This is a genomic window from Rhizobium mayense (assembly GCF_030272705.1).
Taxonomy (GTDB): Bacteria; Pseudomonadota; Alphaproteobacteria; order Rhizobiales; family Rhizobiaceae; genus Rhizobium; species Rhizobium mayense.
Genome location: NZ_JARFYM010000027.1, coordinates 1 through 91016 on the forward strand (window position 1 = coordinate 1; position 91016 = coordinate 91016).

Annotated in this window: 91 protein-coding genes and 2 pseudogenes; 51 read left to right on the forward strand and 42 right to left on the reverse strand. The window is 60.3% G+C overall.

Features of this window, described 5'->3' with window-relative positions; all coding sequences use genetic code 11:
* The 3 genes from PY649_RS25160 to PY649_RS25170 all read right to left on the reverse strand — a co-directional run.
* A partial coding sequence (locus PY649_RS25160; RefSeq protein ID WP_285871572.1) for a porin occupies positions 1 to 543 on the reverse strand: 543 nt, incomplete at its 3' end.
* Between the two features lie 433 nt (positions 544 to 976).
* The gene (locus PY649_RS25165; RefSeq protein ID WP_285871573.1) at positions 977 to 1342 is read right to left on the reverse strand and encodes a hypothetical protein; all 366 of its coding nucleotides are present in this window, start codon (positions 1340 to 1342) and stop codon (positions 977 to 979) included.
* Between the two features lie 120 nt (positions 1343 to 1462).
* The gene (locus PY649_RS25170; protein WP_285871574.1) at positions 1463 to 3028 is read right to left on the reverse strand and encodes an MFS transporter; all 1566 of its coding nucleotides are present in this window, start codon (positions 3026 to 3028) and stop codon (positions 1463 to 1465) included.
* Between the two features lie 173 nt (positions 3029 to 3201).
* On the opposite strand from PY649_RS25170, the gene PY649_RS25175 reads away from it, so the two are divergent.
* Positions 3202 to 4122 carry a LysR family transcriptional regulator gene (locus tag PY649_RS25175; protein ID WP_285871576.1) on the forward strand — a complete coding sequence of 307 codons (921 nt, stop codon included), beginning with the start codon at positions 3202 to 3204 and terminating at the stop codon, positions 4120 to 4122.
* Between the two features lie 149 nt (positions 4123 to 4271).
* Positions 4272 to 5330 carry a histidinol-phosphate transaminase gene (hisC, locus tag PY649_RS25180; RefSeq protein WP_285871577.1) on the forward strand — a complete coding sequence of 353 codons (1059 nt, stop codon included), beginning with the start codon at positions 4272 to 4274 and terminating at the stop codon, positions 5328 to 5330.
* Positions 5331 to 5358: 28 nt separating this feature from the next.
* Here hisC and PY649_RS25185 read toward each other — a convergent pair whose 3' ends face one another.
* Positions 5359 to 6303, reverse strand: coding sequence for a threonine/serine dehydratase (locus PY649_RS25185; RefSeq protein ID WP_285871578.1), 945 nt, complete (start codon positions 6301 to 6303; stop codon positions 5359 to 5361).
* Between the two features lie 55 nt (positions 6304 to 6358).
* Here PY649_RS25185 and PY649_RS25190 point away from each other — a divergent pair, with 55 nt between their 5' ends.
* Complete coding sequence (locus tag PY649_RS25190) at positions 6359 to 6658, forward strand: ArsR/SmtB family transcription factor (protein ID WP_285871579.1); 300 nt, start codon at positions 6359 to 6361, stop codon at positions 6656 to 6658.
* Between the two features lie 94 nt (positions 6659 to 6752).
* Here the strand turns inward: PY649_RS25190 and cysN are convergent, their stop codons facing one another.
* The 3 genes from cysN to PY649_RS25205 all read right to left on the reverse strand — a co-directional run bounded on the left by cysN (position 6753) and on the right by PY649_RS25205 (position 10055).
* Positions 6753 to 8237: a sulfate adenylyltransferase subunit CysN gene (gene cysN / locus PY649_RS25195; RefSeq protein ID WP_285871580.1), complete on the reverse strand. Its 1485-nt coding sequence runs from the start codon at positions 8235 to 8237 to the stop codon at positions 6753 to 6755.
* Position 8238: 1 nt separating this feature from the next.
* Positions 8239 to 9192 (reverse strand): sulfate adenylyltransferase subunit CysD, encoded by a 954-nt coding sequence (gene cysD / locus PY649_RS25200; protein WP_285871581.1) that lies wholly within the window; start codon positions 9190 to 9192, stop codon positions 8239 to 8241.
* A gap of 125 nt (positions 9193 to 9317) precedes the next feature.
* Entirely contained in the window at positions 9318 to 10055 is a 738-nt protein-coding gene (locus PY649_RS25205) for a phosphoadenylyl-sulfate reductase (RefSeq protein WP_285871582.1), read from the reverse strand.
* A 489-nt stretch (positions 10056 to 10544) separates the two neighbouring features.
* Between PY649_RS25205 and PY649_RS25210 the strand changes: the two genes are divergently transcribed.
* Entirely contained in the window at positions 10545 to 10991 is a 447-nt protein-coding gene (locus PY649_RS25210; protein ID WP_285871583.1) for an RrF2 family transcriptional regulator, read from the forward strand.
* Between the two features lie 7 nt (positions 10992 to 10998).
* On the opposite strand, the gene PY649_RS25215 is transcribed toward PY649_RS25210, so the two are convergent.
* From PY649_RS25215 to betI, 4 genes are all read right to left on the reverse strand, one after another.
* Positions 10999 to 12360, reverse strand: a complete 1362-nt coding sequence (locus tag PY649_RS25215) for a chloride channel protein (RefSeq protein WP_285871584.1) — start codon at positions 12358 to 12360, stop codon at positions 10999 to 11001.
* A 191-nt stretch (positions 12361 to 12551) separates the two neighbouring features.
* Complete coding sequence (betA, locus tag PY649_RS25220; protein WP_285871585.1) at positions 12552 to 14204, reverse strand: choline dehydrogenase; 1653 nt, start codon at positions 14202 to 14204, stop codon at positions 12552 to 12554.
* Positions 14205 to 14366: 162 nt separating this feature from the next.
* Positions 14367 to 15836, reverse strand: coding sequence for a betaine-aldehyde dehydrogenase (gene betB, locus PY649_RS25225; protein WP_285871586.1), 1470 nt, complete (start codon positions 15834 to 15836; stop codon positions 14367 to 14369).
* A gap of 1 nt (position 15837) precedes the next feature.
* Complete coding sequence (gene betI, locus PY649_RS25230) at positions 15838 to 16449, reverse strand: transcriptional regulator BetI (RefSeq protein ID WP_285871587.1); 612 nt, start codon at positions 16447 to 16449, stop codon at positions 15838 to 15840.
* A gap of 151 nt (positions 16450 to 16600) precedes the next feature.
* On the opposite strand from betI, the gene PY649_RS25235 reads away from it, so the two are divergent.
* The 4 genes from PY649_RS25235 (at position 16601) to PY649_RS25250 (ending at position 20714) form a co-directional block, all read left to right on the forward strand.
* Positions 16601 to 17149, forward strand: a complete 549-nt coding sequence (locus tag PY649_RS25235) for an HdeD family acid-resistance protein (protein ID WP_285871588.1) — start codon at positions 16601 to 16603, stop codon at positions 17147 to 17149.
* 219 nt (positions 17150 to 17368) lie between these two features.
* On the forward strand, positions 17369 to 17620 hold the full coding sequence (locus tag PY649_RS25240; RefSeq protein ID WP_285871589.1) for a ribbon-helix-helix domain-containing protein: 252 nt from the start codon (positions 17369 to 17371) through the stop codon (positions 17618 to 17620).
* Between the two features lie 209 nt (positions 17621 to 17829).
* On the forward strand, positions 17830 to 19635 hold the full coding sequence (locus PY649_RS25245) for a GGDEF domain-containing protein (protein ID WP_285871590.1): 1806 nt from the start codon (positions 17830 to 17832) through the stop codon (positions 19633 to 19635).
* A gap of 80 nt (positions 19636 to 19715) precedes the next feature.
* Complete coding sequence (locus PY649_RS25250; protein ID WP_285871591.1) at positions 19716 to 20714, forward strand: NAD(P)H-quinone oxidoreductase; 999 nt, start codon at positions 19716 to 19718, stop codon at positions 20712 to 20714.
* Here the strand turns inward: PY649_RS25250 and PY649_RS25255 are convergent.
* Positions 20695 to 22119, reverse strand: a complete 1425-nt coding sequence (locus tag PY649_RS25255) for an MFS transporter (RefSeq protein ID WP_285871592.1) — start codon at positions 22117 to 22119, stop codon at positions 20695 to 20697. The two genes, PY649_RS25250 and PY649_RS25255, sit on opposite strands and share 20 nt — an antisense overlap.
* A 101-nt stretch (positions 22120 to 22220) precedes the next feature.
* On the opposite strand from PY649_RS25255, the gene PY649_RS25260 reads away from it, so the two are divergent.
* Entirely contained in the window at positions 22221 to 22844 is a 624-nt protein-coding gene (locus PY649_RS25260) for a helix-turn-helix transcriptional regulator (protein ID WP_285871593.1), read from the forward strand.
* Between the two features lie 34 nt (positions 22845 to 22878).
* Here PY649_RS25260 and PY649_RS25265 read toward each other — a convergent pair.
* Both PY649_RS25265 and PY649_RS25270 read right to left on the reverse strand, forming a co-directional pair.
* Positions 22879 to 23211: pseudogene (locus PY649_RS25265) on the reverse strand (addiction module antidote protein); the annotation flags it as partial.
* Positions 23142 to 23422: pseudogene (locus tag PY649_RS25270) on the reverse strand (type II toxin-antitoxin system RelE/ParE family toxin). The pseudogenes PY649_RS25265 and PY649_RS25270, both read right to left, overlap by 70 nt.
* A gap of 120 nt (positions 23423 to 23542) precedes the next feature.
* Between PY649_RS25270 and PY649_RS25275 the strand changes: the two are divergent.
* A complete protein-coding gene (locus PY649_RS25275; RefSeq protein ID WP_285871594.1) occupies positions 23543 to 24550 on the forward strand; it encodes an asparaginase in 1008 nt (335 codons plus the stop codon).
* Between the two features lie 13 nt (positions 24551 to 24563).
* On the opposite strand, the gene PY649_RS25280 is transcribed toward PY649_RS25275, so the two are convergent.
* Together PY649_RS25280 and PY649_RS25285 are read right to left on the reverse strand one after the other, a co-directional pair.
* Complete coding sequence (locus PY649_RS25280; protein ID WP_285871595.1) at positions 24564 to 25985, reverse strand: DUF2254 domain-containing protein; 1422 nt, start codon at positions 25983 to 25985, stop codon at positions 24564 to 24566.
* A 54-nt stretch (positions 25986 to 26039) separates the two neighbouring features.
* The gene (locus PY649_RS25285) at positions 26040 to 26801 is read right to left on the reverse strand and encodes a DeoR/GlpR family DNA-binding transcription regulator (RefSeq protein WP_285871596.1); all 762 of its coding nucleotides are present in this window, start codon (positions 26799 to 26801) and stop codon (positions 26040 to 26042) included.
* Between the two features lie 123 nt (positions 26802 to 26924).
* On the opposite strand from PY649_RS25285, the gene PY649_RS25290 reads away from it, so the two are divergent.
* A complete protein-coding gene (locus tag PY649_RS25290) occupies positions 26925 to 27281 on the forward strand; it encodes a DUF4406 domain-containing protein (protein WP_285871598.1) in 357 nt (118 codons plus the stop codon).
* A 175-nt stretch (positions 27282 to 27456) separates the two neighbouring features.
* Positions 27457 to 28077: a glutathione S-transferase family protein gene (locus tag PY649_RS25295; RefSeq protein ID WP_285871599.1), complete on the forward strand. Its 621-nt coding sequence runs from the start codon at positions 27457 to 27459 to the stop codon at positions 28075 to 28077.
* Here PY649_RS25295 and PY649_RS25300 read toward each other — a convergent pair whose 3' ends face one another.
* Together PY649_RS25300 and PY649_RS25305 are read right to left on the reverse strand one after the other, a co-directional pair.
* Positions 28078 to 28440 (reverse strand): MmcQ/YjbR family DNA-binding protein, encoded by a 363-nt coding sequence (locus tag PY649_RS25300; protein ID WP_432761405.1) that lies wholly within the window; start codon positions 28438 to 28440, stop codon positions 28078 to 28080. It abuts the gene before it with no gap.
* A gap of 110 nt (positions 28441 to 28550) precedes the next feature.
* A complete protein-coding gene (locus tag PY649_RS25305; protein ID WP_285871600.1) occupies positions 28551 to 28736 on the reverse strand; it encodes a hypothetical protein in 186 nt (61 codons plus the stop codon).
* A 148-nt stretch (positions 28737 to 28884) separates the two neighbouring features.
* On the opposite strand from PY649_RS25305, the gene PY649_RS25310 reads away from it, so the two are divergent.
* Positions 28885 to 29781 carry a LysR substrate-binding domain-containing protein gene (locus PY649_RS25310; protein ID WP_285871601.1) on the forward strand — a complete coding sequence of 299 codons (897 nt, stop codon included), beginning with the start codon at positions 28885 to 28887 and terminating at the stop codon, positions 29779 to 29781.
* A gap of 7 nt (positions 29782 to 29788) precedes the next feature.
* On the opposite strand, the gene PY649_RS25315 is transcribed toward PY649_RS25310, so the two are convergent.
* Positions 29789 to 30448 carry a glutathione S-transferase family protein gene (locus PY649_RS25315; RefSeq protein WP_285871602.1) on the reverse strand — a complete coding sequence of 220 codons (660 nt, stop codon included), beginning with the start codon at positions 30446 to 30448 and terminating at the stop codon, positions 29789 to 29791.
* 265 nt (positions 30449 to 30713) lie between these two features.
* On the opposite strand from PY649_RS25315, the gene PY649_RS25320 reads away from it, so the two are divergent.
* From PY649_RS25320 to PY649_RS25350, 7 genes are all read left to right on the forward strand, one after another.
* Positions 30714 to 34214 (forward strand): indolepyruvate ferredoxin oxidoreductase family protein, encoded by a 3501-nt coding sequence (locus tag PY649_RS25320; RefSeq protein ID WP_285871665.1) that lies wholly within the window; start codon positions 30714 to 30716, stop codon positions 34212 to 34214.
* An 82-nt stretch (positions 34215 to 34296) separates the two neighbouring features.
* A complete protein-coding gene (locus PY649_RS25325) occupies positions 34297 to 35460 on the forward strand; it encodes an isovaleryl-CoA dehydrogenase (RefSeq protein ID WP_285871603.1) in 1164 nt (387 codons plus the stop codon).
* Positions 35461 to 35494: 34 nt separating this feature from the next.
* Entirely contained in the window at positions 35495 to 37102 is a 1608-nt protein-coding gene (locus PY649_RS25330) for a carboxyl transferase domain-containing protein (RefSeq protein ID WP_285871605.1), read from the forward strand.
* A gap of 10 nt (positions 37103 to 37112) precedes the next feature.
* A complete protein-coding gene (locus tag PY649_RS25335; protein ID WP_285871606.1) occupies positions 37113 to 37496 on the forward strand; it encodes a RidA family protein in 384 nt (127 codons plus the stop codon).
* Positions 37497 to 37505: 9 nt separating this feature from the next.
* Positions 37506 to 39494 (forward strand): acetyl/propionyl/methylcrotonyl-CoA carboxylase subunit alpha, encoded by a 1989-nt coding sequence (locus PY649_RS25340; RefSeq protein ID WP_285871608.1) that lies wholly within the window; start codon positions 37506 to 37508, stop codon positions 39492 to 39494.
* Positions 39491 to 40360 carry a hydroxymethylglutaryl-CoA lyase gene (locus PY649_RS25345; RefSeq protein ID WP_285871609.1) on the forward strand — a complete coding sequence of 290 codons (870 nt, stop codon included), beginning with the start codon at positions 39491 to 39493 and terminating at the stop codon, positions 40358 to 40360. Before PY649_RS25340 ends, PY649_RS25345 begins: the two co-directional genes overlap by 4 nt.
* Entirely contained in the window at positions 40357 to 41139 is a 783-nt protein-coding gene (locus PY649_RS25350) for a crotonase/enoyl-CoA hydratase family protein (protein ID WP_285871610.1), read from the forward strand. The genes PY649_RS25345 and PY649_RS25350 overlap by 4 nt, the downstream gene beginning before the upstream one ends.
* Positions 41140 to 41144: 5 nt before the next feature.
* On the opposite strand, the gene PY649_RS25355 is transcribed toward PY649_RS25350, so the two are convergent.
* Positions 41145 to 42518 (reverse strand): TIGR03808 family TAT-translocated repetitive protein, encoded by a 1374-nt coding sequence (locus PY649_RS25355; protein WP_285871611.1) that lies wholly within the window; start codon positions 42516 to 42518, stop codon positions 41145 to 41147.
* A gap of 245 nt (positions 42519 to 42763) precedes the next feature.
* Between PY649_RS25355 and PY649_RS25360 the strand changes: the two genes are divergently transcribed.
* The 6 genes from PY649_RS25360 to PY649_RS25385 all read left to right on the forward strand — a co-directional run bounded on the left by PY649_RS25360 (position 42764) and on the right by PY649_RS25385 (position 50345).
* Positions 42764 to 45082, forward strand: coding sequence for a sensor domain-containing protein (locus tag PY649_RS25360; protein ID WP_285871612.1), 2319 nt, complete (start codon positions 42764 to 42766; stop codon positions 45080 to 45082).
* A gap of 94 nt (positions 45083 to 45176) precedes the next feature.
* Positions 45177 to 45749, forward strand: coding sequence for a TMEM175 family protein (locus PY649_RS25365; RefSeq protein ID WP_285871613.1), 573 nt, complete (start codon positions 45177 to 45179; stop codon positions 45747 to 45749).
* Between the two features lie 52 nt (positions 45750 to 45801).
* On the forward strand, positions 45802 to 46572 hold the full coding sequence (locus tag PY649_RS25370) for a carbon-nitrogen hydrolase family protein (RefSeq protein ID WP_285871614.1): 771 nt from the start codon (positions 45802 to 45804) through the stop codon (positions 46570 to 46572).
* Between the two features lie 28 nt (positions 46573 to 46600).
* A complete protein-coding gene (locus tag PY649_RS25375) occupies positions 46601 to 47611 on the forward strand; it encodes a ligase-associated DNA damage response exonuclease (RefSeq protein ID WP_285871615.1) in 1011 nt (336 codons plus the stop codon).
* A complete protein-coding gene (locus PY649_RS25380) occupies positions 47611 to 49248 on the forward strand; it encodes a cisplatin damage response ATP-dependent DNA ligase (protein ID WP_285871616.1) in 1638 nt (545 codons plus the stop codon). Before PY649_RS25375 ends, PY649_RS25380 begins: the two co-directional genes overlap by 1 nt.
* A gap of 89 nt (positions 49249 to 49337) precedes the next feature.
* Complete coding sequence (locus tag PY649_RS25385) at positions 49338 to 50345, forward strand: alpha/beta hydrolase family protein (RefSeq protein WP_285871617.1); 1008 nt, start codon at positions 49338 to 49340, stop codon at positions 50343 to 50345.
* A gap of 4 nt (positions 50346 to 50349) precedes the next feature.
* On the opposite strand, the gene scpA is transcribed toward PY649_RS25385, so the two are convergent.
* Both scpA and PY649_RS25395 read right to left on the reverse strand, forming a co-directional pair.
* Positions 50350 to 52482 carry a methylmalonyl-CoA mutase gene (gene scpA, locus PY649_RS25390; RefSeq protein WP_285871618.1) on the reverse strand — a complete coding sequence of 711 codons (2133 nt, stop codon included), beginning with the start codon at positions 52480 to 52482 and terminating at the stop codon, positions 50350 to 50352.
* Positions 52483 to 52564: 82 nt separating this feature from the next.
* Complete coding sequence (locus PY649_RS25395; RefSeq protein ID WP_285871619.1) at positions 52565 to 53911, reverse strand: methylmalonyl-CoA mutase family protein; 1347 nt, start codon at positions 53909 to 53911, stop codon at positions 52565 to 52567.
* A 158-nt stretch (positions 53912 to 54069) separates the two neighbouring features.
* Here PY649_RS25395 and PY649_RS25400 point away from each other — a divergent pair, with 158 nt between their 5' ends.
* Positions 54070 to 54873 carry a L,D-transpeptidase gene (locus PY649_RS25400; RefSeq protein WP_285871666.1) on the forward strand — a complete coding sequence of 268 codons (804 nt, stop codon included), beginning with the start codon at positions 54070 to 54072 and terminating at the stop codon, positions 54871 to 54873.
* 148 nt (positions 54874 to 55021) lie between these two features.
* A complete protein-coding gene (locus PY649_RS25405) occupies positions 55022 to 55759 on the forward strand; it encodes a L,D-transpeptidase family protein (protein ID WP_285871620.1) in 738 nt (245 codons plus the stop codon).
* Positions 55760 to 55797: 38 nt separating this feature from the next.
* On the opposite strand, the gene PY649_RS25410 is transcribed toward PY649_RS25405, so the two are convergent.
* Complete coding sequence (locus PY649_RS25410; protein ID WP_285871621.1) at positions 55798 to 56259, reverse strand: MarR family winged helix-turn-helix transcriptional regulator; 462 nt, start codon at positions 56257 to 56259, stop codon at positions 55798 to 55800.
* A 131-nt stretch (positions 56260 to 56390) separates the two neighbouring features.
* On the opposite strand from PY649_RS25410, the gene PY649_RS25415 reads away from it, so the two are divergent.
* The 3 genes from PY649_RS25415 to PY649_RS25425 all read left to right on the forward strand — a co-directional run bounded on the left by PY649_RS25415 (position 56391) and on the right by PY649_RS25425 (position 58041).
* Complete coding sequence (locus PY649_RS25415) at positions 56391 to 56813, forward strand: organic hydroperoxide resistance protein (protein WP_285871622.1); 423 nt, start codon at positions 56391 to 56393, stop codon at positions 56811 to 56813.
* A gap of 126 nt (positions 56814 to 56939) precedes the next feature.
* Positions 56940 to 57323: an MbcA/ParS/Xre antitoxin family protein gene (locus tag PY649_RS25420; protein ID WP_285871623.1), complete on the forward strand. Its 384-nt coding sequence runs from the start codon at positions 56940 to 56942 to the stop codon at positions 57321 to 57323.
* Complete coding sequence (locus tag PY649_RS25425; RefSeq protein WP_285871625.1) at positions 57283 to 58041, forward strand: RES family NAD+ phosphorylase; 759 nt, start codon at positions 57283 to 57285, stop codon at positions 58039 to 58041. Before PY649_RS25420 ends, PY649_RS25425 begins: the two co-directional genes overlap by 41 nt.
* Here the strand turns inward: PY649_RS25425 and PY649_RS25430 are convergent.
* Positions 58038 to 58484, reverse strand: a complete 447-nt coding sequence (locus tag PY649_RS25430; RefSeq protein ID WP_285871626.1) for a MarR family winged helix-turn-helix transcriptional regulator — start codon at positions 58482 to 58484, stop codon at positions 58038 to 58040. The two genes, PY649_RS25425 and PY649_RS25430, sit on opposite strands and share 4 nt — an antisense overlap.
* A gap of 72 nt (positions 58485 to 58556) precedes the next feature.
* Here PY649_RS25430 and PY649_RS25435 point away from each other — a divergent pair, with 72 nt between their 5' ends.
* The 3 genes from PY649_RS25435 to PY649_RS25445 all read left to right on the forward strand — a co-directional run bounded on the left by PY649_RS25435 (position 58557) and on the right by PY649_RS25445 (position 60667).
* Positions 58557 to 59282: a DUF899 domain-containing protein gene (locus PY649_RS25435; protein ID WP_285871627.1), complete on the forward strand. Its 726-nt coding sequence runs from the start codon at positions 58557 to 58559 to the stop codon at positions 59280 to 59282.
* 120 nt (positions 59283 to 59402) lie between these two features.
* Complete coding sequence (locus PY649_RS25440) at positions 59403 to 59876, forward strand: DUF1579 domain-containing protein (RefSeq protein ID WP_285871628.1); 474 nt, start codon at positions 59403 to 59405, stop codon at positions 59874 to 59876.
* A gap of 11 nt (positions 59877 to 59887) precedes the next feature.
* On the forward strand, positions 59888 to 60667 hold the full coding sequence (locus PY649_RS25445; protein WP_285871629.1) for a VOC family protein: 780 nt from the start codon (positions 59888 to 59890) through the stop codon (positions 60665 to 60667).
* Between the two features lie 138 nt (positions 60668 to 60805).
* Here PY649_RS25445 and PY649_RS25450 read toward each other — a convergent pair whose 3' ends face one another.
* A complete protein-coding gene (locus PY649_RS25450) occupies positions 60806 to 62335 on the reverse strand; it encodes a helicase HerA-like C-terminal domain-containing protein (protein ID WP_285871630.1) in 1530 nt (509 codons plus the stop codon).
* 225 nt (positions 62336 to 62560) lie between these two features.
* Here PY649_RS25450 and PY649_RS25455 point away from each other — a divergent pair, with 225 nt between their 5' ends.
* Both PY649_RS25455 and PY649_RS25460 read left to right on the forward strand, forming a co-directional pair.
* Positions 62561 to 62956: a hypothetical protein gene (locus PY649_RS25455; protein WP_285871631.1), complete on the forward strand. Its 396-nt coding sequence runs from the start codon at positions 62561 to 62563 to the stop codon at positions 62954 to 62956.
* 240 nt (positions 62957 to 63196) lie between these two features.
* Positions 63197 to 64555, forward strand: coding sequence for a metallophosphoesterase family protein (locus PY649_RS25460; protein WP_285871632.1), 1359 nt, complete (start codon positions 63197 to 63199; stop codon positions 64553 to 64555).
* A 24-nt stretch (positions 64556 to 64579) separates the two neighbouring features.
* Here PY649_RS25460 and zwf read toward each other — a convergent pair whose 3' ends face one another.
* The 4 genes from zwf to PY649_RS25480 all read right to left on the reverse strand — a co-directional run bounded on the left by zwf (position 64580) and on the right by PY649_RS25480 (position 68331).
* A complete protein-coding gene (gene zwf, locus PY649_RS25465) occupies positions 64580 to 66082 on the reverse strand; it encodes a glucose-6-phosphate dehydrogenase (protein WP_285871633.1) in 1503 nt (500 codons plus the stop codon).
* 196 nt (positions 66083 to 66278) lie between these two features.
* Positions 66279 to 67049, reverse strand: a complete 771-nt coding sequence (gene tam / locus PY649_RS25470) for a trans-aconitate 2-methyltransferase (protein WP_285871667.1) — start codon at positions 67047 to 67049, stop codon at positions 66279 to 66281.
* A 16-nt stretch (positions 67050 to 67065) separates the two neighbouring features.
* Entirely contained in the window at positions 67066 to 67269 is a 204-nt protein-coding gene (locus tag PY649_RS25475; protein WP_285871634.1) for a transporter associated domain-containing protein, read from the reverse strand.
* A 21-nt stretch (positions 67270 to 67290) separates the two neighbouring features.
* Complete coding sequence (locus PY649_RS25480; protein ID WP_285871635.1) at positions 67291 to 68331, reverse strand: zinc-dependent alcohol dehydrogenase family protein; 1041 nt, start codon at positions 68329 to 68331, stop codon at positions 67291 to 67293.
* A 205-nt stretch (positions 68332 to 68536) separates the two neighbouring features.
* Here PY649_RS25480 and PY649_RS25485 point away from each other — a divergent pair, with 205 nt between their 5' ends.
* On the forward strand, positions 68537 to 69424 hold the full coding sequence (locus PY649_RS25485; RefSeq protein ID WP_285871636.1) for a branched-chain amino acid aminotransferase: 888 nt from the start codon (positions 68537 to 68539) through the stop codon (positions 69422 to 69424).
* Between the two features lie 129 nt (positions 69425 to 69553).
* On the opposite strand, the gene PY649_RS25490 is transcribed toward PY649_RS25485, so the two are convergent.
* The gene (locus PY649_RS25490) at positions 69554 to 70237 is read right to left on the reverse strand and encodes a glutathione S-transferase N-terminal domain-containing protein (protein WP_285871668.1); all 684 of its coding nucleotides are present in this window, start codon (positions 70235 to 70237) and stop codon (positions 69554 to 69556) included.
* Between the two features lie 117 nt (positions 70238 to 70354).
* Between PY649_RS25490 and PY649_RS25495 the strand changes: the two genes are divergently transcribed.
* Complete coding sequence (locus tag PY649_RS25495) at positions 70355 to 70966, forward strand: TetR/AcrR family transcriptional regulator (protein WP_285871637.1); 612 nt, start codon at positions 70355 to 70357, stop codon at positions 70964 to 70966.
* 73 nt (positions 70967 to 71039) lie between these two features.
* Positions 71040 to 71162: a hypothetical protein gene (locus tag PY649_RS25500; protein ID WP_285871638.1), complete on the forward strand. Its 123-nt coding sequence runs from the start codon at positions 71040 to 71042 to the stop codon at positions 71160 to 71162.
* Positions 71163 to 71196: 34 nt separating this feature from the next.
* Here the strand turns inward: PY649_RS25500 and PY649_RS25505 are convergent, their stop codons facing one another.
* The 3 genes from PY649_RS25505 to PY649_RS25515 all read right to left on the reverse strand — a co-directional run bounded on the left by PY649_RS25505 (position 71197) and on the right by PY649_RS25515 (position 74042).
* A complete protein-coding gene (locus tag PY649_RS25505; protein WP_285871639.1) occupies positions 71197 to 72432 on the reverse strand; it encodes an MFS transporter in 1236 nt (411 codons plus the stop codon).
* Positions 72429 to 73124, reverse strand: coding sequence for a YbhB/YbcL family Raf kinase inhibitor-like protein (locus tag PY649_RS25510; RefSeq protein WP_285871640.1), 696 nt, complete (start codon positions 73122 to 73124; stop codon positions 72429 to 72431). The genes PY649_RS25505 and PY649_RS25510 overlap by 4 nt, the downstream gene beginning before the upstream one ends.
* Positions 73125 to 73229: 105 nt before the next feature.
* Complete coding sequence (locus PY649_RS25515; protein WP_285871641.1) at positions 73230 to 74042, reverse strand: helix-turn-helix domain-containing protein; 813 nt, start codon at positions 74040 to 74042, stop codon at positions 73230 to 73232.
* 186 nt (positions 74043 to 74228) lie between these two features.
* Here PY649_RS25515 and PY649_RS25520 point away from each other — a divergent pair, with 186 nt between their 5' ends.
* A complete protein-coding gene (locus tag PY649_RS25520; RefSeq protein WP_285871642.1) occupies positions 74229 to 74573 on the forward strand; it encodes a nuclear transport factor 2 family protein in 345 nt (114 codons plus the stop codon).
* A gap of 43 nt (positions 74574 to 74616) precedes the next feature.
* On the opposite strand, the gene PY649_RS25525 is transcribed toward PY649_RS25520, so the two are convergent.
* Together PY649_RS25525 and PY649_RS25530 are read right to left on the reverse strand one after the other, a co-directional pair.
* Complete coding sequence (locus PY649_RS25525; protein ID WP_285871643.1) at positions 74617 to 75123, reverse strand: hypothetical protein; 507 nt, start codon at positions 75121 to 75123, stop codon at positions 74617 to 74619.
* A gap of 177 nt (positions 75124 to 75300) precedes the next feature.
* A complete protein-coding gene (locus PY649_RS25530) occupies positions 75301 to 76044 on the reverse strand; it encodes an aspartate/glutamate racemase family protein (protein WP_285871644.1) in 744 nt (247 codons plus the stop codon).
* A gap of 163 nt (positions 76045 to 76207) precedes the next feature.
* Here PY649_RS25530 and PY649_RS25535 point away from each other — a divergent pair, with 163 nt between their 5' ends.
* From PY649_RS25535 to PY649_RS25545, 3 genes are all read left to right on the forward strand, one after another.
* Positions 76208 to 76810, forward strand: a complete 603-nt coding sequence (locus PY649_RS25535) for a superoxide dismutase (RefSeq protein WP_120703556.1) — start codon at positions 76208 to 76210, stop codon at positions 76808 to 76810.
* A 114-nt stretch (positions 76811 to 76924) separates the two neighbouring features.
* Complete coding sequence (locus PY649_RS25540; RefSeq protein ID WP_285871646.1) at positions 76925 to 77779, forward strand: metallophosphoesterase; 855 nt, start codon at positions 76925 to 76927, stop codon at positions 77777 to 77779.
* A gap of 86 nt (positions 77780 to 77865) precedes the next feature.
* Positions 77866 to 78372, forward strand: coding sequence for an anthrone oxygenase family protein (locus PY649_RS25545; protein ID WP_285871647.1), 507 nt, complete (start codon positions 77866 to 77868; stop codon positions 78370 to 78372).
* 9 nt (positions 78373 to 78381) lie between these two features.
* Here PY649_RS25545 and PY649_RS25550 read toward each other — a convergent pair whose 3' ends face one another.
* Positions 78382 to 79278 (reverse strand): AraC family transcriptional regulator, encoded by an 897-nt coding sequence (locus tag PY649_RS25550; RefSeq protein ID WP_285871648.1) that lies wholly within the window; start codon positions 79276 to 79278, stop codon positions 78382 to 78384.
* 166 nt (positions 79279 to 79444) lie between these two features.
* On the opposite strand from PY649_RS25550, the gene PY649_RS25555 reads away from it, so the two are divergent.
* Entirely contained in the window at positions 79445 to 80227 is a 783-nt protein-coding gene (locus PY649_RS25555; protein ID WP_285871649.1) for an SDR family NAD(P)-dependent oxidoreductase, read from the forward strand.
* 33 nt (positions 80228 to 80260) lie between these two features.
* On the opposite strand, the gene PY649_RS25560 is transcribed toward PY649_RS25555, so the two are convergent.
* A complete protein-coding gene (locus PY649_RS25560; RefSeq protein WP_285871650.1) occupies positions 80261 to 80962 on the reverse strand; it encodes a helix-turn-helix transcriptional regulator in 702 nt (233 codons plus the stop codon).
* A gap of 128 nt (positions 80963 to 81090) precedes the next feature.
* Between PY649_RS25560 and PY649_RS25565 the strand changes: the two genes are divergently transcribed.
* The 3 genes from PY649_RS25565 (at position 81091) to PY649_RS25575 (ending at position 83334) form a co-directional block, all read left to right on the forward strand.
* Complete coding sequence (locus PY649_RS25565) at positions 81091 to 81726, forward strand: LysE family translocator (RefSeq protein ID WP_285871651.1); 636 nt, start codon at positions 81091 to 81093, stop codon at positions 81724 to 81726.
* Between the two features lie 148 nt (positions 81727 to 81874).
* A complete protein-coding gene (locus PY649_RS25570) occupies positions 81875 to 82318 on the forward strand; it encodes a c-type cytochrome (RefSeq protein ID WP_285871652.1) in 444 nt (147 codons plus the stop codon).
* Positions 82319 to 82419: 101 nt separating this feature from the next.
* Positions 82420 to 83334: a cytochrome c gene (locus tag PY649_RS25575; protein ID WP_285871654.1), complete on the forward strand. Its 915-nt coding sequence runs from the start codon at positions 82420 to 82422 to the stop codon at positions 83332 to 83334.
* A 17-nt stretch (positions 83335 to 83351) separates the two neighbouring features.
* Here the strand turns inward: PY649_RS25575 and PY649_RS25580 are convergent, their stop codons facing one another.
* Positions 83352 to 84122: a class I SAM-dependent methyltransferase gene (locus tag PY649_RS25580; protein ID WP_285871655.1), complete on the reverse strand. Its 771-nt coding sequence runs from the start codon at positions 84120 to 84122 to the stop codon at positions 83352 to 83354.
* Between the two features lie 115 nt (positions 84123 to 84237).
* On the opposite strand from PY649_RS25580, the gene PY649_RS25585 reads away from it, so the two are divergent.
* A complete protein-coding gene (locus tag PY649_RS25585) occupies positions 84238 to 84855 on the forward strand; it encodes a cysteine peptidase family C39 domain-containing protein (protein ID WP_285871669.1) in 618 nt (205 codons plus the stop codon).
* Positions 84856 to 84894: 39 nt separating this feature from the next.
* On the opposite strand, the gene PY649_RS25590 is transcribed toward PY649_RS25585, so the two are convergent.
* Entirely contained in the window at positions 84895 to 85383 is a 489-nt protein-coding gene (locus PY649_RS25590; RefSeq protein ID WP_285871656.1) for a GNAT family N-acetyltransferase, read from the reverse strand.
* A 342-nt stretch (positions 85384 to 85725) separates the two neighbouring features.
* On the opposite strand from PY649_RS25590, the gene dmeR reads away from it, so the two are divergent.
* From dmeR to bla, 3 genes are all read left to right on the forward strand, one after another.
* Positions 85726 to 85998 (forward strand): Ni(II)/Co(II)-sensing transcriptional repressor DmeR, encoded by a 273-nt coding sequence (gene dmeR, locus PY649_RS25595; protein WP_285871657.1) that lies wholly within the window; start codon positions 85726 to 85728, stop codon positions 85996 to 85998.
* 36 nt (positions 85999 to 86034) lie between these two features.
* Positions 86035 to 87006 carry a CDF family Co(II)/Ni(II) efflux transporter DmeF gene (gene dmeF / locus PY649_RS25600; protein WP_285871658.1) on the forward strand — a complete coding sequence of 324 codons (972 nt, stop codon included), beginning with the start codon at positions 86035 to 86037 and terminating at the stop codon, positions 87004 to 87006.
* A gap of 85 nt (positions 87007 to 87091) precedes the next feature.
* Positions 87092 to 88117 (forward strand): class A beta-lactamase, encoded by a 1026-nt coding sequence (bla, locus tag PY649_RS25605; protein ID WP_285871659.1) that lies wholly within the window; start codon positions 87092 to 87094, stop codon positions 88115 to 88117.
* Positions 88118 to 88207: 90 nt separating this feature from the next.
* Here the strand turns inward: bla and PY649_RS25610 are convergent, their stop codons facing one another.
* From PY649_RS25610 to PY649_RS35185, 3 genes are all read right to left on the reverse strand, one after another.
* Positions 88208 to 88741: a hypothetical protein gene (locus tag PY649_RS25610; protein ID WP_285871660.1), complete on the reverse strand. Its 534-nt coding sequence runs from the start codon at positions 88739 to 88741 to the stop codon at positions 88208 to 88210.
* Positions 88742 to 88808: 67 nt separating this feature from the next.
* Positions 88809 to 90317, reverse strand: a complete 1509-nt coding sequence (locus PY649_RS25615) for a protein adenylyltransferase SelO (protein WP_285871661.1) — start codon at positions 90315 to 90317, stop codon at positions 88809 to 88811.
* Positions 90318 to 90377: 60 nt separating this feature from the next.
* On the reverse strand, positions 90378 to 90833 hold the full coding sequence (locus tag PY649_RS35185) for a hypothetical protein (RefSeq protein WP_432761406.1): 456 nt from the start codon (positions 90831 to 90833) through the stop codon (positions 90378 to 90380).
* Positions 90834 to 91016: the final 183 nt, after the last annotated feature.

The following is a 91016-nucleotide window of genomic DNA, read 5'->3' on the forward strand; positions in this document are numbered from 1 at the left end:
AGCCGTGAAGCCGTTGCCGGCGTCATAGTTGTAGGTGATCTGGTTGAGTTCGTACGGGCCGTCATAGATCACGTCGTCGTTGATGACGTCGCCGGCGTAGCCGGTGAACAGGTTGTACTGCGAGTCCTGCTTACCAACCAGGAAGCCGGCCAGGCTGATGTTAGCCCAGAGCAGCTTGGGGGTCGTGGAACCGCCTTCCTGCCAGTCGAAACGGTAGACGGTGTTGGTCTTCAGCGGACCGTATTCGGTGTCCGATGCGGTGTCGATAGAAAGCTGAGCGCGGGTATGCCACAGCGTACCATAGTCGCCGCCAGGGCCCGGATTGTAAGCGTTGTACCACTTACCTTCGGTACGGACCATGCCGCCGATCTTGAGGCAGGTCTCAGTACCCGGGATGAAGAAGTAGCCAGCGCCATATGCGTCGCAGATGCGGACGTATTCGAGCGGCTCCGGCTCAGCAGCGACGACAGCGTCGGCTGCCTGAGCGCCGGAAACTGCCGCGAGGGCAGCAGCGGAGCCGAGAAGAAGGCTCTTGATATTCATAAATACTCCAATCCAATATAGATTGGGCACAGGCTATCGCGCCGAAAAATCGACGTGCCTCACCCTATCCCTGTTAAAAACCCCGACTCGGGAGAAACGGGCCCCACCCGCTTCTGGCGGCTATTAAGTACGAATTCCTGCAAAGTTATATGATATATTTGCCGCAGAATGACTTTTTCGTGATTTTTCAATTTTAGTTGCAGGATCGCAACAGTCAAAAACAAAATAGTAAGTGCGACATAATATTGTCTTAGCAATAATCATTTAGAGATACGAAATAGAAAAAGGGCTGCCCCATGGGACACCAAGGGAACATCGACTGCCGCCAGAATTTTCGTGCTGAATGTGGACACACGCCGCACCCAAGCCAGATCGGCGCCTTCAGCGACGCGGAGCTGAATTGTTGTGAGCGATGAATGTCGGCGAGCGCTTCTTAATAGAGAACAGTGCGTTTCGAAGTCGGCGATATCAGCTTGCTGAGCATGGCGCCAATTGCGATGCCCCAGAGGGCGCCGGCCATGGCGACGATGATATCCATCGGAGAACCGTAGCTTCCATTTGCCAGAAAATGCGAGAAGCCGAGCGCCGAAACGCTGCCGATCATCAACAGGCAGGTGAAAGAGGGCGATTGTGGATAGGCAAGTCGCGCCAGCATGCCTGCGACGCAGAGCGCGCTCGCGCGATATACATTGAAGGGATTGCCGAACTCGGCCTGCCAATTGAGATGCGCAAAAGTTACGGCAACCAGTGCCGCGATATAACCCCAAGCGATAATTTTCAAAAACCGGCCCGATATCATGGGGCTATTCTATAGCTGCAATCCTCGTTAGGCGGCGCGCACATTTTGTGTGTTTTCGAAATAAATTGTTGCGTGATGAGCCGGCACCATCGTGCCGGCCCGCAGGATGCAAACGGACCCTCAGGCGTTGGAGGCGTTCAGCGTTTCCTCGTCGCCCTCCGGCTCTAGGTCCACGGATTCGATGGTACTCTCCTCAGTGCCGCGACCAAGGAAGGTGAAGACGACGATTGCCGTGATGGTCGTGATCGCCGTCAGGAGCCACAACAGCGCGCTAAAGGCATCGCTGTAGCCTTGAATTAGCTGAGTATGTCCGATCGACGGCACATTCGATGCTGCATCGAGAAGATCGCCCGTGACGAGTCGTTGCGCTGCGATGGAGGCATGTTCGCCCGCCTCGGCACCGAGATAGGATTGAATGAGTGCTGACAGCACTGCGCTGACGACAGCAAGAGCAACACCTTCGCCGGCGACACGGGTGGTGCTGAAGATGCCGGTCGCCATGCCTGCGCGTTCTTTTGGAACGACGCTGACTGCAAGTCCATCCATCAAGCCCCAAGGCAGGCTGATACCGATGCCGATCGTCAACAGCGGTACAATCAACGCCGTCGGTGCTGATCCCGTGGCGAGATGGCTGAGCCAGAACAGTCCGGCGGCGGAAATGATAAGGCCAGCACTGCAGATGGTGGCGGCCGTGAACCATCGCGTCAGCAGACCAGCAACGATCGGCAGAACGAGAAGCGGCGCCGACAGGGCGACCATCATGCGGCCAGCGGCGACCTCGCTCATGCCCTCGATGCCCACGAAGCGAACGGGAAGCAGGATGAGCAGTACGACGAAGGCATAGGCCGGCGCTGTCGCCAGCAACTGCACGCCGACGAAACGCGGATACCGAAACAGAGTGAGATCCAGCATCGGGCGCTTTACCGAGCGTTCGATGATGCCAAAGGCCACAAAGAGCGACGCCGCACCCGCGAGCAAGGCGATGACCAGCGGGTCGCTCCAACCGCTTTCCGGAGCGCGCAACACGCCGTAGGTGAACAGCGTTAACGCAAGAGTAAAGCTGAGCGCGCCCGGCCAATCGAGACCGGCAGCATCGGGATCTTTGGACTCGGTCAGGAAATATGCGCCGAGGCCGAAGGCTAGGCCGGCGAGGATGACGACCAGAAGAAAGATCGCCGGCCAGCCGAAGGTTTCGATCATCAGGCCGGACGCGATCGGTCCGAACGCAAGACCGACGCCGAAGCTTGAGCCGACGATGCTGAAGGCGCGCATGCGCGCTGGCCCCTCGAACTCCTGCGCGAGGGATGCCATGCCGCCGGAAAATGCCGCGGCCGCTCCCATGCCTTGCAGCGCCCGCAGGATATCGAACCAGACGATGTCGCCGGCAAAGGCCAATCCCGCCGAGAATAAAGCGAAGCCGCCGAGCCCTATGAGGAAGATGCGCTTGCGCCCGAAGCTGTCGGCGAGGGCGCCGGCGGCCATCAGGCTGCTGCCGAAGGTCAGCATGAAGGCATTGGTGACCCAGTTGAGCGCGATCGGGCTGCCGCCAAGCGTCCGGCTGATGGCGGGCAGGGCGACGGCAGGACCGGTGAAGGTCAGGGGCATGGCGGCGGCCGCGCAACAGACGGCGATAAGAACGAATAGTTTTTCGGCCGGACTCGCGGCCTTTATCTTGTTTGGATGCATCGGGATTTCCGCTGAGCTTGAGCAAAAAAGAACCCGCGGTCGGTTTGGGAGTGGAAATCCATTGGCCGCGGGCGTGATGAAATACCGAAGCAGGATAATTTTGCTTTAATCGCAGGAAAATAGTGCTTAGCTTCCACATATACTGGAAGAAAACGCTCGAATGGACAAAGGGAATGGATCGGCTAAGTGGCTTGACTGCTTTTGTGCGAACAGCTGATCTCGGCAGTTTTGCTGCCGCGGGGCGCGTGCTAGGCCTTTCGGCCTCCGCCGTCGGAAAGGCGGTGACCAATCTCGAGCATCAGCTCGGCGTGCGGCTGCTGCAGCGCTCGACCCGCAGCATCCGCCTGACGGAGGAGGGGCGCCTCTTCCATGAGCGCTGCCGGCGTGTGCTTGATGATCTCGACGATGCCCAGGCGTCGCTCGCCCAGGCGGTCGCCGCACCACGCGGGCGGCTGCGCGTCAGCGTGCCCATCGTCAGCTACCATCTCCTATTGCCGGTGCTGCCGGAATTCATTGCCCGCTATCCCGAAGTCGAACTCGATATCGACTTCAACGACCGCATTGTCGATATGATCGAAGAGGGCGTCGATGTGGCGATCCGCAGCGGCAACTTGCCGGATTCGCGGCTGATGTCGCGCTCGCTACGTCCGTTCCAGATGCTGCTATGCGCAGCTCCCAGCTATCTCGAACGTTATGGCGTCCCCGATTGCCCGCGCGCCCTCGACGGCCATTTGGCCATCCACTTTCGCTTCCCCAACAGCGGCAAGGTCCAGAACTGGCCTCTGACCTTGCCGGAAGGCGAACCGGAATTGCGCACGCGCACGGTCTTGTCCTGCAACAACATGGAAGCATTGCGTGGCGCTACTCTCAGCGGCCTCGGTATCGGCTGCATGCCGGATTTTTTGGCCCGCAGCGCGCTCGCGGAGGGCACGCTGCACACGGTACTTGACGACCATATCGATGGCCCAGGTCGTTTCCACCTGCTTTGGCCATCCAATCGCCACCTTTCTCCCAAGGTGCGGGTCTTCGTCGATTTTCTGAGCGAACGACTTTTCGCGGAGCGCTGTGAGGCTCTGCCGGGCGCAGCAGCCTGATCATAAAGCCAGTTTGCCGGGATATTGTTTCGAACCGCTTCTCAGGCAGTTGCCGCGCGCGCTCGATTTTGCGACGGTGCCGGGCGTGAATGAAATGAAAATCCGCCGCCCCGGGGACAGCCCCAGCGGCGGCTAGGTTTGAAAGCACGATGAGCCGTTTCTGGAGCCCTATAGTCCATTCCTTGACCCCCTATGTCGCCGGCGAGCAGCCGGTCATCAGCGGCCTGGTCAAACTAAACACCAATGAAAGCCCCTATGGGCCTTCGCCGCTGGCGCTGGAGGCTATTTCGCAAGCCACCGCCGATACGCTGCGGCTCTACCCCGATCCAACGGCGCAGGATTTGCGTGCCGCCATCGCCGAAAGCTTCGGCCTCGACGCGAACGAGGTTTTCGTCGGCAACGGATCGGACGAGGTGCTGGCGCATACGTTCCAGGGACTGTTGAACCACGACGGGCCGCTGCTGTTCCCCGACATCACCTACAGTTTCTATCCAACCTATTGCCGCCTTTATGGAATCACGTTCCAGCAAATCCCGGTCGACGGTGAGATGCGGGTTCGGCTTGATGATTATCGCCGGCCATGCGGCGCCATCATCCTGCCCAATCCCAACGCGCCGACGGGCATCGGGCTGCCGCTCGCCGAGATCGAGAGCCTTCTCCGCGATCATCCCGATCAGGTAGCCGTCATCGACGAGGCCTATGTCGATTTCGGCGGCGAAAGCGCCGTTCCGCTCGTCCGCCGCTATCCGAACCTGCTGGTAATCCAGACGCTCTCCAAGTCTCGCGGGCTGGCCGGCCTGCGCGTGGGCTTTGCCGTCGGGCAAAGGCCGTTGATCGAGGCGCTGGAGCGGATCAAGGACAGCTTCAATTCCTATCCACTCGATCGGCTAGCCTTGGCGGGTGCGCTGGCGGCCTGGAAGGATCGAGAGTGGTTCGAGCGCCACCGCGACCTGATCGTCGCCAGCCGGCAGCGGCTGGCCGTCGCCTTGCGGGAACTCGGCTTCGAGGTACTGCCATCGTCGGCCAATTTCCTGTTCGCGCGTCATCCCGGCAAAGCCGGGGCGGAACTGGCGGCGGAACTGAGAAGCCGGAAAATCCTGGTCAGGCGCTTTTCCGCCGCGCGCATCGAAGACTTCCTACGCATCAGCATCGGGACCGATGACGAATGCGATCGCCTCTTGGCGGCGCTCGGCGAAATATTGCGGTGATCTGAGTCCCTAGCGGGTCGAAACTGCTTCAGTCAAAGCGGACGGCGGTCGTGTTCGCGCCGCAAAGCAGCACGGCCACACGCTCGTCCGGGGCCGGAACATATTTGCCGGCAAGGAGCGCCGCAAAGGCCGTCGCGCCGCCGGGTTCGGCGACGATCCGCAGCCGATCCCACAAGGTCTGCTGCGCTTGCCGGATCTCGTCGTCGGATACCAGCACGGGCCGCTGCGCGTAGGCTCGGGCGATCGGGAACATCAGCTCGCCGACGCGCTTCGGCGCCAGCGAATCGGCGGCGATGCTGCCTGCGGGGGCATCGACCGGATGTCCGGCCTCGAAGGCCCGCCAGAGCGTCGGCGCGCCTTCCGGTTCGACGGCCATGACCCGGACGCGTCCCCGGAACCAGGCGGCGATCCCGCCAATGAGTCCGCCGCCGCCGACCGCGACCAGCAGCGTCTCGATATCGGGGATGTCAGCCTCGATCTCGAGCCCGATCGTTCCTTGCCCAAGCAAGGTCTCGGGCTGGTCGTAGGCGTGGATCGCCATGGCACCTTGTTCCTCGCCCCATTGCTGGCTGGCGGCAAGCGCATCGGCATAACGCTCCCCGCCGATGACGAGGTTGGCCCCATAGCCACGGATGCGCTCGGCCTTGGCCGGCGATGTTACGCTCGGCACGAAGATGGTCGCCGGAATGCCGAGCCGCATAGCGCCATAAGCGACCGCCGCGCCATGATTGCCGCCGGATGCCGCAACGACACCCGCCGTCGGCACCTCTCTGCCGAGCAGGCTGGAAAAGGCGCCTCGCGCCTTGAACGAGCCGGAATGCTGCAGAAATTCGAGCTTGAAGTCCACGCGGCCCGGATTAAGGCCGAAATCCGCGAGGTCCGAATGTAAAACCGGCGTGTGACGGATATGGGGGCGAATCCGCTTTTCGGTTTCTGCAATACGTTCGGGGGTGATCTTTGTGTCGGGAAGCATGGGCATCTCGCGGACAAAAGTTGACAATAACTTTGTTACTTAGCAAAATGACGAAATGCAAGAGGTTGATCTTATCAAGGCCTTGGCCAACGAACGCCGCATCAGCATTCTCGGATGGCTGAAGGATCCCCGCGCTCATTTCCCTCCACAGATCGACGGCGATCTGGTGGAGGATGGCGTTTGCGCGCTCCTCATTGCCGAGAAACTCGAAATATCCCAGGCAACCTTGAGCGAGCACATGCGCATTCTGGTTCAAGCCGGTCTGGTGCGGCCAAAACGCATCAAACAATGGATCTTCTACAAGCGCGATGAATCCCGCATGGCAACGCTGGCGGCAGTGGTCGCAAGCCTCTAGGCAATATGACCGCGCCGCACTGCGAGTGGGTTTCCCAAAATGAAAAAGGCGGCTGAGTTGAGCCCGCCGCCTTCTTTATCAGATGCGATAGCGATCAGATATCGCTAGCCGCGTTCGCCCAAATCTCCGCAGCCTGTGCTGCCGTGACCCGGCGGACCTCGGTTTCGTCGCGGCGGCTCGCGAAGAGTTCGCTGGCCATGATCTGGTCGGCGAGATCTGCGGGCAGAGAAAGCAACACGCGTTGGCCGTCCTTGTGGATACCGCCGACGTCGGCGCGCTTGCCGGTGATCATGCCGCCGGCGACCGTATTGTTGCTGTCCGGATCGATCAGGATGAAAGAGCCGGTCGAGCGGTTCTGGTCGTAGGGATCGAAGACCGCAGCTTCGTCAAAGGAAAGGCGGACCTTGCCGATGGCGTTCATCCACAGCGACTGTGCCGGTGCCCAGGCGCCGGTCTTCAGCTCGAGCTGAGCGATCGGCTGCACCTGCACGCGCTGGCGGCGGCTACCGCTCTTCAGCCAATAGCGCTTGCCAGGCTCGATGCCTTCCGGCTGCAGCGCGACGATCTCAGCGTCGAAGGCGAGGCCGGACTGCGGCTGGCTGTCGATGGCGACGATCATGTCGCCGCGCGACACGTCCACTTGCCGGTCGAGCACAAGCGTGATGGCGTCGCCCGCGACGGCGGCGTTGCGCACGAGATCGAAGGTGACGATCTTCGAGACGTTAGCGACCATGCCAGATGGCAGGATCATGACGCTGTCGCCCGGCTTCACCGAGCCACCGGCAACGGTGCCCTGATAACCACGGAAGCTTTCGCCCGGTCGCGACACGCGCTGCACCGAGAGGCGGAAGCCGACCGTCTGCGCCGAACGCACGGTGGCGAGTTCCAGCGTTTCGACCAGCGTCGGGCCGGTGTACCAGGGCATGGAGGCCTCGCCGGAATAAACGACATTCTCGCCCTTCAGCGCCGACATCGGAATGGCAGTGATCTGCTTGACGCCGAGCGACAGGGCGAATTCACGGAAATCATGCGAAATCTTCTCGAAACCGGCGCGGTCGTAGTTCGTCAGGTCGATCTTGTTGACGGCCAGCACGAACTGCTTGATGCCGAGCAGCGATGCGATTGTCGCATGGCGGCGCGTCTGTTCAAGGATGCCCATGCGCGCATCGACCAGCAGTACCGCAAGATCGGCGGTGGAGGCGCCGGTCGCCATGTTACGGGTGTATTGCTCGTGGCCGGGTGTGTCGGCGACGATGAAGGAGCGCTTGTCGGTCGAGAAATAGCGATAGGCGACATCGATGGTGATGCCCTGTTCGCGCTCGGCCTGCAATCCGTCGAGCAGAAGCGCGAAGTCGGGCAGGCCGAGATCATTCTGCTTGCCGGTGGAATCGCGTTGCAGCGTAGCGGCCTGGTCTTCCTTGACGGCCTTGGTATCCCAGAGCAGACGACCGATCAGCGTGGACTTGCCGTCGTCGACGCTGCCGCAGGTGATAAGGCGAAGCGGGCGCGAGTCGCGCGCCGCCCTGACGGGCTCGGCCGCCGGCAGTGTGACGACGTTTGCGGTTGCGGCTGCGGTCATCTCAGAAATATCCTTCACGCTTCTTCTTTTCCATGGAGCCGGATTGGTCGCGGTCGATCGCGCGGCCCTGCCGTTCGGAAACCGTGGCGATTTCCAGCTCTGCTATAACGTCTTCGAGGGTGGTGGCAGTGGAGCGGATCGCCCCCGTCAGCGGGAAGCAGCCGAGTGTACGGAAGCGGATGACTTCCTCGCGCTTGACCTCGCCGGGCAGCAGTTCAAGCCGCGGATCTGCCGCCATGATCATCATGCCGTCGCGCTCGACGATCGGGCGTTTCTCCGCGAAATAGAGGGGTACGATCGGGATTTCCTCGGCCTGGATGTAGCGCCAGATGTCGACTTCGGTCCAGTTCGACAGCGGGAACACGCGAACGCTCTCGCCCTTGCGAATCTGGCCGTTATAGATGTTCCAGAGTTCAGGGCGCTGATTGCGCGGATCCCAGCGATGGTCCGGCGTGCGGAAGGAATAGATGCGCTCCTTGGCGCGCGAGGCCTCTTCGTCGCGGCGCGCACCGCCGAAAGCGGCATCGTATTGACCCGCATCGAGCGCCTGTCGTAACGCTTCTGTCTTCATGATGTCGGTGTAACGCGCCGAACCATGAGTGAACGGCGTGACGTTCTCAGCCTTGCCGCGTGGATTGATATGCTCGATCAGGTCGAGGTCATATTTCTTCACGATCTCGTCGCGGAAGGTGATCATTTCGGCGAACTTCCAGCCGGTGTTCACGTGCAGGAGCGGGAAGGGCACGCGGCCGGGATAGAAGGCTTTACGCGCCAGATGCAGCAGCACCGAGGAGTCCTTGCCGATCGAATAGAGCATGACCGGACGTTCGAATTCGGCCGCCACTTCGCGGAAAATGTGGATCGACTCGTTTTCCAGCGCCTTCAGATGCGGATCGAGTGGCGGTTTGGTGCTTTGCGGATTGGAGAGTTCCTTATCCGGACGGCTATCGGGCATTTCTAACTCCAGAACTTCAATTGATCCCGACTGGCAGCTGTCGGAAAGAATGGGATGAATTGGTTCTCGGTAGGTGGCGGCGGATCTAAGCGCGCTTCAACCGGTAGCCGGGAACCGGCGGGTGTTTATTGGGCGACGGCCGCCGTTTCCTCGTGAACATGCAGACCGCATTCGCGCTTCTCGTCGTTTTCCCACCACCAGCGACCGGCCCGCTCGGGCTCGCCCGGCTTGATGGCACGGGTGCAGGGTTCGCAGCCGATCGAAGGGTAGCCGCGCTGATGCAGCGGGTTCACCGGCACGCCATTGTCGGCGACGTAGGCACGGATCGTGTCGATGTCCCAGTCGGCAAGCGGGTTGACCTTGATGAGATTGCGCTCCGGGTCGTATTCGGCAAAAGGCGTATCCGCACGATTGGCGGATTGGCCGCGGCGCAGGCCGGTGATCCAGATCGTTGCCCCGGAAAGCGCTCGCGCAAGCGGCTTAAGCTTGCGCACGCCACAACAGGCATGCCGCGCTTCGACGCTTTCGTAGAATCCATTGAGGCCATATTTGGCGGCATAGGCATCGATGTCGGCCTGTTCCGGCTCATATCGGACGATGCGGATATCGTACTGGCTCTCCGTCTCGTCGATCAGGGCGAGCGTTTCCGGGAAGAGACGGCCGGTCTGCAGCGTCGCAACTTCGATCGGCAGGCGATGGTTGCCGATCTCCGCGGTAATGACCTGATCTTCGATCCCAAGGGAGGTCGTAAAGACGACTCGGCCGCCGAGGCCGGCGACCAAAGACAGACGGCCGGCGAGATCAAGCGCCGCCAACCGGCTGTTCAGTGTTCCGGCTTCTTCGATAAGAGTGATGGCAGTCATCGGGTATCCTGTCCTGATATTGCCACGGAGTATCGCAGCTTGTCAGCGGAGCGGACAGAAAAACGGATTTCGAAAGCAAGGGAATAGAGAGCAAATATCTCCATGAAGCCGCGCCCATGCGGAAAACCGACCGCCTCGGCTGTTAACCAAGACGTTTTGCCCTCTGAAACGGGCGAGCGCGGCGACGCCGATAAGACTAGTCATATCTAAGCGCTTGCTTTAATGTCTATAGAAATAGTAGAGTTACACGTAGCTTGTCAAACGGAAATCGGAAGTGATGGCCAAAAAGATGCGAAATGCGGAATTTTGCCCTAAACTGTGGGCATAGTGATAAGAACGAAAACAAGGCTGGGTTGCTGACATCGCCAATGCTTTTCTACTTTACAACTTGATGCAGAATTGAAGCCCGGTCAAAGTGTTGAGAGTTCCGAAACGATGCTGCCGTAAGTGTCGGGCGAGCGCATCGTATGTGTGTGTAGACGGTTCGAAATGATCACTCAAAAAGCAAAATATGCGCTGCGGGCGCTGTCTGCTCTTGCTCAGGGCGAGGCAGGCGAGCCGATGATGATTTCCGATATTGCTGCGCAGCAGAAAATCCCGAAGAAATTTCTGGAGCAGATCCTTCTCGACCTGAAACATCAGGGTATCGTCATCAGCCGCCGCGGCAAGCAGGGCGGTTATCTTCTGCGCAAGCCGGCGAATGAAATCACCTTCGGCGAGATCCTGCGCATCATCGACGGGCCGATCGCGCCGCTGCCCTGCCTTTCCATCACCGCCTATCGCCGCTGTGACGATTGCGACGGCGAACAGACCTGCGAGATCCGCCACGTTTTCGCGAAGGTCGCCGATGCGACCCGCAAGGTCCTGTTCTCGACGACCATCGCCGATGCGGCAGCGTTGCCGGATAATGCCGAGGTCGCCCGGTTGCTCGCCTGAGTGAGCTTCAGCCGGCCGCGTGTTCGTCGCCAGCTTCTTTCTCGATTGCCCGCCGCGCCCGGATCGCCGCCGCGATGAAGACGCGCGACAATCCGTGATAGAGCGGCTCGCGCGATAAGAGGCGAGACGTGACATAGCCGATCATCGATACCGCCATGATTGGAATGACGGCCTGGTGATCGCCGGTCATTTCCAGGATGATGACGAAGGCCGTCATCGGCGCTTGCACCACGCCGGCGAAATAGCCCGCCATACCAAGGATCGCCGCCAGCGCGATGCTGCTGCCGATGAGCGTGCCGACCGTGCTGCCGAGCCCGGCGCCGACGGCTAGCGACGGCGCGAAAATACCGCCTGGAATGCCTGATATCATCGACAGGAAGCCCGCCAGCAGTTTTTCGATAAAGAACAGCGGAGGCAGGGCATGTCCCTCCACCGCGCCGCGCGCCTGATCGTAGCCGGTGCCAAACGTGCTGCCGCCGGAGGCGACCCCGATCGCGGCAACCAGAATGCCGCAGCAGGCGGCGAGCATCAGCATGCGCCTGAGAGGCTGCGGCTGCGCCCACCGGCGAATGCGAATGCCGGCATATAGCGCAAAACCGCTGAAAGCTGCCCCGAGCGCGCCGCCGCCGATGCCGCAGATCAGGACGAGGCCCCAATCGGCAAGTGCTGTCGGCGCTGCATTGGCCGTGCCGAAATAATTATAGCTGCCGGAAAGCCCGAGGGCCGCGAGGCCCGAGAGGATAACCGCAGTCAATACAAGGCCATTGGCACGCGATTCATAGGTGCGGCTCATCTCCTCGATGGCAAAAACGATGCCGGCGAGTGGCGTATTGAAGGCGGCCGCGATGCCGGCTGCCGAACCCGCCAGGATCAACCCCTTGGCCTGCGCCATGCCGCCGAAGCGAGCGACCGCCAGCATGAAGGAAGCGCCCACCTGCACCGTCGGTCCTTCGCGGCCGATCGAGGCGCCGCTGAGCAACCCGAGAACGGTCAGCACGATCTTCCCAAAGGCAAGCCGAAGCGACAGCAGCTTCGTGCGGTCTTCCTCATGATGCAAATGCCGCGCCGCGATCGCCTGCGGGATGCCGCTGCCTTGAGAATTCGGAAACAGCGTCGCCGCTAGCCATGCCGAGAGAACGAAGCCGAGCGGCGTCAGCGCGAGCGGCAACAACCAGGTCCACTCCCCGGAACTCGTCACTCTCGCAAAGGCGTGCTGCGCGAGATCGGCCAGTTTGGCGAAACCGACGCTGATCACCCCGATAGCCAAGGCTCCCGTCCAAAATACCAGCCGCGGCCGCCAGAGATGGATCGAACTCCGGAAAACACGGGAGCGGCGGAGGAGTTTGGATTTGCGGTAGATAGGGGACATGGATTTCGAACCGGACAACCATCCATTTATGATTCTTCTGTTTAGGTCCGAACACCTAACCCTTGGATAAAGTTCATGATAGTCAAACTGTGTTACGGCTGATCACGTCAGGTCTTCATTGACTCTGGTCGGTGACCGTCCTCGCCGTCCGACGTCAGCGGCAAAAGGACTACCATTGAAGCCGTCGACGTTTACCGATCGCTCACCGTCCATCGCGGGTTGATCCAGGGTTCCTGGTTCGATCGCGCCAGCCTTGGCTTGCCGAGGATATGGTCGGCAGCCTTTTCGCCGGTCATGATCGAAGGGCCGTTGAGATTGCCGTAGGTGACATGCGGGAAGATGGAGCTGTCGGCAACACGTAGGCCGTCGACGCCGATGACGCGGGTGTCAGGGTCGACCACGGCCATTGGGTCGTCCTTCGAGCCCATCTTGCAGGTGCCGCAGGGATGATAGGCGCTCTCCAGGTGCTCGCGGAGGAAGGCGTCGATCTGATCGTCGGTCTGGACGTCGGGGCCTGGTTGGATCTCCGGCCCGCGATATTCTTCGAAGGCCTTTTGCCCGAAGATCTCGCGTGTCAGGCGCACGCAGTGACGGAACTTTTCCCAGTCCTCGGGATGGCTCATATAGTTGAAGCGGATGACGGGATCGGCTTTCGGGTCGGAGGAGCGCAAGGTAACGGCGCCGCGCGATTTCGACAGGTTATAGCCGACATGCGCCTGGAATCCGTGGCTCTTCGCTGCGGCCTTGCCGTCGTAGCTGATGGCGACCGGCAGGAAGTGATATTGGATATCCGGCTGCTTGATGCCCGGCGCCGATCGCACGAAGGCGCAGGCCTCGAACTGGTTGGAGGTTCCGAGACCGGATTTGAAGAACATCCACTGCGCCCCGACGATGCCTTGCTTATACCAGGGCAGCCAGGAATAAAGCGAAACGGGCTTCAGGCTGGTCTGCTGGAAATAGAATTCCATGTGGTCCTGCAGATTGGCGCCGACGCCCGGCCGGTCCACCTTCACCTCAATGCCCATGTCCTTCAGATGCTGTCCTGGGCCTATACCGGAGAGCATCAGCAGTTTCGGTGAATTGAAGGAGGAGGCCGAGACGATGACTTCGCGGTTCGCTCTGACGATTTCAGTCTTGCCGCCGCGCTCGATTTCAACGCCCGTCGCACGCCCGTCTTCAATCACCACCTTGTGGGCAAGGCAGCGGATCAATTGGACATTTCGCCTTTTCAGCGCTGGCTTCAGATAGGCTGTCGCCGCGGACCAGCGCCGGCCGGCCCAGGTCGTCTGCTCCATCAGGCCGAAACCTTCCTGTTTGCGGCCGTTATAGTCTTCCGTCGCCTCGAAGCCGGCCTGCTTGCCGGCTTCGATAAAGGCATGGAACAAGGGATTGCGGGCATCGCCGCGCCGGACATGCAAGGGGCCGTCGGTCCCGCGCCAGCCCGCTTCGCCGCCATGCGAATGCTCCATCCGCTTGAAGTAGGGGAGTACGTCGGCATAGGCCCAGCCATGGGCGCCGAGCTCTTCCCAGCGGTTGAAGTCCTCCGCATGGCCCCTGACATAGACCATGCCGTTGATCGAGGACGAGCCACCGATGACCTTGCCGCGCGGCGCAGTGATGCGCCGATTGTTCAGCTGCGGCTCAGGCTCTGAGAGATAGCCCCAATTATAGCGGTTCATGCTCATGGGCCACGCAAGGGCGGCTGGCATCTGGATGAAGGGGCCAAAATCGCTGCCGCCGAATTCCAGCACGATGACCGAATGGTTGCCGTCCTCCGACAGCCGATAGGCCATGGCGGAGCCGGCGGAACCCGAGCCGATGATGACGAAATCTGCCTGTTGCATTTTATCTCCCTGTGGCCGCCTCGATCCTTGGAGGCCCGCCTTTGGCGAGCACCTCAGGATGAGGCGGATCATCGTCCGCGCCTGTGGTTGGTCGCTCTCGACCTCACGCTGAGGTGCCGCTGCAGGCGGCCTCGAAGGGCGAGGTTGAGCTCCGAGGTTGCGTTAATAAGGTGCCTGCACCGGCCCCATGCCGACATAGATTGTCTTCAGCTCGGAATAGTGCTCCAGCGCGGCCAACGAATTCTCGCGGCCGAAGCCGGATTGCTTAGAGCCGCCGAAGGGAATTTCGACCGGGCAGAGATTGTAGGTGTTGATCCACAACGTGCCGGCTTCAAGCTGGTCGACGACACGGTGCGCGCGGGTGAGGTCGCCGGTGAAGACGCCGCCGGAAAGGCCGAATTCGGTGGCATTGGCGCGGGCGACCACCTCCGCCTCGTCATCGAAATCCAGCACGCACATGACCGGGCCGAAGATTTCTTCGCGGGCGATGGTCATATCGTCGGTGACATCCGCAAAAACGGTCGGCTGCACATAGTAGCCTTCACCGGCGACATTGTTCGGAATGCCGCCGCCGGCAACAAGCGTCGCCCCTTCCGCTTTGCCCTTCTCGATGTAGGAGAGCACCTTTTCCCGCTGCGCCCAGGAGACCATAGGCCCGATCTGGGTGGCCTCATCCATGGGGTCGCCGATCAGCATGGCTTCCGTGCGCATCTTCAGGCGCTTCAGAAATTCGGTCTTGATTTTCCTGTTGACGAAAACGCGCGTGCCGTTCGAGCAGACCTGGCCGGTCGAATAGAAATTGCCGAGCATGGCGCCGCCGATGGCGCTGTCGAGATCGGCGTCGTCAAACACGATCAGCGGCGACTTGCCGCCGAGCTCCATGGTGACGTGCTTCAGGCTTCCCGCAGCGGCGGCGGCGACCTTGCGGCCGGTCGGAACCGAGCCGGTGAGCGAGACTTTGGCGACGTCGGGATGGTTGATCAGCAACGGCCCAGTTTCGCGGTCGCCCTGGATGACGTTGTAAAGCCCTTTCGGCAGACCGGCCTCGATCAGGATCTCGGCAATCTTCAGCGCACCGAGCGGCGTGTTTTCAGACGGCTTGAATACCATGGCGTTGCCGGCCACCAGGGCAGGCGCGCCCTTCCAGCAGGCGATCTGTTGCGGATAATTCCAGGCGCCGATGCCGACGCAGATACCGAGCGGCACGCGCTTGGTATAGGCGAAATCGCCGCCGAGGGGGATGTACGAACCGTTGAGCCCGGCTGCGGCCACTCCGCCGAAGAATTCGAAACTATCGGCACCGGAGGTCGGGTCTGCGACGATCGTCTCCTGGATCGGCTTACCGGTGTCGAGGGTTTCCAGCTCGGAAAGCTCGCGGTTGCGCTCGCGCATGATCTCGGCGGCACGCCTCAGGATGCGGCCACGTGCTGTAGGGCTCATCGCGGCCCATTCCGGCTGTGCCTGCTTGGCGCTGGCGATCGCCTTCTCGACGATGGCGGGGGTTGCCGCATGCAGCCGGGCGATTACTTCGCCCGTCGCCGGATAGATACTTTCGATGACGGTACCATCGGTGTCCTCGACATATTCCCCATCGATGAAATGCGAGGCTTTCGGCTGGGCTTTGAGGGTCATTTTATCTATCCTTTTGAAAGGCGGCCTTTCGGGAAAGCGGCGCAAGCAGGGTGTTGATGTAGTCCTCGGTGAGCGCGATCGAGGCTTCGATGCTGATCGGCGCCGATCTCAGACTTTGGCGGATATAGAGGCCGTCGATCATCGCGGCCGCGCCCTCGGCGATACGTTCTGCGTCGTCGCCCGAACACAGCGCCTTGAGGTTGGCAAGCAGATTGGAGCGAAGCCGTCTCGCATAGATGACGAGGAAGCGGCGCGTCTCCTCTGAGCGCTGCGCCTCGGCATAGAAGGCGAGCCAAGCGGCAATCGTCTCAGGCGCGAATTGATCGGCCTGGAAACTGACGCGGATAATGGCGGACAGCTTTTCGCGCGGCGTCTTTGCAGCCCTCAACGCCATCACCGTGTTGTCGCGCAGCCGCTGTAGGTGGCTGCGGACGGTCTCGATCAGCAACTGTTCTTTACTGCCGAAATAGTGATGGGCGAGGGCGGGGGAAACGCCTGCCTGCTTGGCGATTTCAGACATGGTGACGGTCAGCGAGCCGTGATCGCCGATCACGCGCATCGCCGCATCCACAAGCGCCTTGCGGCGCACCGGTTCCATTCCAACTTTCGGCATTTGTCACCCAAACACTTACCGGATTGTATTTTTGATTGACTGATCAATCAACAAAAAAATCATTGTGCCGGATTGATTAACATCAGAAATCTCCTGCCTCTTTCCGGGATATGTTCCTGTATCATATTTCGCTAAACGAGGAGGTGCAGTCATGGTCAATGTACTGGATGAAATTCCGCCATCCGCCATGCGGGACAAATGGGGATGGTTTGTTGCGCTTGGCGTGTTTCTGCTCATTTGCGGCGGAATCGCGCTCGGCAATCTTTTCATAGCCACAGTCGCATCGGTCTATTACATCGGCATGTTGATGCTGATCGGTGGCGTCATACACCTGGCACATGCCTTTCAGGTCAGGGGATGGGAGCATATTCTCTTTTGGGTGCTGAGCGGCCTGCTCTATACGATCGCCGGCATTCTTGCTTTCGCCAATCCCTTGCTCGCCTCGGCGGCGCTAACGCTATTTCTTGCCATCGCACTTCTTATTGCCGGCACGTTTCGTGTCTGGGTTGGCCGCAAGCTGAAGCCGGAGCGGGGTTGGATATGGGTTGTCATCGGCGGCGTGGTGACCGCGCTCGCAGGCGTTGCCATCGCGCTCGGTTGGCCGGTCAACAGTCTTTGGGTGCTTGGTCTCTTCCTAGCGGTCGACTTGATTTTTCAGGGCTGGACGCTGATGGCCTTCGGCTTCGCTCTCAAGCGGTAAGAGCGGGTAACGGACTACTACTTTTTGACAAGAGGTGTGAGCGGCGCTACTCTTCCGGCGCTGCCGTGGAGGAGGGGAGCGGCGCTGGCTGACCTAACGGCAGGCGCCACGATCCGGAGCGGACGAGTCGACCGACAGCGTCTTGCAGGCTCCGGTATCTGTGTTGGAATATATCTCCGGCAAAGGGCTGTGTTTAAGACCAAAAAAGGGAGGAATATCATGCCGATGGTAACGGTTTCGATCTCTCCGCTTCAAGCAGCCGGCATTCGTGCGGCTGTCGACACGGGCACTTATGCTTCGAGCAGCGAAGTCGTTCGCGAGGCCCTGCGCATGTGGGATGCCGCACGCAAGCGCGGTGAAATCTGCGATGTGCCCCGTGCGGCCAATGAGCCCGATGGCGTGACGAAGAGCAGCCGCTGTGTTGCTGACATGTTTGCAGATTACGAGGCGGAAAGACGCCGGCATAACTGAGCGATGAACTCCGTGTGCACCGCGAGGCCATGGTCGCAGTGCTTTGGATCGAAGCGACTTCGGAATGGTTAATGCTCCTTTACCATTCACGAAACTTTCACATACGGGAAAGGTTTCGTTGACGGTTGTGGCGCATCTTGGGCCGAAAACGCGATAAATCCAAAGTTTTATTAAAAAACTTAGATCAAGATTCTTAAGTGGAGATTGGCATGTCCCTGACTGCCGCCGTTGAGCCAGGCGTGTTGCGCCGGTATGCCAGCGACCAGATTGTCACGCTTGCCAAACTCGTTATCGAAAATGCCTTCCAGCCAATTGTCGAGGCCGGCACCGGTGCGGTTTTCGGCTATGAATCCTTGATGCGCGGCCAGGAGCGTATCGGTTTCGACAGTCCGATGCAGATCCTTGATGAAGCTGAGCGCACGGGCCAGCTCCTCGGGCTGGAACAGATGGTGACAAGCCGGGCGCTGGCGAAATTTGCGACCCTTGGCAATGCCGGTACCGCGACCCTGTTCCTCAATCTCGATGTCCGCCTGATCCCGCAAGGCGAAATGCTGGTCGGCGGTTTACTGCAGCATATGAAGAAGGCCGGCATCGCACCGTCCTCCGTCTGCTTCGAATTTTCCGAACGTTTCGACAATACGAGCGTGCCCGAATTTTGCGGCCTGGTCACCAAGATGCGAGACGCCGGTTTCAAGCTCGCGATCGACGATTTCGGTGTCGGCCACGGCGAGATGAAGCTGTTGTCGGACTATCCTGTCGACTATCTCAAGATCGACCGGTATTTCGTCTCCAATATCCATCGCAGCGCCCGCAAGCGCCACATTCTTAGAAACCTCGTCAACATTGCCCACGTCCTCGGCACCCGCGTCATCGCCGAAGGCATCGAAACCGAGGAAGAGTTCCTGATCTGCCGCGAGTTCGGCGTCGATCTGGTTCAGGGCTGGTTTATCGCGCGGCCGACGACATTCATCAACGAGCTGAAGCCCAGCTTCCCGCATCTGCAGGATCTCGGCAAAATAGCGCGCAATAGCCAATCGCTGGACGAGATTCTCATCCGCAAGCAGATCGAAGTGCTGCCGACCATCCGCGAGAACGACAGCATCGACAGCGTCTTCGAACTCTTCCGCCGCAATCCGCGCCGTGCCTATTTCCCCGTCGTCAACGCCAACGGCGAACCGCGCGGCATCATTCACGAGTACCAGCTCAAGGAATATATCTATCAGCCCTTCGGCCGCGACCTCCTGAAAAACAAGGTCTATGAGCGTTCGATCTCGCATTTCGTCGAGATGGCGCCGATCGTCGGTTTGGATTCCGATGCCGATACGCTGATGACGATCTTCGCCAATATGGAAAGCAGCAACTGCCTGATCGTCACTGAGGGCACGCACTATGCAGGCATCGTTTCTGCCGCCTCGCTGATCAAGGTCATCAACGAGAAGCAGCTCAAGATTGCTCAGGACCAGAACCCGCTGACCGGCTTGCCCGGCAATCGCGCCATCCATGATTTCATGCAGAATGCCGGCCGCGACGGCGATGAGGTCAGGCATTTCTGCTATTGCGATTTCGACAATTTCAAGCCGTTCAACGATGCCTACGGCTTCCATCTCGGCGACCATGCCATTTCGTTGTTTGCGGCGCTGATGCGGCGTTACTTCTTCGCGGAACGCCATTTTCTCGGCCATGTCGGCGGGGATGATTTCTTCATCGGCGTGAGCGGCTGGAAGGTTGAGGAACTGCGCGAGGTTCTGGATAGGTTGCTTGCCGATTTCCACGCCGACGTCCTGGAATTCTATTCGGCGGAAGATCGCGCCGCCGGCAGCATGCGCGGGCATGACCGCAGCGGCGCTGAGGCGCTGTTCCCGCTGATGCGTTGCTCCATCGGCATTCTCGAACTGCCCGAAGGCCTCGTCATCGACGATATCAATCGCGTCAGCACATCGATCGCCGGAATAAAGGCCAAGGCGAAGGAAAACGAAATCGGCGTTGCATTCCTGAGCCTGGGCGAGACGAATTGACGCCCTCCCACTCTCGCTTCTTTTCAAGCGGCATGCGCTAAACTATCTCCACTGCTTTGCCGGGAGAGGAGAAATGAGCCATGGCCTTGCCGTCTGAAATGCGTTTTGTGGATTTGCCGTCCTTCGGCGCGCCCGAGGTCATGACGATCGCCCGCAGGCCTCTGCCGGTGTTGAAAGACGGCGAAATCCTCGTTCGTGTCGAAGCGGCCGGCGTCAACCGGCCGGATGTGGCTCAGCGTCAGGGCATCTATCCGCCGCCGAAGGATGCAAGCCCGATCCTCGGCCTGGAAATCGCCGGAGAAGTCGTCGATGTAGCGCCCGGTGTCACGGAATTCGCCATCGGCAACAAAGTCTGCGGCCTCGCCAATGGCGGCGCCTATGCCGAATATTGCGTTCTCCCCGCTGGCCAGGCATTGCGATTTCCGAATGGCTATGACGCCGTTCGCGCGGCCGCACTGCCGGAGACGTTTTTCACCGTCTGGGCAAATCTCTTTCAGATGGCAGGCCTGACCGAAGGCGAGAGTGTGCTGATCCATGGCGGTTCCAGCGGCATTGGGACGACCGCGATCCAGCTTGCCAAAGCCTTCGGCGCCACGGTCTACGCCACCGCCGGCTCGAAGGAGAAATGCGAGGCCTGCGAGAAGCTCGGCGCGAAACGGGCGATTAATTATAAAGAGGAAGACTTTGCCGAGGTCATCAAGGCGGAGACTGGCCATGGGGTCGATTCCGTCCTCGACATGATCGGCGCCGCCTATTTCGAAAAGAATCTGGCTTCACTCGCCAAGGACGGTTGCCTGTCGATCATCGCCTTTCTCGGCGGCGCGGTGGCTGAAAAGGTCAATCTGCAGCCGATCATGGTCAAGCGCCTGACTGTCACCGGCTCGACCATGCGCCCGCGGACCGCGGAAGAGAAACGCGCCATCCGGGACGATCTCCTCTCACAGGTTTGGCCGTTGCTCGACGAAGGCACCATCGCGCCCGTCATTTACAGGACGTATGGTTTCGAAGACGTCGTCGAGGCACACAAGCTGATGGAGACCAGCAATCACATCGGCAAGATCATGCTGAAGCTGGCTTGAGGGTCAACGACATCGCAACGGCGACGAGGCCGGGTAGGGCCATCAATCCATAGAGCCATGCGGCCGCCGACATACTACCCGGGATGCCGCCGGGGTCGGCAAGACCGGCGCTGTTGACGATGACGCCGGTAAGGGAAGAGCCGAACGCGCCGCCCAGAGACTGAACCGTCGAAATGGCTGCCGATGCCTTGTCCTGCTCGGAATTGCCGACGAGGCCGATGACCTTGGCGACCAGATGTGCCCAGCCAAGGCCGACGCCAAAGCCCATCAAGAACATGGCAACGACAGCCGGGCCGAGCAGAACAAGATCGCCGGACGGATTGTCCCTCGCCAGAAAAAGAATGAGCGATGCCGTGGCCGCGGTTTCAAGAAGGCAGCCGACGACAATTGCGATGCCGGCCCGCTTCCCCGAAAACGAGGCGCTGAGAAAGGCCGCGAGGGTCCAGCCGAGCGCGACCAAAGCGACCAGATAGCCTGAAACCAAGGGTGCCACGCCATGCAGGGTCTGCAGGAAATAGGGGATATAGATATCGCTCGTCAGCACCATCATGAGCGTGAACATCATCAGATAGAGCCGGGATATCGGCCTGCCGATCATGACTGCGCCTTTCGGCAGAAGCCGGTTCGCGCTTTTTCGTTCAATGGCAAGCATGGTGACAACCGAAACCATTGAAATTGCGATGAGTATGATCTTGCTCGACATCTGCTCGGTGGTTCCGGCGAGACTCATCAACAGGACCGCGGCAAGCAGAAGTGCAATCTGAAGGATTGGCGTCTTCTGTTGCAACCGATCATCCTCGACGCGCGGCAGCAGCCATCGTGCCGAGAGCGCCATGAGGCCCGCCAATGGCACGAGAACGATGAAGGCCTCGCGCCAGGCACTGCTTTGGGAAAACAGCCCGCCCAGCGTCGGCCCGAGCACGGTCGCGACACCCCAAATGGCGGCGTAAAGCGTCGATGCTTTCCGCCATAGCAGTTGTGGATAGACGAAACGGATGAAAGCATAGCCGAGAGCGCTCAGCATGCCGGCGCCAAAACCTTGCACTGCCCGACCGGCAAGCACGACCTGTATCACAGGCGCGATGGCGCAGATCAGGTTTCCGGCGCCGAATATCAGCGCCGCCGCGATATAGACGGTGCGCAGGCCAATGCCTCTCGGTCGTGTTGCGACGCTAATCGAGCCGAGCACGCCGGCCGCGACAAAGAGCGTTGTCATCCAGGAAAACAGCGCCAGGCCGCCGATGTCGCGAACGATGGACGGTGCGATCGTCGCGGTGATGTAGGATTCGACGGCATAGAGAACGACGCCACCGCCGAGCATCAGCGTTGCGGGCAGGAGCCCGGGTGAAAAGAGCGAGAAGACAGAGGCGGGTTTTGTCGTAATGGTTTGTTCGATGCTCGACATCGGATGATCCTCGGCATTTTCCCTAGCGAATAATTATTTTCCAAGTTATAAATTGGAAAATCACACAGCCCAAAAATTAAAACAAGCGAAAACTTGGAAAAATGCGTCAGTCGCCAGCCAACCGAATCCTGATCCTGTTGAAAACCGAGGGTCCGCAGCTCGCAGCGACGATCGGCGACGCGCTCGGCATATCATCGGAAGCGGCGCGTCAGCAGCTGACGAAGATGGCTGATGAGGGCCTGGTCGAGCCGGTGACGGAAGCGGCATCCGGCAGAGGCAGGCCGCGCCAGCTCTGGCATCTAACCCCAGCCGGCAATAGTCGCTTCCCCGACGGTCACGCCGACCTGACGGCGACGCTTCTGACGACCATGGCCAACCAGCTGGGGCAGGGGGCGGTCGATACAGTGATTTCTGCTCGTGAAGCCGAGACGTTGAAGCGCTACCGCAGCGAGATCGACGTCACCGCCGACCTGCCATCACGCGTCGCCGCACTTGCCGCCATCCGCACGCGCGAGGGCTACATGGCCGACCATTGGCAAGAAGAGGACGGCCCGCTTGTGCTAGTGGAAAACCACTGCCCGATCTGCGCCGCCGCAACGGCATGTGCCGGGTTCTGCCGCTCTGAACTCGAGACCTTTCGCGCGACCCTTGGAGCAAGCGTGGAACGCGAAGAGCACATCCTCCTCGGCGCACGACGTTGCGCCTATCGGATTCGAGTGGTCTAAAGCTAAGTGGCCATGCAGCCCGCACCGTCAATTTCAAGCCGAGCGCCCGAATGACGCCAGACAGCGTTTCCAACGTCGGATTGCCACCTTCACAGAACGCCTTATAGATCGTCTCACGGCTGACGCCTGCTTCCTTCGCGAGTTGCGTCGTCCCGCGAGCCCGGGCGACATCCCCGATTACAGCGGCAATCAACGCGGGATCACCGTCTTCAAATGCAGCCTCGACATAGGCTGCAATGGCTTCTGGGCTGTCCAGATGCTCCGTCGGGTCCCAAGGTTTGGTTTCGGATGCCATGATCAAGCCTCCTTCGCGAGTGCTTTGGTCTTTGCAATATCGGCATTCTGAGTGCTCTTGTTGCCGCCGCATAAGAGCAGAACGAGTGTCTGGCCGCGTTTGTGACAATAAGGCGATATTCCTGTCCATAGTCGATGCGAAGTTCGCTAACGCCTTCGCCAACAGGCTTCACATCATCGGGATTTCCGAGCGATAGGCGGCGAATCCTCACCTGAATACGAGCGATCGCGTTGATATCTTTGAGTTTGCCAAGCCACTCGACAAACTCCGCAGTCCGACGGATGGCAGCTGTCAATTATAATACACGAGCAATTGCTGCACCAAGGCTGGCGGATGACGATTGGCAATCCTGGGTGCAGCGGCTATCAGTAGCCTATCCCGCAAATCAAAGAGCACTTCCATCATGTCCAATCCTGTCTGCGTCGAAGTCACCCGTGGAAATCTCGTAGAAAGCCGTCATCGCGGCTCGGTCGCTGTCATCGATGGCGATGGGAAGGTGGTGCTGTCGCTTGGCGATATCGAGAGAGGCGTGTTTCCGCGCTCGGCCTGCAAGGCGATGCAGGCCTTGGCATTGGTCGAAAGCGGTGCGGCAGATGCCTATGGCTTCGGCAACACGGAGCTGGCGCTGGCTTGCTCCTCGCATAACGGTGAAGATGCGCATGTGGCGCTGGCCGCCTCCATGCTCGCCCGCGCCGGTCGGGACGTCAGCGCACTGGAATGCGGTGCACATTGGTCTTCCGACCAGAGGACGCTCATCCACCAAGCCCGCACCATCGACAGGCCAACGGCGCTGCACAACAATTGCTCGGGCAAACATTCCGGCTTTGTTTGCGCCTGCTGTCATCAGGGCATCGATCCCAAGGGCTACGTCGGTTACGATCATCCGCTGCAGCAGCAGATCCGCGCGACGATGCAGAGCCTAACGGGGGCGCCGCTCGGTCACGATAATTGCGGTACCGACGGCTGCTCCATCCCGAATTACGCCGTGCCGCTCAAAAACTTGGCGCATGGTTTCGCCAAGATGGCGACGGGCAATGGTCTGGAGCCGGTGCGGGCCAAGGCCTCGCGCCGTCTGTTCGAGGCCTGCATGGCCGAACCCTTCTACGTAGCCGGCACCGGCCGCGCCTGCACCAAGCTGATGCAGATTGCCCCCGGTCGCATCTTCGCCAAGACCGGCGCGGAAGGCGTGTTCTGTGCCGCAATTCCCGAACAGGGCGTTGCCATTGCGGTCAAGGCTGACGATGGCAATGGCCGCGCCGCTGAAGCCATGATTGCTGCCGCGCTCGCCCGCTTCTTTGAGGGAGGTAGCGACGTCCACGTCGGTCTGACGGCGATGGCCAATAAGGCGCTCAGCAACTGGAATGGCATCCACGTCGGCGATATCAGGGCGACGGCAACGCTGGCGGCATAGGGCAGCTTGGCCGTCATTGCGAAACTGAGGGGTTGCCGGGCGGAACTCGCAGAGTTGACGGTGTCGAACCGCCCAGACCTTGCGAATCCGCCGTTCGGGCAAGCTCCAGGTCCTCCGGAAAGTCGTATAGCTGTGCCAGCCGCCGGTCCAACAATTTCAGCTCTTCCTCTAAAGCAGGTCGGCGGAAATCGGGTAGCACCTGCAAGCTGTATTCCAGCACCGCGCGAACGCGGCGTGCGATCTGGAAATTTTCTGCGCCATAGAGCCGAATTTCGCTAAAGGTCAACTTTACGAAATCCTCCCAGTCCGGTGTCCTGCAGATGACCCGCAGTTCTCCGGATTGGCTCAAGATCGTTTCTCGGGTTAGATTGCGCTTGCCAACGAAGCAGAGCAGACGCTGCAACTGGTCGATCGCGAGCACAGCGGTCGTTGGGTCATTTATCGCCTTCGAGAGGGCCTTGATGGCAATATCCACGATAATCCGGAAGGCAAATGTCGGGTCTTGTTCAAGGGTCCGTTCCGGTCCGAAGGCGATCATCGACTTCAGGACGGGTTCCTCGGGAAATCGGCTGCCGTACAATCGAAAGAGGGGCTCGCCGGAAGCCACGAAATCGCCGATTCTTGGGACCAATTCGACGACCGACTGCGTTTTCTCGGCCAACGTCAGCAAGGCTTTTTTATTAATCGCCACGATGATGGCGGGCCGCCCCCTGTAGAGGATAACTTTGTCTGGCTGAATGCTTGGTCTCGGATCTGTGGTGGTGGCGTCAGCTTTCTCCGTCGCCATTGCGGGGTAGACGTCCTCGATGACCACTCGCCCCTCTTCGCTCACCCGCAAGACAATGCTCACGGGTCGCAGGAGACGGGCGGCGTAGTCGATCAAGTAAAGGAAGGCGGCTATGGACAGAAAACCTAAAAGAACCGGAATACCGACGACGGCTCGGTCGCTGTCGGTTTCCAGCCTTGCGAGCGTCCCCGTTGCAAACAGCAGCGTGAATATGAACAGTCCGACGGTAAATCGGATGGCGTTGTCGCTCAGTAAGGTTGTCGCAATGATCCGAGGCGTTAGCTGACCGCCAGCGATCTGGATTGCTACTAGCAGCGACCCAAACGTAAAGACGACGAACGTCAGCGTCATCGTGATGATCGTTTCCAGTAGCCTTTGGGAGCCGGCCACGCCCCATGGCCACGGTTCGATCCAGACCAACCACTGTTTAAATGGATAGGCGATGCGAATTGCTAGGACGTAAAGAGGTAAAGCGATGAATGGTACGAGCCACAAAGAAGATTTAATGTAGCTTTTGAGGCTATACCACCGGTTCCAGCCCATTTTGGTTCCCTCGGTATCCGAGCGGGACACCATCGCGGCATCACAGATTGCTGTCGAAAGACGATGATCATTCATTAGGCCTGTGAACGCATTGATGCCGATCAATCATGTTGGCCGCTTCTGCCGATAGGCAAAGTCGCCCTTCTCGTGGGCGGTGCTTCAGTCATTGGCGGTGAAAATGGGAACCTGTGCGCTGCGATAGGGTGCAAGGCTTGCTTCCGTAATGTCAGATGGCGCGACCATGCCAGAGACCGCCGTGACCGGCAGGATATGGCAGGGGGAGACGGCATCCAGCTTCTCCTGGGTCACCATCACATAGGTTTCCGCCGAACATTGCGCGATATGCCGCTTGATGGCCGCTTCCTCGAAATCGCCGGTCGAAAGCCCGTGAACGGGGTGGATGGCGGTGACGCCGAGAAAGAAGATGTCCGGCCGCACCAGTGAGATCGCCGCCATTGCCGCAGCACCCGTCGCCACCATCGAATGCTTGTAGAGCTTGCCGCCGATCAGGATTACCTCGGCCGTCGGATGATGTTCCAATTCGCCCGCGATCGTCGGGCTATGAGTTACGACGGTGAAGGCAAAATTTCTGGGCAGGTGACGGGCAATTTCCGCGGTCGTCGTGCCGCCGTCGAGAAACACCGTCCGCCCAGGTCGAATCATCCTTGCTGCGTAGGCGCCGAGTTGCCGCTTCACATCAGGCGACACCCCCCTTCGCGCCGAGAAGTCCGGCAGCTCCGGTGCGAGCGGCAACGCGCCGCCATGCACGCGCTTCAGTAGCCGTTCCGCCGCCATTTCTCTCAGGTCCCTGCGGATCGTGTCTTCAGACAGGCCGAAATCGTCGGCGATCGTCTTGGCGATCACCTGGCCGTCGCGCCGCAGGATATCGAGGATGAGGGTCTTTCGCTGGCCTGTAAGCATGCCTGTTTCCGCACGATAATTCATGAAATTTCGTGAAAATATCAGAAATGAGTCGACAATCAAGAAATTTAGCGCATATTCGTGCAAATTCCTGCAGGAAGCAGGAGGAAGAGGAGATGTAACATGTTGATCTTGATTGCCGGGCCGTATCGTTCGGGAACCGGGGACGATCCCCGGAAGATGGCCAAGAATCTCAGGCGGCTGGAGGAGCCATCCTATGCGTTGTTCAGGGCCGGGCATCTGCCCATGATCGGCGAATGGGTCGCCTTGCCGGTCTGGCATGCCGCCGGCGGCGAGAGTATCGGCGACGATCTCTATGGCGAGATATTCCACCCCACCGCCGGCCGGCTGCTGCAATTATGCGAGGGCGTTCTCAGGCTTCCGGGCGAGTCCAAGGGAGCCGACAATGACGTCCGTATCGCCAACGAACGCGGAATCCCGGTCTGGTACCGGCTGGAGGATGTGCCGGGCTGCGCCTAGCGGGCTGGTCATCCGGCCCTCGTCGGGCGGTGTTGACGCCGGTCTGCGCGTCTGCTCGTAGGGGCGGCGCGCAGACGGTATCCATCAAAAGCTTTCATAGCCAATATCCGCGTGTGCCACTTCCGTATTTCCTCGGTCGCCATTAACCTCAAGTGAGATCGCGGAGGAAACGGAAATGCTGAATTTGTATTTCGCACCGGGTAGTTGTGCGCTTGCCAGCTTGATAGCGCTCGAAGAGTCGGGCCTTCCCTACGAGGCGCGGCGCCTCAATTTAGTCAACGGAGAGCAGCGTTCGACGGAATATCTGGCGGTCAATCCCAAGGGACGCGTCCCAGCGCTGGTGACCGACAGGGGCGTCGTCACGGAAAACGTTGCGATCCTCGCCTATGTCGCGCAGATCGCACCGGCTGCCCGCTTGGCGCCGCTCGACGATCCCTTCGATTTTGCCCGCATGCAAGCTTTCAACAGCTATCTCGCCTCGACCGTGCATGTGAATCACGCTCACAAAGGGCGCGGCTATCGCTGGACCGACGACGCGGCGGCGATCGAAGCGATGAAGGCAAAGGTGCCGCAGACCATGGGCGAGAGCTTCGCGCTGATCGAGGAGAAAATGCTGGAAGGTCCCTGGGTGATGGGTGAGCAATATACCGTCGCCGATGGCTATCTTTTCACGCTGACGAGTTGGTTGTCGGGCGACGGCGTCGATCAGACCCAGTTTGAGAAGGTGAGCGCGCACCATGCGCGCATGCTGGAGCGTCCCGCCGTGCAAAGAGCTATCGCCGCCGGGAAGGCGTGATTAACCGGCGTCGAACGCAACTCGCAATTTCTTCGACGCCCGGAACTGCCAGGCCTCGATCAACCTGAACTTCAGTTCGTCGTCGCCGATGGCGGCGATACGCGTCGGCAGCGACGGCCAGCCGACATAGTGATCCGACTGGAAATAGATTTCCGGCGCCATCTCGATCAGCTGCTCCTTGCGGTCGATCGGCAGCGCCAGCACGATCGTTTCGTCATTCTTGATCGAAACGAAAGCCTTGCCGCCGACCTTCAGCGCCGGCGTACCATAGTGGGAGCTGACCTCGACCTCGGGCAGGCGGGCTTCTGCTGCAACACGTTGAAGGCGTTGGGAGATCGCGTCGATACCGGTGCTTATGGCCATGCTGCTACCCCTGGTCCGGCGATAAACCGTCCAAAACCATACATGATCGGGGCAGAAAGCCGAAGTGCCGGTTGAAATGGTTTAGCGCTCTCAGATGATTTGTGCTTTCCTCATGCGCATTCCTTCAATCTCGCGTCCTGCTTTTCCGCCTTCCTCCCCAAATTCTCCGGCATCAGTGGCAAGTCGGCCAGTTCCTCCAGCGACATGGCCGCCAGAGCTGGATGCTGTAATGGGTCGTCCTCGGGCTCACCGGCATCGCGCGGCAAGGTATTGAAGAAAAACTTAAGTATCGACATGATATGCCTCCTCGTTCTTCCGCCACGATGCGCCTAGGAGCACGTCAGACAACGGGAATGGTGGCGGTTCTAATTTGTGCTGCAATGATCGCGCGCATCGCGCAGTTTTTCAATTGAGAATGCCGGCATGCTGGTATAGATATTCTATATGAAAAATCTCAACAGCGTTCATCTGAACGGTCTTCGGGCATTGGAGGCCGTGGGGCGGCTCGGGTCGTTGCAGGCAGCTGCCGATGAGCTCGGCGTGACCATGGGCGCCGTCAGCCAGCAGGTGATCAAGGCCGAGGCGCAATTGGGGCGACCGGTTTTTGAGCGCACGCCGAAGGGCATGGTGGTGACGGGGGCGGGCATCTCGGTCCTGGCGCGCCTCGGCGAGGGTTTTCAGGCACTGTCTGCGGCGGTGACTGCCGCACAGCACCGCGACGACAATATTCTCACCATCTCGGTCGCGCCGGTCCTCGCCGCCCGATGGCTGGTGCACCGGCTCGATCGTTTCGCCAAGCTCCATCCGGACATCCGCTTGCGCATTGACGCCACCACGCAGCTCGTCAATCCGGCGACATCGGATGTCGACATCGGCATCCGCGTCGGCAATGGGCACTGGCCGGGCGTCAAATCCGAACTGCTATTGGCGCAGGAAATCTTTCCGGTCGTCACGCCGCAGATCGCCGCTACGCTCAAGCAACCCGCCGACCTTCTGGATGTGCCTGCCGTGATTGACGGACATGCCATGTTCACCTGGGATGTTTGGCTCAGAGAGGCCGGCCTTTCCGGCAGATGCATGGAAGAGCGGCATATGTTCAACGATGCCTCGCTCTGTCTCGATGCCGCCATGGCCGGCCAGGGCACGATGCTTGCCTGGCAGACACTGGCGGCCTATGCGCTGCAACAGAAATGTCTCGTGGATCCCTTCGGCATCCGCGCCAAAACTGGCTTTGGCCACTATTTCATCACCGCCGAAGGCGTTCTGGAGGCAAAAAAGGTCACCGCCTTCAAAGCCTGGATCAGAGAAGAGATGGAAGAGAGCATGCGGCTCTTCCGGTAAATGCCCCTCAGATCGGCTCCTTGCCGCGGGTTGCCTGCATTGCCTTATAGGCGGCACGGGACTGGCAACGCTCGATCCAGGCTTTCACCTTGGGATGACTGTCGAACAGGGCCTGCTCCGTCTGCGCATAACGCAGTACCTCTGCGAGATTGAGGTCGGCGACGGTGAAGCGATCGCCCAGAAGGTACTCCTGGCTCGCGAGGTGCTTTTCCAGCACGTCGAGTGGCCGCTTCAGCGACCGGCAGGCAACCGCGATCCCGGCCTTGCCGGCATCGGTGTTCTCTTGTGAACGGTCGTAGATGCGGACGAGGGCCACGGAATAAGGTTCTACCTCCGTTGCCGCCCACATCGTCCACATGCCGAGCAGCCCTTCTTCCTCCACCGTTTTCCCGGACAGCGGTCCGCCATACTTGCGGGCGAGATAGAGATTGATGGCGAGCGATTCATGCATGACGAGATCGCCGTCCTTGATGCTCGGGATCATGGCCATAGGATTTACCGCCAAGAACTCCGGCGACATCGTGTTGAGTGGCGCATCCGGGCTGATGGGATTGTCGAGCCGGCTAGCCTGCATCACCGGAACCGATTGAAAGGGAATGCCAAGCTCCTCCGCCATCCAATAGTTGCGGGAGGCGCGTGAGCGATAGACGCCGTAAATTGTCAGCATGGCCGGTCTCCAAAAATTGAGTCGGATGGAGGTTATTGGCGGATTTCGGTGAACGGAAGAGGCCCCCGTTCATATCTGCATGAAAGCTTTTGATGGGTGTATGGAGCAAGCACGAAAATGTCCGTCAATCGCCCATAATCTTTGCAAATCATGCCGTTTGCTCGTCGCCTTCGTTCGGAAATTAGCGGTGGTGCATGCTAATATGACAATGCGTTTTCATCGGATGCGGTAGGAGGCATTCGGCGAATAGGCGCATGCGCAATTGGTGACTGCGATCTCGGGAGGAGAGCAGATGCTTGCGACCAGTGTATCGCTAGACGACAAATATACCGCAGATGAAGGCCGCGTCTTCATGACCGGCCTGCAGACCCTCGTGCGTCTGCCGATGACCCAGATGCGGCGCGACCGCGCTGCCGGTCTCAACACCGCAGCCTTCATATCCGGCTATCGCGGCTCGCCGCTCGGCGGCTACGATCAACAGCTTCTGAAAGCCAAGACCTATCTCGACGCACATGACGTCACCTTCCAGCCAGGCATCAACGAAGACCTTGCGGCCACGGCCATCTGGGGCACGCAGCAAGTCGGTCTGTCGCCCGGTGTGCGCAAGGACGGCGTGCTTGGCATCTGGTACGGCAAGGGCCCCGGCGTCGACCGCTCCGGTGACGTGCTGAAACACGGTAATGCCGCCGGGACGTCGAAACATGGTGGCGTCCTCTGCTTCGCCGGCGACGATCACTCCGCCAAATCCTCCACCATGCCGCATCAGACCGACCATGATTTCATGTCGGCAGTCATTCCGGTTCTCTACCCGTCCTCCATCCACGAATTCCTCGAATACGGCCTGCTCGGCATCGCCATGTCGCGCTATTCCGGCTGCTGGGTCGGCATGAAATTCATAGCCGACACGATCGAGACGACAGCGGCCGTCGATCTCTCCGGCGAGAAGCGGCAATTCGTGCTGCCGACCGATTTCGAACTGCCGCCCGGCGGCCTCAATCTGCGCTGGCCCGACCCGCCGCTCGTCCAGGACGACCGGCTACAGACTTATAAGGCCTATGCCGCCATCGCCTTCGCCCGCGCCAATCGCGTCGACGAGATCACTCACGATGTGCCGAATGCCCGCCTCGGCATCATCTCCTCCGGCAAGGCTTATGAGGACGTGTTGCAGGCGCTGCGCGAACTCGAAATCGGCCCCAGGGAAATGGCCGCGATCGGCCTGCGCATCCTGAAAGTCCGTATGCCCTGGCCGCTGGAGCCGGAAGCAGTCCGGCATTTCTCCGAAGGGCTGGACGAGGTGCTCGTGGTCGAAGAGCGACGCGAGATCATCGAAAACCAGATCAAGCAGCAGCTCTTCAACTGGCGCGCCGACGTTCGCCCGCGCATTGTCGGCAAGTTCGATGAGCACGACAAACCCTATCTCAGCCTGTCGGCGGCGTTGACGGTTGGTTCAGTGGCAAGGGCCATCGCCGGGCGCATCGTCAAGCTCGATCTCGATCCTTCGCTGCACGACCAGATCGCCGCCAAGCTTGCCTATCTCGCCGAACGCGGCCAGATCAGCCGCACACACGTCGCGCCCCTGCAGCGCACGCCATTCTTTTGCTCCGGCTGTCCGCACAATACGTCCACCCGCGTCCCTGAAGGCAGCCGCGCCATGGCCGGCATCGGCTGCCATTACATGGTCACCTGGATGGACCGCAACACCGAGACCTTCTCGCAAATGGGCGGCGAGGGCGTGCCCTGGACGGCGATCGCCCGCTACACCAACGAGAAGCACATGTTCGTCAATCTCGGTGACGGCACCTATTTCCATTCCGGCATTCTCGCCATCCGCCAGTCGGTCGCCGCCAAGGTCAACGTCACCTATAAGCTGCTCTACAACGACGCCGTCGCCATGACCGGCGGCCAGCCGATCGACGGCTATCTGACGCCGGAGCTCTTGACCCGCCAGTTGCATGGCGAAGGTGTCTCGCCGATCTATCTGCTCGCCGAAAATCCTTCGGTCTACTCGTCATCGGACTTGGCGCCCGGCGTCAAAGTCCTGCATCGCGACAATATCGATCAGGTGATGCTGACGCTGCGCGAGACCGAGGGGTGCTCGGCGATCGTCTATGTCCAGACTTGTGCCGCGGAAAAGCGCCGGCGCAGAAGCCGCGGCCTGTTGGAGGACCCCGCCAAGCGCGTCTTCATCAACCCGGCCGTCTGCGAGGGCTGTGGCGACTGCTCAGTGCAATCCAACTGCATTTCCGTAGAGCCGCTGGAAACGGAGTTCGGCCGCAAACGGCAGATCAACCAGTCGAGCTGCAATAAGGATTTCTCCTGCGTCAAGGGCTTCTGCCCCTCCTTCGTCACCGTTCATGGCGGCAAGCGCCGCAAGCGCGGGGGGCTGGATCATGCGGATGCCGAGGTTCCGATGCCGAAAGTCCCCTTGATCGGCGAACGGCCATGGAACATCGCCATCGCCGGCGTTGGCGGCACTGGCATTCTGACGATCGGTGCCATCCTCGGCATGGCTGCGCATCTCGACGGCAAGGTACCGATGATCCTCGACATGGCCGGTCTTGCCCAGAAGGGCGGCGCGGTCATGAGCCATCTGCGCATCGGCTATAGTGAGGCCGATGTGACCTCGTCGCGCATCGTCAACGGCGGCGCCGACTTGTTGCTCGCCGCCGATGAAGTGGTCGGCGCATCCAAGGATGCGATTACGCTCTGCGCCTCGAACCGCACGACGGCCATCGTCAATACCGGCCTCATGCCGGTTGCCGACTTTGTTCGCAATCGCGACTTCGATTTCAAGATCGGCTCCGTGCAGCACACCATTGCCAAGACCGTCAGCGACAAATCTGTCTTCCTCGATTTTGGCCATGTCGCAACCGCGGTTACCGGGGACGCCATGTCGACCAACATCCTGCTCACCGGCTTTGCCTGGCAGCGGGGTTTGCTGCCGCTTTCGCTGGAGGCGATCGAGAAGGCGATCGAGCTGAACGGCGTGGCCGTGAAGGCCAGCCTCGCTGCCTTCCACTGGGGCCGTCTGTTGGCGCATGATCCGCAGGCCGTGCATGAAATGATGACGGAGCCGGATGCCAAGAAGACGCTGGCGGAAATGAGCCTCGACGAGCTGATTGCCCACCGCAAGGCACATCTGACCGCCTATCAGAACGCCGCGCTTGCCGATCGGTATGCCGCATTCGTCCAGCGCGCCACTGTTGCGGCTGCAAGGGAGCGGCTATCGGACAAAGTGCCCTTCGCCGTTGCCGTCACCTATGCGCGTGTGCTGGCCTATAAGGACGAATATGAGGTAGCGCGGCTGCTGACCGATCCGGCTTTCGAGGCACACTTGCGCGACGAGATGGAAGGCGACTTCAAGCTGGCCTTCAATCTCGCCCCTCCGATCTTGGGCGGCAAGGACCCGAACGGCCGGCCGAAGAAGCGTGAATTCGGCCCCTGGATATTGCCGCTGCTGCGCAAGCTCGCGCCCATGAAGCGGTTGCGCGGCACCCCCTTCGATCCCTTCGGCTATTTGCCGGAACGCCGGCTGGAACGCCGGTTGATTGGCGAATACGAGGTGATTGCCGGCCGCGTTCTCAACGGTCTGCGCACGGGCAATGAGACGGAGGCCCTCGCCATCCTGTCATTGTTCGGTGAGATCAGAGGGTTCGGGTTGATCAAGGAGGCCGCAGCTCACAAGGTCATGGCGCAGATCGCCGAGAAGCTGAAGACCTATGAAATGCCAGAGGAGAAGCACCACGTTCCCGCCGATGCGGCGTGATGGGGGCGAGGAGAGAGCATGAACCCGGACGCCGCATAGCCGTCCGGGGTCATGCACTGGGAAAAGCGGGAGGAGAAGGCAAATGTATGCTGGGGGATTGAACTTCGCGCTCGGCGAGGAAATCGAGGCGCTGCGCGAGAGCGTGCGCCGCTTTGCCGGTCAGCGAATCGCACCGCATGCCGACGAATTCGATCGCAACAACGGTTTCCCGATGGGCCTATGGCGGGAGATGGGCGATCTTGGGCTGCTCGGCATCACCGCCGACGAAGCTTTCGGTGGCGCCGGTCTCGGCTATGTCGCGCATGCCGTCGCCATGGAGGAAATCAGCCGCGCCTCGGCCTCGGTTGGTCTGAGCTATGGCGCCCATTCCAATCTCTGCGTCAACCAGATCAACCGCAACGGCACCGACGAGCAGAAGGCGCGCTACCTGCCGAAGTTGATTTCCGGCGAGCATATCGGCGCGCTCGCCATGTCGGAGCCCGGTTCAGGCTCCGATGTCGTCTCGATGAAGCTTCAGGCTGAAAAGCGTGGCGATCGCTATGTGTTGAACGGCAGCAAGATGTGGATCACGAACGGCCCGGATGCCGACGTGCTGGTCGTCTATGCCAAGACAGCGCCAGATGCCGGCCCGCGCGGCATCACCGCTTTTCTGGTCGAGAAGGGTTTCGAGGGTTTCTCCGTGGGCCAGAAACTCGACAAGCTCGGCATGCGCGGTTCCGCCACCTCCGAGCTGGTTTTTATCGATTGCCAGGTGCCGGCGGAAAATGTGTTGGGTCAGATCGACGGCGGCGTGCGCGTGCTAATGTCCGGGCTTGACTATGAACGCGTCGTCCTGTCGGGCGGCCCGCTCGGCATCATGGCCGCCTGCATGGATGTTGTGCTGCCTTATCTGCATGAACGCAGGCAGTTCGGCCAGCCGATCGGCGAATTCCAGCTCATGCAGGGCAAGCTTGCCGACATGTATGTGACGATGAATGCCGCCCGCGCCTATGTCTATGCAGTCGCTGCCGCCTGCGATCGCGGCGAAACGAACCGCAAGGACGCTGCCGGCTGTATCCTCTATGCTGCCGAAAAAGCAACTAGCATGGCGCTCGAATGCATCCAGGCGCTCGGCGGCAACGGCTACACCAACGACTATCCCGCCGGCCGACTGTTGCGCGATGCCAAGCTCTACGAAATCGGTGCCGGCACCTCCGAAATCCGCCGCATGCTGATCGGGCGGGAGCTCTTTGCCGAGACTGTCTGATTTTGAAATTTCGCCCCAATTTTGGTGATACCGCATGACCGCCCTGAAATCACAAATCTCCACACATACGGACCGTTTCAGGGACAATCGCGCCGCGATGCTGGAAGCGATCGGCGTGGCCGAGGCGGCTGCCTTGCGAGCGGCAGAGGGCGGCGGCGCGCAGGCGCGTGAGCGCCATGTCAGCCGCGGCAAGATGCTGCCACGCGATCGGGTGGCGGGGCTGATCGATCCGGCGACACCTTTCCTCGAAATCGGCGCGACGGCCGCGCACGGCATGTATGGTGATGAAGCGCCAGGCGCTGGACTGATCGCAGGCATCGGCCGCGTGGTGGGCCGCGATTGCATGATCGTTTGCAACGACGCCACCGTCAAAGGCGGCACCTACTATCCGATCACGGTCAAGAAGCATTTGCGGGCCCAGGAGATCGCGGCGGAAAACAATCTGCCATGCCTCTATCTGGTGGATTCCGGCGGAGCCAACCTGCCGAATCAGGACGAAGTCTTTCCGGACCGCGATCATTTCGGCCGCATCTTCTATAATCAAGCCAATATGTCGGCAGCGGGCATTCCGCAGATCGCCGTGGTTATGGGTTCGTGCACTGCCGGAGGCGCCTATGTGCCCGCCATGTCCGACGAGACCATCATTGTCGAGGGGCAGGGGACGATCTTTCTCGCCGGGCCGCCGTTGGTGAAAGCCGCGACCGGCGAGGTGGTTTCGGCGGAAGATCTCGGCGGCGGTGATGTGCATACCCGTCTTTCCGGCGTTGCCGACTATCTGGCGCGGGACGATGCCCATGCGCTTGCCTTGGCGCGGCAGGCCGTTGCCAATCTCAATCGCCATAAACCGACGACCGTACAGCTGCTGACGCCGGAGCCGCCGCTTTACGATCCCGAGGATATTCTCGGCATTGTGCCCTCCGATCTTCGCACGCCCTACGATGTTCGTGAAGTCATCGCCCGCATTGTCGATGGCTCGCGTTTTGATGAATTCAAGGCGCGGTATGGCGCAGCATTGGTCTGCGGCTTTGCCCATGTCCACGGCATTCCCGTCGGTATCATCGCCAACAATGGCGTGCTGTTTTCGGAATCGGCGCTGAAGGGCGGGCATTTCGTCGAGCTTTGCTCGCAGCGCAAGATCCCGCTGGCCTTCCTGCAGAACATCACGGGCTTCATGGTCGGCCGGAAATACGAGACTGAAGGCATCGCCAAGCACGGCGCCAAGCTGGTGACGGCGGTGGCGACGACGAAGGTGCCGAAGATCACCATGCTGATCGGTGGTTCATTCGGCGCCGGCAATTACGGAATGGCCGGCCGCGCCTATTCGCCACGCTTCCTTTGGACCTGGCCGAACAGCCGCATCTCCGTTATGGGCGGCGAACAGGCGGCCGGTGTGCTGGCGACTGTGCGCGGCGAGGCCCTGGCGCGTTCCGGTAAACCCTGGACGAAAGAGGAGGAGGCGGCCTTCAAACAGCCGACCCTGAAAATGTTCGAGACCCAAAGCCATCCGCTCTACGCTTCGGCGCGTCTCTGGGATGACGGCATCATCGATCCGCGCAGGAGCCGCGATGTGCTGGCGCTGTCGCTTTCGGCCGCGCTCAATGCGCCAATAGAAAACACCCGCTTCGGCCTGTTCAGGATGTGAGGAGATTGAGATGAAACGCGACATCGTCAATGCCAAGAACGCACCCCAGCCGCGCGGCGGCTACGCCCAGGCCGTCAAGCTCGAAAATTTCGAGAAATTGCTGTTTGTCAGCGGCCAGATTCCGACAACGGCCGACGATGCGCTTCCGGACGGATTTCAGGCGCAGGCGCGTCAGGTCTGGCTCAATGTCGATGCCCAGCTCAAGGCCGCCGGAATGAGCAAGGCCGACATCGTCAAGGTCACCACCTATCTCGCCGACCGTCATCATACGATCGAGAACCGCGAGATTCGCAGCGAATATCTGGGCTCGCTCGCCCCGGCTATGACGGTGGTGATCGCGGGCATTTTCGACACCGCGTGGCTCCTAGAAGTCGAGGTCGTCGCCGCGCAATAGGGATTGCCGATGTTTTCGAAGATATTGATCGCCAATCGCGGAGAAATCGCCTGCCGGATCATACGTACGGCAAGGCGGATGGGCATTCGCACGGTCGCGGTTTACTCCGACGCGGATATCGCCGCCTTGCATGTGGCACTGGCCGATGAGGCGGTCCATATCGGCCCGGCGGCGGCAAGCGAGAGCTATCTCTCGAAGGAACGCATTATGGCTGCCGCGTGGCGTTCCGGCGCCGCAGCCATTCACCCCGGCTATGGCTTTCTCTCGGAAAATGCCGATTTCGCGGAGGCGGTCGAATCAGTCGGACTGGTTTTTATCGGCCCATCGCCGGGCTCAATCCGCGCCATGGGCCTGAAGGATGCGGCCAAGGCGTTGATGGAGCGGGCCGGCGTGCCCGTCGTTCCAGGTTATCACGGTGACAATCAGGATGCGGCCTTCCTTGCGGAGCGCGCGACGGAGATCGGCTATCCCGTGCTGATCAAGGCACGGGCCGGCGGCGGCGGCAAGGGCATGCGGCGCGTCGACCGGCTGGAGGATTTTGCGGCGGCATTGGAATCGGCGAGGCGCGAGGCAAAGGCGGCCTTCGGTGACGATGCCGTTCTGATCGAAAAATATCTGATGCAACCCCGTCACATAGAAATCCAGGTCTTTGGCGACAGCCATGGCAACGTCGTGCATCTTTTCGAACGCGATTGCTCTTTGCAGCGACGGCACCAGAAGGTGATCGAGGAAGCGCCGGCCCCCGGCATGACGGAGGAGATGCGCAACACGATGGGTGAAGCTGCCGTCCGCGCGGCGCGTGCCATCGATTACCGCGGCGCCGGCACGGTTGAATTCATTGCCGATGTCTCCGGCGGCCTGTCGCCGGATCGCTTCTTTTTTATGGAAATGAACACTCGCCTGCAGGTCGAGCATCCCGTCACCGAAGCGATCGCCGGGGTCGATCTGGTCGAATGGCAATTGCGGATTGCTGGCGGCGAGCCCTTACCGAAGACCCAAGCCGAACTCGCCGTTGACGGTTGGGCCTTCGAAGCGCGGCTTTATGCCGAGGACCCGTCGCGGGGTTTCCTGCCGTCGACTGGTACTCTCTCGCATCTCAGATTTCCCGACGGCGATACGCGCGTCGACACCGGCGTGTGCCAGGGCGACAGCATCACGCCCTTTTACGATCCGCTGATTGCCAAGCTCATTGTCCACGCCCCGACCCGCCAAGCAGCCCTCGTCAAGCTGACGCGAGTGCTGCAGGACACGCAGGTGGCCGGAACGGCAAATAATCTTGATTTCTTGGCTCGATTGAGCCAGCAAGCGGATTTTGTTGCGGGCCATCCGGATACGGGCCTGATTGACCGCGAGGCGGAGACGCTGACCGCCGCATCAGTACCGGACGACATCGCGCTTGCCGTTGCCGCCATCATCGAGGCAGGAGGTATGACGCGATCCTTAGGGGGCGACCCGTGGCAAGCGCTCGGCGCCTGGCAGCTCTGGGGCGAGGTAAATCGACCCGTCGTGCTATATCATAGCGGCGGTCACACGAACTGCCGTGTGATTGCGAAAGGACAAGTTCTCTTCTCCGTGCATTTCGATGATCGTGCTGTCGGCGTCCGCATCGTCGGTGCCGGCGGCGGCGATTGTCACGTAGAGATCGACGGGCGGCAAATAAGCGCTGACGTCTTCCAGATGCCGCATGGCATGACGCTGTTCCTTGATGGCCATACCCATCACTTCCATCGACCCGACCCGCTGGATGGCGTTGAGGAAGAGGCCATCGGCGGTGACCGACTGATCGCGCCGATGCCTGGTCTCATAAAGATCGTTCGGGTCCAGGAAGGCGATTTGGTCGCGAAGGGCCAGGCACTCATCATCATGGAGGCCATGAAGATGGAGCTGACACTGACGGCGACACGCGATGGCGTAGTGGAGAGCCTGCATGTCGGTGAAGGCGATCAGACCAGCGAGAGCGCCGTTCTCCTGTCGCTCCGGCCGGAGGACGCACAATGACCGATCGCCCTTCCAACCATGTCACCATCGTCGAAATGGCGCCGCGAGACGGCCTGCAGAACGAAAAACGGCTGATCGACACGGAGCGCAAGATCGAACTGGTGGATCTGCTCTCCGACTGCGGTTTCGAGCGCATCGAGGTCACCAGCTTCGTCAGCCCCAAATGGGTGCCGCAGCTGTCCGATGCCGCGGGCGTGATGGCCGGGATCAAACGAAAGCCCGGCGTCCGCTATGCGGTGCTGACCCCGAATATGCAGGGCTTTGAGGCAGCGATTGCCGCTGGCGCCGATGAGGTGGCGATCTTCGCATCGGCCTCCGAAAGCTTTTCACTCAGCAACATCAATTGCTCCATCGACGAGAGCATCGAGCGGTTCCGGCCCGTGGCGGCGGCGAGCCGTGATCGCGGCATCCCCCTGCGCGGCTATGTCAGTTGCGTCGTCGAATGCCCCTATGAAGGCGCTATACCGCCGGCGAATGCAGCAAGCGTCGCGAGACAGTTGCGCGAGCTCGGCTGTTACGAGATCAGCCTTGGCGACACGATCGGCAGAGGCAAACCGGAGGCGGTGGACAGCATGCTGGAAGCCGTGCTTGCTGATCTCCCGGCCACCATGCTGGCCGGTCATTTTCACGATACTTCCGGCCGGGCATTGGACAATATCGGCGTAGCCCTGGATCGGGGTCTGCGGGTATTCGACGCCGCTGCCGGCGGTCTCGGCGGCTGTCCCTTCGCGCCTGGTGCCAAGGGCAACGTCGATACCGTGGCGGTTCAGCATTATCTGACATTGCACGGCTTCGAGACCGGTCTCGATGAGGAAAACCTTGCCCACGCAGCCGCCTTTGCCATCAGCCTCAGGAGCGCCGCATGACATCGCAAACAATCCATATCGCCATCAGAGAGCACGGCGTCGCCCGCCTGACCTTGGCGCGCCCGGAAAAGCATAATGCCCTATCGGCCGAGATGATCGATGCCCTGACCGAGGCCGCTCACGATCTTGGCCGAAATGCAAGCGTGCGCGTGGTCGTGCTTACGGGCGAGGGTACAAGCTTTTGCGCTGGCGGCGACCTCGGTTGGATGCGCGCGCAGTTCGACGCCACCCGTGCCGGACGCATCGCTGAAGCCCGCAGGCTGGCCATGCTGTTCAAGGCCTTGAACGAATTGCCGAAGCCGCTGATCGCCCGCGTGCATGGCAATGCCTTCGGTGGCGGTATAGGCATCCTCAGCGTCTGCGACATGGCGATAGCCGCCGCCACGGCGCGCTTCGGCCTGACGGAGGTTCGCCTCGGCATCATCCCGGCCACCATCAGCCCCTATGTGATCGCTCGCATCGGCGAGGCTAAGGCCCGCCCGCTCTTCCTCTCCGGCAAGATCGTCGATGCCTGGCAAGCCCATGCCGTCGGCCTGCTGACCCGCGTCGTTCCCGAAGACGCGCTCGACGAGGCCGTTGAATCCGAAATCCGCCACTTCCTCGCCGCTTCGCCGCAGGCTGCTGCGCGGGCCAAAGCATTGGCCCGTTCCCTCGGCGCGCCGATTACCGACGAACTCATCGACCGCGTCATCACACAACTGGCCGATACGTGGGAGACGGAGGAAGCAAGGGAAGGGCTCGCAGCATTCTTCGAGCGGCGGGAGCCGAGCTGGAGATAGGCAGTCTACGCCAGCCTATTTTTCTCTATTGTAAGCTTCGGAAACTCTTCGCTGCCCGTCGCCGTCAAGTCGCCGGAAGCCGGTTTGTCCCAACGAAAGCCGATGATGGCGCCCTTTGTCGTTTCTTGGAACAGATTGTCGGAGATGACAGCCGCACCGGCGCCGTCGACGACGGAGACTGCGCAGCCGATGCGGGCTTGGCGGATGATGTTGCCGGTGGCGACGACGTTGCGGAGATAGGGACCCCAGCCGAGTTTCAGACCCCAGAGCGGCGCATTTTCGATAAGGTTCGTAGCGATCAGCGTGTCGGCTTCGGCCGATATCCCGATGCCGAAACCGCTCTCCTGAGGATAGGGTCCGGTCAGCGACAGGTTGCGGATGATATTGCCGGTGACGCTGGCGAGCCGGCCGCCCTTGTCGAAATTGGCAATCGCGATGCCATTCGCGGCGCCGTCGACGAGATTGTTGCTGACCACAGCGCCTTCGAACTCGAATTCGCAGAAGATCGCCGTCTCACCGGAGCGCAGGCATTGATTGCCTGTGATCTGCACGTTCGACGCCGAATTGGCGCGCACGGCGGTAAAGGCGCAATCGGCGATCTGGTTGCCGGAGACCACGACTCCGTCGGCGCGGAAAATGTTGATGCCGTTGCCATTCTGGCCGGTGCCACCATCATTGGCGCCGATGCGGGCGATGCGATTGCCGGTGACGATGCTGCCATCTGCGCCCTTGTCCCAGCGGTGGATGAGGATGCCGCCATTGCCGCAATCCTCGACCGTATTGCCGGTAACCGTCAGTCCGGCCGACTGGACGGAATACAGACCGGCTTCCGCGGCGCCTGATATGCGGCTGCGTTCGATCCGCCCGCCGCAACGCTCCAGTTGCAGCCCATGTTTGCGACTGCCGGCGATTTCGCAATTGTCGATAAGGACTTCGTCGACACCGCTAAATTGCAGCAACCCACCGGCATAGTCGGCAAGCCACCGGTTGCCGCCATCGAGAACGATGCCGGATAGTTCGATGCGTTTGGCCTTGTCGGCGCTCATCAGATGGCCTTCGCCGCCATAAACGAGCCGCGAGGCGCCGGGAATGCCGGTGATGCGGGTATTGTCGGGTAATGTGAGGTTCGAGACACTATAGTTGCCCGGCGGCAGGAAGACCGGCTCGTTGTTGCGCGCGGCGTTGTCGATCATCGCCTGGAGCTTGCCGCTTCTGCTATCGCTGGTGCCTGGCGTCGCTCTATAGGCGATCGCATCGATCGGTCCGCGCATCTCGGCGCCTGCGATCTTGGCGAGTGGCACGGCAGAGGCGCGTTGGGCAAATAGGCCGGCTGCGGCCGAGGCGGCGATATAGGCGATGAACGCGCGACGCTGGACCATTGTTAACTCCTGAGTTGTGTCTTCCGAAGCAGAAAGCGTGCCACACGCATCTGTCCTGATATGGCACGGAAAGCGACCCATTCTCGCGAAAGCGGGCCTCCGGCTTCTCAGGCGTTCCGCCCATTTATTCTTTCATTCACCCATCCGCTTAAGAGGCTCGAAGGGAGCGCGAACTATACTGGTCGCGTTTCGGTTGTGACATTTGAGAAAGCCGCGCCTGCGGCTGTAATGGGAGAATGCGCATCATGAATAAGCCGGCTTTTCAGCACGCGCGGACAGGCGAGCGTGATCGTACGCTCGATATCGAGACGGAGCGTCTGTTGGCTGCGACGCAGGCGTTGATGGCGGCGAACGCGCACCATGTCGCCGATGGCATCGAGCAGCTACGCCTCAAGGCGATCGTGCATGAACTGCCGGATTTTCTCTTCGTCAAGGATCGCGAAAGCCGCTTCGTCTTCGCCAATGCCGCCACGGCAAAAAGTCTTGGCTTGGAGAGAGCAAGTGCGCTCGCTGGCAAGACCGATTTCGATTTGGTGCCGCTGGATCGAGCCACGAAATACTACGATATCGAGCAGGAAATCATCGCCACCGGCAAGCCACGGATCGATATGGAGGAGGTTATTCCCTCCGCGAGCGGCGGTAAGCCAATCTATCGGCTGACCTCGAAGTTACCGCTGCGCAACGACCGCGGTGAGGTGATCGGCCTGATCGGCACTTCGCGCGATATCACCGAGCGCAAACGCCAGGAGCATCTGCGCCGCAGCCAGGCCGAACTATTGGAAATGATCGCCAAGAGCGAGCCGCTCGAGATGATCCTCGAGGCGCTGGTATTGATGGTTGAGGATCAGCTTAGCGACATCAAAGGGTCGGTGCTGTTGCTGGATCATGAAGGCATTCATCTGTCCCATGGCGCCGCGCCCAATCTGCCCGGCGCCTACAGCCGCTTGATCGATGGCATCGCCATCGGCCCGAAGGTCGGCTCCTGCGGCACGGCCGCCTGGCGCGGCAAGCCCGTCTTCGTCAACGACATCCAGACCGACCTGCTCTGGGAGGATTTTCGCGACCTTGCCGCGCAATTCGATCTGCGTTCCTGTTGGTCGACGCCGATCAAGACCTCGCAGGGCAACGTGCTCGGCACTTTCGCGCTCTATTCCAACGCGGTGCGTGAGCCGACCGAATGTGAGCTGGAGCTGCTCGCCATGGCGAACCATATCGCCGGCATCGCCATTGAGCGCAAGCGCGCCGAAGATCGCATTTATTTCATGGCTCACCATGACGACCTGACCGGTTTGCCGAACCGCGCCTTTCTCAAGGAGAACATGGCGAAGATCCTGTTCAAGGCTCGGCGTAATGGCCGCAAGGTGACGGTTGCCTATGTTGATCTCGACAATTTCAAGCAGGTCAATGATAGTCGCGGACACGGCGCCGGCGATGAGTTGTTGAAGGAGCTGACGTCGCGCATGGTCGATAGCCTGCGGGCATCCGACATGGTGGTGCGCCTTGGCGGCGACGAGTTCCTCTTGGTCTTCGTCCACCAGTCGCGGCACGACACCGGCATCACGCGTCGGCTGCGCGAGCTGCAGAAAGCGATCACGCAGCCGGTGGTGGTCGGAGATCTCGAGGTTTCCGTAACGAGCAGCATCGGCGTCGCCGCGTTTCCGGCCGATGGCGAGACCCCCGAGGAGCTGATCGCCTGCGCCGATGCGGCCATGTACAAGGCCAAGGAGCATGGCCGCAACCGGCTGCAATATCATACCCATAAGCCGAATGCGGCGGGTGTCATGCCGTTGAGCGAGCAGGAGGAATTGCGCAACGCCATCGGCGCCAACCAGTTCTTCGTGGAATACCAGCCGCAGGTGGATGTCGCGAGCGGTCGTATCGTGGGCGCAGAAGCGCTTGTGCGCTGGCGGCATCCGCGTCACGGCATACTGCCTCCCGGCCAATTCATCCCGCTGGCGGAAGAATCCGGGCTGATCATCCCGCTCGGATTGTTCGTGCTCAACGAGGCCTGCCGGCAGGCCAAGGAGTGGCAGGTGATGGGCCTGCCCCCGGTCACGATCGCCGTCAATGTTTCGGCCCGGCAGTTCAGCGATCCGGCGCTTGCCGCCCATGTCACCGAAGCCCTGGAGGCAAGCGGTCTCGGCCCGCAATGGCTGGAGCTGGAGTTGACCGAAAGCACGCTGATGCATGACGTGCCGCGCGCTCTGCATGTGATGCAGGCCCTGAAGGCGCTTGGCGTGCGCCTGTCGATCGACGATTTCGGCACCGGCTATTCCAGCTTGGCGGCGCTGAAGACTTTTCCCTTCGACCGTCTCAAAATGGATCGCTCTTTCGTCGAGGCGTTGCCACGCGACGAGACGACCGTCGCCATCGCCTCCGCCGTCATCTCGCTCGCGCGCCGGCTGCGCCTCGCCGTCGTCGCGGAAGGGGTGGAGACGGACGAGCAGCTCGAATTCCTGCGCCAGAGTCAGTGCCACGACGCCCAGGGTTTCTATTTCTCGCGGCCAGTCGGAGCAGGAGAGATCGCGAAGCTTCTAACAAGTGCCTGTGACCGCCTCGCTTGAACACATCCGTATCTGCTGTAATCCTGCCTCCATATGCTGGCCCCAGAGTCGATTCTGCATTGGGCTCAACGCGAAGAAGAGGGGAAGTTGATCCATGGGCAAGGGGCGCATCGAGGCCTTTTCCGATGGCGTGATCGCCATCATCATCACCATCATGGTACTGGAATTGAAAACGCCGCACGGCGACGGGCTGCAGGCGCTCGTGCCGCTGATCCCGACGCTTCTTTCGTATGTTCTAAGCTTCGTCTATGTCGGCATCTACTGGAACAATCACCATCATATGTTCCAGGCGGTGAAGCATGTCAGGGGCGGCGTGCTTTGGGCCAATCTGCATCTGCTGTTCTGGCTGTCACTGATGCCCTTCGCCACCAGCTGGATGGACGAAAACAACTTCGCAATGACCCCAGTGATGGTATATGGCTTCATCCTGCTGATGTGCGGTATTGCCTTTTACATCCTCAGTCTGATGCTGATCCGCGTGCATGGCAGGGATTCCGATTTTGCCCAAACGCTCGGTTCGGATCGTAAGGCCACACTTTCCGTCTGCCTTTACATCCTCTCGATCATACTTGCAGCCATCAACCCATTCATCTCCCTCGGCATCTATTTCATCGTTGCCTGCATATGGCTGGTGCCGGATCGACGATTCGAGCGGATGATGCAGTAGCGGATCGGGCTTCGCGCTATGGGCGACTCAGGAACCGTGTTAGTCCTCCGATATGCGTGTCGCGGCCTTTCAACGCCTGGCAATATTCGATGCTGTCGATAAGGTCGCGGATGTGCTTGCGCGCGACTTGGCATGGGCCGACGAGCAGGGCATCGACCTCGCGCTTTTCCCTGAATGCTATCTTCAGGGACATAGCTACAAAGCGGCAATTGCCAGGCGGCGCGCACTGTCTCTTGATGATCCTGCCCTGGATGCCTTAGTCGGCCGCTGCGTGTCGGGGAAGACGACCGCCATCATCGGCCTTTTCGAGCGGCGAGGGGAGTCGATCTACAACAGCGCGATCGTCGTGAGGGCGGGGCGGATAGATGGGGCCTATGCCAAGGCGCATCCGCTGGAAAGCGGCTGCACACCCGGCACTGATTTTCCAGTTTGGACGCTGGGCGATTGGCGCTTCGGCATCAATATCTGCGCCGATTTGAGATACCCGTATACCTCGACGCGTCTAGCCAGAAAGGGCGCTGGGTTGATCTGCAATCCCATCAATCTGATGCTGCGGCCTCACAAGGCGGAAAAGTGGCACAAGCCGGGCATATCGGGCCTGCAAATATGCGCCAAACATACCGGATGTTGGGTCATGGCATCAGACGTTGTCGGTAGCAATGATGATGGCTGGTTCAGCTACGGCAGCAGCGCGATCGTCGATCCGAACGGTGTTGTCGTGGCAAAGGCGAAGCCGCATAGCGAAGATGTCCTCGTCTTCGATTTGCCTGATCCACAGCCGGTACGCGGATTCGATCAAAAAACCCCAATGATCGCTACATAATTGCACAAATCACGCTATCCTTTCCCCTATGAGACCGGATCAACTGCTTTATCCCGCGCCTGAAGGGCTGTTCTGTCCGATCGGCGGCTTTTATATCGATCCCGTGCGGCCGGTGGAGCGGGCGTTGATAACGCATGGGCATTCCGATCATGCCCGCGCCGGCCATCGTCAAGTACTCGCCACCCGCCAGACCCTGGATATCATGCGGATACGCTGTGGCGACGGCTTTGCCGGATCCGAACAAGCCGTCGGTTTCGCCGAGGTGTTGACGATCAACGGCGTGCGAGTACGGTTTCATCCGGCCGGGCACGTGCTCGGTTCGGCGCAGATCGCGGTGGAAAAGGATGGGCTGCGCATAGTTGTATCGGGCGATTATAAGCGGCGGCCAGACCCGACCTGTGCGGCATACGTGCCGGTCGCCTGCGATGTCTTCATTACCGAGGCGACGTTCGGGCTGCCGGTGTTTCATCATCCCGATCCGATGGACGAAACGGAAAAACTGCTTGCGTCACTCGGGCAGTTTCCGGAGCGCACCCATCTCATCGGCGCATATGCGCTCGGCAAGGCGCAGCGCGTCATCCGGCTGCTGCGCGATACCGGCTATGACAAGCCGATTTATATTCATGGCGCGCTGGAGACATTGTGCGGCTATTATGCCGGGCAGGGCATTGCGCTGGGCGAGCTATTGCCGGCGACCATCGAAAGCCGGGATCAATCGATCTTCAAGGGCGCTGTCGTCGTCGGCCCACCCTCCGCTTTCCAAGACCGCTGGGCGCGGCGGTTCCATGATCCGTTGCCCGCCTTTGCATCGGGCTGGATGATGGTGCGCCAGCGCGCCAAGCAGCTCGGAGTCGAGCTGCCGCTGGTCATTTCGGATCATTGCGATTGGCCGGAACTGACGGAGACCATCTCCGAGTTGAAGCCGGGCGAAGTCTGGGTCACTCACGGGCGCGAAGAGGCCCTGGTGCGCTGGTGCGAATTGCAAGGCATCTCGGCCAAGCCGTTGCATCTGATCGGCTATGAAGACGAGGGTGACTGATGAAAGCCTTCGCAGACCTCCTCGATCGCCTGGTGCTGACGCCGAGCCGCAATGGCAAGCTGAAGCTGCTCACCGACTATTTCCGTGATACGCCCGACCCGGATCGCGGATACGGTCTCGCCGCAATTGCCGGTACGCTGGAAGTCCGCAACGTCAAGCCGGCCATGCTGCGCGACCTCGTGCTGGAACGCATGGACGAGGTGCTGTTTCGCTACTCTTACGACTATGTCGGCGATCTCGCCGAGACCATCTCGCTGGTCTGGGACAAGGAAAGCGATATCGTCCGGCCGGCCGGGGAGCAGCCGAAACTCGGCGACGTTGTGCGCCGGATGAATGCGCTTGGCCGCACCGAAGTCCGCAGCTTCGTTCGGGACCTGCTCGACCAGCTGGACACGTCAGGCCGTTTTGCTTTCCTGAAGCTCGCCACCGGCGCATTGCGCATCGGCGTGTCGGCGCGGCTTGCCAAGCAGGCTTTGGCGGAGTTGAGCGGCAAGGACGTAGCCGAGATCGAAACGCTATGGCATGGGCTGCAGCCACCCTATGAAAGCCTGTTCCAATGGCTGGAAGGCAGAAGCGACAAGCCTGTGCTGGCGACGCCGGCGATCTTTCATTCCGTCATGCTCGCCAATCCGGTCGAACCGGGTGATCTCGGCGGACTTGATCCCCTTGATTATGCCGCCGAGTGGAAATGGGACGGCATCCGCGTCCAGCTTTCGCGAGCGGGTGCGACGAGCAAGCTTTATTCCCGCTCCGGTGACGATATTTCCGGCGCTTTCCCCGATATCGTCGAGGCCGTGAGTTTCGAGGGCGTCGTCGACGGCGAATTGCTGATCGGCGGCACGGCGCGCTCCAACAGCCCGACGCGTACCTTCTCCGATCTGCAGCAGCGGCTGAACCGCAAGACGGTGACGATGAAGATGCTGGACGAATATCCCGCCTTCATTCGTGCCTATGACCTGCTGTTCGATGGTGAAGAAGATGTGCGTGCCCGCGGCTTTGTGGACCGGCGCGCGCGGCTGGCGGAGATCATTGAGGCGGCACCTCGGGATCGTTTCGATCTCTCGCCGCTGGTCGATTTTACCTCCTGGGAGGAATTGGACCAATTGCGCTCCTCTCCGCCCGATCCGGTTATCGAAGGCGTCATGATCAAGCGCCGCGACAGCGCTTATCTTGCCGGCCGCGCCAAGGGGCCGTGGTTCAAATGGAAACGCAATCCGTACAATGTCGATGCGGTGCTGATGTATGCCCAGCGTGGCCATGGCAAACGTTCGAGCTATTATTCCGATTTCACCTTCGGCGTCTGGTCGATGACGCCGGAGGGCGAGCAACTGGTGCCGGTCGGTAAAGCCTATTTCGGCTTCACGGATGCCGAACTTGAGGTGCTCGACAAGTTTGTGCGCAACAATACCATCGATCGTTTCGGCCCGGTGAGAGCGGTCAGGGCCGATCGCGACTTCGGCTTCGTTCTCGAGGTCGCCTTCGAAGGGATCAACCGTTCGACACGGCACAAATCCGGTGTCGCCATGCGCTTTCCGCGAATTGCTCGTCTCCGGCCTGACAAGCCGCCCTATGAGGCGGATCGGCTGGAAAGTTTGGTGGCGCTAATTGACGCGAAGGCCCCCGCCGTTGATGAATAGGACAGGTTGATTCCTCACCACAATGTGAATTGGCCGCGCCTTTCAACCCGTGCAGATTTCGATTCGCCGGGCATATTTGGACAGAGCATATGACAACGTCTGAAGACAACGCATTTCGCCCCAGTCGCCGCACCGTTCTTGCCGGTCTTGCCGTAACACTTTTTGCTCCCAACATCGCTAAGGCTACCGAAACCAAGGTCCTTGATGCCAGCAAGGCGACCGAGACCAAGACCGAAGCCAAGGTTGTGGATCTCAAGGCCGCTAAAGCCGCGGATGCGCCGACCGATCCGCCGCTTTTGGCCGGTGATTATGCCAAAGAGCGCCACAAGTTTCGGACCGATCTGCTGAACAAGGGGCCGGCGCCCGACAAATATGAACCGCTGGTCGCCCCCTCCGGCGCCGATCAGATATTCTATCGCACCGGCTTGGGAGGTGAGCTGGAGCTCGTCGCCTGGGTGTCGCGCTATGAGCGCACGCCGAAGCCGAAGCCGGCGGTACTATTCCTGCACGGCGGCAACGCCATCGGTCAGGGTCATTGGCTGCTGATGAAGCCTTATATCGATGCAGGCTATATCGTCATGATCCCATCGATGCGTGGCGAAAACGGCCAGAAGGGCAATTTCTCCGGTTTCTACGACGAAGTGGCGGACGTACTTGCCGCATCCAATCGCCTGCGCCATCTGCCGGGCGTCGATCCGCACCGTATGTTCCTTGCCGGCCACAGCGTCGGCGGCACGCTGGCGATGCTTGCGGCGATGTCGACCAAACGCTTCCGTGCGGCCGCTCCCATGTCAGGTAATCCGGATGCCTTCGCCTTCTTCCATCGTTATCCGGAGGATATCCGCTTCAACGCAAAGAACCCGCGCGAATTCCAGATGCGCTCGGCAATCTGCTATGCCCACAGCTTCAAATGCCCCTTGAGGGTGATGCACGCCAACCAAGAGGCCAATATCGAACCCCGGTTGGCGCTGCTCTCCAAACGCGCCCTTGCCGGCGGGGTAAAGATGGAACTGGCGACGGTGCAGGGCAGCCACAATTCGGCGTTGCCGGGAGAGATCGAGCAGAGCATCCAGTTCTTCAGGAGCGTGGCGGCGTAAGAGTTTAGCGCATCAGCCGATCCATCAGCGCCGCCGCTGCTTCCGCGATCACCGTCCCCGGCGGAAAAATCGCATCGGCGCCGGCGGCTTCCAATGCGGCGAAATCCTGGGGCGGGATGACGCCGCCGACGGCAATGAGGATGCGGCCGGCGTGGCGGCGGGTGAGCGCCTCCTTCAGTTCCGGCACCAGCGTCAGATGGCCGGCGGCAAGCGATGAAGCGCCGATGATGTCGACGCCTTCGCGAACCGCAAGATCGGCGACCTCTTCCGGCGTCTGGAACATCGCGCCGACGACGACATCGAAGCCTAGGTCGGCGAAGGCGGTGGCGATGACCTTCTGGCCGCGATCATGGCCGTCCTGCCCCATCTTGGCGACGAGGATGCGCGGCTTTTCGCCCTTTGCCTTGCGGAACGCTTCGACCTTGACGACGGCCCTGTTGAAGAGAGCATCGGCGGTGCCGACTTCCTTGCGATAGACGCCGGATATGGTTCGGATCTCCGCGACATGCCGGCCATAGGCTTTTTCCAACGCCAGCGAGATTTCGCCGACCGTGGCTCTGGCCCGCGCTGCCTTGACGGCAAAATCCAGCAGATTGCCGCTGCCGTTGCGCGCGGCCTCGGTCAGCGTCTCCAGCGCGGCCTCCACGGCTGCCGTCTCGCGCGTGCCCTTCAACTGCTGCAGCTTCGAGAGCTGCCGTGCGCGGACCTCGGAATTGTCCACCTTCAGCACGTCGACGTCGATGTCCTGTTCCGGTCGTGAGAAATTGACGCCGACAACGGTCTGGTGGCCGCTGTCGATACGCGCCTGCGTGCGGGCGGCCGCCTCTTCGATCCGCAGCTTCGGAATGCCCTTCTCGATTGCTTTCGCCATGCCGCCGAGCGCTTCGACTTCTTCGATATGGGTCAGCGCGCGGGCGGCCAAATCATGTGTCAGCCGCTCGACATAGGCTGAGCCGCCCCAGGGATCGATGATATCGGTCGTGCCGGATTCCTTCTGCAGCAGGATCTGCGTGTTGCGGGCGATACGGGCCGAATGGTCTGTCGGCAGTGCAAGCGCTTCGTCGAACGAATTGGTATGCAGGGACTGCGTATGGCCCTGAGTCGCCGCCATGGCTTCGACCATGGTGCGGATGATGTTGTTCATCGGGTCTTGTGCCGTCAACGACCAGCCCGACGTCTGGCTGTGGGTTCGCAGCGCCAGCGATTTCTGGTCCTTCGGCGCAAAGTTCTTCTGCATCAACGCGGCCCAGATCAGTCGGGCCGCACGCATTTTGGCGACTTCCATGAAGAAATTCATGCCGACCGCCCAGAAAAAGGAAAGGCGTGGCGCGAAGCTGTCGATATCGAGCCCGGCAGCTACTCCGGCGCGAGCATATTCGATTCCGTCGGCGATCGTATAGGCGAGTTCCAGATCCGCCGTCGCGCCAGCCTCTTGCATGTGATAGCCGGAAATCGAGATGGAGTTGAATTTTGGCATGCGCTGGCTGGTATAGCTGAAAATGTCCGAAACGATCCGCATCGAGGGCTGTGGCGGATAGATGTAGGTGTTGCGGACCATGAACTCCTTGAGGATGTCGTTCTGGATCGTGCCGGAGAGCCGGTCCTCGGAAACGCCCTGTTCTTCGGCGGCGACGATATAAAGCGCCATCACCGGCAACACTGCACCGTTCATGGTCATCGACACGCTCATCTCGCCAAGCGGGATGCCATCGAAGAGCTGGCGCATATCGAGGATGGAATCGATAGCCACGCCCGCCATGCCGACATCACCGGCGACGCGCGGATGGTCGCTGTCATAGCCGCGGTGGGTGGCAAGATCGAAGGCGACGGAGAGACCCTTCTGGCCGGCCGCGAGATTGCGGCGGTAGAAGGCATTCGATTCCTCGGCGGTGGAGAAACCCGCATATTGGCGGATGGTCCAGGGCTGCTGGACATACATGGTCGGGTAGGGGCCGCGCACAAACGGGGCCGCGCCGGGATAGGTGTCGAGGAAATTCAGACCGGCAAGATCGGCCGTGTCATAGACGCGCTTGACGGCGATACCCTCTGGGGTCTGCCACGAAGGTGCGCCGGTTTTGGGTTTGGACACCTTCGGCTTTTGCCAATCGAGGTTGGCGAAGTCGGGAATATAGGTCACCGGGCCGATACCTCCGCGTATGCCGGGCGTGCGTCGCCCCCCTCAGAGGGGTACGCACTCTCCGCGAATATTGCTGCCACAGTCATACCTCTACCTCATCCAACCGCGCCGGCGTCAGCCCCATATGCTCCGCCACAGCCCCAAGCTCTCCCAAAACCGTCACCGGCCGCTCCGCCTTCGCAGCAAACAATGTCGTCCCCACAATCGGCTTTGCCGCACGCTTCGCTCTTGCCTCGGCCACCATCGCCGCAAGCTGGCCACTGGCGATAACCTTAGCCAATCCGCCATCCCGCTCGATGCCGGTAAAAATCTCCCAGGCCTTTTCGGCCAGAGCCTCGGTCAGCGCCTCTATGCCACCCGTTCCGGCGGCCGGATCGGCGACGTGGTCGAGATGGCTTTCGGCAATCAGGATGGTCTGCGTATTGCGCGCCAGGCGTCGTGCCAGCGGATCGGCGATGCCATGGGCCAGCGTGTGCGGCAGCACCGAAATCTCATCCGCGCCGCCCGTGCCGGCGGCGAAGACGGCGATGGTGTTGCGCAGGATATTGGTTTCCGGGTCCAGCCGGGTGAGCATGCGATAGCTCGTCTCCATGAAGAGGTAGGCTGCGGGGGGATCGGAAATGCCGCAGGCTTCGGCGATGCGGGCAAAGATCATGCGTGCGGCGCGGGCTTTCGCCACTGTGATGAACTGGTTTTGATCGGCTGTGAGGCAGAGGCTCGTGACGCCGAGGACCGCGTCGGGGCCGGTGCCTGCCTGATCCAACATCTTCAGGTGCCCGACGAGAGCCGCGGCCATAACCGCCAGTTCCTGCGCCTCCGTTCCACCGGCATTGTGCACGGCGCGGCCATCCGCATTGAGGAGGGTGCCGGTAAATCCGGTAACATGCAGGCGCTGGAAGCTGTTCGTTATTCCGTTCGTGGTCAAGGTGAAGGTGTCGAGGCCGAAATGCAGCGTCTGACGATTGGAATCTTTGCCAAGCGCCATAGCAAATGCATCTGCAAAAGCCGGGGAGCAGCCTTCGAGGCGCAACGAGATGTTTTTGCCGGCAATTGCCGACGCCAGCCGTACCGCCAGCCCCTCCGTCGCGGCATCGACACCGACACCAAAGGCAGAGGAACCGGTTTTCGAGATTAGGCTGACGCCGCTGCTTCCGTTGGCGAGATCCTCGCCGAGCTGAATGAAGGCACGTTCAATATCCGGATCATCCATACGCTGGCTGACGATCCAAGGCCGGTCGATGTGGCGGCGGGTGAACGGCGTGGCATCCGAGCGGCGGCCATAAAGTGGCTCGATCGCGATGCCGTCATCCGTTCGTGATACCAGCGCTTCCTGGAGATCCTCGCCCTTCAGAGCCCTGTTCACCAGCTTGAGCCATGCCTCGCGACTTGCCGGAGCAAATATGTTCGGGTCCAGACTGTCGATATTCATGCTATCCTCCGTCATCCAAAGGTCTAACCCAAGCCAGGGCAAGGGAAAACAGAAGTTTGGCTAATTGGCGCAATATCTTCGCATCCGACACCAGCCTCGCGCCAGCCGCGCCGGTCATCATGCGGCTGACCGATCCATATCCCAACTGGTTCCCGATGATGGCCGATTTCCTGCCCATTTCCCGTCGCCTGCTTGCCGTTGCAGCCCTTGCTACGGTGTCGGCTTGCAGCATTATTCCCGATACAGGGGCGACCGATCCCGATCGGTTCGCGCAGGAAACTGCGCCTATCTTTTATCAGCCTGAAGGCATCGATCCGCAAAAGGTAAAGCGCCTGCCGGTCCAGCCGGTGCCGCAAGCGCGCGATCTTTTCCGCACACAATTCAATCAGACCTACGGCCTGCCGACCTCCAATCCCGTGCATCAGGCCATGTACGCGCAGAGGAGCGAAGACGATTTCACCCTGCCGGCCATCCCCTATACGCGCATGGACCAGCGGTTCCTGCGTCAGGAAGTGGGTTATCAGACCAACGAAAGGCCCGGCACGATCGTCGTCGATACCAGAAGCCACTATCTCTATTTCGTCGAGCCGGACGGCAAGGCGATGCGTTATGGGGTCGGCCTTGGGGCGGCCGGTTATGCCTGGCATGGCAGAGGCGTCGTCCAGTGGAAGCAGAAATGGCCGCGATGGACGCCGCCAGCGGAAATGGTGGCTCGCGAACCGGAGATCAAGCCGGTTTCGGCTGAGCGCGGCGGCATGAATCCCGGGCCGACCAATCCCCTTGGCGCCCGTGCGCTCTATATTTTCCAGAATGGCAGGGATACGCTCTATCGCATTCACGGCACACCCGACTGGCAGTCGATCGGTAAGGCTGCGTCATCCGGCTGCGTCCGCATGCTGAACCAGGATGTGATCGATCTTTACAATCGAGTGCCTGCAAAGACGGAAGTCGTAGTGCTATAATGTCCTGAAACAAATTTTCGTGATGTTGCATATGTGCGATAGCCGCGCCCGGCGACGCTCTTTAGTTTTATTCCAGTCTCTGTGAATCTCGCCGGGAGCCGAATCGGATAGTTTTGGGTTCCCTTCCAACAGGAATGATGCTGTCGACATGAGTCTGCCTCCTTCTCTTTCCCGACGTAATTTCCTCGCCCTCGCGGGCATTGGTGCGGTTTCGACGCTTGCCGGCTGCGCTTCCACGGTCGAAAGCAACCCGATCGTCAGCCCCGTACAATATAGCGGCTCCGCCTATCGCCCCTCCGACAGCTTGCTTTCCAGCTACAGTGGCGAGCAGCCGGATCCGGCTGTGATCTACGCCGCGATGGATGATGGCGGCTTTCATCTTCCGGCAATACCCTACGAGCAGATCGATCCGAAATATTATCGGCAGCGTGTCGTCAATCCGACCGGCGAGCCGCCAGGCAGCGTCGTCGTCAATACGCGCGAGCGCTTCCTCTATGTCACCGAGCCGGGCGGCACGGCGATGCGTTATGGTATCGGCGTCGGCCGCGAAGGCTTCGCCTGGCAGGGCCGCGGTGTCATCCAGTGGCGCAAGAAATGGCCGCGCTGGAACCCGCCAGACGAAATGGTCGCCCGCCAGCCGGAACTCGTCCAATATTCCATCGAGAATGGCGGCATGGATCCAGGTCTGAAGAATCCGCTCGGTGCGCGCGCGCTTTATATTTTCGAGGATAAGCAGGATTCGCTTTACCGTCTGCACGGTAATCCCGATTGGCGCTCCATTGGCAAGGCCGTTTCCTCGGGCTGCGTCCGTCTGCTCAATCAGGATGTCATCGATCTCTACGATCGCGTGCCGGAACGCGCGCCGATCCTGGTGACGCAGGCTTAAGTTTCTACATCTTTTTGATCAGGGGAATTTAGCGGCTCTCATTCGGCCGTTAAATTCGCTCTCAGCCGTTGCAGCCGGTCGCGCAGACTGGCCATTTCATCCATATCGCAGCCGACTGCTTCGCCAATGGCGGCCATGATCATATTGACCTGGCATTTCATGCCGGCGCCCTTTTCCGTCAGTGAAACGATGACCTGCCGTTCGTCTTTCGGATCGCGCATACGGCCGATCAGGCCGGCCTGCTCCAGGCGTTTCAACAATGGCGACAGCGTGCCGGAATCGAGGTCGAGCTGCTCACCAATAGTTTTGACCGGCAGGCAGCCTTTTTCCCAGAGCACCAGCATTACCAGATATTGCGGATAGGTCAGGCCGACACGATCAAGGATCGGCTTATAGGCGCGATTGAAGGCATGCGCGGTCGCGTAAACGGCAAAACAGAGCTGCCGCTCCAGCCGCTTTTCCTCATCGGGGATCGCCCGCTCCTGCACCTTGTCCGTCATCGCTGCTCCGCCACTTTCTTATTGACCTCATTGTCACAGGTTCACTTTTCAAAAGCAAATCGCAAAAATATGTTGCGTGCTATTAAATCGTGCGATATAGAAAACTCATCCAATCAGCAAGGAGATCTGACATGCCTATCCTCTACACCACCAAAGCTTCCGCCACCGGCGGCCGCGCAGGCCACGCCGTTTCTGAAAACGGCGTTCTCGACGTCACCCTGACCGTGCCGAAGGAACTGGGCGGCGACGGCGCCACCGGCACGAACCCCGAACAGCTCTTCGCCGCCGGCTATTCCGCCTGCTTCCTCGGCGCTCTGAAATTTGTTGCAGGCCAGCAGAAGGTCAAGATTCCGGAAGACGCCAAGGTGACTGCCACGGTTGGAATCGGTCCGCGCGCGGATGGCGGCGGTTTCGGCATCGAAGTGTCTCTATCGGTTCACATTCCTGGCATGGACAAGGCCGAAGCTGAAAAGCTTGCCGCTGCCGCCCACATCGTCTGCCCCTACAGCCATGCCATGCGCACCTCGACGGAAGTGCCGTTCACGGTTGCCTGAGGATAGACTTCCCGGCTCTGCGGCTCACAGAGTAGACGGCATAAAGGAGCGGTGCGCTTTTCGGCGCGCCGCTCCTTTTCTTTTGCAAGAAATTTGCTATATATTTTCTTGAGAAAGGATATGGCCATGATATCCACCCAAGCGATAGGTCATGCAAATCCCAGTGAAACTCTGGTCATCACCAAGGCCGTCGTCAATGCGGCCGAGCGGCTGGGGCTGAATGCGCGCATGCTCGCCGCCGTGATCGGCGTTTCGGAAGCGACGGTGTCGCGTATGAAACGGCAGGATCATCTCCTGGAGCGGAACAGCAAATCATTTGAACTCGCCGTGCTCTTCATACGTCTGTTCCGCTCGCTCGATGCCATCGTCGGCGGTGATGAGGCCGTGGCGCGGCAATGGCTGCGTAATGTCAATCTCGCCTTCGGCGCAACGCCGCTTGAAAAGATCACCTCCATTTCCGGATTGACCGATGTCCTTGCCTATCTGGACGCCCGCCGCGCTCTCGTCTGAGGCTCGACCGATCTCCGGCCGTTATTGGCGGCTAGTGGAGGCGCAGCATCAGGTCTCGACCTTGAAACTGGTGGATACGCTGGAAGAGCAGGCGCTTCTCGAACATCTGCTGGAGGAGAGCAAGCCGGCGCTGCCGCCGGAATGCATCGGCCTGGATTATCTATTGGCCACCCCCTTCCGCTACGGAGCGGTCTACCCATACGGCTCGCGCTTCAGACGGGCAGGACGTACCCTCGGCGTCTTTTATGCATCCGGGCAGGTTGAAACGGCGCTGGCCGAAATGAGTTTTTACCGACTGCTTTTCTTTGGCGACTCTCCGGAGACACCCTTGCCCGCCAATGCGGCGGAATATACCGCTTTCGCCGCTGCAATAGCGACCAGTGAAGCGATCGATCTTACCCGTTCTCCGTTGGATCGGGATCGCGAAGCTTGGACCGACCCCGTCAACTACGAAGCCTGCCAGTCGCTCGCCGACGCGGCGCGGGCAGGGGGCATTCAAGCGATCCTCTACCGGTCCGTCAGGGATCCCCAAGGCGGCAAGAATATTGCGCTTCTGACAGCCCATGCCTTTGCGGCGCGCGAACCCGTCGAACGCCAGACCTGGCGCATCCGACTATCGCCAACCGGGGTTCAGGCGCTCTGCGATTTTCCGAGAAGCCGCATTGGTTTCGCGCGGAGCGATTTTGGGGCTGATCCCCGCATGCGAAATAGCGCTTAAGACAGCGCGAGCAGATCCTGCCGCAGCCGGTCCGCATTGCCATCGGATAGCCGCGCTTCCACTTCGGCGTGCGTCACCTTCCAGATCGGCACGGCCGCCGCAAGCACTGCTTTGCCTGACGGGGTCAGGCTGAGCAATCGAGCGCGGCGATCTTTCGGATTGGGAAGAATGCTCACCCAGCCCCGTCGCTCCAGCGGCTTTAAGGCCGCTGTCAGTGTCGTCTGATCTATTGCGAGCAGGGTCGCCACCGGCCCCATGGCCGCGGGCTCCGGCCTGTTCAACGACATCATCAGGGAAAACTGGCCGTTGGTAAGTCCGAGCGGCCTCAATGCTTCGTCGAAACGGCGCGCCAAGGCCCGAGCAGCGCGCTGCACATGCAGGCAAAGGCAGTTATCGCGCACCAGTAGTGTTGTCTCGAAGGAAATTTCAATCACGTTTGACATGATTCATTAATATTGATATCAATGTATTTGTCAAGATTGGCACATAGCAGACGCCGGAGGAGGGCGCAGGCAATGAACCAAATCGTTTCGCGTGAGGCGTGGCTGGAGGCCCGCCGCGAACTGCTTGCCAAGGAGAAGGAAGCGACGCATTTGCGTGACCGTGTCAATGCGGAACGCCTGGCGCTGCCTTGGGTCAAAGTCGATAAGGATTATGTTTTCGACACGCCCACCGGCAAGAAATCGCTTGCCGACCTCTTCGACGGCCGCAGTCAACTGATCGTGTATCACTTCATGCTCGGTCCGAAGTGGGAGGCCGGATGCCCCGGTTGCTCGTTCCTTGCTGATCATTTCGACGGCACGCTGCCGCATCTCAATCATCACGACGTCACCCTCATTGCCGTTGCCCGCGCGCCGATCGAGAAGATCGAGGCCTACAAGAAACGCATGGGCTGGAAGTTCCCCTGGGTGTCGTCTTTCGCCAACGATTTCAATTTCGACTATCACGTCTCCTTCACCGAGGAGCAGCTTGCCGGCAAAACGGTGTTCTATAATTTCAACGCCATGGACGCCAAGAACGGCCACGACGAGCTCCCTGGACTCAGCGCCTTCTACAAGGATGAAGCCGGCAATATCTTCCATACCTATTCCAGCTATGCCCGCGGCGGCGAGGAGATGATCGGCACGCTGATGATCCTCGACAATGCGCCGAAGGGCCGCAACGAAGGCAGCACCATGGATTTCGTGCGCCGTCACGACGAATATGAGGAAACCCCGAAAGCGCAATCCTCCTGTCACTAGCGGATGGAAGCCCAAGCCATGCGACTTTCCGCGGAAGGTCGCATGGGAACAAAGACCCGAGGTGCCGTGTTTAGAGCACTACGGGGCATTGGGCTCGGCCGGTCGCAAAGGAGGGACGCGATGAAGGCGGAACTGACGGAAGAACACGCATTCCTGCAAAAACTGCTCGGCACATGGGACGTCAATGCCGCCGACCCGGACGGCAGGGTTGATCACGGTGTCTGGACGGAGACTGTCCGCGCGCTCCATGGCCTTTGGTTTTTGTGCGAGGGCGAGGGCACGATGCCCGGTGGCGGCGCCGCCGCGACGCTGCTGACGCTCGGCTATGATCCCGACAAGGGCAAATATATCGGCACCTGGATCGGGAGCATGATGAACCACATGTGGGTCTATGAAGGCGCGCTCGATCAGACCGGCCGCACGCTGGTGCTCGACACGTCAGGACCGGATTTTGAGCACGAAGGCCAGTCGGCCAGCTATCGTGAAGCCATCACATTCATCAACGACAATGAACGCGTCTTTTCCTCCAGTGTCCGCCAACCGGACGGGAGCTGGAAAGAGTTCATGATCGCCAACTACCGCCGCAAGCAATAGGGAGAGCTACAATGGCTGCGAAGGGATATTTTGTCTGGTACGAACTCATGACCACCGACATGGTGGCGGGAGAGGCCTTCTACCGCAAGGTTGTCGGCTGGGACGCCAAGGATGCCGGCATGCCGGAAATCGAAATGGCCTATACTTTGTTCAGCGCCGGCGCAGGCCCGATCGCCGGCATGATGATCCTGCCGGAAGAGGCCAAGGCCATGGGCACGCCGCCCTGCTGGACCGGCTATATCAGCGTGCCCAATGTCGATGAGGCTGCCAAGACGATCGCTGGAAAGGGTGGCAAGGTCTATCGCGAGCCTGGGGACATTCCCGGAGTCGGTCGTTTCGCCGTCGTCGCCGATCCCTATGGCGCCGCCTTCTGCATCTTCACGCCGCAGCCTGGCGACCAGGGCTGGGAGCCGGCCGAACCCAATGCTCCCGGCTATGTCGGCTGGCACGAACTTTATGCTGGCGATGGCCCGAAGGCCTTCGATTTCTATCGCGATATGTTCGGCTGGGAATCGAGCTCCGATTTCGACATGGGTCCGATCGGCACCTACAAGATCTTCAAGATCGGCGACCGCGACTTCGGCGGCATCATGACCAAGCCGGCGGAAATGCCGATGGCCGCCTGGAACTTCTACTTCAATGTCCCGGCAATCGATGCTGCTGTCGGCCGCGTCAACGAAGCTGGCGGCAAGGTCGTCAACGGCCCGATGGAAGTCCCCGGCGGTAGCTGGATCGTCCAATGCACCGACCCGCAAGGCGCATTCTTCTCGCTCGTTGCGCCGGTGCGATAAGACAACACCTCCCCCTTGAGGGGGGAGGTCGCCGCAAAGCGGCGGGTGGGGGTGACTTTCGGATCCGCAGAGATCGTCGCAGATCACCCCACCCCGGACCCGCGGTCCGACTCTCCCCCTCAAGGGGAGGGTAACACTCTACCGCTTCAAGCTACCTAGAATCCCGCGGACCAGCGCCCGCCCGACCTGCGTCGCGACCGTGCGCGCGGCGCTCTTCATCGCTGCTTCCAGGATCGTCTCGCGCTGGTAGCCGGTACGGCCGCGGCTTGTCGGCTTTTCATCGTCGCCGCCAAAACCGGGAAGCGTCCACCGGCCGCCTGCGCTGCCGCTGTCCTGCTTGGCTGCGTCCTGCTCGGCCGCTTTGCGGGCGCGGGCGGTGAGGATTTCGAAGGCGGATTCGCGATCGACGGTCTCATCATAGAGGCCGGCAACCGGGCTGGCATTGATGACGGCTTGGCGCTCGGCGTCGGTCACCGGGCCAATCCGGCCGGACGGCGGACGGATCAAGGTGCGCTCGACGATTGAGGGCGCTCCCTTGCCCTCGAGCATGGAGACCAGCGCTTCGCCGGTGCCGAGCGTGGTGATGACTTCGGCGCAGTTGAAGGCTGGGTTAGGCCGGAAAGTTTCAGCGGCCGTCTGGACGGCCTTCTGTTCGCGCGGTGAATAGGCGCGCAACGCGTGCTGCACGCGGTTGCCAAGCTGCGCGAGCACCGTTTCCGGCACATCGAGCGGGTTCTGTGTGACGAAATAGACGCCAACGCCCTTGGAACGGATCAGACGCACGACCTGCTCGATACGCTCGATTAGTACTTTCGGTGCATCGTTGAAGAGCAGGTGAGCCTCGTCGAAGAAGAACACCAGCTTCGGCTTTTCAGGGTCGCCGACTTCCGGGAGCTCTTCGAAAAGTTCGGACAGCAGCCACAGCAGGAAGGTGGCGTAGAGCCGCGGGTTCATCATCAGCTTGTCGGCGGCGAGCACCGAGATCTGCCCGTAACCGTCATTGCTGACGCGCATGATGTCGGAAATTTTCAGCGCCGGCTCGCCGAAGAAATTCTCCGCCCCCTGTTGCTCCAGGACCAATAGGGCCCGCTGGATCGAACCGACGGAGGATTTCGAGATCAGGCCGAATTGGCTGGAAAGCTCGCTCGCATGGTCGCCCATATAGTTGAGCAAGGCCTGGAGGTCCTTAAGGTCGAGCAGCGCCAGACCATTTTCATCGGCAATCTTGAAAGCGATGTTGAGCACACCTTCCTGTGCTTCCGATGCGTCCATCAACCTTGCCAGTAGCAGCGGTCCCATCTCCGCGATGGTCGCGCGCACGCGATGGCCTTTTTCGCCATAGAGATCCCAGAAGATCACTGGGAATAGCTCGAACTCGTAAGGGGACAGGCCAATTTCCTCGGCGCGCTTCAAAAGGAAATCCTTGGGCTCGCCCTTGGCAGCGACGCCGGACAGGTCGCCCTTGATGTCGGCGCAGAAAACCGGCACGCCGGCCTTGGAAAAACCCTCCGCCAGCACCTGCAGCGTCACCGTCTTGCCTGTGCCGGTCGCACCGGTGACGAGACCATGGCGATTGCCGAATTTCAGTGTCAGAAATTCGTCCTTGTTGACGCTGTCGTCCGGATTGCGACTGGCGCCGACGAAAATCTGTCCGTCTTGCTGCGGCATGAGGTGTCGTCTCCCTTTGGGCGGCACGGCGACTTTCAAAGGGTTGCCTAGGCCCGTTCATTGATTTGTCCTGACGCTGTTATAAGAAGAGACTTGAATGGGGACAACCGTTCGCTTCATGGTGATGCTTCCGGTAGAGTCAGGCACAACGCGGCCAGGCTCGAGTCGGCGGGCGCATTCAATTACGTTGACGTTAACGTCATAAGTAACAGGCAGGAGGCCAGAATGAACGAGATTATTGATCAGATCGCAACGAAAGCCGGCATTTCCCCCGACATCGCGGAGAAGGCTGTGGGCATGATGCTTGGCTTCCTTCAGCGCGAAGCGCCGGACGGCCCCGTCACCAAGATGATCGATGCCATCCCCGGCGCTTCCGATCTCGTGGCGCAATATAATGGTGAAGAAACGTCCGGTGGCGGCCTGCTCGGCGGCCTCCTCAACGCAGTGGGCGCCGGCGGCGGCCTCATGGCGCTCGGCCAGTCGCTGATGAGCAGCGGTCTCGACATGGGCCAAATTTCTTCGCTCGCCAAGGAAACCATTGCGACCGCTCGGGTACATGCCGGCGATGAAGTGGTCGATCAGGTCGTCAACTCCGTGCCGGGGTTGAGCCAGTTCCTGTAATCCATGTCATTCCCTCTCCCCGCCTGCGGGGAGAAGGTGAGGGGCCGGGCACTTAGGCTCGGTAACAGTGGATGAACCTGACAGTCCCCGAGATTGCGGGGACAGCATGCTCCACCTTTGCGAGTGGATCGGGAAGGGCCCCTCATCCGAGTCGACATTTCGCGTCGGCCAACAATGTCTCCGCCCACCTTCTCCCCGCACTGCGGGGTGAAGGTGTTTCGTTTCTTACAGGCCAGCCACATGTCCGCGAACTCCATTCCTGCTCTTTTGCCGAACGGCCCCGGGCATCAGTTCGTGCTCTACGGCGATTCCTGTTCCGGGGTTCCCGGGGCGCTGCACGAGAAAACCTTTGCCGCCGTCAACGCTGTTTTGCGCCGGCTCGATCCGCCGCCGGAATTCATCCTGTTTCCGGGCGACGAGATCATCGGCCTGACCGCCGATCCGGAGGCTTTGAGGGCGCAATGGCGGCACTGGTTCGAGCATGAAATGGGTTGGCTTGATCGTCAAAAGACGCCCCTTTGGCACACGACGGGCAACCACACCGCCTATGACGAAATGAGCGAGCGGGCGTTTCGCGAGGTCCTGCGGCTTCCGGATAACGGGCCGCCGGGCCAGCAAGGACTGTCTTATTGGGTGCGCCGCGGTGATCTTCTTCTGGTTTTCGTCCATACACTGTGGACCGGGCTCGGCGGCGAGGGCCATGTCGAGACGGAGTGGCTGGAGGCGACGCTGAAACAACACGGCGACGCGCGCCATAAGATCGTCCTCGGCCATCACCCGGTTTTCCCCATCAACGGTTTTTCCGGATCGTATCAGCGCGAGATCGGTCCGGATTACGCCAGCCGGTTTTGGGATATTCTGGTCGAGGCGGACGTTCTGGCCTATGTCTGCAGCCATATCCTCGCCTTCGACGTTCAGGTTCACCGCGGCGTCCTGCAGCTTTGTACCGCCGGTGCCGGGACGGCGCATAGAATGCCGGAGGGCGTGGAATATCTTCATTGCATCCAGGCGGCGCTGGACGCGGACTATTTTCTCTATCAGGTGCTGGATACGGACGGCGCCGTCCGTGAACGACTGCAATGGCCTTTCAAGCCGGCCGATCCCGAGAGCTGGCAAACCCTCTCGCCCGGGATGCATCCGGCCGACTTTACCGGCCCGATGAACAGTGATCGCGTCATCGAATTGCGGATACAGGGCCTGATGCCGGAGACAGCACATCCGCCGGCCCAAACACTCTTCTCTGCCTTCAATCCCGATGTCATTGCACCGCTCTGGCTCGGGTTACGCGGTCCGCGGCAAACCCTGACCTTGATCCTGGGCCGCGAGCCCGGCCGCAGCCCGCACTACTGGTTCGGGCCCGATGTTGCGGCAGGCGAGGCTTTCGACGTTGAGATCGCATTGCATGCCGGAATGGGTCCAAGCGGCGTGCTCTATCGCGTGCACGGCGATGACAGATGGACTTCGTTCGACGGAGCCTCCGCGACGGGCCTTGAACGCTTGGTGTGGCCGACGCGATGGAGCGTTGGCCACGGTCAGCGCGGCACCGAAGACCGCGTCTTCGTGGGCGAGGGGTTGGAGGTAGCGTTTGCCGCGGGATAGGCGTCGCGCCTCCTCCTTTACGTCTCAATCGTCTCCGATCTGATGCCAGACGCGGCCGTCACGCCCGATGAGCTCGTCCGCACAGGCCGGTCCCATGCTGCCCGGGGCATAGGGATCGGGTTTGCTGCCGTCGGCGGCCCAGAGATCGATAAAGGGCTGCACTGCCGCCCAGCCGGCTTCGATGCTGTCGGCGCGCTGGAATAGGGTCTGGTCGCCGAGGAAAAGTTCGTAGAGCAGCGATTCATAGCCCGTCTGATGACCGATGTCGAAATGGTCGGCATAGCGGAAATCGAGCTCGATCGGCGCGGTCTTCAGTACCAACCCCGGCGATTTGATGGAGATTCCCATCTGCAGCCCTTCGTTGGGCTGCACCTGAATGATGAGCTTGTTCGGCGGCAGGTCCGGACGCGAAGGTGCGCGGGGAAATTGCGCGAAAGGCACCTGCCGGAAGGTGATGACGACTTCGGTGTCACGCGCCCTCAAGGCCTTGCCCGTTCGCAGATAGAAGGGCACGCCTGCCCAACGCCAGGTGTCGACGTAAAGTTTCAGCGCCACGTAGGTTTCGGTATTGCTGTCTGGCGCGACATCCTTCGTCTCTGTGTAGGCCGGTAGATCCTTGCCGTCGAGCGGCCCGGCGGTATAGGCGCCGCGCACCGCGTTTTTCGCCGCCTCCTCTTGCGAATAGTGGCGTAGCGCCTTTAGCACCTTGCCCTTTTCGTTGCGGACGGATTCTGCGTCGAAGCTGTTCGGCGGCTCCATGGCCACCATGGCAAGCAGCTGGAACAGATGGTTCGGCACCATATCACGCAAAGCACCCGTCGCGTCGTAGAACTTGCCGCGCGTACCGACATCCACAAATTCCGCCGCTGTGATCTGCACATGGTCGACGTAGTTGTTGTTCCACAGGGCTTCGATCATCATGTTGGCAAAGCGCGTCGTCATGATGTTCTGCACCGTTTCCTTACCGAGGAAATGGTCGATGCGATAGACTTGGCTCTCGTCCGCGCTGTGCAGAAGCGTCGCGTTCAACATCTGCGCGGAAGCGAGGTCATGACCGAACGGCTTCTCGATGGCGATGCGCCGGAAGACGCCGGCGGTTTCGTCAAGAAGCCCATGCTCGGCGAGGCGGCTGGTGATGTCGCCGAAAAAGCGCGGCTGCACGGCAAAATAGAAAGCGGCATTGGCGCTCGACGCATGCTGCAGCCGCCTGCTGATTTCCTGATAGATTGCGCCCTGAGTGAAGTCACCAGAGATATACGAGATGCGCGTCTTCAACCTCTGCCAGGCATCGCTCTGCTGCGCTTGCTCCATTCCGTTGGCGGCGAGGAAGGTGTCAAGATGCTTGACCAGGAATTCGTCGCCGCCGGGTTCGATGCTGACGCCGAGCACATGCAGATCGTCGCCCAACATGCCGGCCTTGGTCATGTTGATCAGCGTCGGCATCAGCAGCCGGCGCGTCAGGTCGCCGGTTGCACCGAAAATGACAAGCGTCAGCGGCGGAGCGGGGGGAACGGTGAAGCCAGTCATGAATGCACCTCCGTCTGGATTAGGGAGATCAGGTTTCTGGACGACATGCATCTTCTCCTTCAGCCGTGCTTTCGTGCTTGGGCGAAGATGTTCTAACCCAAGATCGAGAAAACCGGAATCGCTTTTCGAAAGGGGTTCCACTCCGAGGCACGACCGCATGGGCGGGCGTCGCCACGGCATGTGCTATATGGTGCCCCTATTTCTTCACGGCGATCATGAACAGCCGCGGAAACCGTAGCAAGACTTTGCCATCCACCAGCGGTGGATAGGCCTTTTCGATGCGTGCGAGATAGTCGGCGGTGAAGGCTTCACGGTGTTCGGCGCCGGCATGATCGAGATAGGGGCGCAGGCCCGTGCCCTTGACCCATTCGACGATGGCCGCGGCATTTTCCAGCGGGTGATTGTAGTTGATGTGCCAGATGTCGAAGCGCGCCGACCTGCCGATCAGCCGGTTGTAATAAACAGATGGCGAGGGCAGGGGATTGCGGCGCACGCTCTTCTTCGCGAAAGCCTCGCTCCAGGGGCCGTTTTTCGCGGTCTCCTCCATCATGAGGTGGCTGAGTTCGGTCAGATTGTCCGGCATCTGGATCGCGAGCACGCCGCCTGGCTTGAGCCCGTCCATCAGCCGCTCGAAAATGTCGAGATGATCAGGCAGCCATTGGAAGACGGCGTTGGCGAAAAGAAGGTCGACAGGTTCTTCCGGATGCCACGTGGCAAGATCGGCTTTGACGAATTCCGTGCCGGGCATGCGCTCGCGGGCCGCCTCCAGCATGTTCTCGTCGCTATCGAGGCCGGAGACGCCGGCCGCGCCGTAGCGCTCCACGATCAGTTCGGTTGAATTACCCGGCCCGCAGCCAAGATCGATGGCACGGTCGATGCGCTCCAGCGGCACTTGCGCCAGGAGATCGCGCGCCGGGCGCGTGCGTTCATCTTCGAATTTCACATACTGGCCGGCAGACCACGCCATGATGGTATCCTCTTCATCAGACTGCATATTCCATCCGGAGAATCCGGACCTTGACGATATTGCCCCCGGCGAGTTTGATCACGTCGAAGGCGAGATCACCAGACGTGAAGTTCTCGCCCTCGTGCGGCAAATGGCCCAGCCGCCGGAGAATGAAGCCGGTAGGCATTGCCGAGAATTTGTCGAGGCTGCCGCGGGCGAGGGGAAAGCGCAAATGGCCCATCTCGATATCATACAGTCCGTGTCAAAAACGTGTAATCACGCTGATCCCCGTACCCTCCGCCTTATCCAGCGCCATAAGCGCCGGCACAGCTTCTTCCAGGCTGATTTTGCGGCCGATCAGCTTTTGCGGGGCGATCTTGCCCGCGGCAAGCATGTCCAGCATAGCATCGTAGCGCCAGGCCTGCATGCCGTGGCTGCCGTAGATTTCCAGCTCGTGGCCGATCACCTGCGCCATCGGGATCTGTGGCGCGGCATGTTCGCCGAGCATTAGGCCGACCTGCACATGCCGGCCGCGGCGGCGCAGATTTTTGATCGAATTGAAGCAGGTGACGGGATGGCCGAGCGCATCGATCGAGACATGCGCGCCGCCCTTGGTGATCTCGCGCACGGCCTCAGCGACATCGGCAACGCTGGCCGCATTGATCGTTGCGACCGCGCCGCATTCGTGCGCGAAAGCCAGCTTCTCGTCGGAAATGTCGATGCCGATGGCATTCGCGCCGAGCGCATTGGCGATCATGATGGCGGACAGACCGACGCCGCCGCAGCCATGCACCGCGATCCATTCGCCTGGCCGCGTTCTGGCCTGGTCGGCAACTGCGCGAAACGAAGTGGCGAAACGGCAGCCGAGGCTTGCCGCCGTCGCATCGTCGATCGTCTCCGGCAAATGCACCAGGTTGGTGTCGGCATAGTCGATCGCCACATATTCGGCAAAGGAACCCCAATGAGTGAAGCCGGGCTGGAACTGGTTCGGGCAGACCTGCTGATTGCCGGAATGGCATTCGGCGCAATGGCCGCAGCCGGAAACGAACGGCACGGTGACGCGGTCGCCAACCTTGAAGCGGACGACGCCCCGGCCGGTCGCCACCACCTTGCCTGCCAGTTCATGGCCGGGCACGTGCGGCAGTTTGATGTCGGGGTCATGACCCATCCAGCCATGCCAATCGCTGCGGCAAAGGCCTGACGCGCCGATGGCGATCACGACGCCGTCTTCCCCCGGAGTGGGATCGGGGAGGGTGCGAATATCGGGCTTGGCCTCAAAGGCCTCATAATACATAGCTTTCATGGGAATCTCGCCTGTCCTGCCGCGGTTGGCATGATCCATCATTTTTCCTGATTCACCCATTCGTCAAGCTATTGTTTCAGCGCATGAAAATTGCGCAGGGAATGCAGCTTCCGGCGCTTTGTTGCGAATGGATTTTGGACCGAAATTTCCGCTTGACCCTTAGGTTGCGCAGGCATTTTCTTCCCGCTTTTAGGAGGAACTTATCATGGCCGTCGATACATCCCCCCGCACTGCAACCTGGACCTATGTCGATGGAGAATGGCTCTCCGGCAATCCGCCGCTGATTGGCCCGACTTCGCATGCAATGTGGCTGGGTTCGACCGTGTTCGACGGTGCGCGCTGGTTCGACGGCATCGCGCCCGATCTCGATCTGCATTGCCAGCGCATCAACCGCTCCGCGATCGCCATGGGGCTGAAGCCGCTGAAGACGGCCGAGGAGATCGAGGTGCTCGCCTTGGAAGGCGTGAAGAAATTCGAAGGCAAGATCCCGATCTACATCAAGCCCATGTATTGGGGCGAGCATGGCTCGCCGGGCAGCGTCGTCGCCGTCGATCCGGAATCGACCCGTTTTGCACTCTGCCTGTTCGAAGCTCCGCTCGGTGGTCATGGCGGCGTGACACTCACTGTCTCGCCCTTCCGCCGCCCGTCGCCGGAAACCGCGATGACCGACGCCAAGACCGGTTCGCTTTATCCGAACAGCGGCCGCATGATCTTGGAAGCGAAGAAGCGCGGCTTCGACAATGCGTTGGTTCGCGACGTAAACGGCAATGTTGTCGAGACTGCATCTTCCAACGTCTTCATGGTGAAGGACAGCGTCGTCTACACGCCGGTCGCCAACCGCACCTTCCTCGCCGGCATCACGCGGGCCCGCGTCATGGGCCTCTTGCGCCGGGCAGGGTTCGATGTGCGTGAGGAGACGCTTTCCGTTGAACAATTCATGGCTGCCGACGAGATTTTCACCACCGGCAACTACTCCAAGGTCGTTTCGGTCAACCGCCTCGACGGTCGCGAATTCCAGCAGGGTCCAATCGCCCGCAAGGCGCTGGAGCTATACATGGACTGGGCTTACGGCCGAAACGCCAGCGAAGAGTGATCGGACTTTACCCGAGCAATCGATCCAGTGAACCGATTACAGCGACGAATGCGCTGAGCTTAGGCGAAGCGCAAGGCAGCAAAAAGCGCAGGGCCGGTTAAGCCCTGCCCTAGGAATTCCATCAGGACTTTACGGCCGCACCGGCGTTCCGGAACGACCGGCCGAAGCGATATAGGATTGCGGCGCGAAGAAGATGCCATCGGCCTCGAAGGCTTCGAGGTCCTCTTCCTGGAGGGCCTGGCGGACTTTTGGTCTAGCGCCGACGCGGGCCATGAACCCATGTACCGCTGGCCAGCGGGTGAGGTCGATCTTGATCCAGGGCGACCAGTTCAGGCAGACGAAGAGATAGGCGTCGGCGATCGTGAAATCGTCACCGGTCAGATAGGCGCCGGCAAACCGGCCGTTCAGCCAATCCAGTCGTTTGGAGACCAGCGCATGGATGCCGGCATGGGCGCCTTCGTAAGCGGAGTTGAACAGCATTGCCATCGGCTTGTGCAGTTCGGAGGTGATGAAGTTCAAATAGGATTGCACTTGGTTGCGGGCGTAGGTTCCGGCCTTCGGCAGCATGCGTGATCCTTCCGGCGAGCATTCCGCGAGGAGCTGCACGATCGCCGGCCCCTCGGTCAATATGCTGCCGTCATCCAGCATCAAGGCCGGCACGTAGCCGTTGCCGTTGATGGCGAGGTAGTCGTCACCCGAACTCGTCCGATGCGTCTTACGATCGACTTCGACCAGCTCTATATCGAGCCCCAGTTCCCGACAAACAATGTGCGGCGACAGCGAGCATGCAGCTGGGTGCATATAGAGTTTCATCAGGTCTTCCTCCTTCTCGGCGCGGGCACGAAGCATCGCGCGAATATCCGTTGAACATTTGTACCATCTCGCATAAAATTCGCTCGGTCAAGATTTTTATGCGAAACGGTATAAAATATGAGAAGCGAGAAAAAGCAGGGCCGCCCACGCGCCTTCGATGCCAAGACGGTGATCGGGCAAGCGCGGGAGGTTTTCTGGGACAAGGGATTTTCCGCGGCGTCGCTCGATACGCTGAGCGCTGCGACGAAGCTGAACCGGCCGAGCCTCTACGGCGCGTTCGGCGACAAAGAAGAACTCTATCTGGATGCCTTGGAAGACTACCGCGAAGACAGCATGGATGTGTTGTCGGAGGCTCTCGATCCCGCTTTGCCGCTGCGGGACAACCTGGCGAGCGTCTATGCCACGGCTTTGAAAATATATCTGCACGGCGAGACGGCAGCACGCGGCTGCTTTTTGATCAGCACCGCGACGGCGGAGGCTATTCAGCATGCCCGTGTGCGTGAGGTGCTGGGCCGCAGCCTGAATGACTTCGACGACGCAATCAAGGAACGGATGGAGCTTGCGGTGGAGCGGGGCGAACTCCCAGCGGATGCCGATCCGGCGATTCTGGCACGGCTTGCTTCCGCGGTCATGCATTCGCTCGCCGTGCGGGCCCGTGCAGGCGATACGCGCGAAACGCTGGAAGCGCTTGCGCGCTCCGGCGTCGATCTCATCTGCGGTCGGAAATAATTAAATTAGGCGATGCGAAAGTAGTATTTGTGGTAAAATAACCTTGGTCGGCAAAATCACCGAGGAGGCCGCCATGAAAATCTCTATTCCCGCTTCTGTCTATGTTTTCGACTATTACAGGCTGTTTTTGCAGCTCTGTGTCATCGCGGCGACCGGGTTCGTCATCTATTCGATGCTGTTCGGATTGACGTGGTGACGTAACGTCGGAAGTGATTGAAGTGTCCGGCCCCTTATGGGGCCGTCTGCTCCTTCGGGCTGACCCACCAGCAATAAACCGCGCCGATCGCCAGCAGCACGCAGGTGCCGAGAAATACGGCGCGCATGCCGATATGGCCGCCGACAAAGCCGCCCATGACGGGGCCGACCACCTGACCGGCGAATTGCGAAGAGGTGGCCAGGCCGAGTATGCCCCCGGCTGCCGCATCCGGCACATTGTGGCGGATAACCGCGGTGATGCACGGCAGCAGCCCGCCGAGCGCAATGCCCATCAGGAAACGCAGTGCAATCAATTGCCAGGCCGCCGTCACGAACGCCTGTGGGATCAACAGCAGTGCGGCGACCGCAAGAGCTGCCATGATCACGGTCCAGTGGCCGATGCGGTCGGCAAGCTTGCCGAGCCACGAGGCTGAAAGGATGCTCCCGAGCGCGGCGACGGCCATGACCACGCCCGAAACCATCGTGACATGTGCATCATCGACGAATTGCGCGACGTAGACGGTGATGATCGGTTCGATGGACATGTTGGCGAGCATCAGCAGCAGCCCGATCGTCAGCATCGCGACGACGGGCCGCTTGTCAGGGATGGAAGCCCAGCCGCCGCTTGCCTTTGCCGCCTTCTTTCGTGCCGGCGATTTCTCTTCCCTGATAAAAAAGGTGGTCGCCAGGAACGTCAGGAAAATCACGCCGCCGGCGAGCAGGAAGGTGCCGCGAATGCCGATGATGGGCGGCAGGGCACCGCCGATCAGTGGTCCAACCAGATTGCCGGCCATGACGCCGGAGGACAGCATGCCGAGCGCCCAGGCCGAGCGATGTTTTGGCGTCTGGGTCGCGACCAGCACCATCGAGCCCGAGGCATAACCGCCGGCAAGCCCGGTGAACATTCGCAGCGCGACCAATTCCCAGACGTTGCCCGCCATCCCCATCAGCGAGATGGCCACGGTCATGCCGAGACTCGCGCGCACCAGCATCAGCTTGCGGCCATAGATATCGCCGAGCCTGCCCCACAGCGGCGCCACGAAAGCCGCGGCAAAGAAGGTGGCGCCATAGGCGATGCCGGACCATTGCACGGTTTCCGCCTTGTCGACGACGCCAAGTTCTTCGACATAGAGCGGCAGGAAGGGAAGCAGCAGCGTCATCGCCACGATGGTGGTAAAGGAGCCGAGGAGGCAGATGATCAGATTCCGCATCCAATAAGCGGTTTCCGGTTCAGCCGGCGCGGCCGCATCCCATCTTGTCTGAACAGTCATCTCTTGGCCTTTGCATTCGTCGTATAAAATAATTCCTGGCTGCCCGACGCCAGGATGTGTCCCTTCGTCGCGGCAAGCAGATCGGCGCGGGTGAAGAGATCGGGCAGATTGAGCCGGTCCACGTCGAGTGCGTAGACGGTGACGTGATAGCTGTGGACCCGCTCGTCGTTCCAGGGTGGGCAGGCACCCATGTAGCCGCCATGCGGCCCATTCGCCAAGGAGCCACCACCTGCGCCATTCTGTCCGCGCCGGCCGTGGGCGGTGCGTTCGAGCGGCAATCCGGCCTCCGGGGGACCGTCGCCATCGGCACCTTCGGGAAGTTTGGTCAGCGAAGCCGGGATATCGGCGAGCACCCAATGGACGAATTCGATCCGCTTGAACGTCTTCGGAATGCTTTTGTCATCCTTGTTGAACACTGAGAAATCGGCCGGCGCATCGGGGTCGACCATCGTCAGTGCGTAGGAGCGTGTGCCCTTCGGTCCCTTTGACCATGACAGCGCGAGGCTCCTGTTCGGCCCAGGCGCTGACTTGCCGTTCGCCGTGGCGATACAGGACGCGTTTTCCGGCAGCAACATCAGGCCATCGCTCTTTTCGAACGTGACCTTGAGATCAGCCGCCGAGGCCGGCCCGCCGGCTGCAAGCGTTGCGGTGGCGGCGGCGATTGCGCCGAGGAAATGGGTGAAATTTCGCATGGTCTTGCCCTTTCTTGTTTCAGCCCTTTCGAGCTCTCGGGCAGGTCTAACAAATCGTCCTGGCGCTCCGGTGCGCCCAAACGCTCAAAATTCGTCCGGAAACGCTCAAGCGTTCCGTAGCCGTTCGGCAAATCGGCGGGGTGAACGATAGCCGGTGGCAAGCGCTGCCTCGCGCAGCGACAATCCATCTTCGGTCAAAAGCGTGGTTGCCAAAGCCACCCGTTCGCTCGCCATAACGTCACGCAACGACGAGCCTTCCTGCGACAGGCGCCGCCGCAGCGTTGCGTTACTGGTGCCGAGTTCGGCAGCAATGAGGTCGGCGGTCCAGGCGCGGTCCGGCTGCCAGCGCACCAACGCGCGCACGGCCTCGGCCGTCGTTTCGGGCGAGGCGGGCAGGGCGCCGCGTATGCCGAGCACCATCAGCACTTCCATCAGGCGATGCTCGATCAGCGCCTTCGGCAATTCGCCCGACGCGATGCCTTCGCCGGCATGATGGATGGCTGCGGCGAGCACCGGATCGAGCGGCAGGTCGATCTGCGACGCCACGCGCCCCGGAGGAAAGGCCCGGAGCGCGCGGCGCACCAACTCGTCGGGGAAGCTGATGAAGATGGCGCGATAGACGCCGCTATGCGGATCAGGATCGTTTACGACATCGCCGCGCCAGCCCGCGGGCAACACCAGCACCGTGCCGGCCGGAAAGCGCCGACGGCGCCCCATGCTCAGCACATCCTTGAAGCCCTCGACAAGAACGACGATCGAGACCTGGGAAAAGTTCGAGCCGGCAATACGCTCGCGCTGCCGGGTAACGAAGGTGAAAAGCGTGGAGTAGCTTTTTTCGCCAACCGGCATGGTGGCCGGGCGGTTGTCTTTGCCCGCCAGGCGGCGCAACTTTTCCAATATTTGCTGAGCCTCGGGCATGACGGCGGCTTCCTGCTGATATCCATGACAGCAGTAGTCTGGACCACTCCACAGGCGATGCCAAGCCGGCAAAGCGCCTTGTCGGTTCCCTCATCTCATGATATAAAACTGATTGCATTTTGCAATCAGATTGCCGGCGATCAGATCTATATCCAATGCGGTTGCCGGATAGAGAGGAGATGCACCATGAGTACTCTTGATAATGCCCGCTGCGACACGGTGCGGCGGCTATATGCCGCCTATGTCGCACAACATCCTGACGTTGTCGGCCCAATGCTGACCAGCGATTTTACCTTTTCCAGCCCGCGCGACGATCGCATCGACCGCGACCAATATTTTAAGAATTGTTGGCCGAAGGAGAAGATCTTTCGCGCCATTCATATTGAACATCTCGTGCCGGATCGCGACGAGGTAATCGTTGGCTATCGCGCCGAAAAGATGGACGGAAGCAGTTTTCGCAATATGGAGATGATCCGCTTTACCGGCGACAGGATCGCCGAGGTAAACGTCTATTTCGGACGCAATGTCTAAGACATAGTGGGCCAGCTCGAAAAAGCCGGCCCGTTCACTCGCGTTACGCCCGGGCGCGGGATAGCGCATGGCCGCGATGGATCGTCCAGGCTTGCAGAAGGCTGCCGGCGGCAAACAGGATCACCCAGGCGAGCAAGGCCATCTGCACCGGCGGCGAATCCGGACCGTTGCCGATCGGATGCGATGGCGGGAGCCGCGAGAGCGTTTCATTAATGCCGGGAACCCAGAGCAGGAAATAGGTGAAGGACAGGCCGAACGCCCTCAGATAGGCCCGCAGCCGACCGAGAAAGCTTATTCTCCCCACCAGAATTGCGCCTGATGCCACCAGCAGGGTCACGATGCCGAGCGCGTGTCCCGGATTGAACCCACCTGTAGAAGACAGTCCGAAGGAGGTCACCACCGACAGCGCCAAACCGCCAAGATAGATCTGTCCCGATCGCATCTGGGGTTGGATGCCGCCATGCTTTGCAAAGCTGTAGAGCCCTGCAACGATCGGGACGACGCTGATGGCGGTGTGGAGTTCGCCGAGCAAGGAGAGAGGAGCGGGCATAATGAGTTCCTTTGTATATCGACTAGTAGGTAGCCTTGAGACGCGAGCTATGGACGCTTTCGGATCCTCCTCGCTCTTCGATGATTGAATGCATAACCTACTAGTTGGTAGGCTGTCAATGAATGAATGTCTGCCGTCAGTCCGTGTTGAAGCCGCAAGTCCGGTCTGTGTCTTGGTTCAGCGCGCGGTTATCACTGTTATCGCCGCCTGCAATGCTGCAGTCGGACCGCTCAGCGGCCGCGCATAGTCGTTACCCAAGAGGGCGACCGCTCCGGTCATCGATGCCTGCGCGAAGGCCACTGTCTTGGCCCCTTCACGATAGGCTGCCTCCGCCGCCTCGGCGATCCCAGCCAGATAAGCATCCTGTTTGCCGGCCCGGAACAGCACCCATGCGCCGTAGATCAGGCGGACATCAATCTCGGCGCCTGTCGTCTTCGCTGCCTCTTCGAATAGTCTCGTGGTTGGAGCGATGGTCGTCTCGGTCGTGCAAAGGACGGTGACCTTGCCGCCGGCCTCCACGGCGTTTTCGGCAAGCGCGCCGTCCGCTCTGACAATGGGTACCTCGCATCTGTCCGCCGCCAGCGATGCCGCGGGTCCAAGGGTCGAGCAATTGAGCACGACAACATCAGCATCCTGCGCGAGACGCAGAATGACCGCGGCCGTTTCCGCTTCGATGTCGGGCGTCAGTCCGCCCGCCCGTTCAGCAGCGAAAAGAAGATCGGCGCGGACATGATGATGAAGACAGTCGGCCGGAAAGCCTAGCTGCTTTGCGGCATCTTCATAGATGGAGATGTTGCTTTCGGCGGTATGCAGGCAGGCGATGATCATGGGTAATCTTTGAAAATCGAGTGGTACGGCCAGGAATCTTAGCAACTCCGCCTGCGCTTCACCATGGTTCGATTTGATCGCTTTTTTCACCATTGGCGTCCCCATGTCAGGAGCGGCAAAAATACTAGCGCAAACAAGGGTAAATTTTCCTCGACCTCATGATTTTTTGGCACGGCGCCGGTTGCCCTTCACAGCGTCCCCTCCTATGTTCCCGATCACCTGCCGACGCAATCTATTGCCAAGAGGAGATATGACCATGGCTTTCGAATTGCCTGAACTTCCCTATGATTACGAAGCGCTTTCCCCCTTCATGTCGCGTGAAACTCTCGAGTATCACCACGACAAGCACCACAAGGCTTACGTCGACAACGGCAACAAGCTCGCTGCAGAAGCAGGTCTTGCCGATCTTTCTCTCGAAGAGATCGTGAAGAAGTCTTTCGGCACTAACGCCGGCCTCTTCAACAACGCTGCCCAGCACTACAATCACATCCATTTCTGGAAGTGGATGAAGAAGGGCGGCGGCGGCAACAAGCTGCCGGGTAAGCTGGAAGCAGCCTTCGCCTCCGATCTCGGCGGCTACGACAAGTTCAAGGCCGATTTCGCCGCTGCCGGCGCCACCCAGTTCGGTTCCGGCTGGGCCTGGGTTTCCGTGAAGAACGGCAAGCTCGAGATCTCCAAGACCCCGAACGGCGAAAACCCGCTCGTTCATGGCGCCACGCCGATCCTCGGCGTCGACGTATGGGAACATTCCTACTACATCGACTACCGCAATCTGCGTCCGAAATATCTCGAAGCTTTCATCGATAGCCTGATCAACTGGGACTATGTCCTGGAGCGCTACGAAGCCGCCACGAAGTAAGTTTGCCGTCTAGGCTTGCTTTTCGCACCCGGCGCTGTCGAAGCGTCGGGTGTTTCCATATCCACCGTTTGATATCGTCTGATTGTCGTCCCGCCAGCCCCAGGGAGGCGCTGCATGTCGTCTCTATCCGCTCCACTCTTCCGTTTCGGTGTCGTCGCTGATCCGCAATATGCCGCCTTGGAACCCAATCTCGCGTTGAACCGCTACCCGGCCAAGAGCCTCGCCAAGCTTGAAGAGGCGATTGCGGAATTCAATCGACACGATCTCGCCTTCGTCGTCACCCTCGGCGATATCATCGACGGCAATTGGGAAAGTTTCGACGCGGTTTTGCCGATCTACGAGACCCTGCGGCACGAACGGCATTTTCTGCTCGGCAATCATGATTTTGCCGTCGCGCCTGAGCATTTGACGAACGTCGCAGCCCGCGTCGGGATGCCGCTAGCCTATTACGACTTTGCCCGTGCCGGCTATCGTTTCATTGCACTGGACGGCAACGAGATCAGCCTCTTCGCGCCGCCGGAGGGCGATCCGCGTCGGGCGGAAGCTAAGGCGCTGATGAAGGCTTTGCATGACGCCGGCGCGCCGAACCCGCATCGCTGGAATGCTGCCGTCAGCGATACGCAATATGCCTGGCTTGCCGCCAAATTGCTTGAGGCAAAAGCTGCCGGCGAGAAGGTGGTCGTCATGAACCACTACCCGATCTTCCCGGAGAATTCGCATAACGCGCTCGACAGCGACCGCATGCTGGCGCTGCTTGCCGAACACGATCATGTCGTCGCCTATCTCAGCGGCCATAATCATGACGGCAATTTCGGCGTCATGGACGGCACCTATTTCGTCAATTTCAAAGGCATGGTCGATACCGAAGACAGCAATGCCTATGCGATCGTGTCGGTTTGCGAAGATCGGCTGGACATTGCGGGATTCGGACGTGAGGAAAGCAGGGTGCTGGCGCTGCACGGCGCCTAACGAGATCTCGGGCATCTTTTGAGTCTCTGGGGAACGATCCGCACAGTTGAAGGTTTAAGGACGGAGGCTGCTCGGAGGCAAAGCCGATGTTTCCGACATTGCAAATCCTGACAATCCTGGTCGTCGCAGTCGCTATGGCCCTGGCGCTAGCGCATTTGCTGGAGCTGCCGGGAAAAATGCGACTGTCGAAAGAAGACTATCTGATCGTTCAGCAGATTTATTATCCCGGATTTACAATCGGCGGTGTCGCGGAGCCGCTGGGCACCCTTTTGATCCTGCTTCTCCTGTTCCTGACACCAGTGAACACGATCGCGTTCTGGCTCTCTGCTGCTGCCTTTGCCGCTATGGTCCTCATGCATGCCGTCTTCTGGTTGCTGATCCAACCGGTCAACAATTTTTGGCTCAAAGACATCGAGCTGAAAGGGTTGGGCGCGGGTTTCTTCTCTCACGATCCGTTTGGTGGTCATCGGACCGAGACCGCCGCCAAACCGGACTGGACCATGCTGCGCGACCGCTGGGAATGGTCGCATGCCGCGCGCGCCGCCTTGGGATTACTGGCTTTTATTCTGTTGGTGACCGCGGTTGCCCTCTAGCGCCGATCCTTATTCCGCTGCCATCCGCATCTCCGCCACGTCCCGCTTCGGTGGCGAACCGAACATGCGGGCATATTCCCGGCTGAACTGCGAGGCGCTTTCGTAACCGACCTGAAAGGCTGCATTCTCCACATTGGCACTGCCGGCGACCATCAGGCGGCGGGCTTCCAGCAGCCGCATCTGCTTCTGATATTGCAGCGGCGTCATTGAGGTCAGCGTCTTGAAATGCTGATGGAATGAGGAAGGGCTCATACGCGCGGCGGCGGCAAGCTGTTCGATACGCATCGGCTGGGTGAAGTTGTCGCGCAGCAGATGGATGGCATCGGCAATACGGCGCGTCTGGCTATCCGGAAGAACGAGCTTGCAGACTTCACCGCCATTCGGACCTGTGAGCATCCAGAAACAGATTTCGCGCATGATCGCCGGATAGAGCACCGGAATAGCCCTCGGAGTCGCCAACAGGTTGGTCAGTCGCACCAGGCACTCGGCAAGGGGCTGGCCGAGGTCCTCGACAAAGATGCCGAGTCCCATTCCGCCGGTCGGCTTCGGCGGCACATCGAGTTGCTCCATCACCTCGCGCATCATGCCGACCTCGAATTCGAGGGAGATGGCGATGTAAGGCTCCTCAGCGCTTGCCCGGATCACCCGGCCGGATGCGGGCAGTTCGATGCTGATGATGAGGGCCTGCATCTCGCCATAGTCGATCATCCTGTCGTTCAGCATCAATTGCTTCGCACCCTGAACGACAACACAGAGCGACGGCTTGTAGACCATCGGATGCGGCATCTTCAATTCTGTCGAGTGCATGATGTGAAGGCCGTCGATGCCGGTCGGAAATACTCCGTTGTCGCCGCCATCGCTGGCCTCGATGAATTGTATGAGCGCATCTTTGAGAGCAGACGACATCTTGGTTCTCCGGGGCAAGCTGTTGCTTTGCGGTTATCATAAGCGCGTCATTGCGCTAGGCAAGGCGTTTGGAGGAATAGGCAAGAAATTCGACAGTTCCGGCATTCAAGGAGATGGCTTAGCGGGCGTAGGCTTCCGCCATCAAACATTCCTTGGAGAAACGGTAATGACGACTGAAAATGCAGATAAATCAAACGCAAAGATCGCTATCATCACGGGTGGCAGCCGCGGTCTCGGCCGAAATACCGCTGTTCATCTTGCTCGCAAGGGCATCGACGTCATCCTCACTTATCACTCAAATCGGGCAGAAGCGGAAAGTGCCGTCTCGGAGATCGAAGCGGCTGGACGTAAGGCTGTGGCGCTGCAGCTCGATGCTGGAAATGTCGCGTCTTTCGATGATTTCGTCACCAAGGTTCGTCAGGCCCTGCAGCAGAGCTGGAGCCGCGATCGTTTCGATTTCCTCATCAACAATGCCGGCACCGGCTATCACGCATCCTTCGCCGAGACGACAGAAGAGGCGTTCGATCATCTCTGCAACCTGCATTTTAAGGGCGTGTACTTCCTGACCCAGAAGCTGTTGCCGCACCTCAATGATGGTGGCCGCATCGTGAATATTTCTTCGGGCCTCGCCCGTTTCAGCTTCCCAGGCTCGTCGGCCTACGGGGCAATGAAGGGGGCGATCGAAGTTCTGACGCGATATCTCGCCAAAGAACTCGGCCCTCGCGGCATCGCCGTCAACACGGTGGCTCCCGGTGCGATCCAGACAGATTTCAGCGGCGGTATCGTCCGCGACAATCCCGAGGTCAACAAGGTGGTCGCTTCCATGACGGCGCTCGGCCGCGCGGGCCTGCCTGACGATATCGGCCCAATGATCGCTTCGCTGCTGTCGGAGGACAATCGTTGGGTCAATGGTCAGCGCATCGAAGTCTCGGGTGGGATGGTGATTTAGGACCTGACCGTATCCCCGATGTCTCGCAACACCTCAGCCGGTCGCGGCTGGGGTGTTTATTTGCCACCCATTCACCCAGATCTGCCTCAATCCGTCGCCCTCGCCCTTGAACCATAGTCCCGCCGCCTCGCAGCCTTCGATCCGGTCGCTGCGAAAATTGCGGATCGCTTGGCGCAGCTCGCACCAGGCGACGATGTTGGCGGTTTCGGAGTAATAGATGAGGGCGATCGGGCGGATGATGCGCTCGGTGGCACGACCCAATTCGTCGCGGTAGGAGAGATCGAGTTTCTCCTCGTCGCGGATGGCGCGGCGCACCAAAGCGAGGTCGATGGCGCCGGCCGAAGGTGCGGCAAAGCCCCAGGCGTGCAAGGCATTGGCGTCGAGCGCCTGGCGCAGCGGCGGCGGCACAGCGCCCGCGATCTTGGCGCTGACGCGCTTGGCGGCGAGTTTCAGCTCATTGTCCCCGGTGCGCTCCAAGAGCGCCAGCGACAGCACGATCGCCTCCATCTCCTCGATCGAAAACATCAGCGGCGGCAGGTCGAAGCCGGGGCGCAGGATATAGCCGATGCCGCGCCCGCCTTCGATCGGCACGCGCATCGCCTGCAACGCGACGATGTCGCGATAGACAGAACGCACCGTCACCTCCAGCCGCTCGGCGATGACGGCGGCCGTCACCGGCTTTTTCGCCAGCCGCAGGATCTGGATGATCTCGAACAGGCGCGAAGCCTTGCGCATTTCATCCTCGCGATTTGAAGGCTCCTGACAACACCCTGTCAGTTGGGTTGATCTATAAAACTGCCTATCGAATTGAAAATCAACACGTTCCTCTGCGAGTTACTGGCATAGGACGATAGGCAACTGACATGAACTATAGCGAAAACCTCTGGCTCTACTTTCTCCTCCTCTTCGGCATCATCATCGTTCCTGGCATGGACATGCTGTTTGTGCTCGCCAATTCCTTGACCGGCGGCAGCAATCGCGGCCTTGCCGCCACCGGCGGCATCATGCTCGGCGGCGCTGTGCATTCGCTGAACGGTGCGCTCGGCATCGGTCTGCTGATGCATTTCGTACCGATCCTGTTCAATCCGCTGCTCGTTGCCGGCGCGGCCTACATGGCCTTTATCGGCATCACGCTCATGCGCAGCTCGATCACGGTCGGTCATGACGGACCAGCCGGCAGCCGTTCCGCCTGGCGAGCTTTTCGTCAGGGCGCGGTTACCTGCCTGGTGAATCCCAAGGCCTATCTCTTCATGCTCGCAGTCTATCCGCAGTTTTTAAGGCCGGACTACGGCCCGATCTGGATCCAGGCTGTTATCATGGGGCTCATGACCATTGCGACGCAATTTGCCGTCTATGGCGGGCTTGCGGTCACCGCCGGCCGTAGCCGTGATTTGCTGATTGCCAATCCGAGGGCGACCGTCCTCGCCGGTCGTGCCGCCGGGCTGCTTCTATTTGCGGTTTCGGTGTTCACCATTTGGGAGGGGTGGAAAACGGCGTGAAACGCGGCATATGTCTTAAATATGACGCTGATTTTGCTCAGCTCTCACCACTTTGTGACTTCATTGCCGGCGCGGAAACCGGCAAATATGTGCGCCGTAACAACGCGCCGGACCGCTCTGGCGGTCCAGATCACGTAGGGAGAGATATATGAAGTGGAAAGCGATTGTGGCTGCGACGGTCCTGGCCGGCGTTGCTTTTGGTTCCGTCGTTGCGGCCGATGGCACGCATGATTCCCGTATTGCGTTGATGAAGAAGGTCGGCGGCGCTGCCGGCGCTCTGGGCGCCATCGCCAAGGGCGACAAGCCTTACGACGCCAGTGTCGTCAAGGCGGCGCTGATGACGATCGCCGAAAACGCCAAGGCTTTCCCGGACCACTTCGGCCCAAACAGCGACAAGACTGATGCCGAAGTCAATCCGAAGGTCTGGGATAACCTGGATGACTTCAAGGCCAAGGCCAACAAGCTTTCGAGCGACGCCGAGGTTGCGCTCGCGCAGTTGCCGGCCGACCAGGCCGGCGTTGGCGCTGCGCTGAAAACCCTCGGCGGCAATTGCGGCGCCTGTCACCAGGCCTATCGCATCACCAAGAACTAGGCGGTAGGCTGGTTTCGACCGAAGAACGATTTAAGCATCCGCATCGGCTTGCTGCCGGTGCGGATTTTAGTATTTCTCGATGCACACAGGGGGTGCGAGGCATGGTTGCGCGATTTGTCCGGTGGCTGCTCTGTCTTATCGGCGTCGTCATCATCGGCTTCGGCACTTTCTATGTCGTCACCGCGCCATCGCCCTTGCCGGCGAGCCATTGGGCAAATCTCGGCGATCCCGACATCAAGAACGGCGAGCAGGTATTCTGGGCCGGTGGATGCACGAGCTGCCATGCCGCGCCGGGCGCGCAGGGCGATGCGAAATTGCTCCTGTCGGGTGGCTTGGCGCTGAACAGTCCCTTCGGCACTTTTCATGTCCCCAATATCTCGCCTGATGAGAAGGCGGGACTTGGCGGTTGGACGCTTGCAGATTTCGGCAACGCCATGAAGCGTGGCGTCGGGAAGAACGGCGAGCATCTCTATCCGGCATTCCCCTATGGCTCCTACACCCGCATGAGCGACAAGGATGTCAACGACCTCTGGGGTTTCTTGAAGACCTTGCCGAAGAGCGGCAATGTCGCGCCGCCGCATGAGTTGCCGTTCCCCTTCGATATCAGGCTGGCGCTCGGCGGCTGGAAGTTCCTCTATTTCAACGATCAGCCGCGCGTCGTCATTGCCAATGCCGACGACAAGATCAAGCGCGGTCAATATCTGGTGGAAGGCCCCGGCCATTGCGGCGAGTGCCACACCCCGCGCGACGGGCTAGGCGGCTTCCTGAGGGACCAGTGGCTGGCCGGCGCCCCGAACCCGGAAGGCAAGGGCAGTATCCCCGATATCACTCCCGGCTCAAAGAAAATTGGTAACTGGAGCGCCGGCGACATAGCCAGCTACCTTGAAACCGGCTTTACCCCCGACTTCGATTCCGCCGGCGGCTCCATGGTCGAAGTCCAACAGAATATCGCCCGCCTGCCGGCCTCGGACCGCGCCGCAATCGCGGCCTATCTGAAGGCGGCACCGGCGCGGTGAGAAGCAGGGCGATCGCCTCAGCGTCGCTTTGCCATGTAGAGGTGAGTTTCATATCGAAGCTTGAACTCTCCGCCGTACACGGCGATAACCCCCGCAAGCGCAGCAAGCAAAGCCTCCCTCCGGTCATCCGCCAGAAGCCGATGGCTTGAAAGTGTGCGAAGCAGGCCGGTGTAGCTTGCAGCGTTATGCATGCGGCCCCAAGGATAACATCGGTGCGTTGCCGGTTCGAAATATTCGGACTCGCCGAGCAGTTTCGCGAAGGGGCCGTCCGGCAGATACCAGGCTTCCGCCGGCGGGCCGGAGAGCGACGATGCGTACTGTGAATAGAGACGCGCGAATTCGGCGGCAAGCGGAGGCGTCGGCGGCATGGGCACATTGGCAAAGACAGCCAGCGTCCCGCCCGGCGCGAGCTGCTCGGCAGTCTTGGCAAATCGGACCTCTGGTGCAACCCAGTGCAGGGACTGCGCCGCCATCACGAGCTTGAACGCTGCGGTCTCGCCCAGCCAAGCCTCAAAGGTGGTTTCCGCGAAACGCACATTAGGAAATTCCGCGAGGTTTTTCCGTGCGATGCCGATCAATTCCGCGCCTGGATCTAGGGCAAGGATGGAAACGTCGCGGCGGGCAAGGCCCAGCGTTGCTTGTCCCGTGCCGCAGCCAATCTCCAGGACCGCATTGCTGCTTTCCAAACCGGAGAACGCGGCGATGTCATCGAAAACGTGCTCGGGATAGGTGGGACGAACGTCGCCATAGAGGGCTGCCACGCCGTCAAAAGTGAACCGCTGTTCCAAGGCATATCCTCGGCCGAAATCCGGATGGGAGCCTTTTTTCTAGCGCATTTTGGTTGAATTTTACAGCGCGACGAATTTGGGTTGCAGGGGCCGGGAGTGGGCGATCATGGACAGAATGGCAGAGCGCAGAATTCCTTATTTCAGCCAGTGGGAGACGCCGGATATGACCATGGCGGTGCTGGCGGAAGGAGCGCAGGCCGCATTGCTGAAGGACCCGCTTTGGGCAGCTTCCGGAGCGCGGGATGTTGAGGATTATGCCCGCTGGGCCGGCAACATCTGTGGCATGGCCTGCCTGAAAATGGTTCTTGCCGCACGCACCGGCCAAATCGTGCCGACCGTGGATCTGGCGTTGGCGTGCAGGGACTATGGTGGCTATGTCGAAGAACCGGACGGTAAGATCAAAGGACTGATCTATGCGCCCTTCGTTCCCTTCGTCAAAGATCGGTTCGGCCTGAACGCCAGGGTGGTCACCAGGATAGCCCTCGCAGACATCAGCGATATTCTGACGCAATCCGAATTTTTCATTGCGTCCGTCCACCACTCAATCCGCTGGCCCGAGACCCAGCCGCCGGCAAAGGGCGGACATCTTGTCCTGGTGACGGCGGTCAATTCGGACACGATCCGCTTTCACAATCCCTCCGGGCATGAGCCTGCGACGCGCGAAAATGTCGAACTGCCCCTGAAGACATTCGATCGGTTCTTCGCCGGACGCGGGATCGCCATCGATCGCTGACCATAGGAAGGTCAACAGCGATCCCGGCGCGGACCGCTCTCATGCAAGCGCCTGCAGATAGCGCATGCCGGTGACCGGGCGCGCCTTGAAATCCATTTGTTCGTAGAAGCGATGCGCCTGCACATTGCCTGTCGCGGCACTGACCGAGAGGTACCCGCAACCGGCCTTGCGGGCAACGTCACGAGCGCGGTCGACCAGATGCTGGCCGATGCCATGGCCGCGATGGCCGTCGCGCACGAAGAGATGATGCAGGTCCATGCCGCGCTGGCCCTCCTGCGCGCGGTAGAGCGGCACGAGGATAGCGTAGCCGATCAGCCCGTTTTCGCCTTCCGCCACCAGCGCCGTGATCCACGGCACGGAGCCGAAGAGATCGCGTTCGAGCTGTTCTGGGGTCGTGGCCGAGGGGTCGCCGTGATGGGCGGCGAGTAGCCGGATCATGTCGTTCAATTCCGGCAAATCGCGCGGATGTGCATTGCGGATCGTGATGACAGGCGGGCGGAGAAGTGAGATTTCGCTATCGTCCAGCATGGGTTTTTGCGTCCTTTTCTAATATGCCGTCAGGACGCTGCCGATACAACAAAGCCGCCTGACGGCGGCTTGTTGACAATATGATCTGTCTCGGCCGCCCCTTACAGGTACAGCCAAAAATACGAGCGATTATGGAGCGGGTGCGTGATCATGGCGGCATAGATGATCCGGAACGGCGGATTTGTCAATGGGGAGAGTCGATGCTCTCGCTCACGCACGCCATGATCCGACAATGGGCGCGCGTGGCCACGCGTCAGTCTACCGCACCCGCGCATCGCAGAGCGCGGGTTTTCTCTCGGAGATGAATATAGTATACCCCCCTATATTATAGGTGAGGCCGACATGTCCCATACCATTCGTGAGCAAGCCAAGCTTCTTTCCCGCGTCCGCCGCCTCAAGGGGCAGATGGAGGCTGTGGAGAGAGCGTTGGAGGCCGAGCGGCCGTGTGGGGAGATCTTGCAGCTCCTCTCTTCCATCCGCGGCGCCCTGACGGGACTGACCGGCGAGATACTGGAAGATCATCTGCAGGAGCACGTGCTCCAAGCCGAAAGCGAGGCGGCCCGCCGCCAGGCGGTCGACGAAATATCCGATGTGCTGAAGACCTATCTGCGCTGATCAGAGGCTTTCGCAAACCAACGGGAGACTGATGTCATGAGTAGTTCTTCGGATGCGTTGACGCATAGTCACGTATTTCTGGGCGCCGATCACAGCCGCAATGAGCGCCGCATCTGGCTGGTCATCGCGCTAACGACGGTGATGATGGTGGTCGAAATCGGCGCCGGCACGCTGTATGGCTCGATGGCCCTGGTTGCCGATGGTTGGCACATGTCGACGCACGCCAGCGCCATGCTGATTTCCGCCTTGGCCTATCTCTATGCCCGTCGCCATGCCCATAATTCGCGCTTCACGTTCGGTACCGGCAAACTCGGCGATCTCGCCGGCTTCGCCAGCGCCATCATCCTTGCCATGATCGCACTGTTGATGGGATGGGAAAGCCTGTTGCGATTGCAGAATCCGGTAGCGATCAATTTCCATGAGGCGATTGCGATTGCCGCTGTCGGCCTCCTCGTCAATCTTGTCAGCGCCTGGCTGCTGCGTGACGATCATGATCATCACCATCATGGGCATTCCCACGCGCATGGACATGATCATCACCATGCGCACGACCATCATCACGACCATGATCATGGCGGCAAGGATAACAATTTGCGCTCCGCCTATGTCCATGTCATCGCCGACGCCATGACCTCGGTTCTGGCAATTGTCGCCCTCCTGCTCGGCAGCCGCTACGGCTGGACTTTTCTCGATCCGCTCATGGGCATTGTCGGCGGCCTAGTGATCTTGCAGTGGTCCTTCAGCCTGTTGCGTTCCGCGGGTGCTATCCTGCTCGATTTCATCCCGCCGGGCGAGGACCTGCCGGACGAGATTCGGGAGGTCATCGAAACGGGTGCCGACCACATCACCGATCTGCATGTCTGGCAGGTCGGTCCCGGCCATCATGCAGCGATCGTCGCAGTGGTAACGCCAGAGCCGCGCGATCCTGCCTTCTACAAGGCACGGCTGGCCGATATCCACGAATTGTCGCACGTCACCGTTGAAGTCACGGTCAAAAAGGCAGCATAAAGTCGGCTGGAAACTGGGCGCGTCCGAGGCTTGCCATATTCCTCGCGTAGCTCAGAATCCGCATGATTCTGCTGGAGGCTTCCGCATGCCCATACTGCTTACCCGCCGCCGCCTCTTGGCAGGCTCGGTGTCGCTGTTTCCTGCGCTGACATTTGGGCCAAAAGCCCTCTTCGCGCAGGGTGCCAACGCGAGTAAGACTCCCAACGCGACCGCCCCGACGCCCGACATATCCGATACTCAGGATAAATCCGGCGCACCGGACAACGATCAGGACATGGAAGACGACCAGGGTCCCGACAATTCTCAATTGACCGACGATGCCGAAAAGCAGTTGGCGGATCTGGAAACAAAGACGGGCGGTCGTCTCGGTGTTTCCGTGCTGGATACGGAAACAAACATTTCGCTCGGCCACCGCGAAGCGGAGAAGTTTCCGTTGTGTAGCACCTATAAGGCGCTCGCCGTTGGTTTCGTGCTCGCCCGTGTCGATCAGGGTGTCGAGAAGCTCGACCGCCGTGTCACTTACGGCAAGGACGCAGTCGTCACCTATTCGCCGGAGACCGAAAAGCACGCCGGCACGGACGGCATGACGATCGCCCAGCTTTGTGGGGCCGCAATTACACTGAGCGACAACACAGCCGGCAATCTGCTGCTGGACAGTTTCGGGGGGCCGTCGGCGCTGACGGCATGGCTACGCACGATCGGTGACACGGAAACTCGGCTCGATCGGAAGGAGCCCGATGTCAATCAGGCAATCAAGGGCGATCCGCGCGACACGACGACGCCTGATTCCATGCTGGATACGATAGGGCTTTTGACGTTCGGCAATACCTTGTCAGAGACTTCGCGCGACCAGTTGTCGAACTGGCTGGTCAACAATACCACCGGGAATGCACGCCTGCGCGCCGGCCTGCCGCAGGAATGGAAGGTTGGCGACAAGACCGGCACCGGTCAGAACGGCTCCTATGCCGACGTCGCCGTCATCTGGCCTACTGACCGTGGCCCGATCCTCGTCACCACCTTTGTCGCCGAAGCAACCGCGCCCGCAAAGGATATCGAGGCCGTCTTCGCCGAAGTCGCCAAGATCATCGTGGGCATGGCGGGAGCAAAATAGTAGAATTATGAAATATAGCAAATGAAATTAAGGAGATACGACCTCGATATGAATCAGGATCGTATCGCCTTCATGTTGTTTCGAGAAAGCTCAGGCGATGGATAAGGCTGCCGCCGCGCTATTCGTTTCATCGCTGTTGTCGGCCTGATTGTTGTTGCCGAGCTGCTGCTTGATTTGATCGGCGATCTCATCATTGATCGCCTTCTGCTGATCCGCCGGCAACTGGCTGAACTGCTCTTCTGTCAAGTTGTGCTGCTCCAGATATTGAGCGCGAATCTTTTCGGCCGGCGTCATATTCGCGAGCTTGGCAAACTCGTCCAAAATATCCAGGCTCGAAGTATCGCTCGACGAATCGGAACCGTTGATGCTGGGAGCCGCGCCGCTGTTCTGATCAGCGTCGACATCGGATGTCGAAGGCGCCGTTTGCCCGGTCTGGCTGAGCCAAAAGGCAGATGAAATGGAGGAGGGGACGCCACTGGACGTAACCGACGGCGCCTGCTTCTGCTGGTTGCCGCTATCGTCAGGCAGCATGAATGGCGTGCTGTCGTCAGAATCCGTATCCTGCTGGCTTTGTACCGGGCTGCTGAAAAAACTCTGGGTGCTGTGATGAACTTTCATCGTCATGTCTCCCTGTGGGTTGGCGCGACGATGACTCCGCAAGCCTGTCCGGGGCTTGTGTGCTAAGGCCTTCTTATGTTCCGCAGAAGGTCTGCAGCACCCGCTCAGCCGGTTGAGGCGGTTCGGCATAGGGCGCGAAGGCCGGCTGGTCCTCATAAGGCCTGGCAAGCACGGTCAGCAGTGCCTCGAAGAGGGAAAAATCGCCGTCTTCGAGCGCCGCTTCGATAGACTGCTCGATTCGATGGTTACGCGGAATGAAAGCCGGATTCACCCCACGCATCCCGCGTGCACGGTCGTTGGGCAATTGCGACTCGCGTTTGATCCGCTCCCGCCAGCGAGCCAGCCATGGCGCAGCGGAGTTCGGATCTTTGAAACTGCCGGCAAAAGTGGCTTCGCCGCCGTCACTTTCAGCGAGGTCGGAGAGCCGCCGGAACGTCAGCGTGAAATCCGCTTGCTGCTGTTGCATCAGCGCCAGCAGCGCCTGGATCAGATCGAGATCGTCGTCTTCTTCGGTCGCAAGGCCGAGCTTGGCGCGCATGCCGGCAAGCCAATGGGTCTGGAAACGTTCGCCATAGGCTTTGATCACCGCATTCGCCAGGTCGACGGCCGCATCAAGCGACGGGTCGATCAACGACAGCAGCGTTTCTCCCAGCCGTGCAATGTTCCACTGGCCGATCGCCGGCTGGTTGGCATAGGCATAGCGACCGTGGTGATCGATCGAGGAAAAGACGGCCGCCGAATGGTAGGTGTCCACGAAGGCGCAGGGGCCGTAGTCGATCGTCTCGCCGGAAATGGTCATGTTGTCTGTGTTCATCACACCATGGATGAAACCGACATGCAGCCAGCGGGCGATCAGGGCTGCCTGCCGTGCGGCAACTGCTTCCAGCAGCGCAAGATAGCGGTTCTTTCTGTCCTTGATCTCTGGATAATGCCGGTCGACGACATAGTCGGCCAGGATGCGCAGACTGTCCGTATCGCCGCGTGCGGCGAAGTACTGGAAAGTGCCGACTCGGATATGACTTGCCGCAACACGGGTGAAAACCGCACCGGGCAGCACTTCTTCACGATAGACGGGCTCGCCTGTGGTGACCGCCGCCAGCGCCCGCGTCGTCGGAATGCCGAGAGCATACATGGCTTCGCTGACGATATATTCGCGCAAGACCGGCCCGAGCGCGGCTCGTCCGTCACCGCGCCGCGAAAACGGCGTGGGCCCGGAGCCCTTGAGCTGGATATCGTGGCGTCTGCCGCTGCCGTCGACGACTTCGCCAAGCAGGATCGCCCGGCCATCTCCGAGCTGCGGCACGAAGCCCCCAAACTGATGGCCGGCATAGGCCATCGCGATCGGCTGGGAACCCGGCAAGAGCTTGCTCCCGGAAAAGATCGCAGCCCCATCCCGTTCCAGCGCATCGACGTCCAACCCTAGATCGTGCGCCAAGGCCCTGTTGAATTTTATCAACTGTGGCGCCCCGACCGGCGCCGGCGCCTGTTCCGCGAAAAACTGCGGCGGCAGGTGCGCATAGCTGTTGTCGAACGGTATCGGCGGCGCGTCGAACGCGACCTTGTCGTGAAGGGGTGAGCTCATAGTCTTAAGGTAAGGCTGGAGAGGGTGCGGCGCAAGGCTTGTGAGGAGTAGGATAATATCCTACTTTATCCCACCAATGATGTGGGCCTGATTTGAGAATGCGACATGAATGAAAAATTGAGTATCACACTTCCAAGCGAAATGGTGGCCGCAATCAAGAGCCGCGTCGACGCCGGAGCTTACGCCTCCACGAGCGAGGTCCTTCGCGCGGCAATGCGGCTTTGGCTGCGGGAGGAAGCGGAATACGAAGAAAGGATCGCCGCGATCCGGACGCGGGTAAAGGCCTCGCTGGATGATCCGAGACGCAATTTGACTGGGGAAGAGGTCAAGCAGCAGCTTGGCGCGTTCTTTGACAAGCACCGCTAATCCATGAAGCGGTTCTCTGTCGAATACCGCCCGCAAGCTGTTGAAAATCTTCTCGATATCGCCGCTTTTGTGTTGGCGCAAAGCCAGAATATCAAGACGAGCGAAGGATATCTCGATCGTATCTACAGGCGCTGCGAGAAGATTGGCCATGCCCCCTTCAGCGGGGTCGCCCGAGACGATCTCGGACCCGGTATTTGCATGGCGGTCTTCGAGAAGAGCATCGTTATTCTCTACCTAGAGCGTTTCATGTTTTGTTTGAAGCATATCCAGCGTTGACAAGATAATTGGTGCACTCGTCTGGACCGATGGTCTGGACGAGTGAGCCGAGATATC

Bases quoted from the DNA above. Each gene is read 5' to 3' on its own strand.
- zwf (WP_285871633.1), bottom strand. From the start codon at position 66,082: ATGACTGGCTTCACCGTTCCCCCCGCTCCGCCGCTGACGCTTGTCATT.
- PY649_RS25475 (WP_285871634.1), bottom strand. From the start codon at position 67,269: ATGGGCCATTTGCGCTTTCCCCTCGCCCGCGGCAGCCTCGACAAATTC.
- PY649_RS25365 (WP_285871613.1), top strand. From the start codon at position 45,177: ATGGGCAAGGGGCGCATCGAGGCCTTTTCCGATGGCGTGATCGCCATC.
- PY649_RS25590 (WP_285871656.1), bottom strand. From the start codon at position 85,383: ATGCTGGACGATAGCGAAATCTCACTTCTCCGCCCGCCTGTCATCACG.
- PY649_RS25190 (WP_285871579.1), top strand. From the start codon at position 6,359: ATGCAAGAGGTTGATCTTATCAAGGCCTTGGCCAACGAACGCCGCATC.
- PY649_RS35185 (WP_432761406.1), bottom strand. From the start codon at position 90,833: ATGGCCAATCTTCTCGCAGCGCCTGTAGATACGATCGAGATATCCTTC.
- PY649_RS25360 (WP_285871612.1), top strand. From the start codon at position 42,764: ATGAATAAGCCGGCTTTTCAGCACGCGCGGACAGGCGAGCGTGATCGT.
- PY649_RS25350 (WP_285871610.1), top strand. From the start codon at position 40,357: ATGACATCGCAAACAATCCATATCGCCATCAGAGAGCACGGCGTCGCC.
- PY649_RS25255 (WP_285871592.1), bottom strand. From the start codon at position 22,119: ATGTCGAGCATCGAACAAACCATTACGACAAAACCCGCCTCTGTCTTC.
- PY649_RS25505 (WP_285871639.1), bottom strand. From the start codon at position 72,432: ATGACTGTTCAGACAAGATGGGATGCGGCCGCGCCGGCTGAACCGGAA.
- PY649_RS25545 (WP_285871647.1), top strand. From the start codon at position 77,866: ATGTTTCCGACATTGCAAATCCTGACAATCCTGGTCGTCGCAGTCGCT.
- PY649_RS25550 (WP_285871648.1), bottom strand. From the start codon at position 79,278: ATGTCGTCTGCTCTCAAAGATGCGCTCATACAATTCATCGAGGCCAGC.
- dmeF (WP_285871658.1), top strand. From the start codon at position 86,035: ATGAGTAGTTCTTCGGATGCGTTGACGCATAGTCACGTATTTCTGGGC.
- PY649_RS25425 (WP_285871625.1), top strand. From the start codon at position 57,283: ATGTCCTTGCCTATCTGGACGCCCGCCGCGCTCTCGTCTGAGGCTCGA.
- PY649_RS25310 (WP_285871601.1), top strand. From the start codon at position 28,885: ATGAAAAATCTCAACAGCGTTCATCTGAACGGTCTTCGGGCATTGGAG.
- PY649_RS25410 (WP_285871621.1), bottom strand. From the start codon at position 56,259: ATGACGGACAAGGTGCAGGAGCGGGCGATCCCCGATGAGGAAAAGCGG.
- PY649_RS25175 (WP_285871576.1), top strand. From the start codon at position 3,202: ATGGATCGGCTAAGTGGCTTGACTGCTTTTGTGCGAACAGCTGATCTC.
- PY649_RS25520 (WP_285871642.1), top strand. From the start codon at position 74,229: ATGAGTACTCTTGATAATGCCCGCTGCGACACGGTGCGGCGGCTATAT.
- tam (WP_285871667.1), bottom strand. From the start codon at position 67,049: ATGGCGTGGTCTGCCGGCCAGTATGTGAAATTCGAAGATGAACGCACG.
- PY649_RS25565 (WP_285871651.1), top strand. From the start codon at position 81,091: ATGAACTATAGCGAAAACCTCTGGCTCTACTTTCTCCTCCTCTTCGGC.
- cysD (WP_285871581.1), bottom strand. From the start codon at position 9,192: ATGCCCGATAGCCGTCCGGATAAGGAACTCTCCAATCCGCAAAGCACC.
- PY649_RS25560 (WP_285871650.1), bottom strand. From the start codon at position 80,962: ATGCGCAAGGCTTCGCGCCTGTTCGAGATCATCCAGATCCTGCGGCTG.
- PY649_RS25385 (WP_285871617.1), top strand. From the start codon at position 49,338: ATGACAACGTCTGAAGACAACGCATTTCGCCCCAGTCGCCGCACCGTT.
- betI (WP_285871587.1), bottom strand. From the start codon at position 16,449: ATGCCGAAAGTTGGAATGGAACCGGTGCGCCGCAAGGCGCTTGTGGAT.
- PY649_RS25460 (WP_285871632.1), top strand. From the start codon at position 63,197: ATGTCCGCGAACTCCATTCCTGCTCTTTTGCCGAACGGCCCCGGGCAT.
- dmeR (WP_285871657.1), top strand. From the start codon at position 85,726: ATGTCCCATACCATTCGTGAGCAAGCCAAGCTTCTTTCCCGCGTCCGC.
- PY649_RS25185 (WP_285871578.1), bottom strand. From the start codon at position 6,303: ATGCTTCCCGACACAAAGATCACCCCCGAACGTATTGCAGAAACCGAA.
- PY649_RS25165 (WP_285871573.1), bottom strand. From the start codon at position 1,342: ATGATATCGGGCCGGTTTTTGAAAATTATCGCTTGGGGTTATATCGCG.
- hisC (WP_285871577.1), top strand. From the start codon at position 4,272: ATGAGCCGTTTCTGGAGCCCTATAGTCCATTCCTTGACCCCCTATGTC.
- PY649_RS25210 (WP_285871583.1), top strand. From the start codon at position 10,545: ATGATCACTCAAAAAGCAAAATATGCGCTGCGGGCGCTGTCTGCTCTT.
- PY649_RS25525 (WP_285871643.1), bottom strand. From the start codon at position 75,123: ATGCCCGCTCCTCTCTCCTTGCTCGGCGAACTCCACACCGCCATCAGC.
- PY649_RS25440 (WP_285871628.1), top strand. From the start codon at position 59,403: ATGAAGGCGGAACTGACGGAAGAACACGCATTCCTGCAAAAACTGCTC.
- PY649_RS25325 (WP_285871603.1), top strand. From the start codon at position 34,297: ATGTATGCTGGGGGATTGAACTTCGCGCTCGGCGAGGAAATCGAGGCG.
- PY649_RS25295 (WP_285871599.1), top strand. From the start codon at position 27,457: ATGCTGAATTTGTATTTCGCACCGGGTAGTTGTGCGCTTGCCAGCTTG.
- PY649_RS25420 (WP_285871623.1), top strand. From the start codon at position 56,940: ATGATATCCACCCAAGCGATAGGTCATGCAAATCCCAGTGAAACTCTG.
- PY649_RS25415 (WP_285871622.1), top strand. From the start codon at position 56,391: ATGCCTATCCTCTACACCACCAAAGCTTCCGCCACCGGCGGCCGCGCA.
- PY649_RS25490 (WP_285871668.1), bottom strand. From the start codon at position 70,237: ATGAAACTCTATATGCACCCAGCTGCATGCTCGCTGTCGCCGCACATT.
- PY649_RS25400 (WP_285871666.1), top strand. From the start codon at position 54,070: ATGGCCGATTTCCTGCCCATTTCCCGTCGCCTGCTTGCCGTTGCAGCC.
- PY649_RS25330 (WP_285871605.1), top strand. From the start codon at position 35,495: ATGACCGCCCTGAAATCACAAATCTCCACACATACGGACCGTTTCAGG.
- PY649_RS25205 (WP_285871582.1), bottom strand. From the start codon at position 10,055: ATGACTGCCATCACTCTTATCGAAGAAGCCGGAACACTGAACAGCCGG.
- PY649_RS25275 (WP_285871594.1), top strand. From the start codon at position 23,543: ATGTCCAATCCTGTCTGCGTCGAAGTCACCCGTGGAAATCTCGTAGAA.
- PY649_RS25305 (WP_285871600.1), bottom strand. From the start codon at position 28,736: ATGTCGATACTTAAGTTTTTCTTCAATACCTTGCCGCGCGATGCCGGT.
- PY649_RS25480 (WP_285871635.1), bottom strand. From the start codon at position 68,331: ATGAAAGCTATGTATTATGAGGCCTTTGAGGCCAAGCCCGATATTCGC.
- PY649_RS25405 (WP_285871620.1), top strand. From the start codon at position 55,022: ATGAGTCTGCCTCCTTCTCTTTCCCGACGTAATTTCCTCGCCCTCGCG.
- PY649_RS25610 (WP_285871660.1), bottom strand. From the start codon at position 88,741: ATGACGATGAAAGTTCATCACAGCACCCAGAGTTTTTTCAGCAGCCCG.
- PY649_RS25345 (WP_285871609.1), top strand. From the start codon at position 39,491: ATGACCGATCGCCCTTCCAACCATGTCACCATCGTCGAAATGGCGCCG.
- PY649_RS25540 (WP_285871646.1), top strand. From the start codon at position 76,925: ATGTCGTCTCTATCCGCTCCACTCTTCCGTTTCGGTGTCGTCGCTGAT.
- PY649_RS25285 (WP_285871596.1), bottom strand. From the start codon at position 26,801: ATGCTTACAGGCCAGCGAAAGACCCTCATCCTCGATATCCTGCGGCGC.
- PY649_RS25510 (WP_285871640.1), bottom strand. From the start codon at position 73,124: ATGCGAAATTTCACCCATTTCCTCGGCGCAATCGCCGCCGCCACCGCA.
- PY649_RS25290 (WP_285871598.1), top strand. From the start codon at position 26,925: ATGTTGATCTTGATTGCCGGGCCGTATCGTTCGGGAACCGGGGACGAT.
- betB (WP_285871586.1), bottom strand. From the start codon at position 15,836: ATGACCCTCAAAGCCCAGCCGAAAGCCTCGCATTTCATCGATGGGGAA.
- PY649_RS25300 (WP_432761405.1), bottom strand. From the start codon at position 28,440: ATGGCCATAAGCACCGGTATCGACGCGATCTCCCAACGCCTTCAACGT.
- PY649_RS25250 (WP_285871591.1), top strand. From the start codon at position 19,716: ATGGCCTTGCCGTCTGAAATGCGTTTTGTGGATTTGCCGTCCTTCGGC.
- PY649_RS25455 (WP_285871631.1), top strand. From the start codon at position 62,561: ATGAACGAGATTATTGATCAGATCGCAACGAAAGCCGGCATTTCCCCC.
- PY649_RS25245 (WP_285871590.1), top strand. From the start codon at position 17,830: ATGTCCCTGACTGCCGCCGTTGAGCCAGGCGTGTTGCGCCGGTATGCC.
- PY649_RS25445 (WP_285871629.1), top strand. From the start codon at position 59,888: ATGGCTGCGAAGGGATATTTTGTCTGGTACGAACTCATGACCACCGAC.
- PY649_RS25555 (WP_285871649.1), top strand. From the start codon at position 79,445: ATGACGACTGAAAATGCAGATAAATCAAACGCAAAGATCGCTATCATC.
- PY649_RS25535 (WP_120703556.1), top strand. From the start codon at position 76,208: ATGGCTTTCGAATTGCCTGAACTTCCCTATGATTACGAAGCGCTTTCC.
- PY649_RS25240 (WP_285871589.1), top strand. From the start codon at position 17,369: ATGCCGATGGTAACGGTTTCGATCTCTCCGCTTCAAGCAGCCGGCATT.
- PY649_RS25355 (WP_285871611.1), bottom strand. From the start codon at position 42,518: ATGGTCCAGCGTCGCGCGTTCATCGCCTATATCGCCGCCTCGGCCGCA.
- PY649_RS25515 (WP_285871641.1), bottom strand. From the start codon at position 74,042: ATGCCCGAGGCTCAGCAAATATTGGAAAAGTTGCGCCGCCTGGCGGGC.
- PY649_RS25450 (WP_285871630.1), bottom strand. From the start codon at position 62,335: ATGCCGCAGCAAGACGGACAGATTTTCGTCGGCGCCAGTCGCAATCCG.
- PY649_RS25260 (WP_285871593.1), top strand. From the start codon at position 22,221: ATGCGTCAGTCGCCAGCCAACCGAATCCTGATCCTGTTGAAAACCGAG.
- PY649_RS25570 (WP_285871652.1), top strand. From the start codon at position 81,875: ATGAAGTGGAAAGCGATTGTGGCTGCGACGGTCCTGGCCGGCGTTGCT.
- PY649_RS25315 (WP_285871602.1), bottom strand. From the start codon at position 30,448: ATGCTGACAATTTACGGCGTCTATCGCTCACGCGCCTCCCGCAACTAT.
- PY649_RS25380 (WP_285871616.1), top strand. From the start codon at position 47,611: ATGAAAGCCTTCGCAGACCTCCTCGATCGCCTGGTGCTGACGCCGAGC.
- PY649_RS25370 (WP_285871614.1), top strand. From the start codon at position 45,802: ATGCGTGTCGCGGCCTTTCAACGCCTGGCAATATTCGATGCTGTCGAT.
- PY649_RS25500 (WP_285871638.1), top strand. From the start codon at position 71,040: ATGAAAATCTCTATTCCCGCTTCTGTCTATGTTTTCGACTATTACAGG.
- PY649_RS25430 (WP_285871626.1), bottom strand. From the start codon at position 58,484: ATGTCAAACGTGATTGAAATTTCCTTCGAGACAACACTACTGGTGCGC.
- PY649_RS25495 (WP_285871637.1), top strand. From the start codon at position 70,355: ATGAGAAGCGAGAAAAAGCAGGGCCGCCCACGCGCCTTCGATGCCAAG.
- PY649_RS25335 (WP_285871606.1), top strand. From the start codon at position 37,113: ATGAAACGCGACATCGTCAATGCCAAGAACGCACCCCAGCCGCGCGGC.
- PY649_RS25485 (WP_285871636.1), top strand. From the start codon at position 68,537: ATGGCCGTCGATACATCCCCCCGCACTGCAACCTGGACCTATGTCGAT.
- PY649_RS25215 (WP_285871584.1), bottom strand. From the start codon at position 12,360: ATGTCCCCTATCTACCGCAAATCCAAACTCCTCCGCCGCTCCCGTGTT.
- PY649_RS25575 (WP_285871654.1), top strand. From the start codon at position 82,420: ATGGTTGCGCGATTTGTCCGGTGGCTGCTCTGTCTTATCGGCGTCGTC.
- PY649_RS25585 (WP_285871669.1), top strand. From the start codon at position 84,238: ATGGCAGAGCGCAGAATTCCTTATTTCAGCCAGTGGGAGACGCCGGAT.
- PY649_RS25530 (WP_285871644.1), bottom strand. From the start codon at position 76,044: ATGGTGAAAAAAGCGATCAAATCGAACCATGGTGAAGCGCAGGCGGAG.
- PY649_RS25615 (WP_285871661.1), bottom strand. From the start codon at position 90,317: ATGAGCTCACCCCTTCACGACAAGGTCGCGTTCGACGCGCCGCCGATA.
- PY649_RS25170 (WP_285871574.1), bottom strand. From the start codon at position 3,028: ATGCATCCAAACAAGATAAAGGCCGCGAGTCCGGCCGAAAAACTATTC.
- PY649_RS25435 (WP_285871627.1), top strand. From the start codon at position 58,557: ATGAACCAAATCGTTTCGCGTGAGGCGTGGCTGGAGGCCCGCCGCGAA.
- PY649_RS25375 (WP_285871615.1), top strand. From the start codon at position 46,601: ATGAGACCGGATCAACTGCTTTATCCCGCGCCTGAAGGGCTGTTCTGT.
- bla (WP_285871659.1), top strand. From the start codon at position 87,092: ATGCCCATACTGCTTACCCGCCGCCGCCTCTTGGCAGGCTCGGTGTCG.
- cysN (WP_285871580.1), bottom strand. From the start codon at position 8,237: ATGACCGCAGCCGCAACCGCAAACGTCGTCACACTGCCGGCGGCCGAG.
- PY649_RS25235 (WP_285871588.1), top strand. From the start codon at position 16,601: ATGGTCAATGTACTGGATGAAATTCCGCCATCCGCCATGCGGGACAAA.
- betA (WP_285871585.1), bottom strand. From the start codon at position 14,204: ATGCAACAGGCAGATTTCGTCATCATCGGCTCGGGTTCCGCCGGCTCC.
- PY649_RS25395 (WP_285871619.1), bottom strand. From the start codon at position 53,911: ATGAATATCGACAGTCTGGACCCGAACATATTTGCTCCGGCAAGTCGC.
- PY649_RS25340 (WP_285871608.1), top strand. From the start codon at position 37,506: ATGTTTTCGAAGATATTGATCGCCAATCGCGGAGAAATCGCCTGCCGG.